The organism is Pedobacter terrae (assembly GCF_900100705.1).
Classification (GTDB): domain Bacteria; phylum Bacteroidota; class Bacteroidia; order Sphingobacteriales; family Sphingobacteriaceae; genus Pedobacter; species Pedobacter terrae.
The window spans coordinates 137,163-252,505 of the sequence record NZ_FNCH01000001.1; the positions used below are offsets into that span (position 1 = coordinate 137,163).

Here is a 115,343-nt window from a genome sequence, read left to right on the forward strand (position 1 = left end):
TTTTCGCTTTGATCAGAAATTTCAAAAGGAATCTCAATATCAAAAAAGAAAACAGATCCTTTCCCGGGCTCACTTACCAAAGTAAGATTACTTCCCATATATTTCAAAATATTATTTGAAATGGTAAGCCCGAGACCGGTTCCTCCATATTGTTTACTGATAGAACTGTTTTCCTGGGTGAAAGCATCAAAGATATCCTGCTGTTTTTCTACAGGAATACCAATTCCTGTATCTCTTACCGAGAATCGCAATGATATATTTTTATCGTCTATATTCAGCTTTTCCACTTTAAGTTCTATCTCGCCCTGTGCTGTAAATTTTACGGCATTCCCAAGCAGATTGATCAGAATCTGCTTCAATCTTGTTTCATCGAGCCAGATTACATCAGGTAATCCCGGTTCAATATTCAAAAGAAGTTCGATATTTTTTTTCTGAGACTGATAAAGAACTGCATTGATGACCTGACTCACCATGTCGTAAACATTGGCCCTCTCTATCAAAAGGTCCATTTTTCCAGATTCAATTTTAGAAAAATCAAGAATGTCATTAATAATGTTCAACAGGTTTTCACCACACTCATTAATGTAATTGAGATACTGTGTTTGTATTGCATTTAACGGAGTTTGAAGCAAAAGATCAGAAAACCCGATGACGCCGTTCAGCGGCGTTCGTATCTCATGGCTCATATTGGCTAGAAACTCTGATTTTGCCTTGCTTGCCGTATCCGCTATTTCTTTTGCATTTTTCAATTCCTCATTGGTTTTTACTGAATCCGTAATGTTTTGTGCAGAAATAATAACTCCTCCCAACACCTCATCCGATAAATACCAGGGGCTAACCGCAATATTATAATGCTGTATTCCCTCTTTATGAGGAACTTCTAAAGCCATATCTCTATTTATGTACGCTTTTCCTTCGAGCGCATCTCTGTATATTTTCTTCCTTTCATCCGGTACATTGGGTGAAACAGTAAACATATTTTTTCCTATAAGATCTGTATCATACATCTGGAACTCATTTTTCCAGCTGCTGCTTACCGAAAGATAGTTGAGATCTTTATCGAACATTGCTATTGCAATAGGAGCATATGCTACAAATGACTGTAACATAGCTTCTTGCGTAGCCAGTTCGATATAAACTTTTTTAAAGGTGTCAATATCCTGAATAATCCCAAACACTTTTGTACAAACCCCATTTTCAAATTCAGGTATTCCCTTCAATCTTATCCATATCATCACTCCATCATTAGGTATAAGCTGCAATTCTTCATCAAATGGTATTCCTTCTTGCACCGCTCGCTCAAATAATGATTTTACTTTTTCTCCGCTTTCTGTACTGTAAAATCCCAATGCATTTTCAAAATCAGGCTGGAATGGTTTGTCTATTTTATGTATTTCTTTGGTAGATTGCGACCAAAAAATAGTATTGGTTTTTAGATTGACTTCCCAACCTCCCACCTGTGCTACCGCACTTGTCTGTTCTAATATTTTCTTAGTGTACAGCAAATCTTTTTCAAGAGACATTCTTTCTGTAACATTTAAAGCTGTACTTACAACATAAGGCATTCCCTGGGTGTCAGTTTCTACCAAATTATGATACATCCATATCATTTTTTCTCCTTCCTTCGATTTTAGGATCATAGTTCCGAGATCTTCTTTATTGTCATTGACCCTTTCAAGATACTGTGCAAGTAAAGGCCAGTTCTGTTCGGGGACGAGGTCTTTTAAATTTAATTTTTGGACTTCCTCTGCCGAATATTGAAGTGTTTTTCTTCCTTTTTCATTAACTGAAATTATATTTCCCTGCATATCATGCATGCTCATCAAGCCAATCGCATTTTCAAAAAAGCTTCTAAAGCGCCGTTCTGAACTTTCGAGTTGTTGTTTTTCTTCGATTTGTTGGGTAATATTGATGCCGAAGCAGAAAATCTCAGAATTGTTTTGGTTCTGATTTAAAGACCACTCTACTATAATAGCTGAACCATCACTGATTTTTGTGGAAGTAGAAAATGTAACTTCCTCCTGAACATCGGGCAGCTTTTTGATGAGTATTTGCAATTCATTATTATGTTCACCTAAAACGTTTAAAAAATTCTGTTCGGGAGTTTCAGTTTTATTAAACCGGAAAACCCTTTCGAAAGTAGGATTAACATCTTTGAGTATAAAGTTATTATCCAGAACACAAATCAGATTATTGGAGATATTGAAGATCTGCTGAAAGTATTTAGCATCAATCTCTTTTCTTTTTCCTGTCAGTAGCTTGGTGACAGCACTTCCAATTTTTTGCAGCGCAGTCACTTTCTCTTCTGTCAATGTTTTAGGCTGATAGTCGATAACGCATAGGGTGCCTAATGCAAATCCTTCATCATCTATCAGCGGGATTCCTGTATAAAAGCGAATTCCTCCTGCCAATATTAGTGGATTCTCGGATGATCTTTCGTCTGCTAATGTATCATTGATTGTTACAACATCACCACTTGCAATTGCATATTGACATAACGTGCTTTTTCTATCTACGGAATCAAAATTAAGACCAATGCAACTTTGGATCACCTGTGATTCACTTTCCATCATCGCGATAAGTGCAGCCGGACAATCAGCAATAAGAGCAGCTGTTTCTGCAAAAATATCAAATTGCGGATCTTTCTTCAACTTTAAAAGGTTAAAAAAATTGAGCTTATTAATTCGTCCGTCTTCGTTAGCAGGAACAGGGTATCTATCCATATAGTAGCGTCATTACGTTAATATTGTGGATACAAATTAAGGAAATTTTGGTTACTACGCTGCTATCATGTGATAAATCCATGCTATTAGGCAAATTATTATCAAAACAGCAGTGAAAGCATTTTGATGAATATCAACTTTTCAAAAAGATTTGAGTAATTCCCAATGTTTGCATGGTCTTTTGGGAGACGCTAAAGTATGCACAGATTTCATTCCAAAATGTGCACCTGGCTTTTTAACCATCCATTCTTGATGGAATATCTGAAAAAACTTTGGGGGACAGCTTCATGAGCCATCCTAAAGGAACATTCAAAGCTAAGCTTGAGTGAATTTTAGGAGCGTAGAATTAAAAGATCGATAAAATTGGTAGCGAAATGTACTGCTACCAATTTTAATATAAAATCAACAATTGCGCATCGTCAATAAGTAGTATCTGGTTTGTGCTTTCGCGTCCTTTTCTAGCCAGCAATTGATGGATGCGCTCACAAACGTGACTTCAAGCTATTACCCAGCTGTTTGGAACATGTAATACGGAGCTTCCAGCCATTGCCTGCCGATAAAACTGCATCCGACTTAAAACATGTACTGAAGAGAGGTGGGCTAGTGCTTAAATTTTAAAGATATAGATTGCCATTCTTTATTTTTTCCCGACTTTTGGAGCCAGTGTCAGAAACATACGCTTGCCTTCCAGTTTTGGCAATAGTTCTACTTTTCCTACTTCTTCCAAACCTTGTGCAAATCTCAACAGTAGGATTTCGCCCTGGTCTTTGTATACGATAGAACGACCTTTAAAATGAACAAAGGCGCGTACCTTTTCACCACTTTCCAAAAACGAAACCGCGTGTTTAAGTTTAAATTGAAAATCGTGATCGTCAGTATTTGGGCCGAAACGGATATCTTTGATAATAGTCTGCTTGGCCTTACTTTTAATCTCCTTTTGTTTCTTTTTCTGTTCGTAAAGAAATTTGCTGTAGTCGATGATCCGGCAAACGGGTGGGACGGCATTTGGTGAGATTTCAACCAGATCTAAATCCAGTTCTTTAGCCATCCTGAGTGCTTCTGCGAGCGGATAAATATTAGTTTCAACATTTTCTCCCGTCAAACGCACCTCTGGTGCGGTTATAAACTCATTTATTTTATGTTCTGCTTCTTTTTTTCTGAAGGGTAAGCGTGGCCCCCTGTAAAATCCTGCTTTTTTTAATGCCAAATTGTAAAAGTTTTAGTGAAAAATTCTATTAATAGAGCGGTTAATTGATATAACAATAGTAATATAGCTTTTTTAGAGGAGAAAGCCAAGCCGATGGCGAAATCATGACGCTGCCCGTACATTTAAGCTAATCTATTCTCTAATCGGGTATCAATAAACTGTATCTCAAGTTTGAGTATAATGCTATCCTTTATTTAGCTTGTAGTCACTTCGTGCGCTGCGTTATCTTCAATCCTTAGCGCTTCGAAGGTAATGAGCATGAAACCTGATATCAACAGCACCAGTGCTAAAAATTGCAACAGTTTTTCGGTGCTTTTGGTGTTTACCATCCTGTCCGTACAGGTGAACTCACTGATTCCAGTTAGTTTTCTCCGTTTGTTTCTTCGCCATATTGCGAACATGAAAATAAATGTTCCGAAAATCAGCGCTAAAGTACCGCTAATAAAAGGCATTGTAGTGAAATTAAAGGTTTCTTGTGTTTCTATCATATAAAATAGACGATTAGAAAGCTAAAAAGTTTAAAAAGATATTATTTAGCGTTTAAATGGGCATTGGTTAAGTGCCGAATGGGAATCGCCCAGGCGTTAACCATTAAGAACTTTTAGTAGTTTTTACCAAACTCAATTAAGTTGATACCGGATGATAAATATTTCTCCCGGCAACAGCTTAAGTTTTTTACGGGTGACTATTCCCTCCGGCTGCACCGTATATCTGTCCGGTTGCATAGCTGGCATTCCTTTTCTGCCCATTGTACGGCTATTGATGCCAGTTCGGCTGATTGATCTGGACACCTAATGAGGGGTGTAAATGCAAGCTTTTGGTTATCCTGTCACTTAGGCAACATTGCTTTCTTACGACTTGTTTAATCAAAGGGACAGCTACAGCAAATCAGTTGGTTTTGGCTTTGAATTTTGATTTGAATGCTCTCATAGCCATATAGGATTTTGTCGATATGCGTTTGCCATATATTAATACGAATCTGGTTAAGTATAAATATATATGGATATTACGGATTTATTTTGCTTCACTAAAACATATTTCTGCTCTCCCTGTTGTATTTAAAAATTATATTAACTATGGAAAATACAGAAAAAACAGTTGAAATTTTAAATGATCTGATTCAGATCAACAACGATAGAGCAGATGGTTTTGATAAAGCAGCAGCAGATCTTAAAGAAGAAAACATTGATTTAAAAGCAATTTTTGATAAACTATCGTCTGATAGTCGCAGCAACGTTATAGAACTGGCCGGGTTAGTTGGCAGAAATGCTGAAACTCCTGATACTGGAAATACAATTTTAGGAACGCTGCACAGAGCCTGGATCGATATTAAAGCAACCTTCGGTGGCGATGACAGGCACAGTATCCTGGCAGAGTGCGAACGCGGTGAAGATGCAATTAAAAAAGCATATCGTGATGCTCTTGCAGAAAATGAGCTTGGGGAAAATGTTAGAACGGTATTGTTAAAACAACAAGAAGGTATTAATGCCAGCCATGATGCGATTAAAGCATTGAGAGATGCTCACGCTTAAGCTATTCATTATTTTAGGTAAAAAGCCATCAGTTATTTGATGGCTTTTTTCGTTGGCTGATATTTTAAAAATTCAGCCTGTATAAGCGATAGTGGGCACCATACTTATATCTCACTTTATGATCTCACATCAACAGTGCGCAAGGCTAATCCTGTCTTTTACGAAAAGTTTTTTAAACCTGCTTTGCACATGCTTTTATGTGATAGCTGTATTCGATTCAATCATCAAAAGTCAGCTAACAACCTGACGATGTCAATAAAAAGGTATTTAAATTTCATAATATTAAAAAATACATTAATTTAGTATTAAAACTACAAAATTAATATTATGAAAAACACAAAATTGTTTATGCTGTTCCTAACAGGATCGCTATTGCTAGCTCAGGCATGTAAAAAAACGAGTAATGATGCACTAAATGTTTCAGAGGAAAAAAAAACTGTAGAACTGAGGCAGGGCTATTATCTGGGATCATTAATCAGTTATGAGCGGATTAATGGTAAAAATATCTTCAATGGCGATATGGTTATCCCAGATGAGCAAATCACCACAAGACTGCCAGAAGTGACAACTGAGGGACACGGACCAGCTGGCGCATACAAGTGGCCAAACCACAAAGTTTCCTATAGATTTGCCGCGGGATTTACCACTTCGCAGACTAATACGATATTAACTGCCATGGCCGATTGGACTGCAAAATCCGGAATCATCTTCGAAGCTGTAACTTCCGGCTACTACCTCACGATACAACCTGGGAGTGTAAATAATTGTACGGTAGGCTATGTTAGCGGAGCCACGATGAATCTTTCAAATCCCGAAGCTAAAGGCATTGTTGTACATGAGCTGGGTCATGCCATTGGGTTACACCACGAGCAGCTACGTGCAGACCGTGACGCTTACATTGCTGTAAAATGGGATAATATAAGTGCATCAGCTCAATCGGGTTATAATAAACTTACCGGTATGAATTATGGGGGGACGACATTTGATATCAGTTCTATTATGCTTTATGGATCATACAATGGTTATGGCGCGATAAACAGTAGTCTTCCAACCACAACCCGATTAGATGGTTCTACCTGGATCGATAATTCCTGGAGTGGTACAAAATCCCCATCCACCAAAGATGCCAGCTGGGTGAAAACTATTTATGGTATTTAATTTTCGGCTCTTCGTTAATCTGCTGAAAAAATGATGTTTGATATCGCAGGTATTAATTACTTGAGAAATGAAAAACGGGCAGCTATCCTAAGATAGCTGCCCGTTTAAATCTAAATTAACGCTCTCGTATATATAAGCGTAATTTTCTAATCTTTATTGTGCCTGGAGGAAAAAAATCTGTTATAAAATATGCCTTATTGTTTAGCTGTGTCCGGCAGCTGCAATATATTCGGGATCCACAGGTGATGACATATCACCGGGCGTATTATCAAGATAAGACTGTTCAAGTTCACTGAGTAAGGTTTTAAGCCTACTAAGGCGAGTGATTACTTCATCTTTTTGGGCTGGACTATGCTCCGGAGCACCGTCCATGGCATTAATCGTGTCGACAGCGTAGTCCATAAACCCTTTTGCATTTTCGGATAATGTTAAGTTTTCCATAGTAGTAATTGTCTGTCTGCATTTGGTGCAGACACTATCATAAGACAAATTTTTTGTCGTTTGGTTTGGAGTAGACTCGAAATTGCTTATTCCTTTGTATTTTCTATTAAAGCAATCCCTTTGACCTCTTTTGGTTCGTTTGTTAACGCCTAAAAATTACAGGCATAATATACCGTGAAAATGTGTTGCTTTAAAGGGTTAATCCAATATCGGTTCAGTTTTCTTCTTATTTTTCTGTTGGTTTTCATAAGCACCGTTTCTGTAATCCTGCTGGAAGGCACCATAGTCTGCACATACCAATGCGGCCTGTTCGGTGGCGATGTTAAGAATTTGCTCCTGCCATCCGGTTTTGATGGCAAAGGCTTTCAGCTCATCTTTTGTAGCAGACCCGTCCATTCCCGAACTTCTGAGCTGAGCGGATGCAGTAAGCATGCCCATGTCATCGATCACCTGGTAAAGTTTACGGTATTCTTCTTTGATGAGTTTAAACTTAAGGGTATCCTTTACAGGCTGCAATTCCTGAACCACGTAATCCTCGCCCTTGAACGTCGCAGTAGAAAGCAGGGATGCAGAAACATGTTGCATGCGCTTCTGTATTGAAACAATACGCTGCGCCTCATTTTCCCATTTGGGTTGGGGAATATCCAAATAGGGTATTATGGAAGATGAATAAGCCTGTTTCATATCCAGCAGCAAGTACCGGTCTTTTTTACGTATGCTTTTCAGCAGGAACAGGTATCGTTTCTGGCCCAGGCTTCCCGTTCCGGCCAGGCGGTAAACTACATCTTTTACGCGGTAATTATATGGGCTATCACTGTTATTTGATAGCCAATTTTCCATGTGGCTGATCAGTTCGCTTTTCAATTCTTTTTTCAGTTTGAAGTGCCGCTCATCGCTGGTATCAAGCAGCAGCTTTCGTCCTTTTCTTAACGTTCTTTTCTGCAATAACTCGTCTGCAGAACTCCTTTCTGCACGTCTTAAAAAATCACCTGTGATACCTCTGGATGTTCTTGGATCCAGATCCATTGCTTTTCCACCGATTAGGGTTGTTCCGTAACTTTTCAGGAATAGCGCAGCCATATTCATAGCCTGTTCCCCGTCGATCTCCAGCGTCTGGAAGGCGATTAAGATACTGGTTACCAAACGCACCACTTCCCATAGCACTGGTGCCTTTACTGCTTCATCGAAATCGTTGAGATCAAAGTACACCAGTTTGTTATCACCCTTATAACTACCGAAATTTTCCAGGTGCAGGTCCCCGCTGATCCATCCGACCGGCGATTTAGGCATTGTTTTCAGGGAAGCGATTCTTTCATAGAAAAGATGGCAGGTGCCGCGGTAAAACCTGAATGCATTTTCACGCATGGCACTGTATTTAAGCCTGATGATTGATGGCAATCGATTTTTATTGAATGCTTTGATTTTATCGGAACGTTCTGACATATGTTTATAACTTATAGCTAGTACAACCTGATGGGCACAATGGTTTTGGGTTCTTGTCTGGATTATTGAAATCCGATAGGATGTTCAATGTACGGTAAATGAACCAATCTAAACCTTTTGGTATCCCAAGGAAGCCTCTATAAATTGATTTAATTATGGTTGCTTCCTATGGGATTAAGATAATTATACCAGATTATATTACCTTATCTAAAAAATTACCAAGGGCATTCCCGGGTTTCAGGATCATGGTCTTCGCTTACAAATGTTCCGGTAGGTATATTTTTATTCAGTATTGTATTCACAATTGTATTTGCAGCTTCGTCAGGTGTCCCTTTTCCTTGATTATTTGTGAGGTCAGTTCTGATAAACCCTGGATCAACCACATTAACCCTGAATTTTGGAAGCTGGTTCGCGAGCGAAATGGAATACATGTTAAGTGCAGCTTTTGACACGGCATACACCATAAAAATATTGGCATTTTCGAAATATTTCCAATTGGTATCGCCATGAAGCGTCAGTGAGCCAATACTCGAACTGATGTTAATAATATGTGGCTCTTCCGATTGTTCCAACAAATCCGTAAACGACTGAATCACTCTTAAAGTGCCGTATAAATTGGTGTTAAACACCTTTTCAAATTCAGAAACGGATGCATTCAGCGCATCTTGTGGCATATTTCCGGTAATGCCCACGTTATTAATTAAGACATCTATTCGATCTGCTTTTTTTCCAAGTTCAATCCGGACATTTTTTACAGACTCATCATTTGTTATATCGATTTGCACAATTTCTGTGTTGGTCAAGCCCTCTGATGCTAACTGTTTCAGTGCCTGTAAGCCCCGTTCAAGATTGCGACAACCCAAATATACATAAAAGCCCTTTTGCAAAAGTTGTTTTGCGGTAGCGAAACCAATTCCTTTGTTGGCCCCTGTAATGAATACTTTTTTCATTTTTTTATTGATTTTAGAATTTAATCTTGCAAATCTGCGCCAACAAAAAATAGATTCTTTTCACATTTGTGAAAAAGCGATCAACGAATGCTTTTTCTCACCCTGCTTAAAGACTGCTGTTTCATTCCCAGGTAGGATGCAACATAGGATAGTGGAATACGGTTGACCATGTTTGGATATTGTTCCAGGAAAGACAAATATCGCGCTGTGGTGTTTTCAGTGATCAAAGGACTTCTTCTTTCCAGCTTTGTTGATTTATGTTTTATAATTATTCTTTGAATGATGTCATTTAATCCAACTACGGCCTGTAGTAAGGCGTTCCAATCTTTTTTTGAGAACGCAACAAAAGAGCATTCTGTAATTGCCTGTAAGTTTGCAACAGGCATTAAAGGTTGATCTGGATTGTCCCAATCTGATAGCCAGTGATTTTCTTCAACAAAATAATGCGTAATCTCATCTCCAAGATCGTTGTTATAGTAAACACGAAGAATTCCGGATGTCATAAAACCCACATGTTTCGAAGCTTTTCCAGTTTCCCAAAAACAATCCCCTTTTTTAAGTTCCAGACCTATTGACTTGCTCTTAATCAAGTCAATTTGAGGCTGGCTTAGGTTTCCGAATTGCAACAGGAAATTTATAAATTCCTTCATGCTACAAAGCTATCAAATTAGATTCAACAAATACTAGCATTTAGACTTGAACCATATAGCTTGGTGGGCAAATACGGAGGTAAATATTAATAATGTCACACAAAATACCTGGAAATGGAACTTAATCGAAAAGTTTATAATAATCTGATTTTCAGATATTTGTATTGATTTAGTTTGTTCTGTTCAGCCTTTTTATTTTCCGATACAAAACTTCGTAAAAATATTCTCCAACAAGTCGTCGGTAGTTACGGTACCGGTAATTTCACCTAGATAATGCAGGGCCTGTTTAATGTCCATGGCTAAGAAATCAGAAGTTACCGGGTTATCTACATTGGTTAAAACCCTTTGCAACGCATGTTCAGTTTGTTTTAATGCTTCTACATGGCGGATGTTGGTAACCAAAGTTTCGCTGGTGTTGATATGGTGTAAGTTCACCTGCTCCAGTAAAGTAGTTTTTAATTCGTCGATACCCTGTTTCGCTTTAGCAGAAACGAAAACGACGTTTAAAGCTTCAAAAGCCTTGCGTTGAGTATCAGTAAGGAGTTCGGCTTTATTGACCAAAATTAAATAGGGGATGCCCAATTGTGCTAAACCGCGGATCTGCTCTTCAATTTCTGCAATGCTTTGAGCGGCGTCGGCCATGTAAATGATCAGTTTGGCCTGTTTCATCTTTTCTAGGGTGCGTTCTACACCCAAAGCTTCAATAATATCAGCGGTATCGCGGATTCCAGCAGTATCAATAAAACGAAAAACAATGCCGCCAATGGTCAGTTCGTCTTCAATAGTATCGCGTGTAGTGCCGGCGATATCCGAAACGATGGCTCGTTCTTCGTTCAGCAGGGCATTTAATAAGGTAGATTTACCCACATTTGGTTTACCCGCAATTACAATGGGTACGCCATTTTTAATTACATTTCCCATTTCGAAAGAGGAGATGAGTCGTTGTAAAACGTAATTGATTTTGTTAACCAGGTTTTTTAGTTGTTCGCGGTTGGCAAACTCTACATCTTCTTCGGCAAAATCGAGCTCAAGTTCAATCATTGAAGCAAAGTGGATCAACTGTTCGCGTAGACCTTTTAGTTCGTTGGCAAAACCACCACGCATCTGCTGCATGGCCACATCATGCGAAGCCTTGGAGTTGGAGGCGATTAAATCGGCAACGGCTTCTGCCTGACTGAGATCGAAAGCACCGTTTAAAAAGGCACGCAAAGTAAATTCGCCTGGTTTGGCCGCCCGGGCACCTTTGCTAATTAGCAGGTTAATAATCTGTTGAATAATGTAGTTGGAACCATGGCAGGAAATTTCGACCACATTCTCTTTGGTATAAGATTTTGGGGCAACAAATAAACTTGCTACCACTTCATCTATAATATGATCACCATCTTTAATCAAGCCAAAGTGTAAAGTGTGTGTGGCCTGCTTTTCTAAATCTTTTCCTGCAAATACGGCATTGGTAAGTGAAATAGCCTCAGGGCCAGATAACCTGATTACGCCAATGGCGCCAGAACCTGAGGGAGTAGATAAAGCAATAATGGTATCTTGATTATTCATGTGTGGTATTAAAGCTGCAAAAATAAGGCTAATCTATGGGTATATGGTGTATGGGAAGTAAATTTTTTAAGTATTGGTTAATCGGTAATTATTTAAGTCGTTTAAGTAACTCCAAACTCCCAGCGCTCAACTCCAAACCAATTCCCGCTGCTAAACCCCATACGCAAAGCAATTATTCAAAACATTTCAACCCCGCCTTGTGTTTAAATCTCAAATCAGAATAAGCTTTTTATGACGAATAATTTACCCCTGACCGTAAAACGATCGATAGAGTTATTGGGGCTGATGGCCATTGCAGCCGTAATGGTTATCGGACGAGATATTATCATGCCGATATTGATGGCATTTTTCATCAGCATTATGCTGTTGCCCGTTTATCGTTTTTTAAAAAAGAAAAAAGTACCCGAATCGCTAGCCATTATTTTACCCATCTTATTGGTAGCCCTATTTGTGGCTTTGATTATCTGGTTTTTTTCGAGCCAGATTGGAATCTTAGTTAAAGATTTTCCACAGATAAAGGCCAATGTAACACAGCATATCAATTCGCTAAGCGATTGGATTAGTCGCATTACCCATTATAACGATAAACAGCAAAAGGCTTTTATTCAGGCCAAAAGCGATGATTTAATGAACATGGGCACCTCGATGGCTGGTGGTGCTGCTGTTACGCTAAGTGGTGTTTTTGTATTTATCGGTTTGTTGCCTATTTATATTTACCTGATGCTGTTCTATAAAGACATCATATTGCGCTTCATCTTCATGTGGTTTAAAGCAGACGACCATCCGAAAGTGAAAGAAGCCATTTATGAAACCGAATCGATTATTAAAAGCTATTTGATAGGCCTGTTAATTCAGATCACTTACATGACCATTTTATTGGGTGGGATATTGATGTTAATTGGTATTAAACATGCCTTATTGATTGGGGTAATCTTTGCCATATTAAACCTGATCCCTTATGTTGGCGCATTAATCGGGAACGTGATAGGGGTGTTGCTAACGCTTACGTCATCGCAGGAGTTATGGCCAGTGCTGACCGTTTTAGGGGTAATTGCTTTTGTTCAGTTTTTGGATAATAATATTTTAATGCCCCGTATTGTGGGCTCTAAAGTGAAAATAAATGCTTTGTTTGCTATCCTTGGGGTATTTATTGGCGGCAGCATAGCTGGAATTTCGGGCATGTTCCTGGCTTTGCCTATCGTGGCTGTACTTAAAATTATCTTCGATCGTACCGAATCATTTAAACAATGGGGCGTATTACTTGGGGATGAACGCCCGGCCAGAAGTCCGATGACCTTCCCTAATTTTAGAAAGAAAAAGCCGGTGGTTATCAAATCGGGCACTGAAAAAGAGTAGCTTTTTAATAATAGAAAGTATATAGAAGCAAAAAATGCAAGGAATCTAATTTTTACAAGATCTCCTTGCGTTTTATGTTATATTTAATAATAAGAAGTATTAAGATTGCTGTTCTGCTTTTCTGCAGCCTCAATAGGGGCATAGTTAGAAAGGATAAGTGCTTCACCTTTTTTAACACATACATCATGCTCAAAATGCACTGAATGACTGCCGTCTGCCGTTCTGATGGTCCAGCCGTCTTCATCCAGAAACACGTCTTTTTTACCCATGTTAATCATCGGTTCAATGGCCATTACCAGATTTTCTTTTAGCAATAAACCAGTGCCTTTCCTGCCATAATTAGGCACTTGCGGATCTTCATGCATCTCTCTACCCAAACCATGACCAACCAGATCTCTTACTACTCCGTAACCCTGCTTTTCATTATGGCTTTGGATGGCTGCGCCAATATCGCCAATGCGTTTGCCTACAACAGCTTCCTTAATTCCAAGAAAAAGCGATTCTTTAGTTGTTTTAACAAGCTTTAATATTTCTGGAGATACTTCGCCTATGATAAAAGTATAGGCATGATCGCCATGAAAACCATTTTTAATTGTACCTACATCCACTGATATAATATCGCCATCCTTCAATTCATCTTTTGTTGGAAAACCATGTACAACCACATCGTTTACCGAGGTGATAATATGAAAAGGAAAACCATTATAATTGTAAAAGGAAGGTACAGCACCATTATCCAAGATAAATTCATTTGCTATTTTATCAATCTCAAGGGTGGTAATGCCCGGCTTTAATATTTTAGCTACTTCTGCAAGGGTATCGCTCACCAAAAGCGCACTAATTTGCATCAGTTCTACTTCTTCGTTGGTTTTATATAAAATCATTGCTGCAAATTTAGCAAAAGAAGCCGAAAGGGAGTAAAGCATGAAAGAATGTGTGTAAAATAGTTGATTCACCTAGTGGCAACATTGCAGATTTTTTGATGTACTACATGATAAAACCTATTTCCACTCAATTTGCTTGTTGATTAGAAGCGATAGGTTGGCAGCTCCGACTGCCAGATTAATCAGATTTGTTAAAAATTAAGAACACAGGCGGTAATCGAGGGTTAAAAACTTGTGTCTGATTCTGCTCAGGGTTTCTAACCGCATGCCAAGATAGCTGGCCAGATAACGCTGCGGTATTCTGTTGATATCCAGTCCGCTTTCCTGAAGTTTACGGTACCTGCCCATGGCTTTTGGTATGCGTGCCAGGATAGCTCTTTCTGACGCCGCATAATGCTGAAGCGCAAACAGCTTTCTGCCGATTAAGTTGGCCTCCGGATAATGGTCATACATTGAATCGATCAGGGTGTATGGAATGCAGATAAGCTGGCACTCTTCCAGGGCATGAAGATACTCGAAAGAATGGCTGGGCCGCTGATGGGGGTGACGTATAGCGCCAATAATTTCGTTGCCGGTGCTAAACCAGGTGCTGATATCGTTTTTACCATCGCGCACAAAACCACGTACAAGTCCGTTTACCAAAAAATATAAATAAACATTCGTATCTATTGGAGAAAGAATATGTTTACTTTTTTTGATATGAATAAGCTTACAGGATTTTTCGAGTTCGACCTTAAAGGCTTCAGCTAATGGGTGGAATTGCTCAAGATAATCGAAAAGCGGACGTAAAAATGATGTTTTGCAGTGCATAATTGAGACCTGTAATAATTCTGGAAAAAGATCTTTGGCATATTCATTTTAAACGCCATTTGCATGATGATCTGAAACCAAAGGTATCTGGTTTTTTATTTTGCACTAACGAATGGGGTATCTGTTATCTCTAACGATACGATAGTTAGACTAAAAAATGGTTGTATTGCAGTTTAATGGCCTAATTCCCGGGCGAAATAGGCTGTTGGCATTAAACCTGTTTCTTTTTTAAATGCATTATAAAATGTAGCCTGGCTCTTAAAGCCAGCTTCTGAAGCAATGGCTTCGATGGTTATTTTATCAGATTTTACAGGATACTGTTTCAAAAAATAATCAACACGGTAACCATTTATCCAATCGCGGAAATTTTTGCCAATCTGTTTATTGATCACGAAAGAACAGTGGTGAATAGGGAGGTTAAGTTTCGCAGCAAGATCGATAATTTGAAAATCGTGAACAAGGTAAAGCTGTTCTTTTTCCATTATTTCTTTAATGGCAAAAGCATAATCAACCAGCTGTGCATCTAAAAGATTAATTTTTTTTACTGCTATAGGGCGCTGTATTGGGTTTTCTGCCATTAAGGGAACTGATACGGTATCAGTATCAGTTTGCTGGCTTGCAGTTTTTTTAGTCCAGTCTACCGCTACCAACAGATAACCATAAAAAATATAGGGTTTGTGAAGCGTATATAATAAAATAATCAGCAGGGCTAGGCAGTTAAGTACGATAAAATAAGAATTGATATACGGGATATGGAAGCTTCTGAAGGTAATGGGTAGCAAGCCAAGCAACTGAAAAAAAGTTGCAACCCGAAGAAAAAAGATAATCCATGTTCTGCCTTCACTTTCGGGTAGAAGTTGTGGTTTTTTCTTGAGGCGCAGTACCACAATCCAGGTGGCGCATAAATAACCAATTACCAATAGTGGTCTAAATATGGAATGCAGATATGGCGGGAAGAGGCCGGTGTTTGCTTTTAAGGAGAAGTAACCGTTTTGGGCTAACTGGGTGCCCACCAAGTTCCAATCGGTTTTTACGGGCAAGTGCCAGGGGATCACATGGATAATGGGCAGCAAAGTAGGGACAAAGTGGAGCCATTCTACTTTTTGTAAATGTTTCTGGTCTTGAAGAAAACCTGTAATGTATAGATAAAAGCAGGCTGGGGCCGCAAAATAAAAGGGAGTAAAAGTTTGATGAAAAAAGGCTAAAGCGTGAGGTTGGCCTGCTTTAAAGAGCAGTGAAGTCAGAATCTGTCCAAATCGTGCAAAAAATATAACAGAAAGCAAGATGTTTAGCAGTTTATTCCCTCTTTTCGCGAAAAAAAGATGCATGGAGAATAAAAGTAAAAATAAACAGGTAGTACTAATAAGAAGATTTAACGACTGCATATTTCCCACCAAGATAAGACATAATTGCAATATTAAAATCCGTGTCTAAATTTTTTTGATAAAATACGTTGCGCTCAACACATTAAAAATGGGTAGTTTTAATTAATTATAACTTATATTGCTAATCGGCTCTTATTTTTTCATCGGTTTTTATCTTATTTGCAATAATGATTTGGCATAAACGTTTGATTAATTTATAAAAAGCAATAGTTTTGCGGCCCGTTTATTGTTAGCGGAAAAGTAATATTATTTAATTAACGGATGTTTACCATCCCTATAAAAGAAAAATTATGGACAAATTTAAAAAAGTGCAAGATCTAATCTCTTCTGTTGAAGCAGACGTAACAAAATTTTATGATGGTGGTAATGCTGCAGCAGGTACACGTGTACGTAAAGCTATGCAAGACTTAAAAGTTTTAGCCCAGGAAATTAGAGCTGAGGTAACTGATAAAAAAAATAGCGCAAAATAATTTGTTTTCGCTTTAAACAAAAAGCCCATCTACACCTAGACGGGCTTTTTTGTTTGTATCTGATGTCTATATTTAAGCCATCTGTAATGTTACTTGCGTTTGCTGGTAACCAATTTATCGGTAAAAAAGTCACGAAAATCATTATAATAAAGATCGCCAACGGTAAAGCTAATGTGGTTAGATAGTGTTAATCTCGTACCTTCAACATGTAAAATATGATTGATGGAGATAATATAACCTCTGTGCAGCTGAATAAATCCTTTATCTATGTTCAGCTGTTCTTTAATATCTTTCAGGCTTAAATAGGCAATAATTACTTTTTCTTTAGTATGAATTTTGATGTAGTTGTGAAAACTTTCAAAAGCAATGATGTCTGCGTATCGTACTAAAACAGCTTTGTGTGCTTCGGATTTATTTTTCACAAAGAAATAATCCTCTTGTGCGGCATCTTCTGTTTCTTGTCCAAAAACCCGGTTTAGTGTGAAGGCAAATTTAGCATACCCGTAAGGTTTGAGTAAATAGGCATCTGCATCTGCTTCAAAAGCTTCAAAGGCATATTCCTCATGCGAAGTAGTAAATATCAGTTTTCGGGTTTTAGAGCGGATTGCTTTAGACAGTTCAATGCCCGAAAGCTGTGGCATTTGAATGTCCATAAATATCACATCTACCAGATCAATATCTTTCAGTTCGTTTAGCGCTGCCATCGGATCGGTGTAACTAGCCAGCAGTTCCATATTCGGAGTGTCCGCAATATATTTTTCAAGACCCGAGATCGAGTTTTGCTGGTCGTCAATGGCTATACACCTAATCATTTGTAAATGTTATTTTTATATAACGAATTTACACCTTTTTGCAATGAAAATAGAATAATTATCACGTTTTACCTTAATTTTTCTCTCTGTAAGCTTATTCAGAATAACAAAAAGAGCTTGATCGTTTATGTAAGGGCAATTAGCAGGTATAATCCAATAAAATTTTATGGTTCATTGATCTGATCGGTAGAAAGATGATACTTTGTGTGCAGTTTGAAAAAATTGTTGGTCATTCTGTGTGTAAGATTGCAATATTTACTTTACGGCGTGGATGATGAGGAGAAAAAGTTACTAGTATTGTAATTATTGATGTCAGAATTTAATTCGTATTTGTACCGATCTGTAACGGAAACAGGCCGATCTGTGTAAGCAAATACCGGAAATGAGAATGAAATGCGATATTAGTAAATGATTTAAAAAATGAATGAATTTAAGATGCGAATCATTTTATTTTGATAAATACTTAACATCTACCTATAGACGCATAGCATCTAAATTATCTCTCTTTCCTATCTAAATTAGCGCTCTTTTTTAGATAGGAATTTTTAATCAGATCAGCTTTAGTTCATTCAGTCTACTCCTTTAAGTATTTCAAAATATCTGACTACAATGTTTAAGTGCGATCAGTTTTTTGAAAAATAAATAAAATTTATCTTTATCAGCTTCAGCGTAGTAGAATACTATTTAAAAGTATTGGTACAGCGCTTTTGCTCAAATCACTGTGATAGCAAAGTACATTTACATTTGCTGGATAAATTTAAACAGGCGCTAAGTTTAAACGGTTTTTATAAAATAGACAGCATTTTTTTTGATCTGTTAAACGATATCGGCCAGGAGTCGGTACCGCTTGCTGCAGCTATTGTATAATATGCTTTCGCCTTATCCCGGTTACCCTGAATAAGCCTGACATAAGCACTTAACTCATAAATAAAGTTCTTTAATTTGGTGTCTATTCCTTTTTCAGCACCTAAATAATCGAATAATGCTGCAGCTGCATTTAAACGTTTATCATTAAAACTTTCTATTTTAAAACCGCCCGGCATTGCAAACCAGTATTCCCAAATTCCACCATTGGCATGCTTGTTATAGGCATCTTTAACCAATTGAATACCCACTTCTAATAAAATGTTGTTGATTGTGTTGTCTTTTTTTTCCGTATTTTTACCCAATTCGAAATAGCGGTTTACAGTGGGCTGTAATCCTTTTTGGTTGATCTCGTCCAATATCATCTCTTTCCGGTACATTGGCTTATCGCTCATTAAAAACTGCTCGTAAGCAAAACTTGTAGGAAAATGATCGCTTATTTTTTCTAACCGATAACCTTTTGCTAATTCTTTCTTTAAATCAATTACATAGGGGTGCTCAAAGTCGTGAAAGTGATACATGGTTATCATCCCACGTTTAAGATCGTAAATATTACTATAAATAGTAGATAACTTTCCTTCTTGGCGGGTACGATTTAATATATCGCGAAAAAAAGGAACGTTTATCGTTTTTGCTTCTGTTAACATCCCTTCAGAGAGGTCGTATCTCCGGCATGAATAGGTTTCGTTTTGTACTTTGCTGATATCAAAATTTGTATTGATCTGATAATATCCTGATTTGGGTAATTTCGTTCCGGCATTGATCACTATTGAATTTCCAAGTGCATCCGCAATTAATACCTGCGAGCTGATCGAGTAATCGTATTTTTCAAGATAAGCCAAAGCTTCCTTCACCGTTTTACATTTGCCAAGAATTTCAAAAAAAAGATCTCCCTGGTAGATATTTTTAGGGTGATATTTAGCAGGATCTATGTTTTGTGCGGTAAAATCATAAAACAGGCCATACTCATTCATGGCGGCCTGTGCTTGCAGATCAGGCAGTCCGAAACAAACCGAACCATATCTTTCTGCAGTTTTAGGGTTAAACCACATCCTCGCAAAGCCCATGTAATCATCTTCGTTCGCTGCAGCAAATACTTCGCCTTTTAGTGCACAGGAAATTACTGTACATGCTTGGCTTTGCCTAAAGAAAATAAATATAGCAATTACCGCAAGTGTTGTTATTTTTTTCATGTTTAAATTTTCTTCAATGGTGCCAAGCTTATACCAATTCGCTTAAACATATATTAGCGCCTACATCGCACACTTTTTAACCGAAATCGGGATCAGCATATTTTCAATACCGTACAATATGCGACCATTACCAAACCATGTAAATATAATAATTCTTATTGTTTATGCCTAGTTAAGACAGTATCGGATTTATTTCATGCTATTAGTCGCAGGTAGAATAGCTAAACAGCGATAAAAATGGATAGACACGGAACAAATCTGCATTTATCTAAAATAGCTGGATGCTGTGTAAAAAATTGCAAACATAAAGGCTATAAGTGAGATAAGTGCCTGTGTGATGCAATGAAACCGATTGTATTTGTATTATCTTTGTATCATCTCTATGCGTATTTACCGTTCATATTCTGATAGCGAATTGGCATACCTGTTAACTCAAGGTGATGAACTGGCTTTTACCGAAATTTACAACCGTTTTTATGGACTACTTTTCATCCACGCCAGTAAACGTTTAAACGATGAAGAAGAAGCGAAAGATGTATTGCATCAATTGTTCGAATCGCTATGGGTTAAACGTTTACAGGTAGCACCCGACGGTAATTTATCCGCTTATTTATATACAGCTGTACGTAACCGTGTGCTGGATGTTTTTGCACATCAAAAAGTAGAAAGCAAATACGTCGATTCTTTGCAGGATTATATAGATCAGGATCATGTACTCACTGATTATTTGGTGCGTGAAAAGCAAATGGCATTATTGATTGAGCAAGAAATCAATGCTTTGCCACCCAAAATGCGCGAAATATTTATTTTAAGTCGCAAAGCGAATAAAACGCATAAGGAAATTGCGTTAGCATTAGGTCTTTCGGAATTAACGGTTAAAACCCAGGTTAAAAAAGCACTACGGATTCTGAAATCGAGGTTGGGTGTAGCTATTTATATAGCTTTCCTCTTTAAAACCTATCAATAAGGTGCTTTCAGGTGCGTAATTAAATCTTTTTCTCCAAATTAGCTACGTCAGAATTATTTTTCAGAAAAAAATAATATTCTGATACCCCCAAGCCTATACCTTAGCCGTATATACATTAATCAACCCGAACAAACTTTCTTTTAATGGAGAAAAATGCGAAAAAGCTTTTAGAAAAGTATATTGCTGGTAATTGTACGCCAGAAGAAATGGCTGTTATAGAAAATTGGTACCTACAATTACCTTTTGAAAAAGATGCACCTCATCATTCCTTAATAGAGGCCAGCAAACAAGAAGTTTGGAACCGGTTAAGTCCTCGTGGTAAATCTGTAAAAATGCTCACCATTAAATGGGTTGCAATCGCTGCAAGCCTGATTTTATGCCTGAGCGTTGGACTTTATTTTGTAATGCTGCGTTACGCTCCTCCTCGCACTGTTAAAACCGAATTAAAAAATATTCTTCCAGGAGGAAATAAAGCCGTGCTTACCCTGGCAGATGGAACTGTTGTGGATCTGGATGATGCCAAAAATGGTCAGATCGCCAATCAAAGTGGCATTGTCATCAGGAAAGCGAAAAATGGTCAGCTCGAATATATCATTAAAGAAACCCCAAATGCAGCTGTGACAGGCTCAAATACTATTGCTACGCCGCGTGGGGGCCAGTATCAGGTGAATCTTCCTGATGGAACAAAAGTTTGGCTTAATGCAGCTACAACTTTAAAATACCCTTATGCTTTTGCAAAAAATGAAAGACTGGTAGAATTAATTGGTGAGGCCTATTTCGAAGTTTCTAAAGATCGTATCCGTCCTTTTAGGGTAAAAACAGGGACACAAACAGTTGAAGTTTTAGGTACGCATTTTAATATTAACGCTTATAAGGATGAAGCTGTGGTGAAAACTACGCTTTTGGAAGGTGCCGTAACAGTAAGTTCCCGGTCGGGTTCGGTAAATCTGCATCCGGGTGAACAATCGATATTGAATGCAACCAGTACCGGGTTATCGCTAAATGATCAGGTAGATATAGATAAAGAAATGGCCTGGAAAAATAATGTTTTCTCTTTCGATAACGACAATTTGCAGAGCATTATGCGCCAGATTTCCCGCTGGTATGATGTAGATGTAGTTTATCAGGGCAAAATTACATCAGAAAAATACGTAGGGGAAATACCGAGAAACAGCAACCTGGCCGAGGTTTTTAAAATATTAGAACTGAACCACGTTCATATTGATGCTAAGGGCAAAGTAATAACTGTAACAGGAAATTAAACAAGAACGGCTTCTTTAAACAGCCACAAAATCAACCAACCAATTACCAACTAACTAAACTTTATGATGAAAAAACTACCGGAAATTTAACTGAATACCTTAAAAAAAACCGAAAGCGTGGCAACGCTTCCGGTAGAAATTTGGACAAGCAGCTTGCTTCGAAACCCAGCTGCTATTTTTTAACCTCATTCATAACAAAGGTATGAAATTAACTACCCTTTACAACCCCGTGTGCGACATGCGGAGGGTAAAGATTAAATTTTTATTGGTCATGAAATTGACTACAATCTTACTATTGGTCGGCGCCTTACATTTGTCCGCGGCCGCATTTTCTCAAACCGTTACGCTCTCTCGAAGAAAAACGTCTCTTAAACAGGTTTTTAAGGAGATAAAAAAGCAAACTGGCTATTTTTTCTTCTATAAGGGGCAATTATTGCAGGATAAAACTGATGTAATAGTGGAATTCAATAATGCATCACTTACAGATGCGCTGAATGCTTCATTAAAAGATCAAAACCTAAGCTATAACATTGTTAATAAAACCATTGTGATTAGCCGTAAGGAGAATTTACCAGCGGTTGCAGCAAGTGTAGCGGTAAAAATCGAGGTGAAAGGTGTTGTTGCCGATAAAGCTACAGGCGAAACCCTTCCCGGCGTTAATGTTTCCGTTAAAAATGGTGCAAGCGTAGGCATTACCAATGAAAAAGGCGAATTCAAAGTCAATGTTGATGATGGAAGCGTTTTGGTTTTCAGTTATGTGGGTTACGAATTGTTTGAAACCAAGGTTACAGGTGCTAAAACGTTAAACGTTAAGCTTACCTCAAAAATGACCCAAATGAATGATGTGGTGGTTACAGGTTATCAAACGATTAAAAAAGATAACTATACCGGTAACGCTGTAACCATATCCGGAGAACAACTGAGAAGGGTAAATCCACAAAATTTGCTGCAAAGCATTGGCACATTCGATCCTTCCTTTAAACTGATCGACAATAATTTGGCAGGTTCAAACCCGAACAGGATTCCCTCCATTAATGTTAGGGGAGCTTCGGCATTACCCAGCGGTGATGGACAGGTGCTGAGAAGAGATGATATTCTTGGAACGGCAAACATGCCTGTGTTTATGCTTGATGGATATGAAGTGAGCGTACAAAAAGTATTTGATTTGGATGTAAACCGCATTGCGTCAGTTACCTCGCTAAAAGATGCAGCTGCAACGGCAATTTATGGTTCTCGCGCCGCCAATGGTGTAATTGTGATTACTACTAAAACACCCTTAGAAGGAAAACTGCGTGTAGAATACAATTACGAACTGAATCTAACTGCTGCTGATCTGAGTGATTACCAGGTTTTAGATGCAGCTCAAAAACTGGATTACGAGGTTTTGGCAGGATTGTACAGTTCTTCAAAACAGCAGGTTCCACAAGATCAGCTGGATGAAATTTATTACCACAAAAAAGCCAATGTGGTAGGTGGGGTTAACAGTTATTGGTTATCACAGCCGCTACGGAATACCATAGGCCATAAACATGCTGTAAATCTTGATGGTGGTTCGCAGGCATTCCGCTACAATGTAAATCTTCGTTACCAGAACAGGCCAGGGGCGATGAAGGGTTCTGAAAGGGATCAATATTCTGGTGGAATGAGTTTTCAGTACAATGTGAAGAAACTTCAGTTCAGAAATGAGTTGTCCATCACACAGGTAGGCGCTAACGAATCTCCATATGGCGATTTTTCTAATTATGTAAGGATGAACCCTTATTACCCGTTAAAAGATGCCAATGGCATGGCGATGCGGATTTCGGATGTATATGAAAAACAAGATCGGTCAAAAGAATATGTTTTTAATCCATTATTTGATGCCAATTTAAGCAGTTTTAATAAATCGAAGTACACCGAAATTATCGATAACCTTTCTGCTGATTTAGAAGTGGCCAAAGACCTGAGATTAAGGGCACAGATGAGTGTAACCACACGATCTAATTCTGATGATGTTTTTACCTCGCCACTGGCCAATAAATATTACCTGTATACCACCGATAAAATAGATGAAAAAGGGGAGTATACCAACAGGGAAATGAAAGAAACCTATTGGGATAGTAACATTAGGTTAACCTGGTTAAAGCAGATTGGCGGTAATTATTTTAATGCTTTGGTCGGGGTAAATGCCCGTACAGAGTTGCGCGATCAGAAAGAATTTACGGCCATTGGCTTTGCTAATGATCGTTTTACCAGCATTGGCTTTGCTAAAGGTTATGCTGAAGATGGAAAACCGCAAAGCAGGCTTGAAAAGGCTCGTTTATTCGGTTCGTTTTTTTCGGTAAACTATTCGTACAAAAACCGGTACCTGATGGATGGAACTGTTCGTATTGATGGTTCTTCAAAATTTGGTGTAAACAATAAACTGGCTCCGTTTTGGTCGTTCGGATTAGGTTGGAATGTGCACCAGGAGGAATTTTTAAAGGGTAACCCCGTAATTAGCCAGCTGAGAATAAAAGCTTCTACAGGTCTTACCGGGTCAGTAGAGTTTGATCCTTATTTATCAAAAACCATTTACAAGTATAACACCGGAAACTGGTATTCATCAGGCATAGGTGCAGGGGTGAACAGTTACGGCAATGAAAACCTAGGCTGGCAAAAAACAAGGATGACGGATATCGGTGTAGACATTGGGCTTTTCAAAGACCGTGTAATGATTACGCCAAGGATATATAAAAAGTTTACCAAAGACATTTTGGCCGATATTACCTTACCTCCGTCAACAGGGTTTTTATCTTATAAAGAAAACCTCGGCGATATGGAAAACAAAGGTGCGGAGCTGGGCATAAACGTAGAAGCTGTAAGAAGCAAAGAATGGTCGGTAAATCTGAATGCCAATTTGGTTACCAATAAAAACAAAGTGGTAAGAATTTCAAACGCCTTAAAGAAATACAACGATAGGGCAGACGAACTCCAATCACTAAAGCCTGGCGACGGAGGTTACAGGGGTATTCCATTGCTTAGGTTTAGCGAAGGACAACCATTTAATGCCATTTACGGCGTGCGCTCTTTAGGCATTGATCCGGAAAATGGACGGGAGTTATACCTTAAAAAAGATGGTACACTAACTTACGATTACGATAAGAGAGATTATGTGGTAATTGGCGATCCTAACCCTAAAGTAAGCGGCTATTTTGGTGGAACAGTAAACTATAAAAGGTTTAGCCTGTACGTGCAGTTTCAAACCTATTTTGGTGGCGACAAATACAACCTCACCCTGGTAGAGCGTGTTGAAAATGCCGACCCAAGATATAATGTTGATAAACGGGTATTTGAGGAGAAGTGGAAGCAACCTGGCGACCTGTCCTTTTATAAAAACATAGCAGATAATGGTGAAACGGACGTTAGCTCCAGGTTTATACAGCCTGATAACCTGATCAACCTGCAATCAGTTAACTTTTCTTACGATATGAATAAAAAAATCGCGTCAAAATTGGCCATGTCGAGCCTTATGTTTCAAGTAACGGCAAATGATGTGGTGCGTTGGTCATCAGTAAAAGAAGAAAGGGGAATAAACTATCCATTTACCAGGAGTTTAACCTTCTCTATCAGAGCCGCTTTCTAAGCTATATTATTAACAGATTTAAAATATAAAAATATGAAGATTAGATTGTTAATCTGCCTCATCGTAATAACAGGAGTATTTAGCTCCTGCAAAAAATGGCTGGAAGTAGAGCCTGAATCAGAAATTGCAGCACCAACTTTATTCAGTACCGAAAATGGTTTTATGGAGGCTATAAACGGTGTTTATAACCGCAGTAGCGAATCGGATTTGTATGGGAAAGAGCTTACTTTTGGTACAACAGAAGTATTGGCGCAAAATTTTTCGATGCGTGAAGATGGACAGAATTATAGGGAAACGTCACTATACAATTATAAACATGGCGAATTTATTAAACGAAAGGATAAAATTTGGGCTGGTTTATACAATGCAATTGTAAACTGTAACCTCATTCTGGAAAATGTAGATGCAAAAAAGAACATCTTTAGCGGTAGCAATTACGCCATTGTGAAGGGAGAGGCGCTTGCCTTAAGAGCATATTTGCATTTCGATCTATTACGTCTTTTTGCACCCTCTTATCTGAGAAATGCCACTGCAAAAGGAATTCCGTATGCAAATAAATACACCAAAGACATTACGCCGGTTTCCAGCGTATCAGAAACGATTGATCTCATTATTAAAGATCTGGAGCAGTCGAAACAGTTGTTAATGGTCGATCCCATCCGCAGTGCCAGTTATGTGGTAAACTATCCCCTGGTTACCGATACACTCAAAAATACTGAAGAACGGAACCCAAGCCTTTTTTTACAGAACAGAAGACACCGTTTAAATTACTATGCGGTATGTGGTACGCTTGCCCGCGTATATCTTTATAAAAACGATAAAGTTAAAGCCTTACAGAATGCAAAAGAGGTAATTGACTCTAAAAAATTTCCATGGACTGCAAAAAGCGATTTTGAAGCTTTTGAAGATTCAAAAAAAGATCGCATTTTATATAAGGAACTTGTTTTTGGCTGGTATATACCCGGCGCTGCAAAAGAGATTAAAGACAACTGGTTTCAAAGTGGCACCCGTGGCTTTTATTTAATTGAGGATGCTGCAGATTATATTTATGAAAAGGCTACGGCGGGTGCGAGTGATTCGCGTTATAAATATTGGTTGTCTGCTACGTCGAGCCAATCATCAAGATCATACGATATTGTTAAATACCGTAGAAACCCTTTAAGCGCTGAGGCAAATGCCAACTTACATTATTTGATGGCTCCTGCCATCAGACTTAGTGAAATGTATTATATCGCTGCAGAGTGTTCATATGCAAGTAATCCCACAACGGCAGTAAATTACCTTACACAAGTCCGCGAGGCGAGGCAGATAGGCGATCCCTTATCCATCAATAGCGAAGAAGACCTGTTAAAAGAATTGCTTAAAGACGCACGTAAGGAATGGTTGGCGGAAGGCCAGCTGTTCTACATGTATAAAAGGTTAAATAGGGGGATTGTAGGGCAAACTGGAGCAATCATCCCCGCATCTGATAACATTTTCGTGCTCCCTCTTCCTAACGACGAGATTGTTTATGGAGGCAGATAAAACAATTTGAAATTTATTAATAGCAAATTATGAAAATATACATATTAATTTTCGCAGTTCTCTGTCTGGCTTCTTGCAAGAAAGCAGAAGAAATGCGTTTTGATCACAGCGCAAATGTTTATTTCGACATTTATAATGGAGATAAAGATAGCATTGTAAGAACCTTTGCCTATAATCCTACACTGGCGCAGGATACGGTATGGCTGCCGGTACGTTTATCAGGAATCAGAACCGATGCTGACCGGAAATTCAGTGCCCGTGTTGATGCTGATTCATCTACAGCTACGCCCGGTTTACATTATGAAGCTTTGAAACCGCAATATTCCATTCTTCCGAATAAGGGAATAGGTTATATCCCGGTAGTGATTTATAATAAAGACCGGCAACTGGAAAACAAATCGGTTTCGATACTGATCAAATTAACCGGAACGCCAGATCTCGGCATCGAAAACCCTTACCTGATCAGGGCAAAAGTTGTATTCTCATCAAAATTGGAAAAACCGAGCTGGTGGGATACCTGGCCATTACCGCCTTACTCAAGAACCAAACATGAATTGTTTATTCTGGTAACTGCGCAGACTTCTCTTACTACCGATGGACTAGATGCACCGAAAAACCTGTATTATATAGGTTTATTAACTACCATGTTAAACAACCCATTTAATTGGGTGGCCAAAAATGCAACAAAAGGTTATGTTATAGAAGAGGTTACTGCGGGAAATACCGATAGTTATTATTTCTACAACAAGAGCAACCCAGCTAAAAAAACGCTTTTGAGAAAGAACATGCAGAATGGTAAATATTATTTTATAGATGAAAATGGCAATGAGGTTATTTAATTCGAAGAACATGAATATTAAAAAATTAATCATATTAATAATTGGCGTGATTTCTTTAGCCGCATGTCATAAAGACCTGGGTAATTACGATATCGATATACCTCTGGAGCCAAAAGTGGCCAACCTCGATTCTGTTTACACCGCCAGTGTAGGAGATAGTTTGATCATCAAACCGAAAATAGAAGGGGCTGATGCCGCCAATGTAGAGCTTCAGTGGAGAATTAGTGTAATTGAGGGGAACGATGTGATATATAATGGCCCTGCATTAAAGATCATTTTCGGATTACAGGCTAAAAGATATCCAGCCCGCCTTACGGTTTACAATAAAGCAAATGGAATGAAATATTTCCATAAGTTTTATATTGAGGGGGCGACCGAATTTGCCAAAGGCACAACAGTATTAAGTGTTGAAAATGGTATCACTCAGTTTTCGTTTGTAAAGCCAGATGGCAGTGTGCAGGCCCGTTTGTACCGCGCCATGCAAGCGAAAGATTTACCCGCAAACCCCACCAACTTGTTCCTGTTAAGTAATACGTTTACCGGGGGCACCTTGCTGGGCTATTGGATCATTACCAAAAATGGTGGCATCAGGCTGGAGCCCAATACCATGCAGGAAGATCCAAAATATCCCAATATGCTGAAAGATAACTTTTTTACGTCGCCAGATAATTTGGAGGTGGGTTCACTGATTTCGCATCCGCAAGGGGTTATGATGGGCGTTGTAAACGGTAAATTTTATGGCGGCACAACCAGTACCTGGGATCAGGCAGCTACTTACGGCATGTTCGGTTTACCTGCTGATGGTGATTATGAACTCGCGCCGTCTTTTGTAATGAGTTTCACACAATCTGCCACCTATTTTATCGGATTTGACCGAAACAGAAAACAATTCGTGCGGATTAACCTGTATGGTGCCCCTGTTTACTTTGGTACCCAATATTCGGTTACTGCCAATGTTTTTGATCCGCTAAATGTTGGGATGGATCTTGTTCATATGGAGCAACTTAACAACGCAGATTGTTTTGCTTATTGCAAAGGAACCGATGGCAAAATTTATGAACTCAAGTTTAATGTTCAGTTTAATGGACCATTTACCTTTACGCCACAACATAAACGCTTATTTGTACGCCAGGAGTTAATTAATGAAAATACCAAATGGAGCGGTGCTAAAAATGGGGTAATCTACATGGCCAATGGCAGTAAGCTTTATCGCTATAACCCGGTAAATGAAGAGTTGAGGGAACTGGCGACCAGTTTTGCCGGAAAAACAATTTCGATGTTAAAACTTAGCGAAGATGAAGAAACGCTAATGGTAGGAACAGAAGAAACCGTTACTTTTTTGAATATAGCAACAGGAATGAATGGTGCATTCATTAAAAAGATTGAAGGTATTCCGGGAGCTCCTGTGGATATTGCAATTAGAAAATAATTGGATGAGACTTATTAAGACAATTTCGCGCTGAGCTTGTCGAGTTGAGCCTGTCGAAACATTACAAAAAGTGTTTAACGAGGTTCTTCAACAAGATCAGTATAACAAACCCATATCGCTTAACCATAAAAAAAAATACAAATGAAAAATATAAAATTAGTTTTATTGGCTCTTTTACTCCCAGCTTTAAGCTGGGCACAAACGCCAAATTTTAGTTTAACAGGTAAAATAGGAACGCTGGGTGCTCCGGCAAAAGCCTATATCGATTACATGGATAACGGCGTAAGTCACGAAGATTCCGTGGCTTTGGTTAACGGAAGTTTCAAATTTACCGGACATATTTCTGGTAATGCCTATGCCCGTATGGCACTTGATCATACAGGTGGCGGTAAAAACAAGGCCGTTTATACAGGTGATGTCATTTACTTTTACTTTGGGAAAGAACAGGTTACCATTAGTTCAAAAGATTCTTTAGATAATGCTGTTTTTACCGGTTCAAAGGTATATCAGGAATACGATGCCTATAACAAAGCCATTGGGGGTACCATTATGGCGCTTACCAAAGCGGTTAATATCGATTTTAACAAAGGAACACCAGAACAAAAGAAAGATACAGTTTATATGAAAGCGGTAGATCTGCGCTTCAGAAAAAACATCCAGAACAGAACAGACAAACAGTTTCAATTTGCTAAAGAACATCCAACTTCCTATTTCGCTTTGGTGGCGCTTTCAGAAGCAGCAGGAAGCAAGGTAGATGTGGCTAAAGTGCAGCCGATTTTCAATGCCCTAAACAAAGAATACCGGGAAACCGATATGGGGAAAGAACTGGCACAACGTATTGCGGCAAGCGGGATTACGGCTATTGGAAACCCAGCACCGCTTTTCACCCAGAACAATGTGGTTGGCAAGCCTGTTTCATTGGCCAGTTTTAAAGGAAAAGTGGTACTGGTTGAGTTTTGGGCAAGCTGGTGCAGCCCATGCAGGGCAGAAAATCCGAACCTGGTAAAGCAATATCAAACTTATAAAGATAAAGGTTTCGAAATTATTTCAGTTTCATTGGATCATGTAAAAGAGAATTGGCTGGAAGCGATAGAAAAAGACGGTTTAGACTGGATTCACGTATCTGATCTAAAAGGTTGGAACAACGAAGTAGGTCGTTTATATGGTGTTCGTGCGGTGCCTGCCAGTTTTCTGGTAGATGCGCAGGGAAAAATTATTGGAAACGGCCTTCGTGGCGAACCGCTAAACAAAAAGCTTGCTGAAATTTTCAACTAACTATTGGTCAAACAGATTTGGATAATGACAAGATACTAACTATATGTCTGTTGTAGGTTTAGCTACATTAGAAATGTCTGATAGCTCGATGTAACTGTGGAGGGCGGAAACAGTTAAGCTTCGCCAAAAAATCATAAACAATAATGAATAACTACATAAAGGCCATAACAGCAACCCTGGTGTTGCTGTTTGGCCTAAATGCTACTGCGCAGAAAAAGCAGGTTGCAAAATTTCAATACACCATTAGCCAGGCGGTTAAAAAAGCGTACCCGGCAAGTGTGCGGATGTGGGGTTTCGATGTACAGCAGCAGCAAAGAACTAGTGCGCAGTTTAGTGGCGTGGTGATAAGTGCAGACGGTTATATTTTAACTGCTGCACATACCATTTTACCCGGAAAAAATTATAAGGTTTTTTTTCCAGACGGACGCGAATGTATTGCTGTGGCGCTAGGGAAAATAGAAAATAAAGAAACCCCGGGTATCCCAGATGTTGGCATGATGAAAATTACCGATAAGGGCACCTATCCATTTGCAGAGATGGGCTATTCGGCCAGTTTGCTAAAAGATGAACCTTGCATCAGTATTTCTTATCCGGAAAGCCTGAATCAAACCCTGCCCACTTTAAGGTTGGGTAGTATTGCGGAAGTGAAAAATGAATATGGATTTATCCGTTCAACCTGTAAAATGGAACCTGGTGACTCTGGTGGACCTTTATTTGACTATCGCGGCCGGGTGATTGGACTGCACAGCGCCATAGATGTTTCAGAGGAAATGAATTTTGAAATTCCTGTTGATCTTTATCGCCGTTATTGGACAGCCTTGAACAGTGAAATCCTTTATACAGCTTTTCCAGAAAAAACGGATCGTGTTGAGGTCGATCCCTTGTTGTTGCTATTACAAAAAGAAAGCAAACAAAAGGCGTTACATCCTGATTTTGGTGTTCCAGTAGTCAACAATAGTTTCGCTATTACAAGCACAATAAAAGAACAACAACAGAAAATTGATGCCTGTTTATTAAATATTAAAACATCAAGTGGTGTTAAAAAACAGTTTTTATTAAGCAAAAATACCATGGTTGGCGAAAATGCACAAGGTGTTATTAATGGCGTTAACGTACCGCTTAAGGTCGTAGGAAAAGATCAGGAGAATGACCTGGCTTTATTTTCGCTTGAACAGCACATAACTGGTGGGATTGATTTAAATATTGCTGAAACCGACACCGTTAAAATAGAAATGGGTAAACTGTTGTACAGTATAAACCCTGCAGGTAAAGTAATACGCAGTGTGTTAGGTAGCTCGTTATTTAACTTGCCAAAAATAAATAGTCAGCCGTATTTAGGTGCCATGGTGGTATACAATGCTAGCCCTGTTCAATTTTCCTTAATTAAAGAAGGCAGCCCGGCAGAAAAAGCAGGGATAAAAGTTGGCGATGAGCTGATCAGTATTAATAGGAATGCCATCAAAAAAGCAAGTGAGTTTGCACCTGAAATGATGAAATATTGGGCAGATGACGAGGTTACTTTTGAATGGGCGAATGCTTCTGGTAAGGTGAAGAAAACTTTCAAGCTGAATGGTAGGGGGCAATCGGTCTCTAATCACCCTGCGGATAAATTTGAGGGTGGGAAATCTGAGCGAAGGGATGGTTTAAATGCTGTTTTTGCACATGATGCCGCCATTAAAGCTAGCGATTGCGGATCGCCTGTTTTTGATTGGGAAGGTCATTTTTATGGGATCAATATTGCCAGATTCAGCCGGACTAGCACAGTTGTGATTCCAAAGAAAACAATTGTTGATTTTTTTTTAAAGCATGTGAGATAGCCTGACATAGCCTGTATTGAATTAACTGAAAACTGTCAATCCTGAGGGATAATTTATGATAAAAAATCAATATGATTGACAGTTAAAATTTAATTAGGTAATATCCATCAAGAAATAGTCATTCCCAACTTGATCCGATGGCTCTATCGGATGGGAATCTTAAAACGTGCATTAAGATTCCCGCATGCGTGAGATCCGACAGCTATCGGATGACGACCGAACTAGTGGATTCGGTCAATGGTAGCCTGTCGAAGGACCTTCATCTAAATTTGCTATTGGTTGGTGTCTCGCCGACCAATGTTCAATAGCGTATCAATTTCTGTATTAAATTCTTTTACAAATTCATCATAAAATTTACCTGTGGCAGGGCCGTTAAAACCAGTATGAATCTGGGCTACATTTCCCTGTTTATCGATTATTATTGTGGTTGGAAACGATAAAAAAGAATCAAGTGCAGGCAATGATTCAGATACTGCCTGTTTATCTGCTGTGCCTGCCAATACTTGGTCGTATGTTATACCAAAACGATCGCGGAAACGGGTCATTACTTTTTTCGCGTATTCGGGCTCAGTAGAACGCTCATAATGTAAAGCAATAATTTCTACACCCCGGTTTTTGTTCTTTTTATACCATGGTGCCATAAAAGTAGCTTCGTCAACACAGTTAGGACACCAGCTTCCAGTAATGGTTAAAATCACTACCCTATTCTTGTATTTTTCATCTTTTAAGGAAATCTTTTTGCCATTTATATCAGAAAAACTGAAATCGAGTGTTTTGTATCCTTTTTTCAAGTAGGTAAGTTGATAAGGATCAGGCAGGGCCGCATCTTTATTTTTGTTTCCGGTAAAAGGCTGACTTCCTCTTGCGCTTAAAACTTCACCTTTCAGCGTACCGTCTGTTTGAAAAGTACCTTTGTAATAAGCAGGAGAGGAGCCGATAAAACTCGAAAGTTGAAATTCATTGCCCTCCACAACACCTTCCAGATAACGCGAATCGCCGGTTACACGCAAGAAAGTTCCCGTCAGTTTGTTTCCTGCTTGTTTAAATAAACCTACTGTTTTTTCTTCTTTCCCATTTGGTGATGTAAAAGTCACATCATAACTTCCGGAATAGTCTGCTGCGGCAGGTTTGTCCGTTTTAAAACGATAGTTTTCGTGCGCCGCAACAATGATTAAGGGTTTGCCGGTTTTGTCCTGTTTTCTTAAAGTTCCTGTTAATTGATCGCCGTTTATAGCAAATGCAAATTCATTGTCAAACTGATCCAGTTTAACAAAAAGTGAATCGGACGTTTGTCTGACCAGACCACCTTCGAAACTTTCTTCGGCATTGCGGAAATACAATTTCTGTTGACCACTTTTTTCATTGATCTCAAAATTGAAAGGTATTTCGAGTCCCTCTCTTACTTTAGCCACCCCACGCCATTTGCCCAATGCGATAAAAGCCTTTGTTTTTATAGGTTTAAGTGTTACCCCTTGATTGGCCACGGTACTGTTTTGTGCATAACTTAAAGATGTTAATATGACCAATATGGCGGTTAGGAAGGACTTTAATTTCATTGGGGTGTTTTTAATCTACTAATTTAGTCGACAAATATACGGACGGAAAGACCAAAGAAAAAATATTTTAATAAAAATCTATAAAAACTATAGGATAAATGGAATTAGTTATACCTTTGCCCCAGTTATTTTAAAATACTTATCAAGAAAGGCGGAGGGAATGGCCCTGTGAAGCCTTAGCAACCATCTAATTTTTAGAAATGGTGCTAATTCCATCCCAGATGAATCTGGGGTAGTTAAGTCAGTTGTTTGTTATCCTTATCTAAAATATATGGAGCACTTCTGATTTTAAGGGGTGCTTTTTTTTGCCCTGGCTGCTTTCTTGAAATTAAATTATGCATTAAAAAAAAATCATTCAAATGAAGAAAACAGACGAGCTAAAATCATTTTATCTAAACCTTTATGCATCCTTCCGAATGCGCCAGCCCTGTTAGGATGGTTTCATTTTAACAGGCGTTTTTGATCTAACCATTCCATTTTTTTTTAATAAAACACGGTTTTTAGCCGTTAGGAATCGTTTTGCCCAAATTTTATCTTTTAACTCATCAGAACATACACATGATCAAACTTTTTAAATCAATAGCACTCATCATACTGCTCTTTATTGTGCAGGCGGGATTTGCTCAAACTGTAACCATCACCGGAACGGTAAAATCGGCCGATGGAGAAACCTTACCAGGTGTTTCAATATTTATAAAAGAAACCAAACAAACTGCCATCTCTGACGCCAAGGGTGCTTTTTCGATAAATACGCCTGAAAAAGGCACATTAGTATTTTCATACATTGGTTTTAAAAGCCAGGAAATACCAACCAATAAAAATGCTGGCCCTATTTCGGTCATTCTTCAATCGAGCGATAATGCGCTGGATGAGGTAGTGGTTACGGCATTGGGAATTTCGAGACAGAAAAAATCGCTTGGTTATGCTGTGCAGGAATTAAAGGGGCAGGATTTGGCTGAAGCGAAAGAATCTAACCTGGTAAATGCGTTGGCTGGAAAAATAGCCGGAGTTAGGGTAACCAATAGTCAGGGGAGCATGGGCTCATCACGTGTGGTAATCAGAGGGGAAACGTCTATCGCCGGAAATAACCAGCCTTTATTTGTGGTTGATGGAATTCCGGTAGATAACTCGCAGTTAAATTCTGCAGGGGCGAGAGATTATGCAAATGCTATTTCAGATATCAATCCAGAGGATATTGAATCAATTAGTGTATTAAAAGGGCCAAACGCAGCAGCATTATATGGCTCGAGGGCTGCCGCAGGGGTAATTTTAATTAAAACCAAAACAGGTAAATCAAAAAAAGGATTGGGCATTGAGGTTAATTCTAATGCCGTATTAGAAACCTTGCTTACCCTGCCAGTATATCAAAATGCTTTCGGACAGGGATCAGAAGGTAAGTTCAGTTATGTGGATGGCGCCGGTAAAGGCCTTAATGATGGGGTGGATGAAAGCTGGGGACCAAAAATGGACGGCAGGTTAATTCCACAGTTTTTTTCAAAAGGAGTGCCGGTTCCATTTGTAGCCCACCCAGATAATGTACGTGATTTTTTTCAAACAGGATATTCGTTAAATAATGGGGTTTCTGTGGCCGATGCAGGCGAAAAATATGATTACCGGATCTCTTACAATAACCTGAAACAGGTTGGAATTGTGCCTAACTCCGGACAGGGGAAAAATTCATTTGTATTAAATACTTCGCTAAAGATAACGCCAAAACTAACTTTAACGGCTAATGCGAATTACAGCAAACTAAGTTCTGATAATTTGCCTGGTACAGGTGGCTCAAGATCAACCAGTACGATGTTACAATTTACCTGGTTTGGCCGTCAGGTAGATATTAACCAATTGAAAAATTATCTGGATGAAAATGGAAAAACATTTAACTGGAATAATAGCTATTACAGCAATCCATATTGGGTAGCTTACGAAAATACCGTGTCGCAAAACCGTAGCCGGATTATTGGAAGTTTAGCCCTTAATTATAAAATTATTGACGGACTTGATTTTAATTTCAGATCAGGAACAGATTATTACAACGATAGGCGTAAAGTTAGAATCGCTTATGGTACCAATGGAACACCTTTTGGCTCTTACACAGAAAGTGCCTTTACAGTAAGCGAAAATAATACCGATGTCACCCTAAACTTTAACAAACAGTTAAACGATGATTTTAGCTTAGAATTATTGGGTGGTGGTAACATCCGCAGGCAGTATATTGAGCAAAATGACCAGAGCGCACCTAAACTGGCCATTGCAGGGCTTTACAACCTTAAAAACTCCCGCGATCCCCTCGTTTCATCCAATAATTTATCACGTTTAAAATCTTACAGTGTTTATGCATCCGGACAGATCGGTTTCAGAAATTACCTTTTTGCCAACATTACGGCACGTAACGATTGGTCGTCTACCTTGCCAGCGCAGAACAGATCTTATTTTTACCCGTCATTTAACGGAAGTTTTGTGGCTACGGAAGCTTTTGATATTAAAAGTGAAGCCCTTAACTATTTAAAAATACGCGGTGGTTGGTCTAAAGTAGGTAAAGATGCAGACCCTTACCGCTTAATCAATACTTATGTGTTTAGTGCGCCGTTTTATGGCAATCCTCAGCTTACCACAGGTTCTATCGACCTGAATCCTAACTTAAAGCCAGAAACCACTACTTCCACAGAAATTGGGCTTGAAGCGGTTTTCTTTAATAAAAGATTACGATTTGATTTAAGTGCGTATAACACCAATAGTTACAACCAGATTTTAGCAGCCGATGTGAGCCAGAGTACAGGTTTCAGCTCGAAATTATTGAATGCCGGAAAAATAAACAACAAAGGGATTGAAGCACAATTGGGCATCACCCCAGTTAAAAAAGCCTTTACCTGGGATGTAGACTTCAATTTTGCAGCAAACAGGAGTCGTGTAATTGAGCTGGATGCCGAAAAATTGCTGACCAATTATGTGGTGGCTACCAACTCGGCACAGATGATTGCAACGGTAGGTCAACCTTATGGATCACTGTTCGGTACAGCTTTTTTAAGGGATGGTAACGGGAACATCATTGTTAACGCTACGGGTGCACCAGCTACAAACCCAACCAAACAGGTATTGGGAAAATATACACCAGATTGGATTGGCGGAGTTTATAATACTTTTAGTTATAAAGGCATCAGTTTAGGTGTATTGGTTGATGCCAGTTTTGGTGGTTCTATTTACAATGGAACTTACGCAACAGGAACTTATACCGGTGTTTTAGCTTCCACACTTCCTGGAAGGGCGGCTGAATATGGCGGTATTTCTTATTATTATCCAGGTAACGATAAAGCCAATGGAACAGTTCGTGTAAATGGAACTGCCCCTACGGGCGTTACCGTGTATGATGATGGGATTATTTTTGATGGGGTAACGGCTGATGGCAAACGCAACGAGAAGATATTACCTGCTCAGCAGTATTACAAAACCTTTAGAAATATTGATGAAGCAAATATTTTTGATGCTTCATATGTAAAACTCCGTGAGGTGAAATTAAGCTATAATTTACCTGCCAAATGGCTCCGGCCGTTAAATTTACAAGGAGTTTCGGTATCGCTCGTTGGCCGTAACCTGTGGATTATTCACCGCAACACGGTTGATATCGATCCGGAAGTGGCTTTTAATACCGGTAATGGTCAAGGTTTAGAAAGTTTATCTAATCCCAGTACCCGTAGTTATGGTATCAACCTGAATGTTAAATTTTAACTATTTCCATCATGAAAAATAAAAAACTATATATACTGGCTATTTTGGCAATTGCATTTTCATCATGCAAAAAAGAATTGGATGAGGTAAATATCAACCCCAACGCACCAGAAATTGCACAGCCCGATTATTTACTTACCGGAACAACCAAGGCTACAGTAGATACTTATTGGGGCGTAACCAATAACATGAACTCCAGTTTGCTATTTGCGCAGCAATGGGCAAAAGTGCAATACACAGAAGAAGACCGGTTTATTTATTCGAACAGTAGTTTTACCACATTATGGTCAACAGGCTACGCCCAGAGTATTGCGGGTTTTAATAAAATCATCGAACTGGGCGAGGCGCAGGGTAATACGAACTATAAAGGTGTTGCACTCGTACTAAGATCATGGACATTTTTACTACTTACAGATGCTTATGGCGATATTCCTTATTCGCAGGCAGGGAAGATCAAACAGTTTGTTACCCCGGTTTACGATAAGCAAAAGGATGTTTATTACGGTATTTTAAGCGATTTGAAATCAGCACAGGCCGCTTTAGATCCTGCAGGAAAAGTTATTGCTGGAGACGTAATTTATAGTAATAATATTACCTCATGGAAAAAGTTTGCCAATGCGCTTCGTCTTCGGATTGCCTTACGCATTGCAGATAAAGATCCGGCAAAAGCTAAACAGACAATTGATGAAATACAGGCAGAAGGTGGTGCCTATATCAGCAGTAATTCAGAAAATGCTGTTCTAAAATATGATGTATCGCCTCAGCAAAACCCGGTAGCGGCTTCATTTGAAACCAGAAATGATTACCGGATCAGTAAAACTATTGTGGATAAACTTAATTCTTTAAGTGATCCACGGTTGCCGGTTTATGCCAGTAAAACCGAAAACCAACCACAAGGTTATGTCGGGATCCCCAATGGTTCAACAAACTCTGAGGCCAGTGCGATAGGTTTGGCAAATTCTTCTAAACCTGGCGTTTACTTTTTAGATGCCAAGGCACCGGCTGTAATTTTTAATTATGCAGAATTACTTTTCGATAGGGCAGAGGCAGCCGCAAGAGGTTTTACGACTGAGGATGCTGAAGATTTATACAGGCAGGCCATCAGGGCATCTTTTCTACAATATAATATTAGTGGAACTGTCGTTGAAGATTACATCAAACAATCCGGAATAGCTTATCATACAGTTAATTATAAAAAATCAATTGGTGAGCAAAAATGGATCGCCTTATTTGGGCAGGGGTTAGAAGCCTGGGCAGAGCAAAGAAGGTTAGACTATCCGCAGTTAACGGCCTCTGTAAATACTGTTTTAAATGGTAAAATTCCCGTGCGCTTTATTTATCCCGGAACCGAGCAGTCCTTAAACGGGCAGAATTATAAAAATGCAGTCAGCAGTCAGGGAGCAGATTTATTAACCACCAAACTTTGGTTTGATGTTTTTTAATCTGTGGTGTTGGATGTTACTATCTGACACTGAAACAAAAAAAGTCCCGGTTTAAATCGGGACTTTTTTGTTGATCAGAGAAATAAATATTTAGCCTCTTCAGGTTCTTTATTTTCTCCGGGTATTCATTTCGCCAAATCTTCGGCGGCGTTGCTCACCCTACTTTTCAGGTCTTCTGTATAACCTTTTGCTTTATCGGCCCATTCTGGTGCACGATCTAATAATTCGTCAACGATCGATTGTCCTGTAATCGGATCTTTCTTCGTAATATATTTTACGCCTGCATATACTGCTGCGCCAATAATGGCTGTTCTTAAAATTCCCATGTTCTTTTCTGTTTTTTAAAATTAACATTTTGAGGTCGTTAAAAGTTTTAGACAATACCAAATAACTGTTGTTACAAATGATGTGTTGCCAGATCTTACCATCTGGAAGATCGGTGATTTTAGTGTTGGATTAATAATTTTAGTCGGTGAGATCTGTCGACTCTGCTGAGGATGACAAAACGAATGAGAATGTTTCTTAGGTTTTCTTTGTCTCTGTGGCAAATTATGCATGTGTATAATGGCCATCATTCTTAATTTTTACCAATTATCTCTATTAAATTTATATATTTCGGATAATTAACCACTAATAAATCGATTAAACCAAATATTGCTCCATGAATAAGGAAAGCTGTTCCAGAAATTAAAGAATTTGAGCATCATAAATTAAAATTACTTCTTGCAAAATAGCTTTAAAGTGCCACAAATGGTAAAAGTTAAATTGGACGGAAAATTGAGCAGCATCACTTCGGTCAAACTTTAGAAAACATATGATTGGTAGATTCTTATTCTGGCATCTGGTACACCTCATTTTAGGTATTCTATTCCTTTTTCCTACAAAGGTTTCGGCAGTTATTATCCTGTATGGTAAAAGTGGTAAAATAGATTATAATCTTAAAACCGGGACCTTCAATGTGTCAGAAAGTGCTAAGCAGCTGTTGTTAAAAGGTTTCTCGCAAGCCGAATATCAAAAAAAAATGTTCGGATCTAAGGATTATAAAGTAATTACCTATAGTAAAAAAACTATTCATGATGGATTTGGAAATGGGTTTAAACACGTTTTTTTGCTAAAAAGGGCTGGCTTACCAACCATGCAACAAATATTTTATACTTACAGTGGTAAAAATTATTTCATCATCAGCGTGGTATTAAATGGTGTTGATTTATCGATTAACCATATGGTCCCCTTAAACGGCAACCTGATCGATCGGGAATATGCTGACCTGCCTACCAGTTTATTTGTACCTTTTGATAACGATACTTTCATTGCTTACAATACTATCCCTTTAACAGCTAATATTGCCAATCCTAGTGCAGAGGTTACCGCTTTATATCATAATCAGTCGCGGAAAGGTTTTGTGATTGGGTCTATTGAACATGGCAACTGGAAAACGGGTGTTATCACGGCAATGGATAATACTAAAAAAATCATCGTACAGGCCATCTGCGGTTTTACGGATGAAAATATTACCCGTGATAAAATTCCACATGGTTATTTAAAGGGCAATTCGGTGAGTTCTTCAAAAGTATTTTTCGGTGCTTTTGATGATTGGCGTTTGGGCATGGAGACTTATGCCAAACTGAACAGGATATCAGAACCACCCATTGCTTTTAAGTGGAATAAAGCCACGCCTGTAGGCTGGAACAGCTGGGGAGCCATGCAGGAAAAAATCACACTCGAAAAAGCGAATCAGGTAACAGATTTTTTTGCCGATAGTTTAAAGTCTTTCAGGAGTGGCGGCGTAGCTTACATCGATCTCGATTCGTATTGGGACAATCTGTTAAATGGCGGTTTAACGGGCGATTACTCCAGACTAAAAGCCTTTGCCGATCACGCCAAATCTAAAGGATTAAAACCAGGCATCTATTGGGCGCCATTTGTGGATTGGGGTTTTGCAGGCGGTGGTAACCGCAAAGCTGAAGGAACAGCTTATACTTTTGCCGAAATGTGGACAAAAGTTGGTCATGGTTACTATGATATAGATGGCGCAAGGGCATTAGATCCAACACATCCGGGTACACAGCAGCGTTTCGCATCCGTAATTAAGAAATTTAGAGAATGTGGTTTCGAAATGATCAAGATTGATTTTTTAGGTCATGCGGCCATCGAATCTGATCATTTTTACGATCCCAAAATCACCACTGGTATGCAAGCCTATAAAACCGGAATGGAGTTTTTGCTAAAGCAGCTCGATAGTAAAATGATGGTGTATGCTGCGATCTCTCCGAATTTGGCTTCTGGCCGGTACGTACATGTACGCCGCATTGCCTGCGATGCTTTTAAATCTATAAAAGATACCGAGTACACTTTAAATAGTGTAAGTAATGGTTGGTGGCAAACTTACCTATATGATTATATCGACGCCGATCATGTGGTTTTTTCTGATCAATCAGATGGTGAAAATAAGGCAAGGTTTTTATCTGCCATAGTTACCGGTACCTGCATTACAGGCGATGATTTTTCTCTTCAGGGCAAATGGACAGGTACTGCAAAACGGTTATTGAACAATACCGATATACTAAAGGTTTTAGAAGACGGAAAGGCATTTGTTCCGGTAGAAGGCAACAGGGGAAAATCGGCATCACCATTATTTGTAAAATTGGTTGGAAATGTGAAATATCTGGCTGTATTTAATTACAGCGATGAGGCAAAAGTTTTTAATATCGATTTTTCGAGAATGGGGTTGAAAATAAACGCGACTTATAAAACTGAAAATCTAGTTAATCAAAAAACAGCAGATCTTAAAAATAACCAAATGCTCAGTTTAGCAGGTAAAGATGCTGCGATCTTTAAAATCACGCTCAAACCATAACCAATAATCAACCCTTTATCTATAAAAATTAGCAATACTATTGAAGACACCAATGAATAAACCAAATCAATTTACAGGTTACATTAGGCATGGCGCGTTGGCCATTGCCTTTTCCATCTTTGCGCTTACCAAGCTTAATGCACAAACCATTATACCCATCGAAACCGCACACAATGCACTGGTGTTGGAAGCCAATGCTAAAAAAGAGGTAAACACGATATTTTTTGGCAGAAAGCTTACCGATAAGCAGGAATATACGCAGGTTAGTAGCCAATACAAACAAACAGAAGATTATACCGGACAGTTAAATTCGGCATATACGCCATCAGGTTCAAGGAACCTGGTTGAGCCGGCCATTAGCGTTACCCATGCCGATGGCAATAATTCGCTCGATATGAAATATGTTGATCATACGGTCGCCAAAGTAGATGATAATGTAAGCCTCTTAAAAATCAGGTTAAAAGATCCCGTTTACAATTTCGAAGTCACGCTATTTTATAAATCATTTTACAAACAGGATGTAATAGAGCAATGGACCGAAATTAAGCATAACGAAAAAGGAACAGTTATATTAAATAAATATGCTTCGGCAAACCTGCACTTAAAATCGCCACATTTCTGGTTAAACCAATACCATGGCGATTGGGCCAAAGAAATGCAGCCCGAGCAGAGTGAAATTACCCATGGTATTAAAACTCTGGATAGCAAACTAGGCACAAGGGCCAATCTTTTTCAGCCTTCGGTTTTCATGATTTCGATGGATAAACCAGCGGAGGAGAATGCAGGTAACGTTTTATACGGTGCTTTGGAATGGAGTGGTAATTTTAGGATCGATCTGGAACTCGATTATCAAAATAACCTGCGCATTATTGCAGGAATGAATAATTATGCTTCACCTTATAACCTTAAACCGGGCGAAGTTTTTGCAACGCCAGCATTTTTATATACTTTTTCTGACCAGGGGAAAGGCGATGCGAGCAGAAAACTGCAGAACTGGGCACGCAACTATAAAATATTAGATGGCAAAGGCACACGTTTAACGCTTTTAAACAATTGGGAAGCTACTTATTTCGATTTTAATGAACAAAAACTGGCTGAATTGTTAAAAGATACCAAAAAACTGGGGGTCGATTTCTTTTTGCTGGATGATGGTTGGTTTGGCAATAAATATCCGCGTAACAGCGATAACGCAGCGCTTGGCGACTGGCAGGAAAACAAAAAGAAACTCCCTAATGGTATTGCCTCATTGGTAAAAGAAGCCGATAATATTGGTACCCGGTTCGGGATCTGGATAGAACCTGAAATGGTGAGCCCCAAAAGTGAACTGTATGAAAAACATCCTGATTGGGTGGTGAAACAGCCAAACCGCCCTGAGTATTATTTCAGGAACCAGCTCGAGCTTGATCTGTCGAACCCTAAGGTTCAGGATTTTGTTTTCGGGGTAGTGGATAGGTTATTTACCAAAAATCCAAAACTGGCCTATATTAAATGGGATTGTAATGCGGTAATTTATAATGCTTACTCAGCACACCAGAAAAATCAATCACATTTTTACATCGATTATGTTAAGGGATTGTATAATGTATTACAGCGCATCCGTGCCAAATATCCTACTGTGCCGATGATGTTATGTTCTGGCGGCGGTGGCAGGGTAGATTATGCCGCACTCCAGTATTTTACGGAGTTTTGGCCCAGCGACAATACCGACCCACTGGAAAGAATCTTCATACAATGGGAATACTCTTATTTTTATCCAGCCATCAGCACATCCAACCACGTTACTGATTGGGGCAAACAACCAATAAAATTCCGTACTGATGTAGCCATGATGGGGAAACTGGGTTTTGATATTGTGGTAAGCAAACTGCCCGAAAAAGAACTTCAGTTCTGTCAGGAGGCAATTAAAAACTATAATGAACTGAAAGCGATTATCTGGCAGGGCGAACAATATCGTTTAGCCGATCCTCGTAATGGTAGTGTAGCCTCGATGTTATATGTAAATGAGCAGAAAACGGAAGGCGTAATTTTTAATTACCTGGTTAATTACCGTTATGGCGAAGGCAGCAAATATCCGGTTAAATTAAATGGATTGGATGCAGCTAAGAAATATCAGATCAGGGAAATCAACTTGTTTCCTGATACGAAATCGCCAATTGATGGCAACAAAACCTACACAGGAGATTTTTTGATGAATATTGGGTTTAACCCGGTTTTAACTACAGATAGAACGAGTGTAGTGCTGAAGTTTGAGGAAGTAAAATAATAAAATATGTCGCCGTGGTTCGTGTCGCTGTCGCCACGAACCATTTATAAGAGGGGGCATTTTGGTTTAGTAAGTTGTATTTTTTTGAACTTCTACGGAGGGCACCATTCAGGCCTTTGCTTTGGCCCATTGGCATTAAGACTTCCGCCGGGAAGGGATCATTAAACCAAACCACTGAACTCACCGAGAAAATTCACTGAGTGCATGGAGTTGGCCTTTCTGTTGCCATGGTTCGTGTCATCACGAACCACTTAGACGAAATTACCGACTTCACTGAGGAAAGTCACCGTGTACGTCAAGTTGGATGATTGCGGCAAACTAGCGTCCGTGTCCTGATACAATTGCATTATCTCAACCGAACAACGCGGAATGGGGTATGCCGATATAGTTTGATCTTCGGGTCGCTAAACTTAATATTGATTTAAAACTGCAGCGTAACTTTAACAATTTCATAATGATAGCTAATCATCTTGCTAATAACATCGTTTCATATTTGTTTAAAGAGGCGAACCAAATAATAAGACGATTTAAGCAAAATGATATGAGACTGATTTCTTGCGTGGCGCTATTGATGGTTATACCAGCAATTGGCCTTTTAACCAAAGCCGATAAATTTACTGACAAAAAAACGCCTGATAAACCAGTACATGAGCGGGTTGCAAATGATTCAACTATATATACTCGGTTTAATCAGGCTGGTGGGCTTACTAATTATGAGCAGGTGCCTATTATATCTACAACTGATTATCGCATAAGTTATTTCAAGGCTGCACATCCTGATTCCAGCCCATTTTTCACTATTAATAAATAGCCGGTCTAGACTAACGACTCTGGACTAAAGACTGAGGACTCAAAACTCCAAACTCCAAACTATTTATTCTCCCACCAGGTTAACGGAAATTCTATTTCATCAACAGAGCTTGCAATCATATCAGGTTTAAAGGCATAATGTCCTAAAGTATCTTTGCTTGATATGCCCGAAAGTACCAAAATAGTTTTATAACCCATCTGTACACCGCCCTGTATATCAGTTTCCATCGTATCGCCAATAACGGTGGTTTCACTGGTTTCCAAACCTAAGAATTTACGTGCCGAACGCATCATCACCGGACTTGGTTTACCAGTAACAAATGCTTTTCTGCCAGTTGCTTCTTCAATCATGGCTGTAGTGGCTGCAATCCCGAGGTTATTCCATCCAGGTTTCTTTGGCGATGGATCTCTGTTTGTGGTGATAAATTTGGCGCCAGCCAGAATCATGTCGACCGCACGTTGAACCATTTCAAGTGTAAAGTTCCTGCCTTCGCCCAATACCACAAATTCAGGATCGGTATTGACCAAAGTAATGCCATGATCGTGTAAACTGCTTAACAAGCCGCCTTCTCCCAATACATAAGCAGTACCGTTCGGACTTTGATCGGAAAGGAATTTCCCGGTAGCCATTGCACTGGTATATACGTGGCTTTCTTCAACCTTTATACCCAGTCCCTTTAATTTACGTACCACTTCCAATGGCGTTCTCTGGCTATTGTTGGTCATAAACGCGAAAGGAATCTCTTCGTCGATCAGTTTTTTAATGAATCTGTCTGCTCCCGTGATGAGTGCCTCTCCGCTATAAATCACCCCATCCATATCGATTAATAATCCTTGCTTCATCTTTTTAAAATTTAATCTGTTTATATGCAAACTTAATATTTTCTTATACAATCAGTGTTAAGTTGAATTTTGGACTGTCAGTTTTAATGCAAGCCGGGCTTGTTATGCAATGTCAATTAATTTGTAAATTTATATCAATAACATGCTTAATAACTGATGCCGATATGTTGGCTGGAAAGGTCAAGTACCTGTTTTCTTGCCCTTCATGTGATTATTTCAATGTAACGCCAATTCAGGTACGGTTAAAGGAATTAAAGTAGCGAATATTAATAGCCTAGCTGAAAATGGTTGTTGGATGCCAATATTGTTTTAGGAGATGAAAAATTTAAAAAACCTGTAGGCACTATTCATATTAAACAATATTTCAGCGTAGCAGTTAAATAAGGCAAGGTGCTTAATAAAATTAAATGTACATAGGCGCCATTTTTCGCCAATAATGGGGCCGGTGTGCATTGCTTTCCCAGGTGTGAAACTGGTTGCGAATACCTTTTTTCCATAGTAAATTGCTCAGGTGTTGGTTGTCGTTTAAAAAAGGATCCGTTTCGCCGACCGCAAGGATAATTTCCATATTTCTAACTGCCGATAATAATTGATCATCGTTTAAGTTTGCTATATATTGGGTAGGCATATTAAAATAAACGCCGTCGCTATGAAATCCATCCAGCAGGTCTCTAAAGTCGCCAATGTTTTGGGTAAGATCGTACCGCCCACTAATGCCAACAGCTTTTTTAAATAACCAGGGATATTTAAGGGCCAGGTTTATAGCATGATAAGCCCCCATGCTGCAGCCGGCAGTTTCAATATAATTGCCGTTGTTTTTCTGATAAATAAGCGGTAATACTTCTTCGAGCAGATATTTTTCATATTGTAAATGCCTGTCTATGCGTACCGATGGAAATACTTCATCATTATAAAAACTCTCTCCATCTACGCTGTCCACACAGAAAATCTGAAGTTCGCCGTTTTCAATCTGCGCACTCAAAGAAGCGATAATTCCCCAGTTTTCGTAATCGTAAAATCTGGCCATCCGGGTGGGGAAGAAGATGACTGCCCTTCCTGAGTGGCCGAAAACAAGAAGCTCCATGTCTCGCTGAAGATGCTGGCTGAACCATTTGTGATATTCCCTGTTCATTGCGTTAATTCTTTTCTGGAAAATTAAGGCATCAATGTTATCAGCATATTAATTAAGCGTAATAATTAACCTAATTTCTCTTTAACTGTACTGGCCCATAATTGATAACCTTCTTCACTCAGGTGAAGCCCGTCGTGATCGTAAAGTGCGGGGTTTGGATGGCCATCTTTATTGAGCATTTTCTTAAAAACGTCAATAAATTTCCAATGGCTGTTGAGTTTAATAATTTCGCTTTCAATAAGGTTATTGGTATATCTGAACTGATCGGCCATTTGCCAGCGGGTAATACTGGGTTTTAAAGAAATGAAATAACAAGGCAATATGCCAAACCGTTGGTTAACTTTAACCATCAACTGTTGGAAAAAGATAAAAATTTCTTCAGGATTTCTGCCATCACCAAGATCGTTATCACCTGCATATACCACCAATGCCTTCGGCTCATAATCTGTCATAATCCGCTCAAAAAACCAAACGCATGCAGCTAAAGTAGAGCCGCCAAAGCCGAGATTAGTTACTTTCATGCCACAGAAATCATCTTCAAGGCTATTCCACAACCGGATAGAGGAACTGCCATAAAAAATAACCCCCGGGTGCTCACGGTCTGAGCGATGCGCTCTTTCCAATTGTTTCACTTCTTCTTCGTACCAGTACATATCATTAAAGATATAAAGATCTACTTCGTGAAGGAATATATTGTATGTTAAGTTTATGTTATCAGCTGTAGGTTCACTAGTTCATTGGTCTTGAATGCATATGGCCAATTTACAGATGCTAAAACTTAATGTTTTAAACTTTTTAATGGTTAATTAATTGATTTTAAGGTTCTTAATATTAACGAAATAAGCGTGTTAAGTTTGGTATCTACCTTAATACCTAAACTTCTTCATGGCAATTAGCTGATGTTAAGTGTTTTGTTATTAGGGAACTAAGTTAGGGCAATGTATCTTAATGTCCTAAATATCTTATGACCAATTAATTGGTGTACAGGTTTTATGATTAAGGGAGTAAGAACATTAGGCTTCAATGATCGCTCTTAACTTAATAGTAAGAAATTATAGATATAAGCGTTAAGCTGTTTCAGGTCGTCCCATTTTTTTTAAAATACGGTAATGGGAGCGGAGTGCCGATAGGAAAGTGGTGTTTTCGTGATAAGGCAGTCCAAATTCTAATGCAGTTTGTTTTACAATTATGGAGATGCGGCCATAGTGGACGTGGCATATTTTAGGGAAAAGGTGGTGCTCTATCTGTCGGTTCAAGCCACCAAGAAAAAATGCTGAGATTGGCGATTGCGTTGCAAAATTGGCTGTAGTACGCATTTGGTGTTCGGCCCAGGCCTCTTCCATATTTCCTGCTGCATTGGTTGTTGGAAAAGTTGTCCCTTCTACCACATGAGCCAGTTGAAAAACAAGTCCCATGGTTAATCCTTGTGCCATGTGCAACACGATGAAACCGATTGCAACCTGCCACCATGAGATCGACATGACCAATATGGGCAAACCAATAAAAATAAAATAGTAAAGAAATTTATAGAAAAAGAGGTTAAAGTATTCAATCTTGGGATGCTTGTTCTGGCAGGCACCTACACTTTTCTGGAAAAACTTTTTATAATCTTTACGAAACACCCAGGAAAGCGAAGCCAGACTATAGAGCGGAAAGGCATACCACTGCTGGAATCGTTGATGGGGTTTTAACTCATCCTCCGCGCAGATTCGTATTAAACCTGGTGCCACTTCAATATCTTCATCATGACCGGGGATATTGGTATAAGTGTGGTGCACTACATTGTGCGTAATGTTCCATACATACGGACTAGCCCCAACCATATTAAAAAGAAAACTAAAAAATGAATTGGTGCGTTTAGCACTTGAAAGTGAACCGTGGATAGCGTCGTGGCAGATATTAAAACCAATAAATGCACAAGTTGCGCCAAGTAAAATGGTAAGTCCTAAAAGTATAGCGCTATGCAAGTTTAAAAGGAGTATTGAAAAGTAAAGTACCAGGAATGTGGTAAGGAAAAGAAAGGCCTTAAACCACATCAATACATTCGCATTGATACTTCTGTCGTTTTCTTTAAAGTCGTTGTTTACTCTGCGGCGAACTTCCGAGTAAAATGTATTCCCTGCTAAACATGGGAATTTTGCTTTTGATTTCATGATCTTGTGCGATAATCTACCCCATGTACGAGGTCGATGCTCCAAGTTCATTAAGCTTAATGTATACCTGGCCAATTAGCCAAGCTTAGTTATAAACGTAAACTAATGTGTTTTAGTTTTTGGCGAAGATAGTAAATTAACGATGATACATCCGTTAACTATGCTAAATTAAAACATTTCGAGTCTTGCATCCTCAAAACAAAAGGCATGCAAACTTAACCTAACAATAATTGTTTGGAAATTAATATGTATAAAAAATAAACTACTCGCTGTAGTTCCTCTTATCAGCAGCATAAATATGGTACCAGATGTACAGAATCCATATTAAAACCACTGTACTATAAACCAATTCGGGTTCAAATGAATCCCTTGTGGTTAGCAACGCAATGGAGGAGATCAGGGCAGTCAGGAAGAAATAAAAAATATTTTTCATAACGTACTGATTTTATGAATGTTGAATTGAGTAAATATAATGAAATATACACGCTAATTCAAGTTTTTTTTGAAATAATTTACCTGATTATGATGTAGGGCAACCTATTCTGTCTAAAATTGTCCTTTGTTTGCCCGAATAGCGGTTTTTTACTGAATTTATGGCGTGGTTTAAGTGGTTTTATTACATTTTCCTAGCTAAAGCAGCTTATTTAATTTTCTATGTCATAAACTGCGTGGATTTTAACCAGATTGATAAATAAAGCATGTGAAACCGCACAAAATTGTGGCAATAGGGAATTTATATTTTATGTAAGTTTACCTCGCACAAAACTAACCAAGAACAATACCACACCAAATGATTAAATTTTCCTTAAGCTTAATTTCTTTTACATTAGTTTTTTTTGGATTAAAAAACTTTTTTAGCGAACCACAGATCCAGCACGTATCGCCCCCCGAATTAACCATTACAAATTTCGCAGGACCCGATGTTACGCCAAGCCCGGCCTGTTTAGCTGTTGCACCAACAGGCGAAGTATACGTGGGTGTTGATATGATCGGATCTTTAGGTAAAGATCCCGGTAAAGGCCATATCCTTAAATTGATAGATAAGGATAATGACGGCAAAATGGACGAACATATAGATTTTGCCGAAGTAGATAATCCCCGGGGAATTATTGTACAAGGCAATCAGGTATATGTATTGCACACCACTTTCTCAAAAGAAACAAGACAGGCTACGGGCATGAATTTGGTTGTTTTCGAAGATAAAGATGGCGATGGGAAGGCAGATGGACCAGAAAAACCGCTTATTGAACACATCAGTAACGCCAAATATATCCGCGAACGCGGTACCGATCATGCCACCAATGGCATCAGGATGGGCATTGATGGATGGATTTACATTTCAGTTGGAGATTTTGGATTCCATGATGCAGTAGACCGTTCAGGTAAAAAGTTGACCATGTTAGGTGGTGGGATTATGCGCGTCCGTCCGGATGGAACTGAAATGGAAGTATATACACATGGTACACGGAATGTTTACGATGTAGCCATTGATCCTTACATGAATGTTTTTACCAGAGAAAATACCAATGATGGTGGTGGCTGGAATGTACGTTTCTCGCACCACATACAATCTGGCGAATATGGTTACCCGGTTTTATTTCAGAATTTTACCGATGAAATTATTCCGGCACTTGCCGATTTAGGAGGAGGATCGGGTACCGGGGCATTATTTATGGATGAACCCAACTGGCCTGAGCAGTACAATCATGTTCCGATGATGGCCGATTGGGGCAGAAGCATGCTTTATATCCACAGGGTTACTGCCGATGGACCAACCTTTACGCAGAAAGATGAAGAATTTATTAAACTACCGCAAATTACCGATCTTGACGTAGATGGATCTGGAAGACTTTACCTTTCGGCCTGGGATGGCGCAGGTTATTCTGGCAGTCCGAATAAAGGTTACGTTGTTCGTGCAGTACCCAATAACTGGACCTACAAAGCTTTCCCAGATGTTAAAAAGGCTTCCGTTAAAAAACTAACAGAACTACTTAAATCAAATAGTGCAGTAGGCCGCTTGGCAGCTTCACAAGAATTGATTTCGCGTAACAATAAACAAGCGATTTCGACCGCTTTAAAAGTTGCCTCCGATCAGGGTTTAGCGCTTGACGTGCGTTTAGCTGGTATGTATACCTATGCACAGCTGACCAAAGAAAACGGCATTGCAACTTTGATTGAATTTACGAAAGATAAAGCAATGAAGGAATTTGCCCTGAAAGCACTCGCTGATCGTAAAACTTATATAGATAAAGTACCTGTTGAGCCATTTTTAGAAGGCTTAAAAGATGCTGATCTTCGTGTTCAGGCTGCTTCAATCATTGGCTTAAACCGCCTGGGCAGGGCTGAAGTGGCCAATGTGCTTTTACAAACTAAAGTGCCTGCTTCATTTACAGCGCCTGCAAAAGGTACCGAGGGGCCTCATGCAACACCAAATTCGGCCATTATCCTGCCTCATTTAGCGGTTAGGGCCTTGGTTGATCTTCAGGCGGTGGATGCTTTACTGGCTGCGGTTAAAACCGAAAATTCTACCCTGGCACTTTGGGCTTTACGTTATATACATACCGAAAAAGCAGTTAACGGGCTAATCGAAAACTACAAACAAGCAACGGATGAAAAGTTAAAACAGCAAATTCTGGTTACTTTAGGCCGTTTGTATAAAAAAGAAATTGCCTACGATGCTACCTGGTGGTGGGGTACACGTCCCGACTCACACGGTCCATACTTTAAAGCAGTTTCATGGGAAGGCTCTCCAATGATCGAGAAATTTTTAAAAGAGGAAGCTGCAAAAGCAGGAGCGAAGGGCAGGCAATTTTATGTTGATTTAAATGAGCGCCAACGGATGGATATCCCTGAATTTACCATTGAAGAGAAAGTAGCCGCGGTAGAAGAACCAAAAATTGATCTGGATAAAATCAAAAACAAAAAAGGTCAGGTAGGTAAATCATCTATTGAGGATGTATTGTTGGCCATCAATAAATTACAGGGCGATCCGCTAAAAGGCAAAAATATTTTCAATAGCCAGGGGTGTGTAGCTTGTCATAGCTTAAACAAAAGCGAAAAAATGAAAGGTCCTTTTATGGGACAGATTGGTTCTATCATGAACCGTGAGCAGATTGCAGAATCGATATTAAAACCCAATGCTTCAATTTCTCAGGGATTTGCTTCGGTAATGATTACCGCTAAAGGCGACCGTACCTATATGGGCTTTATTACAGAAGAAACTGCTGCTAAAGTAGTGATGCGTAATATTGCCGGGGAAGTTTTCACTATTAAAGCAGGTGATATTTTATCGAGAAAAGAAATGGAAACTTCGATGATGCCAGAGGGTTTGGCTAATTCACTATCATATGAAGAACTGGCTTCTTTAGTTTCTTTCTTGTCTCAACAGAAGCAATAAATATCTCAAATTACTTTCATTTAGCCATAGCGGAGTTTTATAAATTAATAGAAATCTCCGCTATTTTTCTTTAAAATAACATGTATTTATAGGGAGTCGTCACCCTGAACTTCCGCCCGGCCGGTCGGACGGGTGTTTTAGGGTCTTTTATTAAATTTCTCCGGTAATATCTTTCCATCAGCCATAAGACTGATCAGCAAAACTTCAATCTTGTCCGATTAACGAATACAGACTTGAGACTTTGGACTTCAGACTAATTTGTTATTTCCCCGCCATTTTTATACATAAAATCCTGCCTGTAGTTTCAGTTTAAAAAAACAAAACTTACATTTAGCGATTAAATCTATATATTTAGTCGATGAGCAGATCGTCCAGCAGTTATGGAAGACCATTTTTTTGAACAAATTCTCAAGAATCCTCTTGAACAACAAAACATTCCACCCAATAAAGTAATATCCCTTTGGGCAGAAAAGCTTATTCAGGTACTTTTTCCAGAAAATTCTGCCCAGGTATTTTCGACCGTTACAGAAATAAAGGAATATGTGGCCACTTTGGAGCTTGAGCTTTATGATATCATATCCGTGAGTTGCAAGCTTAAAAATAGCGAATGCAAAAATGCAGCGGGTCAGTTTTTTGAAAGCTTACCAGAACTCTACCGGATTTTAAATACCGATATTCTGGCTATTTACGAGGGTGATCCGGCGGCACAGAGCAGATTTGAGGTCATTCGTACCTATCCGGGTTTTTATGCCATCTGTTTCTACAGAATTGCCCACATGCTTTACAATTTTGGAATTCCGCTTGTGCCAAGAATACTGACCGAATATGCGCATTCTAAAACCGGGATCGATATCCATCCGGCAGCCAGTATAGGCGAACATTTCTATATTGACCACGGAACAGGAATTGTGATCGGAGAAACCAGTACCATTGGCCGTTACGTTAAACTATATCAGGGGGTAACATTGGGTGCCTTGAGTGTTAAAAAGACATTGGCGGGCAGTAAACGTCACCCTACTGTAGAAGATAGGGTGGTGATCTATTCAGGGGCAACCATATTGGGTGGCGAAACCATTATCGGGCACGATAGTATCATCGGAGGGAATGTATGGCTCACCGAAAGTATCCCGGCATTTTCTACTGCTTATCATTCGCCAATCATTACCATTAGAAATCACAAAGAAACCAATTAATATATTATAATATGGCAGGAATAATCGATCTGATCGGGAACACGCCAATGGCCGAACTTCAAAAGCTGAATGTTAATCCCGGTGTGCGCGTATTTGCTAAATTAGAAGGAAACAATCCGGGCGGTAGTGTTAAAGACCGCGCTTCGCTCAATATGATCAGAAGTGCAATTGAACGTGGCGAGGTAACTCCTGGAACTAAATTGGTAGAAGCCACAAGCGGTAATACTGGCATTGCATTAGCCATGATTGCAAGTTTGTATAATCTGGATATTGAACTGGTTATGCCGGCCAATTCTACTCGCGAACGAAAGGTAACCATGGAAGCCTTTGGCGCAAAAGTAACCTTGCTGGAAAGTATTGAGGCCTGCAGGGATTACGCTGAAGAAAAAGGTGTTTCAAAAGGATATTACCTGTTAAATCAATTTGCCAATCAGGATAATTATCTGGCGCATTATAAAACTACGGGACCAGAAATATGGAGAGATACCGAAGGACAGGTTACACATTTTGTGAGTTCTATGGGAACAACCGGTACTATTATGGGCTGTTCGAGGTTTTTTAAGGAAAAAAATGCTGCTATTCAGATTGTAGGCTGTCAACCTACAGAAGGTTCTTCCATTCCGGGTATCAGGCGCTGGCCTGAAGAATATCTGCCAAAAATATTTGATCCTAAAAGGGTAGACCGGGTGATGGATATTGCACAGGAAGAAGCAACTTTAATGGCGAGGCGAATGGCGAAAGAAGAAGGTTTATTTGCGGGCATGAGTTCTGGTGGTGCCTGCGCAGCCGCTTTAAAGCTTGCCGGTGAACTGGAACAGGGAACTATTGTGTTTATTGCCTGCGATCGAGGAGACCGCTACCTGAGCAGCGATCTTTTTGGCTGAGCATAGCTCATAAATTTCGTTTAGCTTTTTTTTAAAAAAAATGTACAGACCCTTTGAGTAATATCTTTCATCTCAAAGGGTTTTTTTACTTATTTAATTAATTTTTAATAAGCGTTATATCAAAGCCATTGCCAAATAACATGAGCTGATCAGACAACAATTAGCGTTGCTTAATATAGAGAGGAAAACTTCGCCGGCATTTTCGTCAGCGGAATATATAACCAACTTTATTATAAAAATAAGCCTGTTTAGCGGATGTAGGGAATTTGTTATTCTAAAGCTTAAAGATCAAAATTTTATGATATATTTGCTAATTATATTAGTAAATATGTCTGTAAAGGTTAATATCACTTCAAAAGGAATACAAAAAGTACTTAAAAACTATAATGAAAGACAGGCGATTGCCGAATACATTTGGAATGGCTTTGATGCCAATGCAAATACCATTTATGTTGATTATGTATCCAATCCATTAGGACTTTTAACCGAATTAACAATTGCTGATAATGGTTACGGAATCAATTTCGACCGTTTACCACAAAAATTTGAACCGTTTTTCGAATCTGAAAAATCCATTCAGATTGTAGCGCCAAAACATACCTCCAAAATGCATGGTCGCAATGGGGTGGGTAGGCTCACCTTTTTTACCTTTGCGCACGACGCCGTTTGGCATACCACTTACCAATCAGACCAAGGTTTTCACAATGGCGAAATCCGCATCAATACGGGCGGTTTAAATAATTATAGCTCTGATTTTTCTACCGTTCCGGGCCATACCGGTACAACAGGTACCACTGTTTCATTTACCAATTTGAAAATCAGCCAGCAAGATATAGAAACCATAGTGCTTCCGTTTTTGATCAATGAATTCTGTTGGTTTATAGAATTGAATAAACATAAGAACTACTCTATTATTGTAAACGGCGAAGCATTGGATTTTAGCAGTAATATTAAAAGTATAGAGGAGTTTAAGCTCGTTTATCCTGATACTGCTGTTACTTTCAAGATCAAATATGTTCACTGGAAAGAAAACCTGCACAAAGAATTGTCCAAATACTACTTTTTGGCCGGTGGCGAAGAAATTTATAAAGATTACACCACCTTAAATAAAAAAAGCGACGATTATTTCCATAGTGTTTATATCGACAGTGATTTTTTTCGTGATTTTGATTTTAAAAGTTTCGAAAATGAAGAACAGGTGGCCATATTTGGTGCGGCTAAATCTTCGGCCGAATACAGGTTTTTGATTAAAGCACTAACCGAATATCTTAAAAGTAAACGCAAACCATTTTTAAAAGAATATGCCAATAACTTGATTCAAAGTTACGAGCAGGATGGTGTATTTCCGGTTTATGCCAGTGAACGGGAAAAAGACTTAAGGAAGCCACCATTGGTTAATTTAATTAAGGCATTGTATGAAATAGAACCCAAATTATTTGGCGGCTTAAATACTGACCAGAAGAAAACCATCGTACGCCTGATTGATCTTTTAATGCGCGCTAATCTCCGTGATGAAATTTTTGAAATGTTTAATGGCCTGATCGAATTAGATGCCGGAGAGCAGCATGAACTATTGCAATTGATAAAGGGTCTTGAGGCGACTGAAAAATAGCTGAATATTAGGCAGTAATGATCAATTTTTTGCCAATAAATCAGTTTTAACTATCCTATTCTCAAAATTTTTGTGATTTTGAGAATATATAGCCATTTTTATAGCGGCAGTCTAGCATCACGCCCGTATATGAAGATATTTATAGATAAGTCTTCCTGTTTGTATGAATAAGCAGGAAAGATATTTAGGGACAAACATTCCATTAAAAATTTACGGGTTGAGCGAAAAATCGGTTACCATAACATTTGGAACCGAAATCGATAATGATTTATTGTACCTGATTACCGGTTTTAACCAGCTGCTGCTGCAAAATTCTTTTAATGGTTTAATTACCACTGTTCCCGCTTATACTACCTTAACTGTTTTTTATGATCCGCTAACGGTGATGTTATCAGACCTTCCTGGTGAGGGCTGTTTCGAAAAGGTATCGGCACACTTAAATAAAATTGCAGCGATAGAAACAGAGAAATCAAAGGTAATGGCTAATCATTTGGTTATTCCGGTGTGTTATGGAGGCGATTTTGGTCATGATGTTTTAACGGTAGCTCGCCACAATAAACTTAGCGAAAGCGAGGTAATCGAGATGCATACGGCTGGGTATTACACGGTTTTTATGATCGGATTTGTACCGGGCTTTGCTTATATGGGCGGGATGGACAACAGATTAGCCACGCCAAGAAAAGAGGTTCCGGCTGCTAAAATTCCTGCCGGATCAGTGGGTATTGCAGGTAATCAAACCGGTATTTATCCCATGGAAACACCTGGTGGTTGGCAGATTATCGGCAGAACGCCAGTAAAGATGTTTGATGTTAGCCGTAAACAACCGTCATTTTTAAAGGGAGGAGACCGGGTTACTTTTCAAGCCGTTGATATGGATGAGTTTAATGCTTATGGAATTGAAGTATGAAAATCAGCATCATTAAACCTGGCTTATTAAGTACAATTCAAGATATGGGACGGTACCGGTATCTTTCGCAAGCAGTACCTGTTTCTGGTGCGATGGATGAATTGGCGCATCGTTTAGCCAATAAGGCTGTTGGTAACGACGATAACGACGCGACCATTGAGTTTACTTATGCTGATGCTTCATTTAAAGCTGAAACACCAATTCTGATTTCCTATTCTGGCGATGGTGCTTTTTTAGTTTATAATAATGAATTAATGCCTGCAGAAAAGCCATTGTTTTTTCCAGCAGGTTCTGTGATCAGGTTGATCAATAACCCTATTGGGATGCGCACCTATTTAGCTGTTGCTGGTGGATGGGAGGTGCCTGATGTAATGAAAAGCAAAAGCACATACCTTACCGCTGGCTTTGGAGGGTTTAAAGGAAGGAAATTGCAAAAAGCAGATGTACTCGTCAGCAATACCATCCTTAACGAAGTATCCAGTAAAATTTTGAGTCAACTGATCGAAAGATCGTTAACCTATCCACATTGGCGCATTTCGCGCGAAAGTTTACTACCAAAGAAAAGGCAAAAGATTAGGGTTGTGCTGGCCAATGAAATTTGTTGGTTCGATGCTACCTCCATTCTTTCGTTTTTAACCGGTACTTATAGTATTGATTTAAGGAGTAACCGTATGGGCTATCATTTGTCTGGAAAGCGATTGGTAAAAAAAGTTAAAAAAGAATTGCTCAGTACGGCAGTTACACCGGGGACTATTCAGGTAACGGGGAGTGGCAATTTGGTTATACTCATGGCCGACTGCCAGACAACAGGTGGCTATCCGCGTATTGCTCATGTTGCAGCGGTCGATTTGCCTTTATGTGCGCAGCTTAAACCCGGCGATAGTATTCAGTTTTCTGAAATATCAGGAGAAGAGGCAGAAGAACTTTATCTTGAACGTGAGCATGATTTATCATTGATTACCATGGCAATAAGCCTTAAATATATTTAAAATGAAAATGATCGATCTTAATTGTGATATGGGAGAAGCATTTGGAAATTATGCCATGCCAAATGATGAAAAACTGATGGATTATATTTCATCGGCAAATATCGCCTGCGGTTTTCATGCAGGCGATCCGGCCATCATGCAGCAAACGGTAGCTTTAGCCATAAAAAAGGGGGTAGCCATAGGTGCACATCCTGGTTTACCCGATTTACAAGGCTTTGGACGGAGAGAAATGAAGATTAGTCCAAATGAAGCCTATCAGCTTACCTTGTACCAAATTGGTGCATTAAGCGGTTTTGTTAAAGCTGCGGGCAGTAAATTACATCATGTTAAGGCGCACGGCGCTTTATATAATATGGCTGCAAAGGATATTGCTTTAGCAAAAGCGATTGTACAGGCCGTTTTTGATTTTGATCCGGGCTTGATCTTATATGCCTTAGCAGGAAGCAAGATGATCACCGAGGCTGAAAAATACGGCCTTGCAACCGCATCAGAAGTCTTTGCCGATCGGAGCTATCAGGATGATGGCTTACTTACGCCGCGTTCAGCAGATCATGCCTTAATTACCAATGAAGCTGATGCTGTTAATCAGGTTTTGGGATTTGCTTTAAAACAGGAAGTAAAAAGTGTAAACGGAAATCGTATTGCCGTGAAAGCTGAAACGGTTTGTTTACATGGCGATGGTGAACATGCTGTTGAGTTCGCCAAATTAATAGCCAACAGGCTAAAAAAAGAAAGTATTATCATTAAAGCTCCAGCAATATGAAGTCAAAATATAATTGGAGCGTACTTTTAGGTGCTGCTTTTTTAATGGCTTCATCGGCCATTGGTCCGGGTTTTTTAACACAAACAGCTGTTTTTACCCAGCAACTGGGCGCAAGTTTTGCATTCGTCATCTTGCTATCCATCATACTGGATGCCATTGCACAGTTAAATATCTGGCGGATTATTGCCGTAGCCGATAAACCTGCACAAGATATCGCCAATAAGGTATTCCCTGGTTTGGGTTATTTTATTTCCTTTTTGGTCTTTTTAGGAGGCCTGGCCTTTAATATTGGTAATATAGCTGGTGCTGGCTTAGGATTAAATGTATTATTTGGTATTAGTGTAGGGCAGGGTGCAGTAATTAGTGCGGTTATGGCTATAGGAATCTTTATTTATAAGGAAGCTGGAAAAGCCATGGATGTTTTTGCCAAAACCATGGGACTGATTAAAATTGTACTGGCTTTAATTATAGCCTACACCAGCTCGCCACCATTGGCCGAAGCAGCATTAAGGGCAGTAAATCCTACACAGTTTAGTTTTACCGCAGTATTAACCATCGTTGGCGGAACCGTTGGCGGTTATATCACTTTTTCGGGTGCTCATCGTTTACTTGATGCCAGACAAACGGGAATACAGAATTTGGGTGGCGTAAACAAAGGTGCATTAAGTGCAATTGGACTGGCATCTATTATGCGTTTACTATTATTCATAGCAGCTTTGGGCGTGGTAAGTAAAGGTGTAACTTTAGACCCGGCTAATCCAGCCGCTTCAGTTTTTAGATTGGCCAGTGGCGAAATAGGATATAAAATTTTCGGTGTGGTAATCTGGGCTGCGGGAATTTCTTCTGTAGTAGGTTCTGCATATACATCCATCTCTTTTGTAAAGAGTTTCCATCCGTTAATATTAAAGTTTAACAGAGAGATCATAATTGCTTTCATATCAATTTCTTGTGTTATTTTTATCTTTATTGGTAAACCGGTTAAAACGCTGCTTACCGTAGGCGCCATAAATGGTTTTATTTTGCCTGTTGCATTGGGTATTATGCTTATTGCAGCTTATAAAACTAAAATCATTGCCAATTACAAACAACCGTTATGGTTAACCTTAACAGGTTTAGCTGTGGTATTAACCATGGTTTGGATGAGTTATGGTACCATTGTACAAATGATAAACGGAGAATAAATTTTATAAAATGAATACAATAATCAAATGTTTTTGCTTTTTACCGTTATTGATCGCAACCTCTTATGCGCAGCAATCAAAAACCGTAGCTGTAGCGCCCGGGGTTTCTTTGGCATTAGCAAATGCCAGAAGCGCTGCAATAAGTCATATTGAATACAAACTTCACTTTAATATACCTGCTGAACAAACAGATCTAATTCAATCAACTGAAAGTATTGATTTTGAGTTAAATAAGTTAATTTATCTGCAGGTTGATTTTAAGCAAAATATAGATCATATTAAGCGGGTATCGGTTAACGGAAAATCTATACCGATCAATTTTAAGGAAGAACATATCCTGATTGAGCAGGAATACTTAAAGATTGGGAATAACCAAATTGAAACTGAATTCATCGCTGGCAACGAATCGTTAAACAGAAATAAAGATTTTTTATATGCCCTGTTTGTTCCAGATCATGCCAGAACGGTATTCCCTTGTTTTGATCAGCCGGATTTAAAGGCTAACTTTTTACTTTCCTTAACCGTTCCAAACAATTGGAAGGTAATGGCTAATGCTGCTAAAAAGGATTCGATAGTAACGGGTAATGCGATTACTTATCATTTCAACCGTTCGGATAAATTGCCTACTTATTTATTCTCTTTTACCGCGGGGAAATATAGCCTGATCAATCGGCTAATGAAAAATAACAACATGGAATTTTTGCACCGTGAAACCGATTCGACGAAAATTAAATTTAGCGTTGATTCTGTTTTTGTAGCCCACCGTGATGCCATAGATTTTTTGGAAGACTGGACAGCAATCAAATATCCATTTCAGAAAATTGGCTTTGTAAGCATTCCTGATTTTCAGTTCGGCGGAATGGAGCATCCTGGGGAGGTGCAGTATAAGGCATCATCATTGTTTTTAGATCAGGGTGCAACTAAAGATCAGTTTATTTCGCGTTCTAATCTTATTTCGCATGAAACAGCACATATGTGGTTTGGCGATCTGGTGACCATGAAATGGTTCAATGATGTTTGGATGAAAGAGGTGTTTGCCAATTTTATGGCCGATAAGGTGACCGAAAAATTAATGGGTAAAAGTACTTTCGACCTTAAGTTTTTGCAAGATCATTATCCGGCCGCTTATGGAGTAGACCGAACCCTGGGTGCCAATCCTATTCGCCAGCAACTGGATAACTTACAGGAAGCCGGATCGATGTATGGAAATATCATTTACCATAAAGCCCCCATTATGATGCGCCAGTTGGAATTATTGATGGGCAAGGATAATTTTCAAAAGGGAATAAGAGAATATTTGAAAAAATACAGTTACGGCAATGCTACCTGGAATGATCTGATTGCTATTTTAAGTAAATACAGTAAAAGCGATCTCTTCAGTTGGAACAAAGTTTGGGTAAATGAACCTGGAAGACCAGTTTTTAATTACAAGATTGAATATAATAAAGATAAAATAAGCCATTTTAGTTTGAGCCAAAATAGTGAACTGGGGCAGCCTAGGGTATGGCCGCAATCTTTTACAATTAAACTGGTTTACCCAACCTATAGTAAGCTTTTGGTGGTAAATGCTAAAACTGCTAAAACAGATTTAACAGAGGCAAATGGTCTACCTAAACCACAATATATTTTATTTAATGCAAATGGTGCAGGATATGGTCTTTTCCCGGTTGATAAAGAAATGATGACGGATCTTTATCATATTAATGATCCTTTAGAACGTGCATCAGCCTATATCAATGCCTATGAAAATATGCTTTCGGGTAAAAGCAATAAATCTGAAGCGCTTTTAGCTGTGTTTTTACAGGGATTAGCGGTAGAGAAAAATGAGATGAACCTGAGGCTGATTACCGGATACCTGACTAATATTTACTGGACTTTCCTTAACGCTGAAACACGGAATACGATGCATGAAAGTTTAGAGCAAATTATATGGAGCGCTATGGATCAACAGCAAATGCAAAATAACAAGAAAATTTTGTTCAATGCTTATCAAAATGTGTATCTGAGTGCCGGAGCTGGAAAAAAAATGTACAATATATGGCTTAAGCAAACTGCACCAGATGGCGTTAACCTGTTAGAAGATGATTATAGTGCGCTTGCCTTAACGCTGGTGCTGAAAACTGATACGGCAAATACAATCTTAAAAGACCAATTAGCCCGAACCAAAAATGAAGATCGTAAAAATCGGCTGATGTATTTAATGCCTGCATTATCTTTAGATGTTAAAGAAAGGGATCTATTTTTTAATGGCTTAAAAGATAGAAAGAACCGCCAGAAAGAAGCTTGGGTAACAACTGCATTATCTTATTTGCATCATCCCATCAGGCAAAAAACATCTATCCTCTACCTGAAAGAAAGCCTGGATTTACTCGCAGAAATACAGAAAACAGGAGATATATTTTTTCCACAATCGTGGTTAGCGGCCACCTTTTCTACTTACAACAACAAAGAGGCAAATGCAATTGTACAGGATTTCTTAAAATCCCATCCTGATTACAATCCAAAGTTAAAAGATAAGATTTTGCAAACAACTGATAATCTTAGGAGGGCACAGGTCATCATGCATTAACGTTTAATTAAATAAATTTGTACAAACAGGTTTATGAAGAATTTATACTTTTGTTGAGAGAGCGTTAATTTAGATTTGAAAAGGATAAGCATTAATTTGTTTGCCCTTTTTTATAGCAAATCTGCATCAGCTAACATAAAGTTCCCCTCATCTCGACTTAAACGCAGTGGAATGCCCCGCCCGCCCATACAGGAGGAGAGATCTATCTTAATGAAATTTTAAGCTATCTTCACTTAATTAAAGCCTCTGTTTGACTGTTCAAATCTTCCAATAAACCATTCAATAAAATTTCTCTTTTATCTTCAATAGAAGTATCATCCTGGATAAAAACGGTAAGGTTCGTATTTTCTGCTGTTTGAGTTTGCATGAGTTAGGGATTTACGTTTGTCAATTTAATGTCTACAAAGATTTAACGTCAGTTTTCGAATATAGTTTGTAACTTTTTTATTTAAACTTTAAATATTTTACTAAACATCATGTTAAGTCAAACATTGATCTACCTATTTAGGTTATGATAAAAGCAAAATAAATTCCATCAATGAAACATTACGACGCAATAATTATCGGAGCGGGGCAGGCAGGCGTACCATTGGCTAAAAAACTTGCCGAAGCCGGTAAAAAAACAGTTCTTATTGAAAAAAGATTGGTCGGTGGTACCTGTATTAACGATGGCTGTACACCAACAAAAGCGATGATCGCTTCTGCAAAAGCTATATATCAGGCTAAAAAAGCCTCCGCATTAGGTGTCGAAATAGGATCTGTCAAAGTTGACTTCAATAAAATAAAACAGCGTAAAAACGATATTGTAAATCAGTTTAGATCTTCATCAGAAAAAGGAATTAACGAAACCAAAGGGCTGAGGCTCATTTTCGGAACGGCAAAATTCAGCGCTGAAAAAGAATTAACCATTAGTCTGAATAACGGTGGCGAAGAAAAAGTAACCGCCGATTGGATTTTTATTAATACCGGAGCAAAAACTGCCTTACCAGATATAGAAGGATTGGATGAAATTGACTATCTTACTTCTACAACAATTTTAGATATAGAAACCGTTCCGGAGCATTTGATGGTTATTGGCGGTAATTATATTGGGCTGGAATTTGGACAAATGTTTAATCGCTTTGGTAGTAAAGTCACCATTTTGGAAAAATCATCAAGTATATTGTCAAGAGAAGACGAAGATATTTCATCAGCCCTCACTGAAATTTTAACCGATGAAAAGATCGAAATCATTACGGATGTAAAGATTGATAAAATCAGTCAGGACAAAAAACAGCTTCATGTATTGCTCCAGTCCGGTAAAACTGCAAAGAACATAACAGCAAGTCATGTACTCGTTGCAGTCGGGCGCATACCGCAAACTGCTGATTTAGGCCTCGAAAATTGTGGTGTTAAAATGGATGATAAAGGTCATATAATAGTGAATGAAAAACTGGAAACCAATGTTAAAGGCATTTATGCATTGGGTGATGTAAAAGGAGGGCCAGCCTTTACGCACATTGCCTATAACGATTATACCATTGTTTACCGCAACCTGATCGAAGGCATGAAGTACTCCATTCAGGATCGGCCTGTGCCATATTGTATGTTTACCGACCCTCAACTGGGCAGGATTGGTATTTCGGAAAAAGAAGCGAAAGAAAAGAATTTGAATTATAAAGTAGCCATGATTCCAATGTCGCAGGTGGCACGCGGAATTGAAACCAACGAAACTTTAGGCTTAATGAAGGCGGTTGTAGATCCGGATACGAAAAAGATTTTGGGAGCAGCTATTTTGGCTTCAGAAGGCGGGGAAATCATGTCTGTTTTGCAAATGGCCATGGAAGGCGATATTACTTACGATAGGATCAGGTATTGCGTTTTTGCACATCCTACCTATACAGAATCGCTGAATAACCTATTTATGAAACTCGATAAATGAGATGATCGAATTAAAAGAGATAAGCAAGAAATTTGGCGATACCCAGGCGGTGAAGCAGGTCTCTTTTAGTGTGGCCAGGGAGGAAACATTGGTCTTGTTGGGTACCAGTGGCTGTGGTAAAACCACCACCTTGAAAATGATCAACCGTTTAATTGAACCCGATGCAGGGCAGATTTTAATCAACAATGAAAATATCATCGATGAGGATCCCGATGTGTTACGCAAGGGAATAGGTTATGTGATGCAAAATATTGGCCTTTTTCCACATTATACCATTGCCGAAAACATTGCACTTGTACCAAAACTGTTGAAATGGGATAAGGCAAAAATTGTAAGCCGTACACAAGAACTGATTGAAAAACTTCATCTTCCGGAAAGTACCTTGACCATGTATCCGCATGAATTAAGTGGCGGACAGCAGCAACGTGTAGGCCTGGCCCGTGCATTGATTACCGATCCGTCCGTATTATTAATGGATGAGCCATTTGGAGCTTTAGACAATGTTACCCGCACCAGTATCCAAAAAGAATTTAAGGCTTTAGAGGAGTTGAAAAGAAAAACCATTGTGATGGTAACACACGATGTTTTGGAAGCCTTTGAGCTTGCAGACAGGATCTGTTTAATGGATAAAGGAGAGGTGGTTCAGATCGGTACACCTAAAGAATTATTGTACCAGCCAACAAATGATTTTGCAAAGCGTTTTCTTGCCGGACAGAAGCTTATACTTGAATTCAAAGTTGTTAATATACAGGATATCTGGACTTATTTACCTCAAGAAATAGTTCATCGCGGAGAAACTGAAACTGCAGATTTAAGTATATGGGAAGCTATGGAATTATTGCGGAACAAGGATCGGTCGGAACTGTTCATTTCAGGACCCAACAAAGCCATTAAATCCATTAATTTCGAACAGTTAACCAGCGGATTTAATCAATACCAAAACGCACAACATCATGAATGAGCAACAGCAAACCTTATGGCAATTTATGTCGGGGCAGTCTGATAAATTGCTCAGTCAAACCTTGCAACATGGAGGTTTAACCTTTATTTCTTTAATCCTTGCTATTGCCATCGGTTTACCTTTGGGCATATTGATTGCCAGAAAACGGAAACTTTCGGGGATGGTTTTAGGCATTGCCGGTGTATTGCAAACCATTCCAAGTATTGCCTTATTGGGTTTCATGATCCCGGTTTTGGGCATCGGCGCCAAACCAGCTATTGTTGCGTTGCTGATTTATGCTTTGCTTCCAATTATCCGCAATACCTATACCGGCATTATTGGCATCGATTTACATGTTAAAGAGGCTGCGAGGGCGATGGGCATGAGTAAAGGCCAGATTTTGTTAAAAGTAGAATTGCCTCTAGCCATGCCTGTTATTTTAGCGGGGATCCGTACCGCAACTGTGATTAATGTAGGGGTTGCTACTTTGGCTTCGTTTATTGCTGCGGGAGGATTGGGTGAGTTTATTTTTGGCGGCATTTCCCTCAATAATACCAATATGATTTTAGCCGGCGCCATTCCAGCCGCTTTACTGGCGATTATACTTGATGCTTTACTTTCGCTCGTTCAAAAAACGGATGTTAAAAAGTTAAGAAAAGGTTTATACATTTTTCCTGTAATAATTTTGGTTTTAGGTGGGTTTTATGCTTTACCCTCAGCTTATGGCTCTACCTTAACGGCTGGATTTACACCTGAATTTATGGGCAGGCAGGATGGAGATCTTGGATTGAAATCAACTTATGGCTTAAAGATCCATACCATCGTGATCAGCGATGCGGTGATGTACAAAGCTGCTTATGCGAAAGAACTGGATGTAATTAGTGGTTATTCTACCGATGGAAGGTTAAAAGCTTTCGATCTGAAAATCTTAAAGGATGACAAGAATATTTTTCCGCCTTATTATGCCGCACCCATAGTTCGGGATGAAGCTTTAAAACAGTTTCCCGAACTGGAAAAAACTTTGAATCTGCTCTCTGGTAAAATTACAGATTCGATCATGACCGATCTGAACTATAGAACAGATTATCTTCATCAGCAACCAGAGCGGGTTGCTAGGGATTTTCTGATCAGCAAGGGCTTGTATAAAGCGCCTAAAAACGGACACAAAGGCACTGTTCGGATCGGTTCGAAGATTTTTGGAGAACAATATATTCTCGCAGAAATGTATAGCATGCTGATTAAAGGCAATACACAGTATGCTGTAGCTACCAAAACCGGATTGGGCGGAACTAAAATCTGTTTTGATGCGCTGATGAACGATCAGATCGACTTTTATCCCGAATATACCGGGACCGGCCTTTTGGTATTGTTGCAGCCAAATCCAAAAATTGCAAAGGAAATGGCACATGATAAAGAAAAAACTTACAACTATGTAAGTACTGAATTCGAGAAAAAGTTTAAAATCAAATGGCTCAAACCGATCGGTTTTAACAATTCTTATGCTTTAATGATGCGACAAAAACAATCAAAAGAACTGAATGTTAATACCATCACAGACCTTAAAAATTACCTGGATAAAAATTAATGACACTAGCAGAAGAATACTTACAGATTAGGAAATATTCCGAACAGGTTTGTGAACCTCTACAAACTGAAGATTACGTGGTACAACCTGTTGTAGATGTTAGTCCGCCCAAATGGCATTTAGGGCATACCACCTGGTTTTTTGAAACCTTTATATTAAAACCTTTTTCTGTTAACTATCAGGTATATAACAACGATTATAATTTCGTGTTCAATAGTTATTACGAAACTGTTGGAAATCGGGTAATCCGTACCGATCGGGGCAATTTAAGCCGCCCAAGCGTGAATGAAATTTATCAGTACCGTGCTTATGTAGATGAAGCCATGGTAAGTTTTTTAAGTACAACGTTAAATGATGAAGTTAAGGAATTATTGATTTTGGGCTTTAATCATGAGCAGCAGCATCAGGAATTGTTGTTAACTGATATTAAATATATTTTAGGTAATAACCCGCTATTTCCGGTTTATGCTAAAGACAAAAAAGAAGTTTTGGCATCTGAAAACGAATCAGGCTGGATCGATATCCCGGGTGGAATTTACCAAATCGGTTATGAAGGAACCGGTTTTAGCTTCGACAATGAACTGAACAGACATCAGGTTTACCTGCACGATTTTTCTATTAGTAAAACATTGGTCAGCAATGCCGAATTTTTAGCATTTATCCATGCAGGTGGATATGAAAATTTTAATTATTGGCACGCGGAGGGCTGGGACTGGGTAAAAAGCAATCATATTATATCACCCATGTACTGGCATTTAATTGATGGAGAATGGTTTAATTATACTTTAGGCGGACTTTTACCAATTGCTCCCAATGCAGCGGTAAGTCATATAAGTTATTATGAAGCTTATGCCTATGCCAGTTGGAAAGGCATGCGTTTGCCTACTGAATTTGAGTGGGAAGTAGCTGCAAAAAACTTTAACTGGGGCGAAAGGTGGGAGTGGACAGAAAGTGCTTATCTCCCTTATCCTGGTTTTAGTAAAGCCCCTGGGGCCATTGGCGAGTACAATGGAAAGTTTATGGTCAATCAAAAAGTACTTAGAGGGGCTTCCGTCGCTACACCACAAAATCATTCACGTATTACTTATCGAAATTTCTTTCATCCACATTTAAGATGGCAATATACAGGCATACGCCTGGTAAAATAAAATGATTATGAGCATCACTACCATTGAAATACCAACCGACAACAAAACCCAGTTTCTTCAGGAAACATTAAAAGGGCTACAATCTGAACCAAAATTTATGCTTTCCAAGTATTTTTATGATGCTATCGGAGACCGCATATTTCAGCAGATTATGGACATGGAAGAATACTATCTCACTAATGCTGAAATGGAAATTCTCCAAAACCAGTCTGCACAACTTTCAGAAGCCATATCTGCAGATGGAACAGCCTTTGATCTGATCGAATTAGGTGCGGGTGATGCCACCAAGTCTATCTATTTATTAGAATCTCTATTAGATGCTCAAATGGAATTTAGCTATTTTCCAATTGATATTTCTGAACATGTTATTGCCGATCTGGAAGAAAATTTGCCTAAAAAACTTTCTTCATTGGATATTACAGGCCTAAATGGTGATTATTTTGATATGCTGAAAAAGGCTGCTGAATTGTCTGACCGTAGAAAAGTAGTATTGTTTATGGGTGCAAATATTGGTAATATGAACGTTGCTGATGCGGAAAGTTTCTGTCTTTCGCTGAAGCAATTGCTTGCTCCAAAAGATCTGCTCATTATTGGTTTCGACCTGAAAAAAAATCCACAACAGATCCTCGACGCTTACAACGATAAAGGTGGGATTACCAGATCTTTCAATCTAAATTTGCTTCATCGCATCAATAAAGAACTTGATGGAGATTTTAATATCGATCAGTTTGAGCATTACGCCAGTTATGATCCGGCATCAGGCGCCTGTAAAAGTTACCTCATCAGTTTAAAAAATCAGATCGTAAATATTGGGCACCATGTTATTCAATTTGCCGAAAATGAACATATTTTTATGGAAATTTCCCAAAAATATTCCTTAGACGATATTGATCAATTGGCAACAAAAACAGGTTTTAAACCAATTCAGCGCTTTTTTGACCAAAAACAATATTTTGTAGATGCCATTTGGCGGGTAGATTAGTTCTTCCCATCTAAAACTTGGAGCAGCTGGTTTAAATCTTCTTCCGTATTGTAAAAATGGAAGGAAATCCTGGTACCAGCACCCCTGGGTGAGCACAGAATTTTAGCTGCGACTAATTTATCTACTTTTTTTTGATCCAGCGGCATACTCATGATGGTAGATCGATACTTTCTCCCGAGCATCCAATCGGGCACTAATCCTCTCGCATTTAATGCCAACCTGGCTTGATTACTGAGCGTTTGTGTGGTTTTTTCAATATAATCGAAACCCATTACACCCAGATCATTTAAACTTTCGTTTAAGGTGCCAAAGTTTAAAGTATCCAGGTGACCGGGTTCGAAACACATCGATAAATGATCTTTTTCTTTTAAAAATGGCGCTGCAGGCAAATTGGTCAATTTGTTTTTTACATAAATGGCATCTTTCATCTGATCGGATAACATTACATAACCATTTCCGTATCCGGCTAAAAGCCATTTATATCCACTGCCAATTAATGCATCTAAGCCCGATTTTTCAAAATTAAAGGTAGTGGTGCCTAAAAACTGAGTGCCGTCGCCAACCAATAACAGGTTAGGGTAGGTTGTTTTTAACTTCCGGATAAAATCATCATCCATTCTGAAACCGCTAATGTATTGTACCATGCTAAATGCCAGTATGGTCGGTTTAAACTTTTCAATGGCATTAATGATGTTTTCCTCTAGTTTCTCATCAATTGGCACATTATGATAATCAAACCCCATACTCATTATGGGGTAACTCACCGAGGGATATTCTTCCTCTAACAATAAAAAACGATGATTTCTATCTAATCCATTCAATAAAATATTGAAGCCTAACGAAAAATTCTGAACGAGATAAGTGTTTTCGGGCTTTGATCCAAAATGTTTTGTGATGTTATTTCTCACGTCAGTAATAAGGGACATACTTTCCATTTTGAACACGCTTCCACCAGCCACGAACGCTTCGTCATGCTGGGCCCGCCATTCAGCTAAGCTAGTAGATAAGATGCCCGAATTGGCCGTGTTGAGGTACGTATATTCTTTGAGGATAGGGAAAGATAGGTTCATGTCCAAATTTAAAAGAAATGTACATTAAAAATAAATGCTGCCCGCCAAAATTAATTTTTATACAAACCTATGGGAATCAGGATTGTTGTTTTATAAACGTACAGGCATTATGGAAAGTCAAACCGCAATATTGGTTACTGAATTAAAAAAGCTCTTAAACGGGGGCGGAGCACATGTAGGATTTAAGGACGCAGTTGCCAATCTACCTTTTAATCTCCTGGGCGAAAAGCCTTATAACTTACCCTATAGCATCTGGCAATTGGTAGCGCATATTAAAATCGCCCAATGGGATATGCTGGAATTTAGTAAAAACGGAGCCCATCAATCGCCAAAATGGCCCGATGAATATTGGGCAAAAGAAGTAATTCCAAAGGACGAGGAAACCTGGAAAAATACCTTAAAGCAAATTGATGATGATCTGCAAGCATTTATAGCGCTTTTGGAATCGTCAAATATATACGATACAATACCACATGGCGATGGACAACGTATTTTGACTGAAGCTTTACAGATTGCAGATCACAATGCTTATCACATTGCCGAAATTGTCGTCATCAGGCGTTTGTTGGGAGCATGGAAATCTAGCTAACATTAATCTTTGAGGCCAGGCTTTTGCTTCCAAAATAGTAATTATTGCAAGGACAATCAGCTAAATTAATTATCCGTTCTCCCAAAAAAGAATTAAAAAAATTAAGTTATGTTACAAAACTCAAAAGCATTCAGTTCATTTTCTGTAGACGATGTAAGAAAAGCAAAAGAATTTTACAAGGAGGTATTGGGCCTCGAAGTTAAAGATAATCCGATGGGAGTGATTGAAGTGGTGGTTTCGGGGTCGTCGAATATACTCCTGTACCCAAAACCTAATCATGTTCCGGCAACTTTTACAGTGCTTAACTTCCCGGTAGAAAATATTGATCAGGCTGTTGATGACTTGATAGCCAAAGGAGTGAAGTTTGAAATTTATAATCAGGAATCAATCAAAACCGATCAAAAAGGTATTTCCAGAGGAAACGGTGGGCCAGATATTGCCTGGTTTAGAGATCCGGCAGGCAACATCTTGTCTATATTGGAAACCACCTAGGCTTAAAAGACTTCTGAAGTTTGCAAAGCGAATGCTATAGCGCAAACTTCGGAAGCCTTGCGATTAGCCTATAAGCCCATAACACTGATGCGCAATTTCATATTCTTCGTTAGTTGGAATAACCAATATTTTAACCTTTGCAGCTGCTGTGTTAATTTCTTTTAATTCACCTTTGTAAGCTGTATTCAGGGTGGGATCCAATTCAATACCTAAATATTCAAGTTCTGAACACACCGCTGCACGCATGTTGCTGTCGTTTTCGCCAACACCTGCGGTAAATATAATGGCATCTATACCGTTTAAGACAGCTGCATAAGCGCCGATAAATTTCTTAATCCGGTAAGCATATAATTGAATGGCCAAAGTAGCCGCTGCATTGCCTTCATTTATCATTTTTCTAATATCGCGCATATCGCTCGAACCGCCCACACCCAAAAGACCAGACGCTTTGTTAACCAGCGTACTCAATTGTGCCAAGGTATATCCGGAATGTTCCATTAAATGAAAAATAACCGATGGATCGATATCTCCGGAACGTGTGCCCATCATTAACCCGCTTAATGGTCCAAACCCCATGCTGGTATCTATCGATTGACCATTTTTGATAGCCGTTATGCTACAACCGTTGCCTAAGTGGATACTGATGATTTTACTGTCTTTTTGTTTTAACCAATTCACCGCCTGTTCACTTACATACTTATGGCTGGTACCATGAAATCCATACACCCGGATGCCATTTTCTTTATAATACGATTCTGGAATGGCATAACGATAAGCCTTTTCGGGGATAGTTTGATGAAAGGCCGTGTCGAATACGGCAATTTGCTTGGCATTTACAAAAGTCTGTTCGGCTACTTCAATACATTTATAATTCACTGGATTATGTAACGGCGCAAGTGAAAATAACTTTTTGATCTGATGTTTTACATCTTCTGTAATAATGGTCGGCCCTGAAAAATGTTCACCGCCATGTACCACACGGTGGCCAACAGCTGCAATATCATCCGGACTTGCGATTACTGCATAATCTCCAGCGGTTAATAAGGCCAAAACCTGTCTTAATGCTTCGCCATGATTAGCTATAAAACCAGATTCTTCTATACTGAATTTTTCGCCATTGCGATAAACCGTATGTTTTATAAAAGAACCTTCAATGCCAATGCGTTCTACCAGCCCGCTGCAAACAGGTGCTTTTTCTGGCATTTTAAAAAGCTGATATTTTAAGGAACTACTTCCGGAATTGATGACTAAAATGTTCATGTTTAAATGTCTTGACATTGGATTGCTGTAATCACAACAGTATTAAAAATATCATCTACGGTACAACCTCGACTCAAATCGTTTATGGGCTTGTTCAATCCCTGCAACATTGGTCCAATGGCCAATGCACCGGTTTCCCGTTGTACTGCTTTATAAGTATTATTGCCGGTATTTAAATCGGGAAAGATCAATACACTTGCTCTGCCTGCCACTTCAGATCCCGGGAGTTTTTGTTTACCGACAAGTGGGTCTACAGCAGCATCATATTGTATCGGGCCTTCAATTTTTAATTCCGGGTGCCTTGCTTTAACGATGGCAGTGGCTTCTCTTACGCGTTCTACATCTTCACCTTCGCCTGATGTACCGGAAGAATAAGATAACATGGCTATACGTGGTTCAATACCGAATTTGGCGCTGCTTTCTGCTGAAGAAATGGCTATTTCTGCCAATTGCTGGGCCGTAGGATTGGGGTTAACTGCACAATCGCCAAATATAGCCACACGTTCTGGCAGGCACATAAAGAAAATAGAAGAAACGACAGATACGCCTGGCTTTGTTTTAACAAATTGTAAAGCAGGCCTGATGGTATGCTGCGTGGTGTGAACGGCCCCTGAAACCATGCCATCCGCATCACCTTTATACACCATCATGGTTCCGAAATAAGAAACATCGGTCATCATGTCTCTGGCCATTTCCAGGTTTACATTTTTATTTTTACGCAATTCATGTAAGGTATTTACATAATCGCCGTAATGGGCTGAATGGGCGGGATTATGTATTTTTATGCTATTGCTATCCAGGTTTAATCCAAGCCTTTTGATGCTGTTAGTAATTTCAGTTGGGTCGCCCAGAAGCGTAATGTCTACAATATCCTGGGTGATGAGTTTTTCTACCGCCTTTAAAATACGCTCATCATTTCCTTCTGGTAAAACGATATGTTTTTTATCGCGTTTGGCCCATTTAACCAGCTGATATTGAAACATGTGTGGAGTAATGCCCTGATAGCTAAAGGTGATGATTTTATCATCTAGTGCTTTTATGTCTACATATTTTTCGAAAAGTTCTATAGCCAAAGCAATTTTTTTCTTGTTTTCGATGGTGATTTTGGAGTGGATCCCGCCAATAGTTGTGGTGGTTTCGAAAGTTCCTTTTGGCACCGCTATAATTGGGATAATCGTCTGTAAGCCTTCAATCAATTTAATAATGGGCTCATCGGGCAAACTGCCTGCTGTTAAAACAATGCCTGCTATTTTTGGGTAATTGGCTGATAAATTGGCCTGAAGTGCGCCAATAATAATATCACCACGATCGCCTGGGGTAACAATAAGCAGGTTATCTTTAATGTGCCTTAAAAAATTGGGTAACATCATGGCACCTGTCACAAAATTATCAACCTGATTGTCCAGTAATTCTGTACCAAAAAGCACCTCGCCACCTAAAGCCAACGTAATTTCTTTCATGGTTGGACTTTGCAAACCTGTTTCAGTTGGAATGACGGCGATCAATAATTCAGCTGGTAACTGATTGCTTAAAGCTTGTTTAATCCGGTCTGCCTCTTCCGGATTTACCATATTTGCCACTACACCTAAAACCTGCACATCGCGCAACAAAAAGTTACGGTAAATGTTGATGGCTGATTTAAAAAGCTGACTTGCCGTTTTGTTTTTTCCCGATACAACTATTAAAACAGGGGCACCTAAGTTTTTGGCCATCAAAGCATTTGATTCGAACTCGAACGCAGTGCCTTCACCCAAAAAATCGCTTCCTTCAATTACGGTAAAATCGTAATTATCTTCTAATTTTTTATATTTACTGATGATGGTATTGATAATTCCGCCACTATCTTCTGATTGGTGGAGCATTTCTTGCCGGGTAAAAGCAAAAGCATCCTCATAGTTAACAGGAAGCGAAAAATAGTCTAACATGGCTTCTACATGTTCATCCTTTTTATTCGGATCATCTTGTGCTATAATGGGTTTAAAATAGCCCACTTTTTGGGTTTTTGCCAACAACATATTGATCATCCCGAAAGCAATTACTGATTTGCCTGTGTAAGGTTCGGCTGAGGCAATGAATATATTTTTAGTCATAATAAAGGCGCAAATGCATATCAATAACGAATTATGCCCAATATAGTTGGAAATATTTATTTTAAAAATTAAAGTGCGTTAAGTTATTTTTTGGTTAATACTTTCTAGCTTGTTAGATAAATCGCGATTAAACTAAGTGAAAATGCTTTTCCTGTCCATATAGCTCCATTAGATAATTATTTAATTGTGATGATAATCATTTTATTATGCGATCAAAGATAGTTTTCCAAAATGGATTCATGCTTGTCTTAGCACATCCTTAACAGGCTACTATTGACAGAATCCAATAGTCCGGTCGTCACTGCAAGGACGAACGACGAAGCAATCTTTCATGTTAGCGATTCTTTGCATAAAGATTGCCCCAAAAATCAGGACAGGCTGTCGGCTGAAAAGCCTTCTCGCAATGACGATTCCACGAGCATATTCACAAATTTGAATCACAGCCGCAGTTTCTATATTAGTGATTTACTTATTCTAATATCCTAAATATTTGATTCAATTAATAACTTCAACATTTTCAGCCTATGAATAATCGGTACGTTTACTTTTGCATCGGGGTTAAGCTTTAGTGGCATAAGATGGCTTTCCAAAAAATGATCATAGTCGGTAATTACCGTTGCCTCATTAAGGTAAATTGGAACCTGCTGCTTACCGGCCTGGGCAAAAAAATCCTCTAATTGCTGTATTTCTTGAATAGTCATGTTGCAAAGTTAGTGAATAGTTTGGAGTCTAAAAGTCAGAAGTCCGATGTCGGAGGTCCGAAGATAGGGTTTCAAATAATAGGCGCCCAGTTCGGTGTGCTCAGTGTCCTTAATTGTGTTTTTTGTGTTTAATAAAAGTCAGAAGTCCTATGTTGAAGGTCCGAAGATAGGATTTCAAATAATAGGCGCCCAACTTTGCGCGCTCGGTGCCCTTAATTGTGTCTTTTGAGGTTAATAAAAGTCAGAAGTCCGATGTTGGAGGTCCGAAGATAGGGTTTCAAATAAGAGCCGCCCAGCTTTGTGTGCTCGGTACCCTTAATTGTGTCTTTTGTGGTTAATAAAAGTCCGGAGTCTGGTGTCGGAGGTCCGAAGATAGGGTTTCAAATAATAGGCATTCGACTTTGTGCTAAGTGCCCTTACTTTGGTCCTTTGTGGTTTAAAAAAGTTATGAATTCAAATGCATAGGCTAAATTCTTGTTCTACTAAAAATTTTAGTCTAAATTTGTATTTCCCTAATTGATTGTTTTTATTGTAAGTGCAGAGAATGGATAATGGTGAAATCAGAAAAGATATTCCTGATGATGGATTGCTTCCTGGTATTTCATCCCTTAAAAAAGAATATTACCGAAAAGAAACCGTATGGCATCGCGATTGGAAGTTGGCTTTTCCTCCGTCTTTCAGAGAAGTTGCCTTTTATGATGCTGCCAATTCCGATCTTCACCGGGCGGATATATTTACCCCCTCTGGTTATACTATTGAATTTCAAAATTCTCCGTTAACACTTGCTGAATTGAAGAGCAGGGAGTCTTTCTATCCAAATCTGATATGGGTATTGAATGGTAAGAAGTTCAAAGGCTTTAAAATATTGAAACATCTGCCAGATGTGGATGATCCAAAATTAGATGCATATGAGTTTTGTCATTCCGATCACCTTTCCATGATTAGGAAAGCAGAGGTAATACAGGGAATAACGAATCCAAAAATACTTAATTTCTATCATCCAGAACTGAAAGGAGTTAAACTCACCTCCAACTTATATTCTTTTTGCTGGAAACAACCTCATAGTGTATGGTATGCTGCTACAGCTAAAATTATTGTCGATTTAGGCGGCCATTTTCTGTATGAACTAAAACAGCGGAAACAATTGAATGGAAATTATCCGTATTTAAAAATGTTGAGTAGAAAAACATTTATTGATTGGCATACCCCTCCAGAGATTTAGAAATATGTAAATGTAGTAATGAAATTATTCTTTTCACGGAGGTAAAGGACGTCATTTCGAGCGAAACGCAGTGAAGTCGAGAAATCTTTTAAATTGGAATAGCTAAAAATGGGCTTATTAGCCTGAGTTCGATTAATATTTAAAAATTAATGAGCTTTATTAGGACAAATTGCTAGCCATTTCGTCATGCTGAATTTATTTCAGCATCTTTTCCGTTAAAACGCCTTGCTATAAAGACCCTGAAACACCCGTCCGACTGGCCGGGCGGAAGTTCAGGGTGACGACCGTTCATGCAGAGTGCCAATGAACCCAAATTAAAGCACATTATTAATCGAACTCAGGTTATTAATAGTTTTAATAAAACTGGGAAGATGTAACGAAAGTTAGAAATGAGTTGAAGAATAAAGCAATGGTTTTAAATAATTTACTACAGCCGGTTTAGAAGACTTTTCAAAGAAATCATCATTGAGAGAAGGTTTCCAAAAAGGTTGGGGAAGCGTATTCCTTTTCTCAATGATGACATTTAGCACATGTTATTTCATGCTATCTTTAATTTTATTGATCATTTGTAAGTGGCTTTGAACAATTGGAGCAGTCTTAGTTGCAAAAGCTTTAAGATCTGCATCTTTTCCATCCTTTGATTCATCTTCCATCAGTTTTAAGGTAGACTTATGCCCATCAACCATGGCATCTACATAAGCCTTATCAAAATCTGCACCTGTTTTTTTACTTAGGTCTTCCATTTTTTTCTTGTGCTCATCATCTACTGTACTTGGAAGCGTGATGTTTTTTTGTTTGGCTATCGCCATTAATTCTGTATTTGCCATACCATGGTCTTTAACCATCATGGTTGCAAATTCTTTAACCTGTGGATTACTACTTTTGTCGAGGGCCATTTTTCCCAATTCTACTTCAGCCATGCCACCAACAGCTGCCTGTGTGGTGAATTTGGAATCAGCTTCATCTACGGCAATTCCGCCGGTAGCTGCCGTACTGGTGGTGGTGTCTTTGGCCATGTTTAAACTATCGGCACTTTCTTTGGCATCTTTATTTCCTCCATTACAAGCCTGAAAGGCCAAGGCAGAAATAGCCATTACATAAATAAACTTTTTCATATACATTGTTTTTGTTGTATATGCAGAACACGATTTGCTAGGAAAGGGTTTTAATGTTTTTGAGATTAGTGGAATCTTATAACAGTCACATGCTCAGAAAACTATTGCTGGTGAAGCTGAAGATTTAAAAGCAAACAGCGAAGAATTGTATTTTTAACCAAGTGGATAACAACCATTTTAAATGTTAAGCCAATGGTTAAAATTCCGGTAAAAAGGGTAGAAGAGGTTGTGTATTAGTATCCTTTGCTCTTAGCAATCGTCATCCTGAACTTGTTTCAGCATCTTTTCTATTCATTTCAGGGTGACGATACAAGAAAAACCTGGATACTCTCCAGATTTTTCTTGTTTAATGCTTTTTACGATTTAACCCGCTTAGCTTTTGGTTCGGGTTTTTCGGGTAATTGGATCGACAAAATCAAATCAATGCTTTCCGAATTAATCTCATAATCGGCCGCAATTTTCTCCCATCTTTTTAATTCTGCTTGCAAGGTTTCAATTTCCTTGCCTAGTGATTCGATCTTATTCTGGATTGATTTTCTAACGTTCATGTTTGCCATAACACAAAATTAGGATTTGATGGCATATCTTCGAACTTCTTTTTGACAGTTATGTCAATAAAAATTGCTAAGTGTTCTATTTCAGTGGGTTTTATTCTGATAAAATTTTTCAACAATGGTGAAGAACCGCCAAATTTGTTTTCGATAGCGTAAAATTGTGCAATCATTTGTTATTTTTACCCAACATCCCTGATAAACATGAAGAAAAATAATAGCTGTGATCTTAAAACCTGCTTTATGTGCAAACTCACATTAAAAGAATGGCATCCTGCTATTGAAGGTCATAAACGGAATTTTATTGCAAAAAAAGGGGAGGTAATTATCAAAGAAGGCGATCCTGTTAGTGGTGTGTATTTTGTAACTTCAGGAAATGTGAAAGTGCATAAACAATGGGGCGATAAAGAACTGATTTTGCGCTTTGCAAATGATGGCGCCATAATCGGACATCGGGGAATTAGCAGCAACACTTCTACCTACCCAATCTCAGCAACGGCTTTAGAAACCACTAAACTTTGTTTTGTAGATATCGAATTTTTTAAATCCACTATAAAAGTAAACCAGGAATTTGCCTATGGTTTATTGATGTTTTATGCAGACGAACTGCATGCTTCAGAAAAGAAAATGCGTAATCTGGCTTTAATGTCGGTAAAAGGAAGACTTGCAGTAGCCATTTTAGGATTAAGCGATCAATTTGGACTAGACGAAGAGGGATTTTTAAATCTGGCTTTAAGTCGTCAGGATCTGGCTGCCTTTACTGGTGCAACTTATGAAACCGTTTTTAGAACAATGAATGAGCTTCTCGCAGAAAAATTAGTTGTAGTTAACGGAAAACAGATTGGTATTTTAAACGAGGCAGGATTGACAGATCTGAGTAATAAATAATCCATTATGGATAATTTACTGCAAATGGATATTAGCGACATGTATTTTAAGAAAGATTAGCAATGAGGAATCGTCATTGCGAAGCCAATTTTTCATTGGATGAAGCAATCCTAATGCACTCGCTAGTAGCGATAGTTGTAAGATTACTTCGTGCCTCGCAATGACGACTCTTCTGTGGGAGTCTGTCCTTGATAGCGTAGTCGAAGTGTCTTTTCAAAACATTTGTTTCGCTAGGCTTAATTAATAACAGATTTTTAAATTATTGATATTATATGTTAGGAATCGTTTTATGTGGCGGACAGAGTCTGCGCATGGGCACTGATAAAGGTTTGCTTAACCATGATGATAAACTATGGGCGCAGGCGGCGGCTGATAAATTGGAATCGCTTGATCTCCCTGTAAAGTTTTCAGTTAATCCATTGCAGCAACTCACTTATTCGGGTTATTTTGGCAATCAGCAGCTGATCGTCGATAATACTTCCCTTGATCTCAGAGGACCATTATTGGGCGCGCTTTCTGCACATCTATCCAATAATGAAGAAGATTTGTTTTTATTGGCTTGTGATATCTTGTTGATGGAAACCAGATTGTTGGAAAAACTTATCCATTCTGCCAAAGCTGATGGTACTTTCGACGCCTATATCTTTACCAAAGATGGTCAACAGGAGCCTTTATGTGGGATTTATAAATCAGAAGGGTTAAAAAAAATCATCTTTATGCTTCAAAATAATGCACTGACTAAACATAGTATGAAATATGTGTTAGGCAATTTAAGGGTGAGCGAAATCGCTGTTGAGGACCATGATTATCATTATTTCGGTAATTTTAATTCACAAGAAGAGATAAAACGGGTATCGTAGCCCTGACCTTTAGCGCAGCGAAAAACTACGAAGTAAACCGAGCCTTAAGCGGGCTCACTGCAGGTAATTCATTTCAGGATTTATTTTCAAGAAAGATGAAACAAGTTCAGCATGACGATTGAGTTGATGAGCGTTTAGCAACAAATAAATTATTGCTTCAGATTTACAAAAGCTGTAATACAGATTGATCAATTTTGGTGAAATTACTTTTCTTTCCTTCACAAAGTGTGCAGCAATAATCATCTGGTAAATCTTTAAATGCTGTACCTGTACTAATGTTATTTTCAATTTCCCCGATCCGCTCGTTGTACACGGTTAAACAATTGTTACATTGATATAAAAAAGTGCCAACTTTTATTGCGGTTTCTTCTGCCTGAGAACGCTGTTTCTGTTTACCTGTTTTAATAGCATTTAAACGGTATTTGTAAAATTTAAATATAGCGCGTCTGAGTTGTTCTGGCAGTAGAAAGCTGGGATTGCTGCGGCTAAAGATTTCGCCGGTACGCTCGTTGGGGTTAAAATCTTTCGCACACAAAATATCATAAACAGGGAACAGTTTCACACCTAAAAAATTAATGAGATGACGTTTTTGGATCAGAATACTACTAAAAACCTCACTTTTTTTGCGGGTTTTAATGCCAAAGCAAATTCCAAAGGTTCGGGTATCATCAATACTTAAATGTTTAACCAGGAAGCTTTTTAATGCTAAACCTTCGTTACAGTTATCTTCCACCTGAAAATTTAACTCGTTGGCCGCATGCCGCATATTAATCTCATATTCTTCGAGCAGGGCATTCCAAAGTTTTTTATCTTTCTCGTCTATCCCTTTTATAATAATGGTTTTCCATGATGTACAGCACAATTGACCAAGTTTGGTATCTAAACAAAGCTGACATATTTTTTTTAAAAATGCGATGCTGAATAGTTCATCGCGCCTGTAAATACCCAACCAGTATTTGTTGTTATAGCGGTTCAAACCCTCGTAATAAGGCAGGTTGAATGAAGAAAGCGAAACTGTATTTTCTGCTGCTTTAAAAATAAAATTGCCCTGGTCTAAAAGAGCAAAAAGCTCTTCGCCATTAGCCAAAGTGTTATCTATAAAGCGCGTTGGATTATTTTTGATGATGGTTTCTAAGCCCTTAGTTACCTTAGCGATGTGGTTAGTATAACAAAGTTGATTCCATTCGTAAGTAACATTTGTTTTAGGAAAGCGGATAATCAGGTGCCAGTAATGTTCTGATTGTGAAGAGGCAATCCAGTTAATATTTCCCGTTAGCATGGGCGTGAAACTCTGGTCGCTGTCGCAAATGTTTACTTTTACTGAAGGTTTAAAATCGATGTCATCCAGAATATCTTTATATACGCCTTCAGTAAGCCAGGTTTTACGGATAAAAATTTCTTCAGCCGGGTATGAGCTGATGATATTCGGGAAATTATTGCTGTCTATTTCATAATCGACCCCAAGTTTACCCAGTTCACCGGTAAATATATCAACATTGTAATTTGTAGTGTCAATCAATAACTGCTGGCGAAGGCCAAAACGAACATATTGGATTCTTACTTTTGTTGCCGCAACTAGAATGTTGTACAGATTGCCTGGTGATATGATTCCGCCTGGAAAATTAATGATAATAGTTTGATACATAGCTTAACTGTTTAGAAGACCAAATTCTGCCATTGCTTTAGGGAAATTCTTGTTTTCGTGACCTGGTCGGCATAATTTTAAAAGTACAAACCTTTGGATATTAGTTAGTTTTTGCCATTGGCTGATGGAAAGATGTAGCTGGGATTCAGTTAGTTTCTCCTTAAGCATTGCAGGGATTTGATCTATATTTCCCCAATCAGGTAAAGGTTCGATGGCCAGGATTGTAGCCGGATTTCCTGTGTATTTGGTAATCAGGCCAATCAGAAATTGATGGTATTGGTCAGTTTGTTCCTGTGTTGAAACCGGTAGTAAGGCCAGTTGGATTCTTTCTGATGGATGAAATTTGCTCCATTCGGCCAATTTTAATTTTATTCCTGCTGCATCCATTTTAAAACGCACCACCATAGGGATGCAACGTACATTTTCTTCAATAAAATCTTCTTCGAACTTAAAATATTCAATCCCTTTAAGGTTTTTAAATTCTGAAGGGCCCAGTTTAACTTTCATCATCTCTTTATTTTAATCATCTCTTTAATGTTTCAATGCGTTACGTCATGCTGAACTCGTTTCAGCATCTTTTTTACAGGATAGATCCTGAATAAATTCAGGATGACGAACGTTGATGTGATTTGTCATATCCAGCTAAAGCAATCTTAGGTTCCGTTTTCAATACATTTACAAACGAATCTAAAATCGCTTTTACCTCTGGTCTGCAACTACCACAACCCATTCCGGCACCTGTGAGCTGGCAGAGTTGCAAAGGATCTTTGCAACCGTCTTTTATTTTGTTGATCAGATTGCCCTCACCAACATTGTTGCAGCTGCATATGGTTTTGCCGATAATGGGTTCGATTGTTTTGCCACTCCTTAACAGTTGGAGTCGCTTTTCGCTCAACTCCATTTTATTTTCAATCAGGTTCCGAAACTCTAAAAACTCACTCTTATCGCCAATTAATATTGCTCCAACCAGCTTATCCTTGTGTACAATACATTTTTTGTAATAGCGTTTGGCTTTATCAATAAAAACAATTTCCTCATATGTGGGATCGTTGTCAGGTATTTCTACCAAGCCTAGAGAACAGAGTTCTAAACTGTGCATTTTTAGGATATTCATCAGTAAACTGCCCTGATAAAATTTAGCAATATCTCCACAAAGAAACTGCGCTACAATTTCGGCCTGCTGCTCTGCCGCTGCAGTAATTCCGTATAGCTGACCTTTAAATTCGGCAATTTCGCCAATGGCATAAACGTCTTTTTCATTGGTTGTCAGGTATTCGTCAACCACAACGCCGCGTTTACATTCAATTCCTGCTTCTTTAATCAGTTCGGTGTTTGGTACAGTACCAATGGCAATTACTAACGATTCACAATCGAGCAATAAACCGCTTTTTAAACGCAGCCCCGAAATGCTTTTTTCACCGATAATGCGGTCTACCTCATCGTTGTAGAAAATTTCTATGCCTTTGCTAATCAGTTCTTCGTGCAGTAATTGACTGCCTAATGAATCTAACTGGCGGCCCATTAATCTCGATATCCGTTGAATAATTGTCACCCTCGATCCGGTTTCAGCCAAAGACGTAGCCAATTCGATTCCTAATAAACCACCGCCTACAATCACTACTTTTCCATTTGTAGTGTCAATATGTTTTTTGAAATTATCGGCATCATTTCTGCTTCGCATGGTAAATATTCCGTTTAGTTTCGGGATATCTTTAAGCACAAAAGCCCTGCTTCCGGTAGCCAGAAGCAAAACGTCGTATTGATGAACTATTCCGTTGCTATCGGTAACGGTTTTATTTTTTTTATTGATTTTATCAATACCTAAACCACGGTGTAGTTTTATTCTGTAGTCCGTTTCCTCACTGTCGCTCATTTTAATGAGGTTATGCCACGGTAAGGTGCCAATAATATAATCGGGGAGAAGTACCCTGTTGTAAAAGGGGGAATTCTCTTTGCTAAAGATCTCAATATCATCTTCAGTATTTAAGGCCCTGTAACTCTTAACAAAACCACAGGCTCCAGCACCTGCACCAATCACAATAATCTTTTGCCGGGCTTTTTCATACAGTTTAACCTGTACAGCACTGAATTTAAAATCAGGTTCTTTGCTCTGCGGATCAACCAGGTTATTGGTGAGATTATTTACCCGGTTTAAATCACTTTTTAAAATTTTGCCCCAGTGCATGGGCATAAAAACTACTCCGGGTTTAATGTCTTCAGAGAATTTTGCCTTTACACGGACATTTCCACGTAAACTGGAAATTTCGATGATATCATTGTCTTTAATGTTTCGAATTTCTGCATCAATGGGATTAATTTCTAAAAAAGATTCACTGATGTGCTGGTTCAGTTTATTTACCTTACCAGTTTTGCTTCGGGTATGCCATTGATCCCTGATTCTTCCCGTAGTTAAAATCAATGGATGTTCCGGTGTTAAAGCTTCCGATTGGTTCTGATCATCAAATGATAGAATATTGGCTTTTTTATCTGGTGTATAAAACTGGCGATCAGTAAATAACCTGGCTGTTCCAAAGGCTTTTTCTTTCTTAGGATACGGCCATTGAACAGCTCTTTTTTCTTTTAAAATCTCATAATTAAGTCCACTGATATCAATATTGGTTCCTTCGGTAAGGGCTGCATGTTCATTATATATGTCGCTTGCATTTTTAAAATCGAAACCATGATAGCCCATTTTTTTTGCAAACCGGCAGATGATTTCCGAATCTGGTAGCGCTTCTCCAGGTGCTTCGGTTACTTTGCTGAGATAAGAAATATAACGCCCAGCGTTGGTCATGGTGCCTTCTTTCTCAACCCAGGCTGCTGCTGGTAAAACTACATCAGCATATTTTAGTGTTTCTACAGTATTGCTAATGTCTTGAACAACTACAAATTTTGTTTTTTTCAAGCCTTCTTCGGCTATGCGAACATCTGGCAGGCTGATTAAAGGATTGGTACATAAAATCCATATTGCTTTCAATTTACCGGTGTTAAGCTCATCGAACATTTCGGTGGCAGTTAACCCTGGTTTAGACTGTATGGAACCCAAGGGGATCTGCCAAAATTTCTCAACCTCATTGCGGTGATTTTCATTGCCTAAAACACGGTGTGCCGGTAATAAATTACTTAAACCGCCAACTTCGCGGCCACCCATGGCATTTGGCTGTCCGGTGAGCGAGAAAGGGCCGCTTCCAGGCTTGCCAATGTGACCTGTAATCAGGTTCAGATTAATTAATGAAAGATTCTTATTAGTACCCACCACACTTTGATTAAGCCCCATGGTCCACATGCTGATGAAACCTTTTGCATTGCCGATGTAAGATGCAGCCAAACGGATATCACTTTCTTTAAGGCCACAAATCGTTGCTGCCTCTGCCAAGGAGGTGGCAAAAACGGTAGCCTGGTATTTTTCGTAACCATTAGTGCTGTTGATGATAAAATCACTATCAATTTTTCCGTCTTCAATCAAACATCTGCCAATGGCATGGTGTAGTGTAATGTCGGTACCTGGATTAAGCTGTAAATGAACATTGGCGATTGAGCAGGTCTGTGTTTTCCGCGGATCGCTGACAATAATTTTTAACTCCGGATTTTTCTGCTTTGCGGCTTCAACACGGCGCCACAGGATAGGATGGCACCATGCTGGGTTTGCGCCTGCAACAAAAATACAATCGGCAATTTCAATATCATCGTAACTAATGGGCACGGTATCTTCGCCCAAGCTCATTTTATAACCAACAACCGCACTGCTCATACATAAGCGGCTGTTGGTATCGATGTTATTACTACCGATAAATCCTTTAATTAATTTATTTACTACATAATATTCTTCCGTTAAACATTGTCCGCTGGCATAAAAAGCAACACTGTCAGGACCGTATTTTTTAATTAATGTTTTAAAAACGGCTGCTGTGCGTTCCAGTGCGGTATCCCAGCTTACCCTTTGGAGTGGCATGTTCTTATTGTAGCGCATTTCAGGGTAAAGTAGCCTGTCGCTTTTGTCATTTGCTGTATAATGAAGATTCATGCCTTTACTGCATAACATGCCTTTGTTTACAGGATGGTTTTTGTCTCCTTCAACAGTTATGCGTTCATGAATATCTTTATTTATCACAATACCACAGCCTACACCACAATAACAGCAGGTAGTTGTTTTGTTTGGCGATATGTTTTTTTCTGCTTTCAAATGATGTGCTTGTAGGATAGATTTTGTTTTGTTCTTTATTTGCCAGGGGTAAGGACCAGGTCTTCTATCTCAGCAGTTTTTTGGGCCATAATGGTTCTGAAGATGAATACTGCAACGCCGATCCCGAGAATAATAAAACCAAGTAGTGTAAAAGCACTGGTATAATCGATCAGGTCTTTTTGAATACTATGACCGTTTTCAATTACATTTTTCGCCGCATGATTGGCTTTAGCTTTAAACATAAAGGCAATAAGCATGGCTCCGATATTTCCACCAGCACCTACAATACCAGCTACACTGCCAACCGCAAGCGGATTAATGAAAGGAACAAGACTATATGTCGCGCCATTGGCCATTTTTAAACTTAAACCGAAAACAAACATCATAAAAATGGCCATTCCGATATTGCCCGATTTTGCGAACCAGATCAAACCGATTCCCTCTACCAAAAGCAATAAGGCGAGTAAAAGTGTTTTGCCATCAAATCCCCAGGTCTTGCCAATTTTATCGGCAACAATGCCACCCAATGGCCTGGCAAAAATATTTATCCAGCCAAAAATACCTGCAACCATTCCGGCCACAGCTATGGTTGCGCCAAAAGAATCAGTAAAAAAGATTGGTGCAAAGTTATCTACCGTAATTTCTACGCCAAAACATGCTGCGTAGGCAATGGTTAAAATCCAGGTGCGATAATCTTTGGCTGCAATTAAAAAGGTGTTTTTGATACTTTTTGTGCTTTCATCTTTTAAATCCTTGAAGTCTCCCTGTGGAGAATCTAAAGTATAGCGGTGATATAAAAAAGCACAGATCAAAAGCATTACACCCGGAAATATCATGGCATAACGCCAGCTGTCTTCTGTGCTGCAAAAGCCAAGCGCGGTAATGCCTGAAGCAATTAAAGGCATAAATAAATTTGCTGCACCACCACCTGCGTTACCAAAACCACCTGCTGTTGCGTTCGCGGTTCCCTTAACATTGGAAGCAAACATAATTGATGTGTGAAATTGGGTGATTACAAATGAAGCTCCGATTATGCCAATGGCGAGGCGGAAAAGTAAAAATGAAGTGTAAGAATTACTGGTTCCGATCAATAGTACGGGAATAGCGCAAAACACCAGGAGCCAGGTGTAAATCAGTTTAGGACCAAATTTATCAATCAATCTTCCGATGAGTAAACGGGCAATAATTGTAGCTGATACGGAAGCAATTTGAATATTACCTACCTGATCTTTGGTGAGGTGAAGCTGCTCTCTCGCTATCTTCATTAAAGGAGCCATTCCGAACCAGGCGAAAAAACAGAAGAAAAAAGTTAACCAGGTAATATGAAAGGTCTTCATCTGAACACCTTTAAGCGAAAATATATTAAGATTATCAAGCGGTTTAGTTGTTGTGTTCTGTGTCATTATGGTTGGTTTAAGCGTGATAAATTGATTTTTGTTAAAATTTATATCCCAAACCTAGGCCAACGTTCCACTCACCATTTTTGACTGCAGTTTTAGGATTGTAGTATAAGGGTACTTGTAAGGCTACATGCCGAAATGCTGTTGTTAACCCAAAACCAAGGTTAGGGGTGAGGGCAGTATTTTTTGGCGCACCGGCGGCTACTTTATCTTCTTTGATTCGTAAACTTGGGAGTAAGCCCAGTAAAACAGTGTAAGGTTTTTTGCTGAATTTGATGCTTGGACCGGAACAGTTTATAAAAGCACCATGATCAACGTAACCAGCAATGATAGTCCCGTCGAATAAAACGGCTTTAGTTTGCGATTTAGCAGAAAAAAAGAACAAGGTAAGTGCAAGGCAGCCTGTTATGGCTACATCATTAGAAATTTTCATGTCGGTTGGTTTAGGGTTAAATTTTTATCCGGAAAAATTTAAATCTTACTGGGTCAAGTTAAGATTTTGGCGTAGTGCCAATATAAACAGTTCCGTTTTCTACCTTTACAGGATAGGTTTTTATGGCGCATTCGTCGCCGCTCAAACATTCTCCGGTACTCAATGAGAATGTTTTTTTGTGAAAAGGGCAGGCTACCTTAGGTTCGCCGGTAGTAGAGCCAATCATTCCACGGCTTAATGCCATTTGTTTTTTGTGCGGGCATTCGTTTTGCGTGGCGTACCACTCATTTCTTCTGGTGAAATAAAAAAGTGCAATCTGATCTTCACCATGTTTTACGCAAACGCCACCGTTCTCAATGGCATCCTCGACTCGGCAGGCTGCCAGCCAGTTTGATTGTTCATTCATAATTTTGGGTTTTATAAAGGTTGTAAAGATTATTGATTAAACCGTTTTCCATTCAGCAGTTCTCTTTTGTCCGCGCATTTCAACAAATTCTATAGTTGGGTCTTTGTCTTCAGGTGCATTTACAAAATGAGAGAATCTTTTTCTGATGGCAGGGTTTTCAACCGCCTCTTTCCACTCACATTTATAAGAAGCGATTAAATTCTCAATTTCATTTTCCCACTGGGCCGCCATGCCTAAACTATCATTGATAATTACATTCCGTAAGTAATCTATTCCGCCTTCCATTTTGTTTAACCAGGTTGCTGTACGGGTAAGAGGATCAGCGGTACGGATGTAAAACATTAAAAATCTGTCGATGTATTTAATGCAGGTTTCACTATCCAGGTCTGTCGCCAGTAAAAGAGCATGCTGAGGCTTGCTTCCACCATTTCCGCATACATATAAATTCCAGCCTTTTTCGGTGGCAATAATGCCAAAATCCTTGCTTTGGGCTTCTGCACATTCCCTGATACAGCCACTTACTGCAGATTTGAATTTATGTGGCGCACGAATGCCCCTGTATCTTTCTTCAATCCGGATGGCAAAACTCACGCTATCGTGCAAGCCAAATCTGCACCAGGTGCTACCAACGCAGCTTTTAACGGTTCTTAAGCCTTTCCCGTAAGCATGTCCGCTTTCAAAACCTGCAGCAATGAGTTCCTCCCAGATGATTGGAAGATCGTTAAGGTGTGCCCCAAACATATCTATCCGCTGGCCGCCAGTAATTTTGGTATAGAGGTTGTATTTTTTAGCTACCTCGCCAATTACAATCAATTTGTCGGGTGTAATTTCTCCACCAGGAACCCTTGGTACTACAGAATATGAGCCGCCTTTTTGGATGTTGGCCAGAAAGCGGTCGTTGCTATCCTGCGCTACGTCGTTTCCTTTTTTAAGAATCATTTCGTTCCAAAGACTGGCAAGGAGTGAGGATACCAGAGGCTTGCATACTTCGCAACCGTCATTTTTGCCTAAAGCATCCAATACTTCATCGTAACTTTTTAGTTCATGAATGTGAATGAGGTCAAAAAGCTCTTGCCGGCTATAATTAAAGTGCTCACACATTACATTTTTGATGTATTTGCCTTGCGATTTTAAGGTATGGGTCATTAAATCTTTTACCATCGGCAAACAACCGCCACAACCTGTACCTGCTTTGGTGCATTTTTTCAGGTCATCGATGTTTTCGCAAGAGACATCAGCAACTGCCGAGCAGATATCACCTTTACTAACACCTTCGCAACTGCATATTAGTGCAGTATCTGGTAAGCCTGTAATTCCGGCTCCGCCTGCAGATTCGCTTCCGCCACGTGCACCCAATATCAGTTCTGCTGGGTCTTCTGGTAAAACAATTTTGTTATTAGAGGTTTGCAACAGCAGGTTATACGCTGTTGCATCTCCAATTAATATACCTCCTAAAAGGTATTGCCCGTCATTACTAACATTTATTCTTTTATAAATTCCTTTGTGTTTGTTTTCAAAAATAATGGTACGGCAATCCGGCTCGGTAATAAAGTTATCACCAAAACTGGCTACGTCGATGCCAATCAGTTTGAGTTTAGTACTCATATCAAATCCTGTGAAGGTTTTGTCGCCTTTACAAAGGTTCGCAGCCAGCACTTCGGCCATTTCATAACCAGGTGCAATCAAACCATAAATCATTCCGTCATATAAAGCACATTCGCCAATAGCAAATACAGCCGGATCGTTGGTTTGCATTTTTTCGTCAACTACAATTCCGCCCCGCGGACCAACCTCAATGCCACAGGCTTTCGCTAGTTCATCGCGTGGTTTTATGCCGGCAGAGATCACCAGCATATCAACATCTAAAGCGGTATCATCACTAAACTTTAATGCAGTAATACGGCCATCACCTTCAATGCCAGTGGTGTTTTTATTTAGATGGATCTGTAAACCTAAATCTGCCAGCTTTGATTTAAGCATGTCACTACCGGCAGCATCAATTTGCCTTGGCATTAGGCGCGGTGCAAATTCAATAATACTGGTTTTTTCGATACCCAGATCTATCAATGCTTTAGCGGCTTCCAGCCCTAATAAACCTCCTCCTATAACTGAAGCCGTTTTAGCCTTTTTTGCATAACTGCTAATAAGGTCAAGATCTTCTATAGTACGGTAAACAAAAACACCTTCTTTCTCAATTCCAGGGATGTTAGGGACAAATGCGCCAGAGCCAGTAGCAAAAACAAGGATATCATAGCTGTAATCTAAACCATTGGCGGTGTAAACTTTTTTAAGGTCTCGGTTTATTTTAGTAACCGGATTGTTGAGAAATAGGGTAATATTTTGTTCCTGGTACCAGTTTTCTGTAGAAAGGGAGAGGTCCTCGGCAGTTTTGCCATTAAAATATTCACTTAAATGAACACGATCGTAAGCCCTACGAGGTTCTTCGCCAAAAACAATAAGATTAAAAGAAGAACTTTTTGATCTAAGCTTTTCGCAGAATTTATATCCCACCATTCCATTTCCTATTACGATTATTTGTGGTTCTTTCATAAATCTCAAGGTGTTTAGTGTTTTTTAGCTTCTGTTGGTTGTTTTTAATTTCATATTATCTGTTTTGATGTGTTTTTGGATTAAATAATCACAATTAAATTATCTATTTTACTATTTATATGATTTTTGATAGTCAAATATATAATTTAATTGCTTTATAATTCAATAATATATGATTTTTATCATTAAATTTCTAGATTTTTAATAAATTTTCATCACTTTTATATTTAAATAGTTAAATCATTAAAATTATGAATCAAAAAAATGCTGATTTTGGACTTTTTATAATGGGTGGAGGTCCTGGAGATCCGGAATTAATCACAATGAAAGCGTTTAATGTGTTGAAAAGAGCAGAAGTTATCCTTTATGACAACTTAAGTAATGAAAAATTGCTCGAAATTGCTCCGAAAACCTGTAAAATGATCTATGTTGGCAAGCAACCTTATGGAAAATACACCCCACAAGAGAAAATAAATGAATTAATTGTCGAAAATGCCCAAAATTACCAGGTAGTAGTCCGTTTAAAGGGGGGAGATCCTTTTATTTTCGGCAGAGGATTCGAAGAATTAATTTATGCAGAGGCCAGAGGGATTAAATGTCATTACATTCCAGGTATAAGTAGTATGCAAGGGGCAGGTTTTATTGATGTGCCCTTAACGCACCGTGGAATTAGTGAAAGTGTTTGGATACTTACCGGAACTAAAAAGGACGGAAGTTTAACCGACGATTTAAAATGTGCCATGAAAAGTTCAGCTACGGTGGTTATATATATGGGCATGAAAAAAGTTGGTGAAATTTCTAAAGCCTATAGTGATGCGGGTTTAGGTAATATGCCTGCCGCAATTATTCAGCATGCTACCTTACCCAATCAAAAACAAGTGGTATGTTCTGTGCAGCATTTACAGGAATCTGCAGAAAACGCCGGTTTAACTTATCCGGCAATAATTATCATAGGTAATGTAGTACAGGCTAAAGCCTATGCGAACTTAAATCAGAGCGAGTTATTGTCGGCATAGATAGGTTAATTAGTTCAATTGTCATGAGTTCATTTATTGGTTTAACCCGTTGATTGATGCCTAAAGCTCAAACGCAGGCTTATTGCCTTATAGGCAGGTCGCTTTTAGCGATTGCAAAATCTTAACGCTCTAACTTCTTAATGATCAGCTAATGGGGTAAGTATTTAAATTGGTCTCTCAATTAATAAATTATAAACTTAAATGATCTTATATTCACTTATACAGTGAAAACTTGGTAAATGGCTATGGATCAACGTAGAGAGATCTTTCATTGCATTCGATAGCCATCGGATCAGGATGACAAGACCATTTATTGTACTCCAGACTTTAAATTACAAACTACGGGGTTATCTAAAAATATTTATCAAGTGTTAATCCATAAGTGAGGTTCAAGTTTTCGCTGTTGGTAATATTCAGTTTGTTATAGTTTAATGCTGTAGTTAAACTAATCCACTTACGAAGTTTTAATCCAAGAGTTGCCGATGAACGGATAATGTAATCGCCTTTTCTGGAGAAGGAATTCTGCAAAAAATGATTTCCATCAATCGTAATCAATTCCTTTATTTCGAAATGATATTGTAACCTTAGCGAATTTCGATAGGTATGGTAGCTATCGCCTGCAATTAAGCTACTTTGATCAAATAATATCCCGTCGCTTAGGTTAATGTATGCATTCGGTTTGTCTAATACACTATAGGCAATGCCCCCGCCGGCAAGCAGTTGGTTTTTTAATTTTAAAGAATAACTGGTATTGTAATTTACCAAACCCCAGTAGTAAAAGTGCGGAAAGGTTTTATACAGATTAAAGTTTAATGTAGTCGAAAAATCATTGTTGGTTAAATCGCTGTTTTGCTTTCCATAAAGCCATGCGGTAGTAGAATTTAAAACAAAACTTTTCTTTTTTAACCCAAAATTAAGGGCGTTGTTCAATAAATAAGCACGGTCTTCATTTGTGCGGTTGATGGATCCGGTTGAAGTAAGTAGTACATGGTAATTTACGCTATCGGTATATTGGGCATATGACTTAAGATAGCACAGGAAAAAACATAGTGGCAATGCAATAAACTTCATATAAGCTTAACATTTTTCGCTGTCAATATGTTTAGTTGGTGTTTAATTAAGATCGTACCATTTTGGAACCGGTATGTATTCTTCGCTCCATAAAATTTCACCTTTTTCATTTCTGTACCCCGCAGAGATCAGTTCAATACGAGGCTCTTCTTCTGCAATTTCTTTTTTAAACCGGTAAGCATCAACAGCTAAATAATGATAAAGTTTTTCCTGTTCAGATTTATTCTCGGCTAATAAAATCAAAGCATTTTCACCCGTTTTAAGTGTATAAATAAATGTGCCTTTTACTCTCATGATACCTTTTAATAAAGGACAAAAAAAATCACGATAAGTTTTGCTCATTTCGGCAAGACTGTAACGTAGGATCTAAATAGTAGATGGCATGGCTGAGTTCTTAAAACTTTGCAGAAGATGTTCTTGTTAATTGATTAGTAAACTTAATTAGATAAGAAGCGATGAAAACACAAAAAACACCTGCCAAACAAAATAAACAACCTGGTATAGAAGCGAAGATGGATCCAAAACCTGAAGTAATTAAAGCAAACTATAAAGGAGCAGGCAAACTGACTGACAAGGTTGCGCTGATTACCGGTGGAGATAGTGGGATCGGTCGCTCGGTTGCTGTCCATTTTGCCAGGGAGGGCGCTGACGTAGCCATTGTTTACCTGGATGAAGATATTGATGCAAAAGAAACCCAGAAATTAGTTGAAGCAGAAGGTAAAAATTGTTTATTGATTAAAGGCGATGTTAAAAAACCTGATTTTTGTAAAAAAGCCGTACAAACAACGGTTAAAAAGTTTGGGAAGATCAATATTTTGGTAAATAATGCCGGAATGCAGGTTCCTCAGAAAGATCCGAAAAAGATCGACGATAAACAGCTGGAAGATACTTTCCGCACCAATATATTTGGCTATTTTTACTTTGCAAATGAGGTGTTGCCGCATTTTCAGGCGGGTGATACCATTATCAATACAACTTCGGTAACAGCTTACCGTTCTTCACCAAACCTTATCGATTACTCTTCAACAAAAGGTGCAATAACATCGTTTACCCGTTCGCTGGCCACAAATTTAGCTAAAACTGGTATTCGCGTTAATGCTGTGGCACCTGGCCCGGTGTGGACACCACTCATTGTATCTACCTTTGATGAAGAAAAAATTAAATCATTTGGTTCTGAAACAGCAATGGAAAGGGCAGGTCAACCCTCAGAACTTGGACCTTCTTATGTGTTCCTGGCCTCAGATGATGCCTCTTTTATTACTGGACAGGTGATACATGTTAATGGTGGTGAGGTAGTAAATGGGTAATTTGTATTACCTTTAAATACTACATTAAATTATGGCAACAGATTCATCTAAAAACTGACGTTTTAAGCTTCATGAAATTATTTATGAATCGAATACGCCGGCGGGTAAAGCTTTTGATGTAGGCCTGTTAATTGCTATTTTTTCAAGCCTTATAGTCGTATAGCGATGCCTTATGCTGTAAATATTGTGGATCATCATTGTTTAAATAAAAAATGCCAGACAATTTTTGCCTGGCATTTTAAACGCTAAATATAAAATGTTCTATAACATTTCATCATCTTCCTTTTCGTAACCGTTTGGATCTTTGTCCAACTCCTCTACATCCGATTCGTTGTAGTCTTCCGAATCACTATCTAAAGCGTCATCATCTTCTAGAACATCATCATCTTCATTTTCGGGGTCTTCAATTTCTTCGTTAAGCTGTGTGCCTTCGCCATCAGCAAAAGGAATTTCATCTTCGGTGTACTCATCATCTTCGGATGGTTCTGGAGTGGTATGACCTTCAGCTGCATTTCCTTCCGATCGGTTGATCTGGAACTGTTCAATATTTTGAATTTCTTCTTCTGGTTGATTATTTTCTTGATTTTCCATAGTGTAAGTTTTTATAAATAGAACAGGGTAAAATTGGATTAAGTTTAGTGAAAATTTAAAATCTTAACCCCCTGATGTTGTAGGTTGTTAAATAAGAATTTTATTGTTGAAACTTTTTAAATATTTCCACGGTTCTATCAATGCGTTATACCTTAATTACTTCATTATGAAAAACCGTTTTAAAACCAGGGAAATAGCTGTAGTGGGAATGATTATTTCAGCTACTTCATTTAATGCGATGGCGAAAACCGATTGGCATTATTCAACCTTAACTGATTATACACAAAGGCAAGATACCATAACTACTGCGCAGTTTTTGCAACAGGCGGCAATTGCAGGAATGAAAGAGGTTTTAACAGGAAAGCTTGCTGCAGATAAAGCAGCCGATAAAAAAATTAAAGCGTTTGGTCAAATGATGGTTGATGACCATAACAAGGCCAACGAAGAATTAAGGTTGTTGGCAAAACTAAAAAAAGTTGCGCTGCCTATGAGTAATCCTGAAGGTGGGCAACGGCCTGATGGCAGGGTTGATTCTGCTCCTGAAAATTTGAAAGATACTTCCCGGACCAAAAATGCGGAAGGAGAAGCGGGTAATACTGGTTTGGCACAAAAAACGGTTGATGGAACAACAGAAACTGAAGTAACCCAGGCGATAAATCAGTTGAATAATTTAAGCGGAGGCGCATTTGATAAAACTTATGTAGAAATGATGGTTTCGGATCATCAAAAAGCGGTTTCCTTGTTTGAAAAAGCAGCTCAATCTTCTGATGCTGATATTAAAAGATATGCAGGGAAATATTTACCTACCCTAAAAAAGCATTTAAAGCAAGTGAATGTGCTAGCCAGTAAATCAAGTAAATAGGTTTTATTTTCAAAAAAAAAATAAGCAGCTATACCAAAGGATAGCACTATCCTTTGGTATAGTAATAGCTTTTTGATACTTTGTATCTTTAATTTTGCCAGACATTAAAAAGGCAAAAAAATGAAAATATTACATCTTATATCAAGCCCAAGAGGCGAAGCATCTTTCAGTATTAAATTGGGAAATGCCATAGTAGAAAAATTACAGGCGGCAAATCCAGGTAGTACTTTAACCGTACATGATCTTACCAATACCCCATTTCCACATTTGGAGGAGGTGCACATCAATTCGTTTTTCACTCCACAAGAAAATCATACTGCAGAATTAACAGCAGCAATAAAACATTCTGATGAGGCTATTGCCGAACTTAAAGATGCAGATGTGATCGTAATCGGTGCGCCATTGTATAATTTTGGTATCCCGTCTACTTTAAAAGCATGGATCGATCATATTGCACGTGCTGGTCACACATTCCGTTACTCAGAAAAAGGTCCTGAAGGTTTAATAAAAAATAAAAAAGTGTATTTGGCGATTTCTTCCGGTGGCGTTTATTCAGAAGGACCAATGAAACCTTATGATTTCACAGAATCTTATCTAAGATCTGTTCTTGGTTTTATGGGTATGACGGATATCACGGCATATCGTGCAGAAGGCGTGAGCATCCCAGATTTAAAGGATCTAGCATTAGATAAAGCAATCGAAAGTATAGCCATTTAGATAGTTCATTAGTCATTGGTTCACTAGTCATTGGTTTATTAGTCATCAGTTCATTGCTATTAGTTAAAGAAGTTTTTTATGCTATTAAAACTTTCGACTAATGGCTGTGGACTAATGACTCCAGACTAATACGTGGACTAATGACTCTGTACCAAATTAGGCTGCCAGATACTTTTCAACCCTGTAGGCAAAATCGTTAAGGTCAAACGGTTTGTTAATAAAATTTTCTGCATCACATTTAGCCTTAACTGCACTCAGGTGGTTATTGGCCGACATCACCATTACCGGAATGTGATGTGTTTTAATATTTCCTTTTAATGCATTACAGATTTCCAGCCCATTTCCATCAGGCAACATAATGTCAAGAATGACCATATCTGGTAGCCGTTTACTCATTTGAAACCAAAATTCCTTGGTGTTTGGACAGGCCTTTACCTCGTAAAGCTCTTCGATTAATAGAAATTCAATAATTTCTCTAATATTCAGATTGTCTTCCACTACATAGATGCACTTTTTCATAAGCTCAACTTTTGTTATATGGATAACTGATCTAGCTATCAGATGTTTAAGATATTTATGCACAACTAATGACTTATTAACTTCATCTCAGCTCATGTCATGCATTTCTATAATTTTTACGTTGACTAAAAAAAAACACGAAAATAAATTTTGATACTAATTTTTTTAGTATAGATTTGCTTTTGGAGAGACAGGATAAAGAACTATCATCGATATTATTTGATGTCTAGTGAATGATTTTAAACAAAAGGCTTCTTTCCTGGTTTGTTTGCTGATATATTTATTTTTTCTATGACCGTTACCGTTTTAGCCATACTAGAAACAGATTTTAAACCAGATCTTTCATTAGGTAGAATTATGAATGAAAGATTAAAGATCGCTGCTGCAGATCTGCAGGATATTCATTTACAACATTTACATGCAATTGGGCAACGTAGTGATGATTTGGTGGTTTATATCAGTTATAACCCAAAATATAAAATCAGGTGGCGTGTAGTTAATGATGTGCCAGAAGATGTAGAAAACTTTGTAGCACAAACCTGTGGTAATTTAGGCTACATTCAATGGAAAACCGCATCAATTAATGTATTTAAAGGAAGTGAATAGTGATCAATCCTTAGTTTAGTAAGGGATTTGTAAATATAATTAAACAAAAAACGAGATGTTAAATACATCTCGTTTTTTGTTATCATGGCATCTCCGATCATTATGTTTAAGATGCTGAAATAGATTCAGCATAACGGATTGTATCAGTATATCATCACCCTGATTTATTTCAGGGTCTATGCAATAATCTTTTAAACTAAAAATCCTCCACCCAATAAATCATTGCCTTCATAAAACACAGCCGATTGGCCGGGAGCAATTGCGGATACATGATGATCGAATACCACGCGCATTTTATCTTTTTCCTGAACAATTGTACTCAACATACCTGCATCCTTATAACGGATTTTGGTAATCACATCGCTCATTGGTTCCTCAATACTGGCGTATTTAATTAAATTAATATTACGCACCATGGCTTCACGGCGTTCAAGCTCATCAGCTTTGCCTAAAACAACTGTATTGCTTTCTGGTAGGATCTGCGTTACAAACATAGGCTCACCAAAGGCAACACCCAATCCTTTTCTCTGACCGATGGTATAAAAAGGATAACCTTTATGTTGCCCGACCACCATTCCATTGCTTAAAATAAAATTTCCGCCTGCTACTCTATCTTCTAAATCAGCTACTTTATGTTTCAAGAAAGCCCTGTAATCATTATCCGGTACAAAGCAAATTTCGTAACTCTCTGATTTTTTGGCTAGTTCTTCCTGGCCCATATCTAAAGCCATCTGTCTGATTTCAGACTTTGCAAAACTGCCTAATGGGAATTTGGTGCGCGAAAGGTTTTCTTGCGAAACACCCCATAATACATAAGACTGATCTTTATTTTCATCTTTTCCTTTCGAAATTACATAACGGCCGCTATCTTGCTGGCGGATATTGGCATAATGCCCCGTTGCAATAAATTCACAATCCAGTTTATTGGCACGTTTTAAAAGTGCTTCCCATTTAATATGCGTATTACATAAAACACACGGATTTGGCGTCCGACCGGCAAGATATTCATCTACAAAATTATCAATCACATAATCGCCAAATTCATCCCTGATATCCAGAATGTAATGCGGGAATCCATAATTTACGGCAAGCGTGCGGGCATCATTAATACTGTCTAATGAGCAACAACCAGTTTCTTTACTGCTACCGCCAGAAGTAGCATAATCCCAGGTCTTCATAGTTAACCCAATAACCTCATACCCCTGCTCATGCAACATTACAGCTGCTACCGAACTATCAACCCCGCCACTCATGGCCACCAGAATTCTACCGTGTTTACTCATCTTAAAAATATAAGGATGCAAAAATAAGGTTTATTTAGTTGAAATTATTTAAAGGAAGTCAGTTACTTGTAAAAAGCGTTGACTAAACTTCCTGCTTTATATATTAACTGGTAATTAATATTTTGAAAATGATTAGTCCGGTGTTAGTGGCCGCCAGCAGTCCTGCTATCCCTTCAAGTTCTCGGCTCGTACCTCACCTCTGGGCTCCCCGTTTTATCAGTTTTAACTGTAAAGTCTGTACTAATCGGCAAAACAAAAAGCACACATAAACCTCGCAGGTTTTTAAAACCTGAGAAGTTTGAATCACAATAAGTTGTATCTTCAAGCTTATAAAATGTATTTTTTTATTTACTTAAACGTTTTAGTTTATGCTTTGTGCATATTTGAAGATAAATTAATACCTTAGAATTTTCAACAAAACAAACTAAATTTTTAAAAAGATATGATTAAAAAATTGATCCTGCCTTGTCTTTTGCTATCGGCCATGGTTACATCGGCACAGCAGAATTTAGTGCAGTATGTTAAACCCATTATCGGCACTTCAAAAATGGGGCATACTTATCCGGGGGCAACAGTTCCCTTTGGTGCCGTGCAGCTAAGCCCCGAAACGGATACTTTATCCTATGAAGTAAACGGAAAATACAATGGCGATGTATATAAATATTGTGCAGGGTATAAGTATGAAGATAAAACCATTACGGGGTTTAGTCATACCCATTTTAGCGGTACCGGACACTCTGATCTGGGCGATTTTCTGATTATGCCTACACAGGGGAAGCTGCAGTTAAACCCGGGTGTGGCTTCTAATCCTAAAGGCGGTTACCGTTCTGCCTATTCGCATAACAATGAGGTTGCCGAGGCTGGTTATTACAAAGTGAAGCTAGATGATGATAATATTACAGCAGAACTCACCTCAACCACCAGGGTAGGTATGCACCAGTATACTTTTCCTAAATCAGATCAATCGCATATTATTCTGGATCTAATGGCAGGAATTTATAATTATGAAGAAAAAACAGTATGGACCTACGTTCGTGTGGTGAACGATACCTTAATTACAGGTTACCGTCAGACCAATGGATGGGCCAGAACACGAACCGTATATTTTGCAATGAGTTTTTCTAAACCATTCAAAAGTTATGGTCGCAAAAGCTACGATGCGAAACAAGCTTACCGGGGCTTTTGGGGTAAGTTTAATCAGGACCAGAACTTTCCGGAGATTGCTGGCAAAAAATTAAAAATGTTTTTCGATTTCGATACCAAAGAAGGAGAGAAGATCAAAATTAAATTTGCTTTATCTCCCGTAAGTCAGGAAAATGCGCTGCAGAATATGCGTGCAGAAATTTCGGGTTGGGATTTTGAAAAAGTAAAAGCACAGGCACAGGCTACATGGAACAAAGAATTGAACAAAATTCAGGTAAACACATCTAATAATAATAAAATAAACTTTTATACTGCCTTATATCATGCCTATATCAATCCAACAACATATACCGATATAAATGGAGAGTATAAGGGGTTAGATCAGGGCGTGCATAAAGCATATGGATTTACCAATTATACTACCTTTTCTCTTTGGGATACCTACCGGGCTTTACATCCATTTTTTAATATTACCCAGCCAGGCCGTAGTAATGATATGGTGAAATCGATGTTGGCGCATTACGATCAGAGCAGCTTGCACATGTTACCCATCTGGTCGCATTATGCCAACGATAACTGGTGTATGAGTGGTTACCACAGTGTTTCGGTAATTGCTGATGCCATTATTAAAGGTACTTACAGTGGTGATGCGAACAAAGCTTTAGATGCCTGCGTAGCAACAGCCAAACACCGCGATTATGAGGGAATTGGCTACTATATGGATAAAGGTTATATCCCGGCAGAAAAATCGGGCATTTCGGTTTCCAATAACCTAGAATATTCTTACGATGATTGGTCGATTGCACAATTGGCTAAAAAATTAGATAGGATGGATATTTACGATGAGTTTATCAAACGTTCTAACAACTGGAAAAATAACTATGACAGTGCTTCGGGTTTTATGCGTCCGAAATTGGCCGATGGAACCTTTAAAAAGGAATTTGATCCAAAAGATACCGAAGGACAAGGTTTTATTGAAGGTAATAGCTGGAACTATAGCTTCTTTGTGCCACAAGACCCGGCTACTTTAATAGAAATGATGGGCGGTAAAAAGAAATTTGCTACCCGTTTAGATACCTTGTTTACCATGCATTTGCCTGATGAGTTTTTTGCGCATACCGAAGATATTACCCGCGAAGGTATTATTGGTGGCTATGTGCATGGAAACGAGCCGGCACACCATATTGTATATCTTTATAATTGGACCGATCAGCCATGGAAAACACAAGCCCAGGTTCGTCATATCCTGAATATGCAATACAAACCTACTGCCGATGGTTTAGGTGGAAATGATGACTGTGGACAGATGAGCGCCTGGTATATGTTTTCTTCATTGGGCTTTTACCCGGTTGCGCCAGGTTCAGATGTGTACTCCTTAGGCAGTCCTTTGGTAAATCATGCTGTAATCAATTTAGAAAATGGTAAAACCTTTACGGTTGAAGCCATTAAACAAAGCGATAAGAATGTATATGTAGCAAAGGTTTTATTGAACGGCAAAGAAATTACCAATCATAAAATTAAACATGCTGATATCACCGATGGTGGAAAGCTTACTTTTTACATGAGTGCAAAGCCTAAAAAATAATTTCTCATCCCTGTACAAAAAAAGTCGGCTATTTTAGCCGACTTTTTTTTCCTTCCGAATGTCGTCATTTCGAGCGGAGTACAACGAAGCCGAGAAATCTGAACCGACATAGATCTCCCCCGCCCTTAAGGCATTAAAATACAAGATATTTATGCACTAAGTAAAACATTGAATCTATAAAAATTCTATAACGCGTGAAGTAAGTTTAATAATAAATTTTGATATCCAAATTATACATCGTAATATTGCGATATAAATATGGGGCTTACCAAAACAGAAATCTTTACCGAAGAACAAAACCAGATGGCAGCGTGGTTAAAAGCGATGGCACATCCTGCGCGAATAGCCATTCTTCAGCGCATCCTCCAATCAAATACCTGTATTTGTGGTGATTTGGTTGAAGAACTGGGTTTGGCACAGGCGACCATTTCCCAACATTTAAAAGAACTTAAAAATGCGGGCATTATACAGGGTACAATAGAAGGGGTGAGCATCTGTTACTGCATAGAACCTAAGACATGGAAATTACTCCAAAATCAATTGGGAGATTTTTTTGCTTCTTATCAAGGTGAACAAAACTGCTGTTAAAATTTTTTATTCATATCAATCGTTAAATTGCAATATTATGATCAATAAATTATCTGTCGGGTGGAGTGCTTTTAAGGCTAAACTTCAACAACATCCGGAATTGCTTTTGCAGTTCCAATATGAGTCTAATAAATGGGTAAATGCCAATTACCACATTACAGAGATTAAACAGGCACCGATAACCTCAGTAGATTGCGGAGGAGTAATGAATGCCTGGACTGAAATTATAGTGCAGTTATGGGAACCTACCGACGAGGAAGAGGGCAGGGCTATGGAGGTTAAAAAAGCATTATCTATTATCAATCTGGTAGAAAGTAAGCTCCAACTAAATCCAAATGGAATTGTGAAAATTGAATTTGGTAATTCTTTGTTCGATACGAGGCAGATGTTTCCGGGGGAATTTAAAATTGACGATGAAAACTTGATTTTGGATCTTACCCCGGATGCTACCCAATGTAAAGCCATTAACCGCGGTGGAAGTTGCGGTACCACTTCAGCAGGTGAAGAATGTTGCGCACCCGCTGAACCTGTAAAAAGAAAAATCGAATTGGTTAACCTCGCCGCTGATCAAAATAGCTGTACACCGGGGAGCGGTTGTTGTTAAGAAGTTAAATTTAAAATAATGAAAAATATATTGGTGCTTTGCACCGGAAACAGTTGCCGTAGTCAACTTGCTGAAGGATATTTAAAATATTTCGCTCAAAACAAAGCTAAAATCTATAGTGCGGGTATCGAAGTGCATGGTGTAAACCCCAGGGCAATAAAAATAATGGCAGAAGATGGAATCGATATTTCGGATCAAACATCGAATAATGTCGAAGAATACTTTGATGTTCCTTTTAATTATGTGATTACTGTATGTGATCATGCGAAAGAAAGTTGTCCGTATTTCCCAACTCAGGCCATAAAACTGCACCATAACTTTCCCGATCCGGCTAAAGCGATAGGTACTGAAGCTGAAATTATGACACAATTCAGAAGCACAAGAGACTTGATTAAAGTTTACATGGAGAATTTTGTCAACGAAAACTTAAAACGATAAGATGTCGGCAAATAGTTGTACGCCTGTAGTGAAACGAAAACAGCTCAGTTTTTTAGACCGGTACTTAACGATCTGGATTTTTTTATCGATGCTTTTAGGTGTATCGCTGGGCTATTTATTTCCTTCATCTGCGGTATTAATCAATTCATTTTCCAGTGGAAGTACCAACATTCCTTTAGCAATTGGATTAATCCTGATGATGTATCCTCCTTTAGCCAAAGTCAATTATGGAAACCTGGGCGAAGTATTTAAAAATACCAAAGTTTTAGGGGCTTCGCTGGTTTTAAATTGGATCGTTGGGCCATTTTTAATGTTTTTCCTGGCGATTATCTTTTTACATGGGTATCCCGAATACATGGTTGGTTTAATTATGATCGGTTTAGCCAGGTGTATTGCCATGGTGGTAGTTTGGAATGAACTTGCGGAGGGAAGCCGTGAATATGCTGCTGGTCTGATTGCCCTGAATAGTATTTTTCAGGTATTGCTTTACAGTTTATTCGCTTACTTCTTTATTACCATTTTGCCTCCTATATTCGGTTTAAAAGGCTTACCTGTATCAATTTCTATTGGAGAGATTGCAAAAAGCGTGGGGATTTACCTGGGTATTCCGTTTTTAATGGGCATTTTAAGTCAAAAAATACTGATTAAATGGAAAGGCGAAAAGTGGTTCCGCTTAACTTTTATTCCAATGATTTCGCCAGTAACCTTAATTGCCCTTTTGTTTACGATCGTAATAATGTTTAGTTTAAAAGGCGAGCTGATCGTTCAGATTCCATTGGACGTACTACGAATTGCCTTGCCATTGGTAATCTATTTCGCCATTATGTTTGTGATCAGTTTCTTTGTAGGTAAGTATTTCGGTGCAGATTATAGCCAAAGTACCGCTATTGCTTTTACCGCTACCGGAAACAACTTCGAATTGGCCATTGCAGTGGCCATAGGTGTATTCGGAATCCATTCCGGACAGGCATTTGCAGGTGTTATCGGTCCGTTGGTTGAAGTACCGGCATTAATTGCATTGGTTAACTTGGCGCAGTGGTTTAAGAGGCGATATTTTGAAGTATAAGATATAATCATCTCAAATGAAACGCAGCGAAATGGATAGATCTATCTAGACAGATTTCTCGACTTCGCTGCGCTAGAAATGACGACTATTTTATGCTTGTATACTACGCGCCAATCTCGTCAAAATTCGTGGCGGTTGCCAGATATTTCCAATTCGCCATATCCTTTTGTACATCCGCAATTTTCGCATCCGCAACCTGATAAGCATCAGGGCCTAAGAATAAATGAAGCGGTGGGTTTTCACTTTTTGAAGCTTCAATAATCACCTCAACTGCCTTGGCCGGATCGCCTGGCTGTTGGTTGTTGATGTCATTTTGGTGTGCCGCCTGCGAGTCACGTACTTCCTTGTAAGCGTCGATAGGAGAATTTGGAACGGCTAAAGAACCTGTTGTCAGAAATTCAGTTCTAAAATAACCCGGTTCTACCACTGTTGCTTTTATGCCCATCGATTTTACTTCTGCAGCTAACGATTCAGTAAAACCAACCACTGCGAATTTTGTAGCGCAATAAATTCCAAACCCTGGGAAATTACCTGAAAAACCACCAATTGAAGAAATGTTGAAAATATGACCTGATTGTTGTTTGCGTAATTGAGGCAAGACCTTTCTGATTATATTTAAAGAACCGAAAACATTCACATCGAAGTTTTGGCGTGATTCTTTATCACTTAGTTCTTCCAATGCACCAAGCATGCCATAACCTGCATTGTTTACCACAACATCTAACCGGCCAAATTTGCTGATGGTTTGGCTCACTGCACTTTCTACACTGTTTTCGTCGATCAGATCAACTGCCAAAGGCAAAAAGTTTTCGTGTTCGCCCACGGCTTTTGTTAAGTCGCTTAAATTTCTTGAAGTTGCGGCAACGTTAACACCACTGTTTAATAATGTTTTTACTAAGATTAATCCCAGGCCTTTTGATGCGCCTGTTACAAACCATACTTTTTGATTTTCCATGATATTGTTTTTAAGTCGAAATGAATTGATTGTGTGGTATCATAAAAATAGTTTCGCTAAAACTTTGTCATGTTGAGCCTGTCGAAACGCCTTAAACAGGTTTATTGCAATTCCTTCCGACAATTTCGGATAACAAAGTTATATTTATGATACCGCCTCTTTTTGAAATGCTAATTCGCGATCAGGATTTAATTAATTGTCAAAATCTGTTGAAATGGTGATGGCTTTCCAATCGTTAAATTCTTTCTGTAGCGATTCTAATTTATTGTTTGCCCTCAGGAAAGCATCGTTCCCTAAAAGTAAATGAACCGGTGGATTAGGCATACTGACCAATGAGATCATAGCCGCTGCAGCCTTCTCGGGGTCACCAATCTGTTGACCATCCATTTTGAGGTATTTATGGTGTATTGCGCGCACCTCTTCATATTCTGCAATGGGACTGGCTGCCAAAATTAGCGAATCAGTGGTTAAGAAACTGGTTCTGAATGCGCCGGGAACCACAACAGTTACTTTTACGCTAAATTCTTTAAGGTCTTCGGCAGATACTTCTGATAATGCAATTACCGCTGATTTTGCAGTTGCGTATACCGCCCAGCCAGTTGCACCCGCAATACCCGCAATTGATGCAATGTTAATGATGTGACCAGCTCTTTGTGCCCTTAAATAAGGTGAGGCTTTTCTGATGACATTTATTGTTCCGAAAACGTTTACATCAAAACTATTGCGCGTTTCTGCATCACTTAATTCTTCTATACTGCCTCCAATGCCATAACCCGCATTATTGATCACAACATCAATTCTTTCGAATTTTGCAATAGTGGCCTGTATAGCTTCTTCCACACTTTTTTCATCGGCCAGGTCAACGGCCAGCGGAAGAAATTTTCCAGAGTCATTATTTACTGCTTTTTTAAGTTCACTGATATTTCTTGAGGTAGCCGCAACAGATTGGCCAGCTTTTAATAATTGATGAACTAAACTTAATCCTAAGCCCTTTGAAGCTCCGGTAATAAACCAAACTTTTTTCATGCCCATAGTTTTATCCTTTTTTGTTAAGACAAAATTACAGTGCAAATGAATTTACGTTATTACGTTAATCAAACCGATTATTACGAAATTCAAACAATCCGGTAAGAAGTAGGGGTATGGTTAGTTAATTTTTTGAAAAAGTTGTTAAAATGGGTAGGTTCTTCAAATCCCAGGCAATAGCCTATTTCTGAAATATTCCAGTCTGTGTGCTTCAGTAAAGCTTTAGCCTCTCTTAATAAACGTTCTGTAATGTAGTGGGTAGTTGTTTTACCAGTAGTTTCTTTTATCGCACGGTTTAAATGGTTTACGTGTACCGAAAGCTGTGACGCATAATCCTTTGCCGAGCGCATGGTAAACCTTTGGGTGGTAGTTTCGATAGGAAACTGGCGCTCTAATAACTCCGTAAAAACAGAAGTAATCCTGGCATTGGCATCCGTATGTTTAAATAAATTTTCGGAAGGCTCTGTTTTTAAAGCAAAGTGGGTAATTTCTGTAATGTAATTGCGGAGCAAATCATATTTATAAATATAATCAGAATTAATTTCATCAAACATTTTGGCAAAAATAGCTTCGATATGTTTGTCTTGCTGTTCATTTAAAAAATATGCTGGTTTTCCTCCATGGGTAAACATCGGTAAATCGCCAATGTTTCCACGGATCTTTTCGGTGAAGAAGGCTTCTGTAAAAATGCAAAAATAACCCGTTACCTCACTTTGTTTGCCGCTGCCCAGTTCCCAGGTATAAGGTACAAGCGGATTAAAAAAGATTAAAGCTGTACCATTAATTTCGATACTCCTATCTGCATAGTGGTAAACATTATGGCCACGCGTAAGGCAGATTTTGTAATAATCCCTTCGGTTATAACTCATTGGTTTGTGATCATCCCTTAAACAATCTTCCAGTTTGAAAACGTTAAAATGACCTACGCCATTCTGGAGGTTATCAGGAAGGAACCTGAATTTATTCTGATAAAAATCTTCTATCGTTTCTGGTTTGTTCATAAAATCAAAGTTACAAAATTCAAACCAAAAATAGATTAATGTAATCGAAGGAGCGGCCGTGCTTGAATTAAAAGGAGATTACGGTGATAAAAATAATTGCATTTAATATACCGATTGGTATATATTTGCATCGTCAATTTCAAAGAACATGACCAAAGCAGAAAAAACAAGAATTTTTATTGTGGAGAAAACGGCGCCTATTTTTAATATGAAGGGTTATGCTGGTACGTCTTTAAATGATATTACTGCTGCTACAGGTTTAACAAAGGGCAGTATTTATGGCAACTTTGCCAATAAGGATGAAGTAGCATTGGCTGCTTTTGATTATAACCTCAAAAATGTTTCGTCAAAGATAGATGCTGAAATGAATAAACAGCGGAGTATAAAAGACAAGCTTTTGGTGTATATTGATATTTATCAGAAATTTATAGATGGCTCGGTGTCAGAAGGTGGTTGCCCGGTTTTAAATACTGCAATTGATGCTGATGATACGCATCCCGAATTGCGTGGAAAGGTACTGAAAGCTGTTCTGGATTGGAAAAATAAAATCGCCAAACTGGTTGAAGCCGGTATTGCCGGAAAAGAAATCGACGCAGACCAAGATCCCGAACAAATTGCTTTAACCATTATCGCCATGGTAGAAGGTGGGATCATGATTTCAAAACTGACTTCAAAAGTGGAATACTGGAGCCTCATTATGGGGTCATTAAAAAAATACGTTGAAAGCCTCGGCTAAAAATTTTGAACTAAAATATACCGATCGGTATTTATTAGGTTTAAACAGTATTGTTAATCTTAAAATTTAAAAAAAATATAAAAATGAAAACTTCAAAAAACACCGTTTTATTGATCGGCGGAACGGCTGGTATCGGTTTAGAAATCGCAAAACAGTTAACCACTTTAGATAACCATGTCATTATTACGGGTAGGAACCAGGAAAGGTTAAATGCAGCAGCTGCATCGTTACCTAATGTAACCACTGTTCTGTCTGACGTGAGTAAGGCTGATGATGTAGATCTTTTGGTCGAGGAAATTAAATCGGAGTTTCCTCAGTTAAACATGGTGATCAACAATGCCGGAAGAGCATTGCTCTATCATTTAGCCGATCCAAACCAGGATGCATTTACAAATGCAGCAGATGAAATGATGACCAATTACTTGTCTATCATCAGGATTAATCAAAAGTTGTTACCCTTGTTAAAACAGCAAGAGGCTTCAGCTATCGTAAATGTATCGTCTGTAGTAGCTTATGTGCCAGGGATTACCTTGCCCACTTATGCAGCCAGTAAAGCAGCATTACATTCATACAGCACTTCGTTAAGATTAAGTTTAGAAGAAACTGCTGTTAAAGTTTTCGAATTAATGCCTCCCTTGGTTGATACTGAATTTTCTAAAGAAATCGGTGGTCATAATGGGATTAAACCTTCAGTTGTGGCAGATGAGCTCTTAGCTGCTTTAGCCAATGATGAGTTTGAAATCAGGGTAGGTGATACCGCCAAGATTTATGAATTGTTCAGACAGTCGCCAGTTGATGCTTTAAACGTAATGAACGCCAATCGAAAAGCCTGGATAGATACTGTTGAGCACTAAAATGATAGAGTTGGAAAGCAAAAGAACTTGTTGTTTCCATTTAAATGACAGTTTTCCATGTTGGAATTGTTACTTTCGCGGCATTAAGTGTAAAACCTGGGTTTACATCAGCTTTAATAAAACGATAGGTCTTATCTAGCTCTTCCAGCTATATTAAACATCTCTTGGCTAATTAACAGTTGATTTTTATCCAAGGGAATTGACTAAAAAATATTAAAATGAAAAGAGTAGTAGTAACCGGTTTAGGTGCGATAACCCCGCTTGGCAATACCGTTGAGCAATTTTGGCAACAGATTTTAGCCGGAAAAAGTGGCATTGGCCCCATTACAAAATTTGATTCGGGTAAATTTAAAACGCAATTTGCAGGTGAAGTAAAGGATTTTAATCCTGAAGAATACCTGGAGAAAAAGGAGATAAAAAAATACGACCTTTTTACGCAGTATGCTATTGCTTCGAGTGATCAGGCCATAAAAGATGCCGGATTGGATTTCAGCATCATGAATGATGGTCAGTTGGCAGAAGTTGGCGTAATCTGGGCAACCGGAAACGGTGGTATAGGTACTTTCGAAGCGCAGCTCGAAGAATTTCATGCAGGGGATGGCACGCCAAGATTTAACCCTTATTTTATCCCAAAAATGATTGTTGATATTGCTGCCGGGGCTATTTCTATTCGTCATAAATTGCGCGGACCGAATTACTGTACAGTTTCGGCCTGCGCATCGTCTAACACCGCCATTGTGAATGCTTTTGACACCATCCGTTTAGGTAAAGCAAACGTGATGATTGCCGGTGGTTCGGAAGCAGCACTAACCAAATCGTCTGTAGGTGGATTTAATGCCGCACAAGCTTTGTCAAAAAATAACGACGATCCTCAAGGTGCATCTAAGCCTTTTGATAAAGATAGGGATGGTTTCGTGATGAGTGAAGGGGCAGGCGCGCTGGTTTTGGAAGAACTGGATCATGCTTTACAGCGTGGTGCGCATATTTATGCCGAAATTGTTGGAGGAGGAATGGCTGCAGATGCCTATCACCTTACCGGAACGCCTCCGGATGGGATTGGTGCTGCTTTAGGAATGACAAAAGCATTGAAAGATGCCGGGATAACTGCCGATAAAATTGATTATATTAATGCACATGCTACTTCAACCGGATTGGGCGATTTAAGTGAGTTGCAGGGTATTAATACTGTTTTTAATGGTTTGCCCGTAATTATTGGGGCTACCAAATCAATGACAGGTCATTTGTTGGGTGCTGCAGGTGCAATTGAAAGTGTAATCAGTATTCTTTCGATCAGGGATAATATCATTCCACCTACCATTAACACCAAAAATCTGGATGAAAATATTCCAAAGGGATTAAATATTGTTTTGGGTGAGCCGATTAAAAAGGAAATCAATTACGTATTAAACAATACTTTTGGTTTCGGTGGTCACACGGCGAGTACTATTTTTAAAAAGTACGAAGCTTAATTGTCTCAAAAAAAATCTGGTACTGGTCTTAGCGTCTCGCTAAGACCTAATTTTCGCCACGGAAACACATAAGCACGGAAAATTAATTCTTAACGGTCTTCGACTACGCTCAGACCGACAAGCACTTTAGCTAAAGCTTGTTGGTTAAAGATCATTAACTAATGCCAATGAATAAGTTAATCTACTTGTCCATCAACAAATTTACCAGTTCTTTAAGTTCTTCCACTTCCAACTCCAGTTTTTCAATGCGATTTTCCAATGCAGTGGTCTCGATTTGCGGCGCTGTAAATGTTTCAGTTTCGACAGTGGTTTCAGCCTGTTCGCCTAAAAGATGAACAAAACGGGCTTCCTTCTGACCAGCTTTCTTAGCCAATTGCTTTACAAAGGCTGGTTCTTCATCCGAAAGTTTTTGAAGTTGCGCTAAAACCTCTTCTATACTTTCAAATTCATACAACCTTCCCGAATTGCTATTGATTTCACCAGGCGTTAATGGTCCGCGCAAAAGCAAAAGGCAAATGATAGCCAACTCAGAAGGTAGTAATGGATAAACAATGGCTAAATTATGTTTGTATTTGGTTGCACGACTAGATCCTCCTGTAGCTGTAGAAATTAAACCTTTTATTTTAAGTTGGTTTAGCGTTAAAATTATCGTTTCCTCATCGTAATTTACCACCGGATTTCTTGAACTTTTTTGATTACATGCAGCGGTTAAACTGTTTAAAGTCATTGGGTAATAATCGGGCGTGGTACGGCTTTTTTCTATTAATGCGCCCAAAACACGTTGTTCTTCTGCTGATAAATCAGGTAGGGGTTTTACATTGTCCATGTTATAAAAGTATAAATTGGTTGCGCATTTTGAAAATTATTTTGTTTATCATTTTTCTAAGGCGTTACATGAAATGTTACCGGGTAGAAAATTCTAATTTCTGAATTGTGCAATGTCCAAATCCAGCCATAATTTTTTAGCGGATACCGATCATAAATTGGTTTGTAACATAAAAGCGTTTCGGGAGACTCGCCATGACCAATCGATGCAAATACAACGATAACACAACCTCTTTTATAAGACCGTATGGATTCTAAAGACAAGTTTAGAATGACGAGGCGATAAGAAAAATTAAATCTTTGTGATCACAAATGAGGTTCTTCTATTGTTTTTTCGTCCTGTTTCAGTTTTATTATCAGCGATAGGTTTACTTGCGCCGAAGCCCTTAAAAGTGAGTCTTTTTGCATCAATACTGTTTTTAATCAGGTATTCGTAAACGGCGTTGGCCCGATTAAAAGATAACCTTTCATTCAATTTATCATCGCCAACATTATCCGTATGCCCTTGAACTTCAATCTGTACGTTTTTATTTTGCTGCAAAAAATCGATCAGCAGATCAAGTTCCCGAATGGAAGCAGGTAAGAGGTTAAACTTGTTGGTGTCGAAGAAAATATTTTTTAAAGTTACATTTCCACCTTGTTTTATTTTTTCGATATAAACTTCGATCTGGTAAGGTTTGGTAATATCGTCACTCTTAAGTTCGAAGTTTTCCGAGTAAAATAGATAACCTTCGGAATTTACGTTAAACAGGTAATTACTTCCAATGGGCATCACTGCTAAAAATTGACCCGTTTCGGGATCGGTATAATCATCAAAAACAGTTTTATTGGTTTTTAAATCTACTACCTGCACATTGCTTTCAATTGTTTTTTTTGTGTCCCGGTCTCTTACAATTCCTTTCACATAAGAAACCTTTAAGGGTTTTGCTGTTTCCGGAATACCAAAACTGTAAATGTCCTGCATGCCGAAACCTCCTTTTAAATTTGATGAAAACAACCCTAAATTTCCATCGGCGCTTACTACTAAACCGCTTTCATCTTCAAAAGAATTGATCGGATAGCCAATGTTAACCGGTTTTTGCCATTGGCCATCATTTCCCTGTCTGCTAAAGTAAATATCTTTATTCCCAAAACCTGGCCAGCCATTAGAAGAAAAATACAATGTTTTACCGTCTGCATGTAGAAAAGGAGTATTTTCATCGAAAGCGGTGTTAATCTCAGGTCCAAGATTAATAGCAGGCCCCCATTTGGCATCATCCGTAATGGTGCTTTTCCATATGTCATATCCACCATATCCGCCAGGTCTGTTGCTGATAAAATATAATGTCCGCCCGTCGGGGCTTATGGCGGGCTGCGATTCCCAGAACTCAGAATTGACGGGCTGACCAACATTATAGGGTTCACCCCAATCTTTTCCCTCACGGTGAGAAACATAAATATCACACCTACCCAAACCATCAGGCCGGTTACAGCCGGTAAAAAACAGGTACTTTCCATCAGGAGAAATGGTTTGTGCACCTTCATTATATCTGGTGGTATTTATTTTACTTGATAAGGGTGTGGCCGTACTCCATGTGTTGTTTTTAAATTGGGCGGTCCAAAAGTCTTCATTACCCTTAACCTGACGGGTAAAAACCAAAATTTCACCATCAGCAGTTATTGCAGGAAAGTATTCCGCATCAACTGTATTTACACCTTCGCCTAAATTTGTCGGACTGTATTTTACAGGTTTTTTTATTGCAACGGTTGCAAAATCACAATCTAAAAGGTATTTTTTCGCTCTTCTTGCTCGATCAGATGACGAATCCACTGTCAAAAAATCTCCAAAATGCTGTTTTGCTTTTAAATAATCCTGTGTAGCAAATTCTGTTTCTGCGAGGTCGTAAATTACTCCCGGAGCCACCACCTTATTGATTAATATCGCTTTTTCGTATGCCGATCTGGCATCCTGATATTTTTTTTGAGCTTTATAAACTCCTGCCAGTACGATGTAGGCATTCTGAAATAAGGGATCTGTTTCTACCGCATTCTTTAACACTTGCTCGGCAGCAACATAATCAAATTTATCAATAAGTGGCCCTGCTTTTTCAAAATAAACCTGAGCTTTTTTATTCGCAGAACTTTGTCCAAAACAATAAATACTCAGTATGCTAAACGAGAGGATTAAGCAAAATTTCATTACATTAACATTTGGTAACAAAGCTAATGTAAACTAATTTAAGGAATATTTAAAAATTTGTGTGTTTGCAAGGAGATCTCCCATTTAGGATTAGCCATCACATATTCGATAATTAACGGTGTAATTTCTTTTGATTTAGACCACTCTGGCTGAAGATACAATTTACAGGTAGGAGACACCATTGCAGCATATTCTTCAGCCCATTTAAAATCACTTTTATTAAATATGATAACCTTCAGTTCGTGAGCAAATGGCGTAATATCTGGTCTGGGCGCTTTAAATTTCTTTGGCGATAAACAGATCCAATCCCAGTTGCCTGAAAGGGGATAGGCGCCAGATGTTTCGATAAAGGTTAAAATACCTCTTTCTTTTAACTTATAAGTTAAATAATCCAGGTTATAAATCAAAGGCTCGCCGCCGGTAATTACAACAGCTTTACCCGGAAATCGATCGGCATTTTCTACAATAACATCCGAAGAGGTAAGTGGGTGCATCTCGGCATCCCAGCTTTCTTTAACATCGCACCAATGGCAACCCACATCGCAGCCGCCTAAACGGATGAAATAAGCCGCCTTACCCGTGTTAAATCCTTCTCCCTGTATAGTATAAAATTCTTCCATTAAAGGAAGTAATGTGCCGTCTTCTGGTATTGCCTGTTTCATTTTTGAGGATGCAAATATCCTAAAAAAATATGGTGTTGCTGTGCTCTTTTGAAATTTAATAGAAAGATGAAATAAGAGTGATATTTATTTGCTGTATTTTAGCTGGATGAAGTGGTTCAAGGCGCTAAATAATAATCAAATTCCTCGTCCTGATACGATTAGGACGATTGAAGTTGCAGGAAAACAGCTCTGTCTGATCAATAATGATGATAAAATTACTGCTACTCAATCTTCTTGCCCGCATGCCGGTGGCCATTTTGGCGGTGGCTGGTGTAAAAACGGAAACCTGGTATGCCCAATCCACCGGTATGAATATAGTTTAACTACCGGAAGGGGTGCAGAGGGACAAGGCGATTACATCAATATTTACCCAACCGAATTACGTGAAGATGGTTTGTATATTGGTTTCGAAGAAAGCTGGTGGAATAAGCTTTGGGGATAGTTAGGTTCATAAGTTTATTTGTCATTAGTATACTGGGCAATTAGGTCTTCTTAGCAGATGTAAAAATAAACTTTGTGCCTTTTTGGAGGTGACATTTGGCTTAATATTAATTAAGCAAATGCCTACTAAAAAACTCCTGACAGCTTAAAACTTCAATTTCAGAAAAGTAAAAATCATCTACATCTTCTGTGATGATGCATTTACAATCAGCGGATCGTGCAGCGTAATATTCCAGCCCGTCTTCAAAATCATGTATCTTCTTATTCGATAATGTATCCAAAACACCTTTTGATGAATTCCCTGCAATTTTAATATGTCGGCAAAGCAAATCAATTTTTTGTTTAGCCAACTGTGCTTTATGCTTTTTTTCGGCAAAGTAAAAAGCAATAGCCAAACAAAGCGGTGAGGTATAAATTTCAAATTTCGGATGAGCCGCTAAACTTAAAATTCTTGATGAATAGGTGTAAAGTGGGTATTCCTTATTCAGCACCGAAACTAAAACATTAGCATCTAAAAATATCTTCATCAATTACTTTTTAGATGAAAAGAATTCATCTTTTGAATTTTTACGTGTTGCTTTTGGCGTTTTTTTATATTCAACTTCGCCCTCAGCAACCATACTCACCCAGTCTGAAATTGGAAAATCTTCTAAAGATTTGTATTCTTTGGCAGTTACCTGAGTTAAGAGGTGTTCTATTAATCGTGACAAGCTAATATTGTTTTCAGCGGCATATTTTTTTGCCCTTGCCACAACATCTTGATTAAAGCTTAAAGTTAACTTGGTGTCCATGTGATTAAATTTTATTTCAAATATAATAATTATACGTGGTGATTAAAAATATTATACGTAAAAAAAACGGCTCAATTTGAGCCGTTTTTAATATCTGTTACCGTTGGTTTTTCGCTTTCGTGTTTAAGCTTTTACCTATGAATAAATTTCTTTCCTTGCTGAGGCCAACGTATTTTTCAATAAACCAACAATGGTCATTAAACCTACGCCGCCCGGTACCGGAGTAATGTACGATGATATTGGTGCAACGTTTTCAAAATCTACATCACCATATAACTTAAAACCTGATTTGGTTTCGGTAGAGTTTTCTCTATTAATACCTACATCAATTATAATCGCACCAGGTTTAACCATATCGGCAGTAACAAAATTCTTTTTGCCAATTGCTGCAATCACAATATCAGCCTGGAGAACCTGTTCTTTTAAATCTTTGGTGCGCGAGTGGGTAAGTGTTACGGTACAGTTGCCCGGGTTTGCATTACGGGCCATTAAAATACTCATTGGGCTGCCTACAATGTTACTGCGACCTACAACTACGCAGTGTTTACCTGTCG

Annotated in this window: 99 protein-coding genes and 1 riboswitch (1 of these 100 only partly in view); of the genes, 50 read left to right on the plus strand and 49 right to left on the minus strand. The window is 38.7% G+C overall.

What is annotated here, in order from left to right; translation table 11 throughout:
• The 3 genes from BLR60_RS00620 to BLR60_RS00630 all read right to left on the minus strand — a co-directional run.
• A partial coding sequence (locus tag BLR60_RS00620; protein WP_090496127.1) for a PAS domain S-box protein occupies positions 1–2,723 on the minus strand: 2,723 nt, incomplete at its 3' end.
• Between the two features lie 637 nt (positions 2,724–3,360).
• On the minus strand, positions 3,361–3,930 hold the full coding sequence (gene infC, locus BLR60_RS00625; protein WP_090496128.1) for a translation initiation factor IF-3: 570 nt from the start codon (positions 3,928–3,930) through the stop codon (positions 3,361–3,363).
• Positions 3,931–4,124: 194 nt separating this feature from the next.
• Positions 4,125–4,418: a hypothetical protein gene (locus BLR60_RS00630; RefSeq protein ID WP_090496129.1), complete on the minus strand. Its 294-nt coding sequence runs from the start codon at positions 4,416–4,418 to the stop codon at positions 4,125–4,127.
• Positions 4,419–5,006: 588 nt separating this feature from the next.
• Here BLR60_RS00630 and BLR60_RS00635 point away from each other — a divergent pair.
• Together BLR60_RS00635 and BLR60_RS00640 are read left to right on the plus strand one after the other, a co-directional pair.
• A complete protein-coding gene (locus BLR60_RS00635; RefSeq protein ID WP_090496130.1) occupies positions 5,007–5,462 on the plus strand; it encodes a PA2169 family four-helix-bundle protein in 456 nt (151 codons plus the stop codon).
• 327 nt (positions 5,463–5,789) lie between these two features.
• On the plus strand, positions 5,790–6,620 hold the full coding sequence (locus BLR60_RS00640; protein ID WP_090496131.1) for a M12 family metallopeptidase: 831 nt from the start codon (positions 5,790–5,792) through the stop codon (positions 6,618–6,620).
• A gap of 201 nt (positions 6,621–6,821) precedes the next feature.
• Here BLR60_RS00640 and BLR60_RS00645 read toward each other — a convergent pair whose 3' ends face one another.
• The 5 genes from BLR60_RS00645 to mnmE form a co-directional block, all read right to left on the minus strand.
• The gene (locus BLR60_RS00645) at positions 6,822–7,061 is read right to left on the minus strand and encodes a hypothetical protein (RefSeq protein ID WP_090496132.1); all 240 of its coding nucleotides are present in this window, start codon (positions 7,059–7,061) and stop codon (positions 6,822–6,824) included.
• 198 nt (positions 7,062–7,259) lie between these two features.
• Complete coding sequence (locus tag BLR60_RS00650; RefSeq protein WP_090496133.1) at positions 7,260–8,504, minus strand: DUF2252 domain-containing protein; 1,245 nt, start codon at positions 8,502–8,504, stop codon at positions 7,260–7,262.
• A 215-nt stretch (positions 8,505–8,719) separates the two neighbouring features.
• Complete coding sequence (locus BLR60_RS00655) at positions 8,720–9,454, minus strand: SDR family NAD(P)-dependent oxidoreductase (RefSeq protein ID WP_090496134.1); 735 nt, start codon at positions 9,452–9,454, stop codon at positions 8,720–8,722.
• Between the two features lie 80 nt (positions 9,455–9,534).
• A complete protein-coding gene (locus BLR60_RS00660; protein WP_090496135.1) occupies positions 9,535–10,104 on the minus strand; it encodes a Crp/Fnr family transcriptional regulator in 570 nt (189 codons plus the stop codon).
• A 192-nt stretch (positions 10,105–10,296) separates the two neighbouring features.
• The gene (gene mnmE, locus BLR60_RS00665) at positions 10,297–11,655 is read right to left on the minus strand and encodes a tRNA uridine-5-carboxymethylaminomethyl(34) synthesis GTPase MnmE (RefSeq protein ID WP_090496136.1); all 1,359 of its coding nucleotides are present in this window, start codon (positions 11,653–11,655) and stop codon (positions 10,297–10,299) included.
• A gap of 231 nt (positions 11,656–11,886) precedes the next feature.
• Here mnmE and BLR60_RS00670 point away from each other — a divergent pair, with 231 nt between their 5' ends.
• Positions 11,887–13,011, plus strand: a complete 1,125-nt coding sequence (locus BLR60_RS00670; RefSeq protein WP_090496137.1) for an AI-2E family transporter — start codon at positions 11,887–11,889, stop codon at positions 13,009–13,011.
• An 83-nt stretch (positions 13,012–13,094) separates the two neighbouring features.
• Here the strand turns inward: BLR60_RS00670 and map are convergent, their stop codons facing one another.
• The 3 genes from map to BLR60_RS00685 all read right to left on the minus strand — a co-directional run bounded on the left by map (position 13,095) and on the right by BLR60_RS00685 (position 16,033).
• The gene (gene map / locus BLR60_RS00675; protein WP_090496656.1) at positions 13,095–13,895 is read right to left on the minus strand and encodes a type I methionyl aminopeptidase; all 801 of its coding nucleotides are present in this window, start codon (positions 13,893–13,895) and stop codon (positions 13,095–13,097) included.
• Positions 13,896–14,093: 198 nt separating this feature from the next.
• On the minus strand, positions 14,094–14,705 hold the full coding sequence (locus BLR60_RS00680; protein ID WP_090496138.1) for a Crp/Fnr family transcriptional regulator: 612 nt from the start codon (positions 14,703–14,705) through the stop codon (positions 14,094–14,096).
• Between the two features lie 173 nt (positions 14,706–14,878).
• On the minus strand, positions 14,879–16,033 hold the full coding sequence (locus BLR60_RS00685; RefSeq protein ID WP_167354652.1) for a helix-turn-helix domain-containing protein: 1,155 nt from the start codon (positions 16,031–16,033) through the stop codon (positions 14,879–14,881).
• Between the two features lie 347 nt (positions 16,034–16,380).
• Here BLR60_RS00685 and BLR60_RS00690 point away from each other — a divergent pair, with 347 nt between their 5' ends.
• Entirely contained in the window at positions 16,381–16,560 is a 180-nt protein-coding gene (locus BLR60_RS00690; protein ID WP_057933955.1) for a histone H1, read from the plus strand.
• A gap of 89 nt (positions 16,561–16,649) precedes the next feature.
• Here BLR60_RS00690 and BLR60_RS00695 read toward each other — a convergent pair whose 3' ends face one another.
• A complete protein-coding gene (locus BLR60_RS00695) occupies positions 16,650–17,372 on the minus strand; it encodes a LytR/AlgR family response regulator transcription factor (protein ID WP_090496140.1) in 723 nt (240 codons plus the stop codon).
• Between the two features lie 785 nt (positions 17,373–18,157).
• On the minus strand, positions 18,158–19,429 hold the full coding sequence (locus BLR60_RS00700; RefSeq protein WP_090496141.1) for a C45 family peptidase: 1,272 nt from the start codon (positions 19,427–19,429) through the stop codon (positions 18,158–18,160).
• Positions 19,430–19,811: 382 nt separating this feature from the next.
• On the opposite strand from BLR60_RS00700, the gene BLR60_RS00705 reads away from it, so the two are divergent.
• The 8 genes from BLR60_RS00705 (at position 19,812) to BLR60_RS00740 (ending at position 32,146) form a co-directional block, all read left to right on the plus strand.
• Positions 19,812–20,396: an RNA polymerase sigma factor gene (locus tag BLR60_RS00705; RefSeq protein WP_090496142.1), complete on the plus strand. Its 585-nt coding sequence runs from the start codon at positions 19,812–19,814 to the stop codon at positions 20,394–20,396.
• A 143-nt stretch (positions 20,397–20,539) separates the two neighbouring features.
• Positions 20,540–21,658, plus strand: coding sequence for a FecR family protein (locus BLR60_RS00710; protein ID WP_090496143.1), 1,119 nt, complete (start codon positions 20,540–20,542; stop codon positions 21,656–21,658).
• A gap of 271 nt (positions 21,659–21,929) precedes the next feature.
• Positions 21,930–25,262, plus strand: coding sequence for a SusC/RagA family TonB-linked outer membrane protein (locus BLR60_RS00715; protein ID WP_090496659.1), 3,333 nt, complete (start codon positions 21,930–21,932; stop codon positions 25,260–25,262).
• Positions 25,263–25,295: 33 nt separating this feature from the next.
• Positions 25,296–26,786: a RagB/SusD family nutrient uptake outer membrane protein gene (locus tag BLR60_RS00720; RefSeq protein ID WP_090496144.1), complete on the plus strand. Its 1,491-nt coding sequence runs from the start codon at positions 25,296–25,298 to the stop codon at positions 26,784–26,786.
• 29 nt (positions 26,787–26,815) lie between these two features.
• Positions 26,816–27,625 carry a DUF4843 domain-containing protein gene (locus BLR60_RS00725; RefSeq protein WP_090496145.1) on the plus strand — a complete coding sequence of 270 codons (810 nt, stop codon included), beginning with the start codon at positions 26,816–26,818 and terminating at the stop codon, positions 27,623–27,625.
• Positions 27,626–27,635: 10 nt separating this feature from the next.
• Positions 27,636–29,054 carry a PKD-like family lipoprotein gene (locus tag BLR60_RS00730; RefSeq protein ID WP_167354653.1) on the plus strand — a complete coding sequence of 473 codons (1,419 nt, stop codon included), beginning with the start codon at positions 27,636–27,638 and terminating at the stop codon, positions 29,052–29,054.
• A gap of 141 nt (positions 29,055–29,195) precedes the next feature.
• Positions 29,196–30,329 carry a TlpA disulfide reductase family protein gene (locus BLR60_RS00735; protein WP_167354654.1) on the plus strand — a complete coding sequence of 378 codons (1,134 nt, stop codon included), beginning with the start codon at positions 29,196–29,198 and terminating at the stop codon, positions 30,327–30,329.
• 143 nt (positions 30,330–30,472) lie between these two features.
• Positions 30,473–32,146 carry a trypsin-like peptidase domain-containing protein gene (locus BLR60_RS00740; RefSeq protein ID WP_090496148.1) on the plus strand — a complete coding sequence of 558 codons (1,674 nt, stop codon included), beginning with the start codon at positions 30,473–30,475 and terminating at the stop codon, positions 32,144–32,146.
• Positions 32,147–32,418: 272 nt separating this feature from the next.
• Here BLR60_RS00740 and BLR60_RS00745 read toward each other — a convergent pair whose 3' ends face one another.
• The gene (locus BLR60_RS00745) at positions 32,419–33,702 is read right to left on the minus strand and encodes a TlpA disulfide reductase family protein (RefSeq protein ID WP_090496149.1); all 1,284 of its coding nucleotides are present in this window, start codon (positions 33,700–33,702) and stop codon (positions 32,419–32,421) included.
• A 136-nt stretch (positions 33,703–33,838) separates the two neighbouring features.
• Positions 33,839–33,945, plus strand: a riboswitch (SAM riboswitch).
• A gap of 315 nt (positions 33,946–34,260) precedes the next feature.
• Here BLR60_RS00745 and BLR60_RS00750 point away from each other — a divergent pair.
• Together BLR60_RS00750 and BLR60_RS00755 are read left to right on the plus strand one after the other, a co-directional pair.
• Entirely contained in the window at positions 34,261–37,428 is a 3,168-nt protein-coding gene (locus BLR60_RS00750) for a SusC/RagA family TonB-linked outer membrane protein (RefSeq protein WP_090496150.1), read from the plus strand.
• Positions 37,429–37,439: 11 nt separating this feature from the next.
• Positions 37,440–38,870, plus strand: a complete 1,431-nt coding sequence (locus tag BLR60_RS00755) for a SusD/RagB family nutrient-binding outer membrane lipoprotein (protein ID WP_090496151.1) — start codon at positions 37,440–37,442, stop codon at positions 38,868–38,870.
• Between the two features lie 125 nt (positions 38,871–38,995).
• Here the strand turns inward: BLR60_RS00755 and BLR60_RS00760 are convergent, their stop codons facing one another.
• Positions 38,996–39,196 (minus strand): hypothetical protein, encoded by a 201-nt coding sequence (locus BLR60_RS00760; RefSeq protein WP_090496152.1) that lies wholly within the window; start codon positions 39,194–39,196, stop codon positions 38,996–38,998.
• Positions 39,197–39,684: 488 nt separating this feature from the next.
• Here BLR60_RS00760 and BLR60_RS00765 point away from each other — a divergent pair, with 488 nt between their 5' ends.
• The 3 genes from BLR60_RS00765 to BLR60_RS00775 all read left to right on the plus strand — a co-directional run bounded on the left by BLR60_RS00765 (position 39,685) and on the right by BLR60_RS00775 (position 44,801).
• On the plus strand, positions 39,685–41,727 hold the full coding sequence (locus tag BLR60_RS00765) for an alpha-amylase family protein (RefSeq protein WP_090496153.1): 2,043 nt from the start codon (positions 39,685–39,687) through the stop codon (positions 41,725–41,727).
• 52 nt (positions 41,728–41,779) lie between these two features.
• Positions 41,780–43,990: an alpha-galactosidase gene (locus BLR60_RS00770; RefSeq protein WP_090496154.1), complete on the plus strand. Its 2,211-nt coding sequence runs from the start codon at positions 41,780–41,782 to the stop codon at positions 43,988–43,990.
• Between the two features lie 454 nt (positions 43,991–44,444).
• Positions 44,445–44,801, plus strand: a complete 357-nt coding sequence (locus BLR60_RS00775) for a hypothetical protein (RefSeq protein WP_090496155.1) — start codon at positions 44,445–44,447, stop codon at positions 44,799–44,801.
• A 59-nt stretch (positions 44,802–44,860) separates the two neighbouring features.
• Here the strand turns inward: BLR60_RS00775 and BLR60_RS00780 are convergent, their stop codons facing one another.
• The 5 genes from BLR60_RS00780 to BLR60_RS24750 all read right to left on the minus strand — a co-directional run bounded on the left by BLR60_RS00780 (position 44,861) and on the right by BLR60_RS24750 (position 49,361).
• Complete coding sequence (locus BLR60_RS00780; protein ID WP_090496156.1) at positions 44,861–45,643, minus strand: HAD-IIA family hydrolase; 783 nt, start codon at positions 45,641–45,643, stop codon at positions 44,861–44,863.
• A gap of 403 nt (positions 45,644–46,046) precedes the next feature.
• Positions 46,047–46,775 (minus strand): esterase family protein, encoded by a 729-nt coding sequence (locus tag BLR60_RS00785; RefSeq protein ID WP_167354655.1) that lies wholly within the window; start codon positions 46,773–46,775, stop codon positions 46,047–46,049.
• Positions 46,776–46,840: 65 nt separating this feature from the next.
• A complete protein-coding gene (locus tag BLR60_RS00790) occupies positions 46,841–47,428 on the minus strand; it encodes a GDSL-type esterase/lipase family protein (RefSeq protein ID WP_090496157.1) in 588 nt (195 codons plus the stop codon).
• Between the two features lie 414 nt (positions 47,429–47,842).
• Entirely contained in the window at positions 47,843–48,928 is a 1,086-nt protein-coding gene (locus BLR60_RS00795; RefSeq protein ID WP_090496158.1) for a fatty acid desaturase family protein, read from the minus strand.
• A gap of 262 nt (positions 48,929–49,190) precedes the next feature.
• Positions 49,191–49,361, minus strand: coding sequence for a hypothetical protein (locus tag BLR60_RS24750; protein ID WP_167354656.1), 171 nt, complete (start codon positions 49,359–49,361; stop codon positions 49,191–49,193).
• Between the two features lie 357 nt (positions 49,362–49,718).
• On the opposite strand from BLR60_RS24750, the gene BLR60_RS00800 reads away from it, so the two are divergent.
• The 9 genes from BLR60_RS00800 to BLR60_RS00840 all read left to right on the plus strand — a co-directional run bounded on the left by BLR60_RS00800 (position 49,719) and on the right by BLR60_RS00840 (position 62,423).
• Positions 49,719–52,325, plus strand: coding sequence for a DUF7133 domain-containing protein (locus tag BLR60_RS00800; protein WP_090496159.1), 2,607 nt, complete (start codon positions 49,719–49,721; stop codon positions 52,323–52,325).
• Between the two features lie 380 nt (positions 52,326–52,705).
• Entirely contained in the window at positions 52,706–53,518 is an 813-nt protein-coding gene (gene epsC, locus BLR60_RS00805) for a serine O-acetyltransferase EpsC (RefSeq protein WP_090496160.1), read from the plus strand.
• 11 nt (positions 53,519–53,529) lie between these two features.
• A complete protein-coding gene (gene cysM, locus BLR60_RS00810; RefSeq protein WP_090496161.1) occupies positions 53,530–54,402 on the plus strand; it encodes a cysteine synthase CysM in 873 nt (290 codons plus the stop codon).
• Positions 54,403–54,730: 328 nt separating this feature from the next.
• Positions 54,731–56,014: an ATP-binding protein gene (locus BLR60_RS00815; RefSeq protein ID WP_167354657.1), complete on the plus strand. Its 1,284-nt coding sequence runs from the start codon at positions 54,731–54,733 to the stop codon at positions 56,012–56,014.
• Positions 56,015–56,177: 163 nt separating this feature from the next.
• On the plus strand, positions 56,178–56,921 hold the full coding sequence (pxpB, locus tag BLR60_RS00820) for a 5-oxoprolinase subunit PxpB (RefSeq protein ID WP_090496163.1): 744 nt from the start codon (positions 56,178–56,180) through the stop codon (positions 56,919–56,921).
• Positions 56,918–57,910, plus strand: a complete 993-nt coding sequence (locus tag BLR60_RS00825) for a 5-oxoprolinase subunit C family protein (RefSeq protein ID WP_090496164.1) — start codon at positions 56,918–56,920, stop codon at positions 57,908–57,910. Before pxpB ends, BLR60_RS00825 begins: the two co-directional genes overlap by 4 nt.
• A gap of 1 nt (position 57,911) precedes the next feature.
• A complete protein-coding gene (locus tag BLR60_RS00830; protein ID WP_090496165.1) occupies positions 57,912–58,673 on the plus strand; it encodes a 5-oxoprolinase subunit PxpA in 762 nt (253 codons plus the stop codon).
• Positions 58,670–59,854, plus strand: coding sequence for an NRAMP family divalent metal transporter (locus BLR60_RS00835; RefSeq protein ID WP_090496166.1), 1,185 nt, complete (start codon positions 58,670–58,672; stop codon positions 59,852–59,854). Before BLR60_RS00830 ends, BLR60_RS00835 begins: the two co-directional genes overlap by 4 nt.
• A 10-nt stretch (positions 59,855–59,864) precedes the next feature.
• Complete coding sequence (locus tag BLR60_RS00840; RefSeq protein ID WP_090496167.1) at positions 59,865–62,423, plus strand: M1 family aminopeptidase; 2,559 nt, start codon at positions 59,865–59,867, stop codon at positions 62,421–62,423.
• Between the two features lie 229 nt (positions 62,424–62,652).
• Here BLR60_RS00840 and BLR60_RS24755 read toward each other — a convergent pair whose 3' ends face one another.
• A complete protein-coding gene (locus BLR60_RS24755) occupies positions 62,653–62,790 on the minus strand; it encodes a hypothetical protein (RefSeq protein ID WP_167354658.1) in 138 nt (45 codons plus the stop codon).
• Positions 62,791–62,961: 171 nt separating this feature from the next.
• Here BLR60_RS24755 and BLR60_RS00845 point away from each other — a divergent pair, with 171 nt between their 5' ends.
• From BLR60_RS00845 to BLR60_RS00865, 5 genes are read left to right on the plus strand one after another with little or no spacing between them, the layout of a single operon-like run.
• Entirely contained in the window at positions 62,962–64,344 is a 1,383-nt protein-coding gene (locus BLR60_RS00845; RefSeq protein ID WP_090496168.1) for a mercuric reductase, read from the plus strand.
• A 1-nt stretch (position 64,345) separates the two neighbouring features.
• A complete protein-coding gene (locus tag BLR60_RS00850; RefSeq protein ID WP_090496169.1) occupies positions 64,346–65,305 on the plus strand; it encodes an ABC transporter ATP-binding protein in 960 nt (319 codons plus the stop codon).
• Entirely contained in the window at positions 65,298–66,869 is a 1,572-nt protein-coding gene (locus BLR60_RS00855; protein ID WP_090496170.1) for an ABC transporter permease/substrate-binding protein, read from the plus strand. Before BLR60_RS00850 ends, BLR60_RS00855 begins: the two co-directional genes overlap by 8 nt.
• A complete protein-coding gene (egtB, locus tag BLR60_RS00860) occupies positions 66,869–68,017 on the plus strand; it encodes an ergothioneine biosynthesis protein EgtB (RefSeq protein ID WP_090496171.1) in 1,149 nt (382 codons plus the stop codon). Before BLR60_RS00855 ends, egtB begins: the two co-directional genes overlap by 1 nt.
• A 7-nt stretch (positions 68,018–68,024) precedes the next feature.
• Complete coding sequence (locus BLR60_RS00865) at positions 68,025–68,999, plus strand: L-histidine N(alpha)-methyltransferase (protein WP_090496662.1); 975 nt, start codon at positions 68,025–68,027, stop codon at positions 68,997–68,999.
• Here the strand turns inward: BLR60_RS00865 and BLR60_RS00870 are convergent.
• Positions 68,996–70,069: an aminotransferase class V-fold PLP-dependent enzyme gene (locus BLR60_RS00870; protein ID WP_090496172.1), complete on the minus strand. Its 1,074-nt coding sequence runs from the start codon at positions 70,067–70,069 to the stop codon at positions 68,996–68,998. The two genes, BLR60_RS00865 and BLR60_RS00870, sit on opposite strands and share 4 nt — an antisense overlap.
• A gap of 109 nt (positions 70,070–70,178) precedes the next feature.
• Here BLR60_RS00870 and BLR60_RS00875 point away from each other — a divergent pair, with 109 nt between their 5' ends.
• Together BLR60_RS00875 and BLR60_RS00880 are read left to right on the plus strand one after the other, a co-directional pair.
• Positions 70,179–70,658 carry a DinB family protein gene (locus BLR60_RS00875; protein WP_090496665.1) on the plus strand — a complete coding sequence of 160 codons (480 nt, stop codon included), beginning with the start codon at positions 70,179–70,181 and terminating at the stop codon, positions 70,656–70,658.
• Positions 70,659–70,766: 108 nt separating this feature from the next.
• Positions 70,767–71,150, plus strand: coding sequence for a VOC family protein (locus tag BLR60_RS00880; RefSeq protein ID WP_090496173.1), 384 nt, complete (start codon positions 70,767–70,769; stop codon positions 71,148–71,150).
• Between the two features lie 63 nt (positions 71,151–71,213).
• Here the strand turns inward: BLR60_RS00880 and BLR60_RS00885 are convergent, their stop codons facing one another.
• The 3 genes from BLR60_RS00885 to BLR60_RS00895 form a co-directional block, all read right to left on the minus strand.
• Positions 71,214–72,410 (minus strand): acetate/propionate family kinase, encoded by a 1,197-nt coding sequence (locus BLR60_RS00885; RefSeq protein ID WP_090496174.1) that lies wholly within the window; start codon positions 72,408–72,410, stop codon positions 71,214–71,216.
• A 2-nt stretch (positions 72,411–72,412) separates the two neighbouring features.
• The gene (gene pta, locus BLR60_RS00890) at positions 72,413–74,500 is read right to left on the minus strand and encodes a phosphate acetyltransferase (protein WP_090496175.1); all 2,088 of its coding nucleotides are present in this window, start codon (positions 74,498–74,500) and stop codon (positions 72,413–72,415) included.
• Positions 74,501–74,982: 482 nt separating this feature from the next.
• Positions 74,983–75,201: a DUF6965 family protein gene (locus tag BLR60_RS00895; protein ID WP_090496176.1), complete on the minus strand. Its 219-nt coding sequence runs from the start codon at positions 75,199–75,201 to the stop codon at positions 74,983–74,985.
• Positions 75,202–75,745: 544 nt separating this feature from the next.
• Between BLR60_RS00895 and BLR60_RS00900 the strand changes: the two genes are divergently transcribed.
• Complete coding sequence (locus tag BLR60_RS00900; protein ID WP_090496177.1) at positions 75,746–76,423, plus strand: competence protein; 678 nt, start codon at positions 75,746–75,748, stop codon at positions 76,421–76,423.
• 533 nt (positions 76,424–76,956) lie between these two features.
• On the opposite strand, the gene BLR60_RS00905 is transcribed toward BLR60_RS00900, so the two are convergent.
• The 3 genes from BLR60_RS00905 to BLR60_RS25020 form a co-directional block, all read right to left on the minus strand.
• Entirely contained in the window at positions 76,957–77,538 is a 582-nt protein-coding gene (locus BLR60_RS00905; protein ID WP_090496178.1) for a DUF4142 domain-containing protein, read from the minus strand.
• A 356-nt stretch (positions 77,539–77,894) separates the two neighbouring features.
• Positions 77,895–78,095: a hypothetical protein gene (locus BLR60_RS00910; RefSeq protein WP_167354659.1), complete on the minus strand. Its 201-nt coding sequence runs from the start codon at positions 78,093–78,095 to the stop codon at positions 77,895–77,897.
• On the minus strand, positions 78,083–78,262 hold the full coding sequence (locus tag BLR60_RS25020) for a hypothetical protein (RefSeq protein WP_090496180.1): 180 nt from the start codon (positions 78,260–78,262) through the stop codon (positions 78,083–78,085). Before BLR60_RS25020 ends, BLR60_RS00910 begins: the two co-directional genes overlap by 13 nt.
• Positions 78,263–78,332: 70 nt before the next feature.
• On the opposite strand from BLR60_RS25020, the gene BLR60_RS00920 reads away from it, so the two are divergent.
• Together BLR60_RS00920 and mobA are read left to right on the plus strand one after the other, a co-directional pair.
• A complete protein-coding gene (locus BLR60_RS00920) occupies positions 78,333–78,977 on the plus strand; it encodes a Crp/Fnr family transcriptional regulator (RefSeq protein ID WP_244155552.1) in 645 nt (214 codons plus the stop codon).
• Positions 78,978–79,249: 272 nt separating this feature from the next.
• The gene (mobA, locus tag BLR60_RS00925) at positions 79,250–79,837 is read left to right on the plus strand and encodes a molybdenum cofactor guanylyltransferase (RefSeq protein WP_090496182.1); all 588 of its coding nucleotides are present in this window, start codon (positions 79,250–79,252) and stop codon (positions 79,835–79,837) included.
• A gap of 163 nt (positions 79,838–80,000) precedes the next feature.
• Here the strand turns inward: mobA and BLR60_RS00930 are convergent, their stop codons facing one another.
• The 7 genes from BLR60_RS00930 to nirB form a co-directional block, all read right to left on the minus strand.
• Complete coding sequence (locus tag BLR60_RS00930) at positions 80,001–81,482, minus strand: rubredoxin (protein ID WP_090496183.1); 1,482 nt, start codon at positions 81,480–81,482, stop codon at positions 80,001–80,003.
• 3 nt (positions 81,483–81,485) lie between these two features.
• On the minus strand, positions 81,486–81,992 hold the full coding sequence (locus tag BLR60_RS00935; RefSeq protein ID WP_090496184.1) for a nitrate reductase associated protein: 507 nt from the start codon (positions 81,990–81,992) through the stop codon (positions 81,486–81,488).
• 94 nt (positions 81,993–82,086) lie between these two features.
• Positions 82,087–85,665 (minus strand): nitrate reductase, encoded by a 3,579-nt coding sequence (locus tag BLR60_RS00940; RefSeq protein WP_244155553.1) that lies wholly within the window; start codon positions 85,663–85,665, stop codon positions 82,087–82,089.
• A 35-nt stretch (positions 85,666–85,700) separates the two neighbouring features.
• A complete protein-coding gene (locus BLR60_RS00945; RefSeq protein ID WP_244155554.1) occupies positions 85,701–87,068 on the minus strand; it encodes an MFS transporter in 1,368 nt (455 codons plus the stop codon).
• A gap of 34 nt (positions 87,069–87,102) precedes the next feature.
• On the minus strand, positions 87,103–87,498 hold the full coding sequence (locus tag BLR60_RS00950) for a hypothetical protein (RefSeq protein WP_244155555.1): 396 nt from the start codon (positions 87,496–87,498) through the stop codon (positions 87,103–87,105).
• 58 nt (positions 87,499–87,556) lie between these two features.
• On the minus strand, positions 87,557–87,904 hold the full coding sequence (nirD, locus tag BLR60_RS00955) for a nitrite reductase small subunit NirD (RefSeq protein WP_090496186.1): 348 nt from the start codon (positions 87,902–87,904) through the stop codon (positions 87,557–87,559).
• A 36-nt stretch (positions 87,905–87,940) separates the two neighbouring features.
• Positions 87,941–90,454, minus strand: a complete 2,514-nt coding sequence (gene nirB / locus BLR60_RS00960) for a nitrite reductase large subunit NirB (RefSeq protein WP_090496187.1) — start codon at positions 90,452–90,454, stop codon at positions 87,941–87,943.
• A 251-nt stretch (positions 90,455–90,705) separates the two neighbouring features.
• On the opposite strand from nirB, the gene cobA reads away from it, so the two are divergent.
• Positions 90,706–91,470 (plus strand): uroporphyrinogen-III C-methyltransferase, encoded by a 765-nt coding sequence (gene cobA, locus BLR60_RS00965; protein ID WP_090496188.1) that lies wholly within the window; start codon positions 90,706–90,708, stop codon positions 91,468–91,470.
• 351 nt (positions 91,471–91,821) lie between these two features.
• On the opposite strand, the gene BLR60_RS00970 is transcribed toward cobA, so the two are convergent.
• Both BLR60_RS00970 and BLR60_RS00975 read right to left on the minus strand, forming a co-directional pair.
• Positions 91,822–92,541: a DUF481 domain-containing protein gene (locus BLR60_RS00970; protein WP_090496189.1), complete on the minus strand. Its 720-nt coding sequence runs from the start codon at positions 92,539–92,541 to the stop codon at positions 91,822–91,824.
• A 42-nt stretch (positions 92,542–92,583) separates the two neighbouring features.
• A complete protein-coding gene (locus BLR60_RS00975) occupies positions 92,584–92,835 on the minus strand; it encodes a hypothetical protein (protein ID WP_143009002.1) in 252 nt (83 codons plus the stop codon).
• 161 nt (positions 92,836–92,996) lie between these two features.
• On the opposite strand from BLR60_RS00975, the gene BLR60_RS00980 reads away from it, so the two are divergent.
• Complete coding sequence (locus tag BLR60_RS00980) at positions 92,997–93,848, plus strand: SDR family oxidoreductase (RefSeq protein WP_090496191.1); 852 nt, start codon at positions 92,997–92,999, stop codon at positions 93,846–93,848.
• 261 nt (positions 93,849–94,109) lie between these two features.
• Here BLR60_RS00980 and BLR60_RS00985 read toward each other — a convergent pair whose 3' ends face one another.
• Positions 94,110–94,439: a hypothetical protein gene (locus tag BLR60_RS00985; RefSeq protein WP_090496192.1), complete on the minus strand. Its 330-nt coding sequence runs from the start codon at positions 94,437–94,439 to the stop codon at positions 94,110–94,112.
• A gap of 166 nt (positions 94,440–94,605) precedes the next feature.
• Here BLR60_RS00985 and BLR60_RS00990 point away from each other — a divergent pair, with 166 nt between their 5' ends.
• A complete protein-coding gene (locus tag BLR60_RS00990) occupies positions 94,606–95,301 on the plus strand; it encodes a DUF4142 domain-containing protein (protein ID WP_090496193.1) in 696 nt (231 codons plus the stop codon).
• 120 nt (positions 95,302–95,421) lie between these two features.
• A complete protein-coding gene (locus BLR60_RS00995; protein WP_090496194.1) occupies positions 95,422–96,018 on the plus strand; it encodes an FMN-dependent NADH-azoreductase in 597 nt (198 codons plus the stop codon).
• Between the two features lie 156 nt (positions 96,019–96,174).
• Here BLR60_RS00995 and BLR60_RS01000 read toward each other — a convergent pair whose 3' ends face one another.
• On the minus strand, positions 96,175–96,537 hold the full coding sequence (locus tag BLR60_RS01000; protein ID WP_090496195.1) for a response regulator transcription factor: 363 nt from the start codon (positions 96,535–96,537) through the stop codon (positions 96,175–96,177).
• A 291-nt stretch (positions 96,538–96,828) separates the two neighbouring features.
• Between BLR60_RS01000 and BLR60_RS01005 the strand changes: the two genes are divergently transcribed.
• The gene (locus tag BLR60_RS01005; RefSeq protein WP_090496196.1) at positions 96,829–97,143 is read left to right on the plus strand and encodes a hypothetical protein; all 315 of its coding nucleotides are present in this window, start codon (positions 96,829–96,831) and stop codon (positions 97,141–97,143) included.
• A gap of 191 nt (positions 97,144–97,334) precedes the next feature.
• Here the strand turns inward: BLR60_RS01005 and mnmA are convergent, their stop codons facing one another.
• Positions 97,335–98,426 (minus strand): tRNA 2-thiouridine(34) synthase MnmA, encoded by a 1,092-nt coding sequence (gene mnmA, locus BLR60_RS01010; RefSeq protein ID WP_090496197.1) that lies wholly within the window; start codon positions 98,424–98,426, stop codon positions 97,335–97,337.
• 442 nt (positions 98,427–98,868) lie between these two features.
• Between mnmA and BLR60_RS01015 the strand changes: the two genes are divergently transcribed.
• The 5 genes from BLR60_RS01015 to arsB all read left to right on the plus strand — a co-directional run bounded on the left by BLR60_RS01015 (position 98,869) and on the right by arsB (position 103,850).
• Entirely contained in the window at positions 98,869–101,154 is a 2,286-nt protein-coding gene (locus BLR60_RS01015) for a GH92 family glycosyl hydrolase (protein WP_208600546.1), read from the plus strand.
• A 258-nt stretch (positions 101,155–101,412) separates the two neighbouring features.
• Entirely contained in the window at positions 101,413–101,742 is a 330-nt protein-coding gene (locus tag BLR60_RS01020) for an ArsR/SmtB family transcription factor (protein ID WP_090496198.1), read from the plus strand.
• Positions 101,743–101,779: 37 nt separating this feature from the next.
• On the plus strand, positions 101,780–102,346 hold the full coding sequence (locus tag BLR60_RS01025; protein ID WP_090496673.1) for a DUF6428 family protein: 567 nt from the start codon (positions 101,780–101,782) through the stop codon (positions 102,344–102,346).
• 18 nt (positions 102,347–102,364) lie between these two features.
• Positions 102,365–102,784 (plus strand): arsenate reductase ArsC, encoded by a 420-nt coding sequence (locus tag BLR60_RS01030; protein WP_090496199.1) that lies wholly within the window; start codon positions 102,365–102,367, stop codon positions 102,782–102,784.
• Between the two features lies 1 nt (position 102,785).
• A complete protein-coding gene (gene arsB / locus BLR60_RS01035; protein WP_090496200.1) occupies positions 102,786–103,850 on the plus strand; it encodes an ACR3 family arsenite efflux transporter in 1,065 nt (354 codons plus the stop codon).
• A gap of 103 nt (positions 103,851–103,953) precedes the next feature.
• On the opposite strand, the gene BLR60_RS01040 is transcribed toward arsB, so the two are convergent.
• The 3 genes from BLR60_RS01040 to BLR60_RS01050 form a co-directional block, all read right to left on the minus strand.
• Positions 103,954–104,805: an SDR family oxidoreductase gene (locus BLR60_RS01040; protein ID WP_090496201.1), complete on the minus strand. Its 852-nt coding sequence runs from the start codon at positions 104,803–104,805 to the stop codon at positions 103,954–103,956.
• Positions 104,806–104,997: 192 nt separating this feature from the next.
• Positions 104,998–105,831 carry an SDR family NAD(P)-dependent oxidoreductase gene (locus tag BLR60_RS01045; RefSeq protein ID WP_244155556.1) on the minus strand — a complete coding sequence of 278 codons (834 nt, stop codon included), beginning with the start codon at positions 105,829–105,831 and terminating at the stop codon, positions 104,998–105,000.
• Positions 105,832–105,920: 89 nt separating this feature from the next.
• The gene (locus BLR60_RS01050; protein ID WP_090496203.1) at positions 105,921–106,832 is read right to left on the minus strand and encodes a helix-turn-helix domain-containing protein; all 912 of its coding nucleotides are present in this window, start codon (positions 106,830–106,832) and stop codon (positions 105,921–105,923) included.
• Positions 106,833–106,980: 148 nt separating this feature from the next.
• On the opposite strand from BLR60_RS01050, the gene BLR60_RS01055 reads away from it, so the two are divergent.
• The 3 genes from BLR60_RS01055 (at position 106,981) to fabF (ending at position 109,891) form a co-directional block, all read left to right on the plus strand.
• Positions 106,981–107,568, plus strand: a complete 588-nt coding sequence (locus tag BLR60_RS01055) for a TetR/AcrR family transcriptional regulator (RefSeq protein ID WP_090496204.1) — start codon at positions 106,981–106,983, stop codon at positions 107,566–107,568.
• A gap of 83 nt (positions 107,569–107,651) precedes the next feature.
• Positions 107,652–108,422: an SDR family oxidoreductase gene (locus tag BLR60_RS01060; RefSeq protein WP_090496205.1), complete on the plus strand. Its 771-nt coding sequence runs from the start codon at positions 107,652–107,654 to the stop codon at positions 108,420–108,422.
• Positions 108,423–108,640: 218 nt separating this feature from the next.
• Positions 108,641–109,891, plus strand: coding sequence for a beta-ketoacyl-ACP synthase II (fabF, locus tag BLR60_RS01065; RefSeq protein WP_090496206.1), 1,251 nt, complete (start codon positions 108,641–108,643; stop codon positions 109,889–109,891).
• Between the two features lie 181 nt (positions 109,892–110,072).
• On the opposite strand, the gene BLR60_RS01070 is transcribed toward fabF, so the two are convergent.
• From BLR60_RS01070 to BLR60_RS01080, 3 genes are all read right to left on the minus strand, one after another.
• Positions 110,073–110,717: a YceH family protein gene (locus tag BLR60_RS01070; protein ID WP_090496207.1), complete on the minus strand. Its 645-nt coding sequence runs from the start codon at positions 110,715–110,717 to the stop codon at positions 110,073–110,075.
• Positions 110,718–111,008: 291 nt separating this feature from the next.
• On the minus strand, positions 111,009–112,895 hold the full coding sequence (locus BLR60_RS01075; protein ID WP_090496208.1) for an OmpA family protein: 1,887 nt from the start codon (positions 112,893–112,895) through the stop codon (positions 111,009–111,011).
• A 38-nt stretch (positions 112,896–112,933) separates the two neighbouring features.
• The gene (locus BLR60_RS01080; protein WP_090496209.1) at positions 112,934–113,557 is read right to left on the minus strand and encodes a 7-carboxy-7-deazaguanine synthase QueE; all 624 of its coding nucleotides are present in this window, start codon (positions 113,555–113,557) and stop codon (positions 112,934–112,936) included.
• Positions 113,558–113,663: 106 nt separating this feature from the next.
• On the opposite strand from BLR60_RS01080, the gene BLR60_RS01085 reads away from it, so the two are divergent.
• On the plus strand, positions 113,664–113,999 hold the full coding sequence (locus tag BLR60_RS01085; RefSeq protein ID WP_090496210.1) for a Rieske (2Fe-2S) protein: 336 nt from the start codon (positions 113,664–113,666) through the stop codon (positions 113,997–113,999).
• A gap of 106 nt (positions 114,000–114,105) precedes the next feature.
• Here BLR60_RS01085 and BLR60_RS01090 read toward each other — a convergent pair whose 3' ends face one another.
• The 3 genes from BLR60_RS01090 to BLR60_RS01100 all read right to left on the minus strand — a co-directional run.
• A complete protein-coding gene (locus tag BLR60_RS01090; protein WP_090496211.1) occupies positions 114,106–114,525 on the minus strand; it encodes a PIN domain-containing protein in 420 nt (139 codons plus the stop codon).
• Between the two features lie 3 nt (positions 114,526–114,528).
• A complete protein-coding gene (locus BLR60_RS01095) occupies positions 114,529–114,789 on the minus strand; it encodes a DUF6364 family protein (RefSeq protein WP_090496212.1) in 261 nt (86 codons plus the stop codon).
• A gap of 135 nt (positions 114,790–114,924) precedes the next feature.
• A protein-coding gene (locus BLR60_RS01100) for a bifunctional 5,10-methylenetetrahydrofolate dehydrogenase/5,10-methenyltetrahydrofolate cyclohydrolase (RefSeq protein WP_090496213.1) crosses the window boundary here: on the minus strand, positions 114,925–115,343 show its final stretch. It continues 463 nt past the right edge of the window; the window shows 419 of its 882 coding nt (coding positions 464–882); the start codon falls outside the window, past its right edge; it ends in the stop codon at positions 114,925–114,927.

Excerpts from the sequence above, each read along its gene's own strand:
- BLR60_RS00630 (WP_090496129.1), bottom strand. The coding sequence starts at position 4,418 with ATGATAGAAACACAAGAAACCTTTAATTTCACTACAATGCCTTTTATT.
- BLR60_RS00635 (WP_090496130.1), top strand. The coding sequence starts at position 5,007 with ATGGAAAATACAGAAAAAACAGTTGAAATTTTAAATGATCTGATTCAG.
- BLR60_RS00640 (WP_090496131.1), top strand. The coding sequence starts at position 5,790 with ATGAAAAACACAAAATTGTTTATGCTGTTCCTAACAGGATCGCTATTG.
- BLR60_RS00645 (WP_090496132.1), bottom strand. The coding sequence starts at position 7,061 with ATGGAAAACTTAACATTATCCGAAAATGCAAAAGGGTTTATGGACTAC.
- BLR60_RS00650 (WP_090496133.1), bottom strand. The coding sequence starts at position 8,504 with ATGTCAGAACGTTCCGATAAAATCAAAGCATTCAATAAAAATCGATTG.
- BLR60_RS00655 (WP_090496134.1), bottom strand. The coding sequence starts at position 9,454 with ATGAAAAAAGTATTCATTACAGGGGCCAACAAAGGAATTGGTTTCGCT.
- BLR60_RS00660 (WP_090496135.1), bottom strand. The coding sequence starts at position 10,104 with ATGAAGGAATTTATAAATTTCCTGTTGCAATTCGGAAACCTAAGCCAG.
- mnmE (WP_090496136.1), bottom strand. The coding sequence starts at position 11,655 with ATGAATAATCAAGATACCATTATTGCTTTATCTACTCCCTCAGGTTCT.
- BLR60_RS00670 (WP_090496137.1), top strand. The coding sequence starts at position 11,887 with ATGACGAATAATTTACCCCTGACCGTAAAACGATCGATAGAGTTATTG.
- map (WP_090496656.1), bottom strand. The coding sequence starts at position 13,895 with ATGATTTTATATAAAACCAACGAAGAAGTAGAACTGATGCAAATTAGT.
- BLR60_RS00680 (WP_090496138.1), bottom strand. The coding sequence starts at position 14,705 with ATGCACTGCAAAACATCATTTTTACGTCCGCTTTTCGATTATCTTGAG.
- BLR60_RS00685 (WP_167354652.1), bottom strand. The coding sequence starts at position 16,033 with ATGCATCTTTTTTTCGCGAAAAGAGGGAATAAACTGCTAAACATCTTG.
- BLR60_RS00690 (WP_057933955.1), top strand. The coding sequence starts at position 16,381 with ATGGACAAATTTAAAAAAGTGCAAGATCTAATCTCTTCTGTTGAAGCA.
- BLR60_RS00695 (WP_090496140.1), bottom strand. The coding sequence starts at position 17,372 with ATGATTAGGTGTATAGCCATTGACGACCAGCAAAACTCGATCTCGGGT.
- BLR60_RS00700 (WP_090496141.1), bottom strand. The coding sequence starts at position 19,429 with ATGAAAAAAATAACAACACTTGCGGTAATTGCTATATTTATTTTCTTT.
- BLR60_RS00705 (WP_090496142.1), top strand. The coding sequence starts at position 19,812 with ATGCGTATTTACCGTTCATATTCTGATAGCGAATTGGCATACCTGTTA.
- BLR60_RS00710 (WP_090496143.1), top strand. The coding sequence starts at position 20,540 with ATGGAGAAAAATGCGAAAAAGCTTTTAGAAAAGTATATTGCTGGTAAT.
- BLR60_RS00715 (WP_090496659.1), top strand. The coding sequence starts at position 21,930 with ATGAAATTGACTACAATCTTACTATTGGTCGGCGCCTTACATTTGTCC.
- BLR60_RS00720 (WP_090496144.1), top strand. The coding sequence starts at position 25,296 with ATGAAGATTAGATTGTTAATCTGCCTCATCGTAATAACAGGAGTATTT.
- BLR60_RS00725 (WP_090496145.1), top strand. The coding sequence starts at position 26,816 with ATGAAAATATACATATTAATTTTCGCAGTTCTCTGTCTGGCTTCTTGC.
- BLR60_RS00730 (WP_167354653.1), top strand. The coding sequence starts at position 27,636 with ATGAATATTAAAAAATTAATCATATTAATAATTGGCGTGATTTCTTTA.
- BLR60_RS00735 (WP_167354654.1), top strand. The coding sequence starts at position 29,196 with ATGAAAAATATAAAATTAGTTTTATTGGCTCTTTTACTCCCAGCTTTA.
- BLR60_RS00740 (WP_090496148.1), top strand. The coding sequence starts at position 30,473 with ATGAATAACTACATAAAGGCCATAACAGCAACCCTGGTGTTGCTGTTT.
- BLR60_RS00745 (WP_090496149.1), bottom strand. The coding sequence starts at position 33,702 with ATGAAATTAAAGTCCTTCCTAACCGCCATATTGGTCATATTAACATCT.
- BLR60_RS00750 (WP_090496150.1), top strand. The coding sequence starts at position 34,261 with ATGATCAAACTTTTTAAATCAATAGCACTCATCATACTGCTCTTTATT.
- BLR60_RS00755 (WP_090496151.1), top strand. The coding sequence starts at position 37,440 with ATGAAAAATAAAAAACTATATATACTGGCTATTTTGGCAATTGCATTT.
- BLR60_RS00760 (WP_090496152.1), bottom strand. The coding sequence starts at position 39,196 with ATGGGAATTTTAAGAACAGCCATTATTGGCGCAGCAGTATATGCAGGC.
- BLR60_RS00765 (WP_090496153.1), top strand. The coding sequence starts at position 39,685 with ATGATTGGTAGATTCTTATTCTGGCATCTGGTACACCTCATTTTAGGT.
- BLR60_RS00770 (WP_090496154.1), top strand. The coding sequence starts at position 41,780 with ATGAATAAACCAAATCAATTTACAGGTTACATTAGGCATGGCGCGTTG.
- BLR60_RS00775 (WP_090496155.1), top strand. The coding sequence starts at position 44,445 with ATGATAGCTAATCATCTTGCTAATAACATCGTTTCATATTTGTTTAAA.
- BLR60_RS00780 (WP_090496156.1), bottom strand. The coding sequence starts at position 45,643 with ATGAAGCAAGGATTATTAATCGATATGGATGGGGTGATTTATAGCGGA.
- BLR60_RS00785 (WP_167354655.1), bottom strand. The coding sequence starts at position 46,775 with ATGAACAGGGAATATCACAAATGGTTCAGCCAGCATCTTCAGCGAGAC.
- BLR60_RS00790 (WP_090496157.1), bottom strand. The coding sequence starts at position 47,428 with ATGTACTGGTACGAAGAAGAAGTGAAACAATTGGAAAGAGCGCATCGC.
- BLR60_RS00795 (WP_090496158.1), bottom strand. The coding sequence starts at position 48,928 with ATGAAATCAAAAGCAAAATTCCCATGTTTAGCAGGGAATACATTTTAC.
- BLR60_RS24750 (WP_167354656.1), bottom strand. The coding sequence starts at position 49,361 with ATGAAAAATATTTTTTATTTCTTCCTGACTGCCCTGATCTCCTCCATT.
- BLR60_RS00800 (WP_090496159.1), top strand. The coding sequence starts at position 49,719 with ATGATTAAATTTTCCTTAAGCTTAATTTCTTTTACATTAGTTTTTTTT.
- epsC (WP_090496160.1), top strand. The coding sequence starts at position 52,706 with ATGGAAGACCATTTTTTTGAACAAATTCTCAAGAATCCTCTTGAACAA.
- cysM (WP_090496161.1), top strand. The coding sequence starts at position 53,530 with ATGGCAGGAATAATCGATCTGATCGGGAACACGCCAATGGCCGAACTT.
- BLR60_RS00815 (WP_167354657.1), top strand. The coding sequence starts at position 54,731 with ATGTCTGTAAAGGTTAATATCACTTCAAAAGGAATACAAAAAGTACTT.
- pxpB (WP_090496163.1), top strand. The coding sequence starts at position 56,178 with ATGAATAAGCAGGAAAGATATTTAGGGACAAACATTCCATTAAAAATT.
- BLR60_RS00825 (WP_090496164.1), top strand. The coding sequence starts at position 56,918 with ATGAAAATCAGCATCATTAAACCTGGCTTATTAAGTACAATTCAAGAT.
- BLR60_RS00830 (WP_090496165.1), top strand. The coding sequence starts at position 57,912 with ATGAAAATGATCGATCTTAATTGTGATATGGGAGAAGCATTTGGAAAT.
- BLR60_RS00835 (WP_090496166.1), top strand. The coding sequence starts at position 58,670 with ATGAAGTCAAAATATAATTGGAGCGTACTTTTAGGTGCTGCTTTTTTA.
- BLR60_RS00840 (WP_090496167.1), top strand. The coding sequence starts at position 59,865 with ATGAATACAATAATCAAATGTTTTTGCTTTTTACCGTTATTGATCGCA.
- BLR60_RS24755 (WP_167354658.1), bottom strand. The coding sequence starts at position 62,790 with ATGCAAACTCAAACAGCAGAAAATACGAACCTTACCGTTTTTATCCAG.
- BLR60_RS00845 (WP_090496168.1), top strand. The coding sequence starts at position 62,962 with ATGAAACATTACGACGCAATAATTATCGGAGCGGGGCAGGCAGGCGTA.
- BLR60_RS00850 (WP_090496169.1), top strand. The coding sequence starts at position 64,346 with ATGATCGAATTAAAAGAGATAAGCAAGAAATTTGGCGATACCCAGGCG.
- BLR60_RS00855 (WP_090496170.1), top strand. The coding sequence starts at position 65,298 with ATGAATGAGCAACAGCAAACCTTATGGCAATTTATGTCGGGGCAGTCT.
- egtB (WP_090496171.1), top strand. The coding sequence starts at position 66,869 with ATGACACTAGCAGAAGAATACTTACAGATTAGGAAATATTCCGAACAG.
- BLR60_RS00865 (WP_090496662.1), top strand. The coding sequence starts at position 68,025 with ATGAGCATCACTACCATTGAAATACCAACCGACAACAAAACCCAGTTT.
- BLR60_RS00870 (WP_090496172.1), bottom strand. The coding sequence starts at position 70,069 with ATGAACCTATCTTTCCCTATCCTCAAAGAATATACGTACCTCAACACG.
- BLR60_RS00875 (WP_090496665.1), top strand. The coding sequence starts at position 70,179 with ATGGAAAGTCAAACCGCAATATTGGTTACTGAATTAAAAAAGCTCTTA.
- BLR60_RS00880 (WP_090496173.1), top strand. The coding sequence starts at position 70,767 with ATGTTACAAAACTCAAAAGCATTCAGTTCATTTTCTGTAGACGATGTA.
- BLR60_RS00885 (WP_090496174.1), bottom strand. The coding sequence starts at position 72,410 with ATGAACATTTTAGTCATCAATTCCGGAAGTAGTTCCTTAAAATATCAG.
- pta (WP_090496175.1), bottom strand. The coding sequence starts at position 74,500 with ATGACTAAAAATATATTCATTGCCTCAGCCGAACCTTACACAGGCAAA.
- BLR60_RS00895 (WP_090496176.1), bottom strand. The coding sequence starts at position 75,201 with ATGACTATTCAAGAAATACAGCAATTAGAGGATTTTTTTGCCCAGGCC.
- BLR60_RS00900 (WP_090496177.1), top strand. The coding sequence starts at position 75,746 with ATGGATAATGGTGAAATCAGAAAAGATATTCCTGATGATGGATTGCTT.
- BLR60_RS00905 (WP_090496178.1), bottom strand. The coding sequence starts at position 77,538 with ATGAAAAAGTTTATTTATGTAATGGCTATTTCTGCCTTGGCCTTTCAG.
- BLR60_RS00910 (WP_167354659.1), bottom strand. The coding sequence starts at position 78,095 with ATGGCAAACATGAACGTTAGAAAATCAATCCAGAATAAGATCGAATCA.
- BLR60_RS25020 (WP_090496180.1), bottom strand. The coding sequence starts at position 78,262 with ATGATTGCACAATTTTACGCTATCGAAAACAAATTTGGCGGTTCTTCA.
- BLR60_RS00920 (WP_244155552.1), top strand. The coding sequence starts at position 78,333 with ATGTGCAAACTCACATTAAAAGAATGGCATCCTGCTATTGAAGGTCAT.
- mobA (WP_090496182.1), top strand. The coding sequence starts at position 79,250 with ATGTTAGGAATCGTTTTATGTGGCGGACAGAGTCTGCGCATGGGCACT.
- BLR60_RS00930 (WP_090496183.1), bottom strand. The coding sequence starts at position 81,482 with ATGTATCAAACTATTATCATTAATTTTCCAGGCGGAATCATATCACCA.
- BLR60_RS00935 (WP_090496184.1), bottom strand. The coding sequence starts at position 81,992 with ATGATGAAAGTTAAACTGGGCCCTTCAGAATTTAAAAACCTTAAAGGG.
- BLR60_RS00945 (WP_244155554.1), bottom strand. The coding sequence starts at position 87,068 with ATGACACAGAACACAACAACTAAACCGCTTGATAATCTTAATATATTT.
- BLR60_RS00950 (WP_244155555.1), bottom strand. The coding sequence starts at position 87,498 with ATGAAAATTTCTAATGATGTAGCCATAACAGGCTGCCTTGCACTTACC.
- nirD (WP_090496186.1), bottom strand. The coding sequence starts at position 87,904 with ATGAATGAACAATCAAACTGGCTGGCAGCCTGCCGAGTCGAGGATGCC.
- nirB (WP_090496187.1), bottom strand. The coding sequence starts at position 90,454 with ATGAAAGAACCACAAATAATCGTAATAGGAAATGGAATGGTGGGATAT.
- cobA (WP_090496188.1), top strand. The coding sequence starts at position 90,706 with ATGAATCAAAAAAATGCTGATTTTGGACTTTTTATAATGGGTGGAGGT.
- BLR60_RS00970 (WP_090496189.1), bottom strand. The coding sequence starts at position 92,541 with ATGAAGTTTATTGCATTGCCACTATGTTTTTTCCTGTGCTATCTTAAG.
- BLR60_RS00975 (WP_143009002.1), bottom strand. The coding sequence starts at position 92,835 with ATGAGAGTAAAAGGCACATTTATTTATACACTTAAAACGGGTGAAAAT.
- BLR60_RS00980 (WP_090496191.1), top strand. The coding sequence starts at position 92,997 with ATGAAAACACAAAAAACACCTGCCAAACAAAATAAACAACCTGGTATA.
- BLR60_RS00985 (WP_090496192.1), bottom strand. The coding sequence starts at position 94,439 with ATGGAAAATCAAGAAAATAATCAACCAGAAGAAGAAATTCAAAATATT.
- BLR60_RS00990 (WP_090496193.1), top strand. The coding sequence starts at position 94,606 with ATGAAAAACCGTTTTAAAACCAGGGAAATAGCTGTAGTGGGAATGATT.
- BLR60_RS00995 (WP_090496194.1), top strand. The coding sequence starts at position 95,422 with ATGAAAATATTACATCTTATATCAAGCCCAAGAGGCGAAGCATCTTTC.
- BLR60_RS01000 (WP_090496195.1), bottom strand. The coding sequence starts at position 96,537 with ATGAAAAAGTGCATCTATGTAGTGGAAGACAATCTGAATATTAGAGAA.
- BLR60_RS01005 (WP_090496196.1), top strand. The coding sequence starts at position 96,829 with ATGACCGTTACCGTTTTAGCCATACTAGAAACAGATTTTAAACCAGAT.
- mnmA (WP_090496197.1), bottom strand. The coding sequence starts at position 98,426 with ATGAGTAAACACGGTAGAATTCTGGTGGCCATGAGTGGCGGGGTTGAT.
- BLR60_RS01015 (WP_208600546.1), top strand. The coding sequence starts at position 98,869 with ATGATTAAAAAATTGATCCTGCCTTGTCTTTTGCTATCGGCCATGGTT.
- BLR60_RS01020 (WP_090496198.1), top strand. The coding sequence starts at position 101,413 with ATGGGGCTTACCAAAACAGAAATCTTTACCGAAGAACAAAACCAGATG.
- BLR60_RS01025 (WP_090496673.1), top strand. The coding sequence starts at position 101,780 with ATGATCAATAAATTATCTGTCGGGTGGAGTGCTTTTAAGGCTAAACTT.
- BLR60_RS01030 (WP_090496199.1), top strand. The coding sequence starts at position 102,365 with ATGAAAAATATATTGGTGCTTTGCACCGGAAACAGTTGCCGTAGTCAA.
- arsB (WP_090496200.1), top strand. The coding sequence starts at position 102,786 with ATGTCGGCAAATAGTTGTACGCCTGTAGTGAAACGAAAACAGCTCAGT.
- BLR60_RS01040 (WP_090496201.1), bottom strand. The coding sequence starts at position 104,805 with ATGGAAAATCAAAAAGTATGGTTTGTAACAGGCGCATCAAAAGGCCTG.
- BLR60_RS01045 (WP_244155556.1), bottom strand. The coding sequence starts at position 105,831 with ATGAAAAAAGTTTGGTTTATTACCGGAGCTTCAAAGGGCTTAGGATTA.
- BLR60_RS01050 (WP_090496203.1), bottom strand. The coding sequence starts at position 106,832 with ATGAACAAACCAGAAACGATAGAAGATTTTTATCAGAATAAATTCAGG.
- BLR60_RS01055 (WP_090496204.1), top strand. The coding sequence starts at position 106,981 with ATGACCAAAGCAGAAAAAACAAGAATTTTTATTGTGGAGAAAACGGCG.
- BLR60_RS01060 (WP_090496205.1), top strand. The coding sequence starts at position 107,652 with ATGAAAACTTCAAAAAACACCGTTTTATTGATCGGCGGAACGGCTGGT.
- fabF (WP_090496206.1), top strand. The coding sequence starts at position 108,641 with ATGAAAAGAGTAGTAGTAACCGGTTTAGGTGCGATAACCCCGCTTGGC.
- BLR60_RS01070 (WP_090496207.1), bottom strand. The coding sequence starts at position 110,717 with ATGGACAATGTAAAACCCCTACCTGATTTATCAGCAGAAGAACAACGT.
- BLR60_RS01075 (WP_090496208.1), bottom strand. The coding sequence starts at position 112,895 with ATGAAATTTTGCTTAATCCTCTCGTTTAGCATACTGAGTATTTATTGT.
- BLR60_RS01080 (WP_090496209.1), bottom strand. The coding sequence starts at position 113,557 with ATGAAACAGGCAATACCAGAAGACGGCACATTACTTCCTTTAATGGAA.
- BLR60_RS01085 (WP_090496210.1), top strand. The coding sequence starts at position 113,664 with ATGAAGTGGTTCAAGGCGCTAAATAATAATCAAATTCCTCGTCCTGAT.
- BLR60_RS01090 (WP_090496211.1), bottom strand. The coding sequence starts at position 114,525 with ATGAAGATATTTTTAGATGCTAATGTTTTAGTTTCGGTGCTGAATAAG.
- BLR60_RS01095 (WP_090496212.1), bottom strand. The coding sequence starts at position 114,789 with ATGGACACCAAGTTAACTTTAAGCTTTAATCAAGATGTTGTGGCAAGG.